This is a genomic window from Pseudomonas sp. IT-P253 (genome assembly GCF_949768125.1).
GTDB lineage: Bacteria > Pseudomonadota > Gammaproteobacteria > Pseudomonadales > Pseudomonadaceae > Aquipseudomonas.
The window spans coordinates 1-112,674 of the sequence record NZ_CATKPT010000006.1; the positions used below are offsets into that span (position 1 = coordinate 1).

A 112,674-nucleotide genomic window follows, 5' to 3' on the forward strand; every position below is an offset into this window, starting at 1 on the left:
CCTGGGGGCCTTTTCGGGAACGCGGGGGAAATCAGCGTTCGAGGTCTTTGATCTTGCCTTTCTTGCCATCCCACTCTTCAGCGTCAGGCAGCGGTTGTTTCTTCTCGGTGATGTTAGGCCAGATTTCGGCCAACTCAACGTTCAGTTGAATGAACTCTTGCATGTCTTCCGGGACTTCATCTTCAGAGAAAATGGCCACGGCTGGGCATTCAGGTTCGCACAGTGCGCAGTCGATGCACTCATCCGGGTGAATCACCAGGAAATTCGGGCCTTCGTAAAAGCAGTCCACCGGACAGACTTCTACGCAGTCGGTGTACTTGCACTTGATGCAGTTGTCGGTGACGACGAAGGTCATTTCTAATTTTCTCCTCAGGCGGCGGCAGCGGAGCCCCTTCACGTTGGGGTCGCCGGGTTCGGGAGCGATAGTCTGCTGGCCAGGCTATTAGCCAGCAGCATCCCAAACCGCGCGAGATTCTAACAGCTTGCAGGCAAGTGCGTTAGATCCGTGTCTTTAGTGTATAGAGCATTTCGAGTGCACGACGCGGACTCATATCGTCCAGATCAAGTTTGGCCAGTTCATCCAGCACCGGATGTGGCAGGCTGGCGAACATGTCGCTCTGTTGTGGCGCTGCAGGTTTACCTTTTTTGGCCGGCTTGGCAACTTCATGGGGCAGGGCGGTGGCTTCCAGTCGGCCCAGGTGCTCGCGAGCGCGCACGATCACTTCGCTCGGTACGCCGGCCAGTTGCGCAACGGCCAGGCCGTAGCTCTGACTGGCAGGCCCCGGCAGCACGTGGTGCAGGAAAACGATGCGCTCGTTGTGCTCGGTCGCGTTGAGGTGAACGTTGGCCACTAAAGGCTGGGCTTCCGGCAGAACCGTCAACTCGAAGTAGTGGGTGGCAAACAGTGTGTAAGCCCGCAGATGCGCCAGGCGTTCGGCCGCAGCCCACGCCAGGGACAGACCATCGAAAGTGCTGGTGCCACGCCCGACTTCGTCCATCAGCACCAGGCTGCGCTCGGTGGCATTATGCAAAATGTTGGCGGTCTCGCTCATCTCGACCATGAAGGTCGAGCGCCCGCCTGCGAGGTCATCGCTGGAACCGATCCGGGTGAAAATCCGGTCCACCAGTGACAGTTCGCAACTGGCTGCCGGCACGAAGCTGCCGATATGGGCCAACAGCACGATCAAGGCAGTTTGGCGCATGTAGGTGGATTTACCGCCCATGTTCGGACCGGTGATCACCAGCATGCGCGTGTTGTCGTCGAGGCTCAGGTCGTTGGCCACGAACGGCGTGGTCAGCACCTGCTCCACCACCGGGTGGCGACCCTGGGTGATGCGCATGCACGGCTCGTCGACGAAGCGTGGGCAGTTCAGATCGAGATTCAGCGCGCGTTCGGCGAGGTTGCTCAGCACATCCAGTTCAGCCAATGCGGCGGCGGTGTCCTGCAATGGAGGCAATTGCGCGATCAAGTCTTCGAGCAGCGCTTCGTAGAGCATCTTTTCGCGGGCGAGGGCCCGGCTCTTGGCTGACAGCGCCTTGTCTTCGAACGCCTTCAGTTCCGGCGTGATAAAGCGTTCGGCGCCTTTTAGCGTCTGGCGACGGATGTAGTCGGCTGGCGCGGACTCGGCCTGCTTGCTCGGCAACTCGATGAAGTAGCCGTGAATGCGGTTGTAACCGACCTTCAGGTGGGACAGGCCTGTACGTGCCTTTTCCCGTGCTTCCAGATCGATCAGGAACTGCCCGGCGTTTTCGCTGAGCGATTGCAAGTCGTCCAGTTCGGCGTCGTAACCGGTTTTCAACACGCCGCCATCACGGATGACGGCGGGCGGGTTATCGATGATGGCTTTCTCCAGCAACGCCGCCAGTTCCGGGTAGGTGCTGGTGGTTTTTGCCAGTTGAATGATGTGAGGGGCTTCGAGCTCGGTCATCGCCACTTGCAGCTCGGGCAGTGCGCCGAGGGCGTCGCGCAGACGAGCGAGGTCACGAGGACGCGCATTACGCAGGCCGATCCGCGCCAGAATCCGCTCGATGTCGCCGATTTCCTTGAGCTGCGGTTGCAGTTTTTCGAAACGGTAACCGTCGAGCAGGCAGGTAATCGAGGTCTGGCGCGCCAGCAATACAGTCAGATCACGCAACGGGCGATTCAGCCAGCGGGTTAGCAGACGACTGCCCATGGCGGTCTGGCAGCGATCGACCACCGATTGCAGTGTGTTGTCGCGACCGCCGGCCAGGTTGGTGTCCAGTTCCAGGTTGCGACGGCTCGCGCCGTCCAGCACCACAGTGTCGTCCAGGCGTTCATGGCGCAGGCTGCGCAAATGCGGCAGGGCGGTGCGCTGGGTTTCCTTGGCATAACTGAGCAGGCAACCGGCGGCGCCGATGGCAAGGGTCAGGTTCTCGCAGCCGAAACCTTTGAGGTCCTGGGTAGAAAACTGCTGGCAGAGACTTTTCAGCGCCGAGTCGCGCTCGAAATCCCACGGCGCACGACGACGAACCCCACGACGTTTTTCCGCCGGCAGGTCTTTTGGCCAGTCATCCGGGATCATCAGCTCTACCGGATTGACCCGTTCCAGTTCCGCCAGCAGGTTTTCCCAGCCTTTGATTTCCAGCACGGTGAAATTACCGCTGGTGATGTCCAGCACCGCCAGGCCGAACAGGCGTTCGTCTCCCAGCACCGCGGCGATCAGGTTGTCCCTACGTTCATCCAGCAGCGCCTCGTCACTCACCGTCCCCGGCGTAATGATCCGCACCACCTGACGATCCACAGGCCCTTTGCTGGTGGCCGGGTCGCCAACTTGCTCACAGATCACCACCGACTCGCCCAGCTTGACCAGTTTCGCCAGGTAACCTTCCGCCGCGTGGTAAGGAATCCCACACATCGGAATCGCCTGACCGGCCGATTGCCCACGAGCGGTCAGGGTGATGTCCAGCAATTTGGCGGCCTTCTTCGCGTCTTCATAGAAGATCTCGTAGAAGTCACCCATGCGGTAGAACATCAGCTGGTCGGGGTGTTGGTTCTTCAGGCGCCAGTATTGCTGCATCATCGGCGTGTGGGAGGACAGATCGGAGAGTGCTTTATTCATCGGATAATCAGGCAAATTCGTTGAAAGGTGTAGGGCAAAGGAGGGGCATTGACCCTAATGCCTGTCAGTTAAGCCGTAACGCGATCTGTAGCAGCTGGCGAAGCCTGCGTTCGGCTGCGCAGCAGTCGTGAAACCTCAGCGCGAGGTCTTTCTGAAACACTGCATCGCCTGATTTTACGACTGCTGCGCAGCCGAACGCAGGCTTCGCCAGCTGCTACCAAGAGCGTTTCGCCTGGGATTTTCTTAACTGACTGGCGTTAGGCATCGACCCGGCTTTTCCGCGATGGGCGCAAGGTTACCATGGGCAGTCCGCCCGACGCAGGCATGAAAGCCCAAGGGCATATTTCTGGCCTCATGACCCGTTCGACAGCGTCCCCCGCCTTTGCACTCACTCGCTAACACTTTGATCGATCCAGCGCCTTGCAAGCGCGATACGCTCGTGTACGGTAGTTCTCATTCCGCTCAATCAGGAGATGACCGTGAAAGAAATCACCCAACTGGCCGCTGAACTTGGCAGGCGCCTGCAGGTTCTGAATGCCCACGTCACTGCGGCCGAGTCTTGTACCGGTGGCGGGATCAGCGAGGCGATTACCCGGATTCCGGGCAGTTCGGCGTGGTTCGAGGCCGGTTATGTCACCTACTCCAACCGTCAGAAAACCCAGCAACTGAATGTCCCGGTCGAGTTGTTTTCAACTGTGGGGGCGGTCAGTCGCGAGGTGGTCGAGGCCATGGTTCGTGGTGCGCAGGAAAAAAGCCGGGCGCATTTTGCCGTGGCGGTCAGCGGTGTGGCGGGGCCTGATGGCGGTTCGCCGGGCAAGCCGGTGGGCACGGTATGGCTGGCCTGGGGCGTTGGCGAGCAGGTGTTCAGCGAGGTGCAGCACTTCCCCGGTAACCGCGACGAGGTCCGCCGACAAACGGTGAAGGCCGCGCTAGAGGGGCTGCTGCGCCATGCTGCTGGAGAAATCTCAAATCAGGGGTAGGCGATCCCGAAACGCTGTGGAATAATACTGGCTACTTATACAGGTGTTGGCCGTCAGGCCTTATTGATTACGTGAGGACTTTAATGGACGACAACAAGAAGAAAGCCTTGGCTGCGGCCCTGGGTCAGATCGAACGTCAATTCGGCAAGGGTGCCGTAATGCGTATGGGCGATCAGGACCGTCAGGCGATCCCGGCTATTTCCACTGGCTCTCTGGGTCTGGACATCGCGCTCGGTATTGGCGGTCTGCCAAAAGGCCGTATCGTTGAAATCTACGGTCCTGAATCCTCCGGTAAAACCACACTGACACTGTCGGTGATCGCCCAGGCTCAAAAAGCCGGCGCGACCTGCGCATTCGTCGACGCCGAGCACGCCCTCGACCCTGAATACGCCGGCAAACTGGGTGTCAACGTCGACGACCTGCTGGTTTCCCAGCCGGACACCGGCGAGCAAGCTCTGGAAATCACCGACATGCTGGTGCGTTCCAACGCGGTTGACGTGATTATCGTCGACTCCGTGGCGGCTCTGGTGCCCAAGGCTGAAATCGAAGGCGAAATGGGTGACATGCACGTGGGGCTGCAAGCCCGTCTGATGTCCCAGGCGCTGCGTAAAATCACCGGTAACATCAAGAACGCCAACTGCCTGGTGATCTTCATCAACCAGATCCGCATGAAAATCGGCGTGATGTTCGGCAGCCCGGAAACCACCACCGGCGGTAATGCGCTGAAGTTCTACGCCTCGGTTCGCCTGGATATCCGTCGTACTGGCGCGGTGAAAGAAGGTGATGAAGTCGTTGGTAGCGAAACCCGCGTCAAGGTTGTGAAGAACAAGGTAGCTTCGCCATTCCGTCAGGCCGAATTCCAGATTCTTTACGGCAAGGGCATTTACCTCAATGGCGAGATGATCGACCTGGGTGTTTTGCACGGCTTCGTTGAGAAGTCCGGTGCCTGGTATGCCTACAACGGTACCAAGATCGGTCAGGGCAAAGCCAACTCGGCCAAGTTCCTGGCGGACAATCCGGAAATCGCCGCGACGCTTGAAAAGCAGCTGCGCGACAAGCTGCTGACTCCAGCGCCGGACGTCAAAGCATCGCCAGTCAAAGAGACTGCCGATGACCTGGCTGACGCTGATATCTGATTGATCCGATGACCGCCGTACTCGATACACTCGTCGCGGTGCGGCGAACTGCAATGGACCTGCTCGCTCGACGCGAGCACGGTCGAGTCGAGCTGACGCGTAAACTGCGTCAGCGCGGCGCCCTCCCTGAAATGATCGACACCGCGCTCGATCGCTTGACGGAAGAAGGGCTCCTGTCCGAATCCCGTTACCTCGAAAGTTTCGTTTCCTATCGCGCCCGTTCCGGTTATGGCCCTTTGCGTATTCGTGAAGAGCTGAGCCAGCGGGGCCTGCAACGTATCGACATCGAGCTCGCCTTGCGCGATAGCGGTATCAACTGGCAGGAACAACTGGAAGACACCTGGCGACGCAAGTTTTCCGGGCATTTACCGATAGACGCCCGTGAACGTGCCAAACAAGGCCGGTTCCTGAGTTATCGGGGTTATTCCATGGAAATGATCAGCCGCTTGTTCAGCGGCCGAGGGATGGACGATTGAATGAAACGGCTCGCTATTTAGATAGCGGGCCGTTTTTTTGCCTCACGTAATCTTTGACGGTTCCCGCGTGCGATGTTGCGCCTGGGGTTTGGGCTGTGCCCAGTTTTCCGGCAGATTGATGTAGTCCACCAGTTCGCGCAGGCGCCCGTGATCACGAGCGTTGAAAGTGAAGGCCAGTCGCGCCAGGTGGCTGAATTGCGCCTCGTCGTGCTCCTCTCCGCTGTAGGCATGCTGATGGAAATGATCGCTCAGGCACAGATCGGCAAATGCTACCTGCATGTGTTCGAGCGCGTGCTCGCTGAGCTGGTGATTCATGCGAATGATGAACTGGTGTTTAAGCCAGCGGCTGGAGTGAAAGTTGCTGTAGAACTGGTTGATCTGTTCCACCGCTTCTTCGGCGCTGTACACCAGGCTTACGAGTTTCATGTCTGTCGGCAGGATGTAGCGATTTTCCTCCAGTTGATGGTGTATGAAGTCCAGCGCGCTTTGCCAGAACGTTCCGCCCGGAGCGTCCAGAAGCACCACGGGCACCAGCGGGCTTTTGCCGGTCTGGATCAGGGTCAACACCTCGAGCGCTTCATCCAGGGTGCCGAAACCGCCAGGGCACAGGACCAGCGCATCGGCTTCCTTGACGAAGAACAGCTTGCGGGTGAAGAAGAAATGGAAGGACAGCAGATTGGTGGTGCCCTGGACGGTGGGATTGGCGTGTTGCTCGAACGGCAGGGTGATATTGAATCCCAGGCTGTGGGCCAAGCCGGCACCTTCGTGGGCTGCAGCCATGATGCCACCACCGGCACCGGTGATGACCATCAGGTCCGAGCGTGCCAGCGCGGCGCCGAGTTCTCGGGCCAGGCCGTACAGCGGATGTTCTATCGGGGTACGGGCTGAACCGAACACGGTGACTTTACGCCGCCCTTTGAACTGCTCCAGCACACGAAAAGCGTGCTCCAGTTCACGGAGGGCTTGCAGGGTGATCTTGGCATTCCAGCGGTTGTGATCTTCCTGGGCCATGCGCAGCACAGTCAGGATCATGTCGCGGTAGATGGGGGTGTTCGGGCTGTTGGGTGAAACCAGGTTGAGTTGCTCTTCGACCTTGTTGATGAGGTCGTGGCCGCTTTCTTCAAAATGACGGCTCAGGAGGTCATTCGGTTGGTAAGGCATCAACTTCTCCTTCCATACAGGCCATATAGGTTCTGTTTTTTCCTTGGATGAAGGAAACATTCGCGCAGTAATACGGGTAGCGGGCAGCCCCTTTCCTGCCCCGAAAAATAAACGAGAACACTATGAATCTAGACCCTCGCAGAGATTTACGCTGACTTGATCATTGCGCCGCAATGCCTTTCCTGGCAACCGCTTATTGACGATTTGCAAGGTGGTTTCACCGCTCGTCTGAACGCAAGCCAGGTGTCCGTCAGTCTGATTTACTAAATGACAGGCGTCACACGACAACTTTGCGTCAAGGGCAAGACGCGCCGTACCAGCAGTTCAAAGGATTTATCGCCAATCAACGGCGAAGGGCAGGGAGGCGGGAGCCATGACCAGAATCATTCTGGAGATCGATACGCGACTATATCGATTGCTGAAGTCGTCCGCCGAGACCAATCATTTGAGTCTCGAGGAGGAGTGCTGTCGACGCCTGGAGGGTGCTGACCGACGGTCACGTTACATACAGGCGCTGGTGGCGGAACTGCGCGCCGAGGATGAACAACGGCGCGCCAATTCTCGGTGATTACTTTTTCTTCGCAGGTGCGGCTTTCGGGCAATCCGATTCCTTGAAGCGCTCGCTGGCCACCGGGCGGTTGGTTTTAATCTCGGTGAACTCGTAGCGCATGGTTGCGCCCTTGGCCATCAGCTTGCGAAAGCCCGGGTTGTTGCACACGGTAGAACCCAACTGGAAATAAACCGCTTTCGGGTCAGCACGCATCTTGTCCGCGTGGCTGCTCTGAACGCTGAGGTGGTTGATCAGCTCTGTGCCTTCGACGGTGTAGCCCTGATCGAGAATGTCTTCGTTGATCGCCCGTGGAGTGCCGACGCTGCTTTGAACGGCAACGTTTTGCAGCATTTTGTTCAGCTCCATGTCTTTCAAGGAAGCAGCCTGAGCGCTGAAGGAAGACGCCAGCAAAATGGCAGCGGTGGGAACGATAAGGCGCAGCATGAAACTCTCCTGGTTCAGTGACTGGTGATTCGACCCGTCACGTGACTATGCGTTCAGTGGCGGCGAATTATAGGGGAGGCGGCCTGGACGGTACAGGCTTGCGCTGACCGGTCTGGTAAACTGCCGACACTTTTTGTGCTGCCGAGTGTTTTTTGTGTCGATTTTCCTTTCTTGCTGGTGTTGCCTCCAATGAGCCATGCCCCTGCGCACTTTGCGGCGAACGCCGTTGCCCGTTTGCGCGATGAACGCGAAGAAGACGGCATCAAGCCGATTCAAGCCCGTGGCTGGAGGGCGCCGCGTTGCCGTGCGTGCCGTGTGATCGAGAGCCATTGCCTGTGCGCCTGGCGCCCGCAAGTCGAGTCCCGCTCCGGCGTGTGCCTGATCATGACCAACAAAGAAGTGTTCAAACCAAGTAACACGGGTTGGTTGATCGCCGATGTGGTGCGCGACAACCATGCGTTCATTTGGTCGCGAACCGAAGTCGATCAGCAACTGTTGGCGCTGTTGTCCGATCCGCAGTGGCAACCTTACCTGGTGTTTCCGGGTGAATACGTTGAACCCGAGCGGGTGACAAACAGTGTCTACGTCGACAGCACCAAGCGGCCGCTATTTATTCTGCTGGACGCGACCTGGACCGAAGCCAGAAAGATTTTCCGCAAAAGCCCGTATTTTGATCGTTTGCCGATTTTGAGCTTGTTGCCCGAGAAGCTCTCGCGCTACCGGTTGCGCCGTTCGACTCGCAGCGAGCATTTATGCACAGCTGAAGTGGCGGCGTTGTGTCTCGATCTGGCGGGCGATGTCGAGGCTGCATCGGCACTGGACGCTTACTTCGACGTATTCAGCCAGCATTATCTCGATGCCAAGCATCAACTTGAAATGAACGTTTCAACACCTGCACACGTCGAGTTGATGCCCTTCATTCAGGACGCAACTCCCGCCCTATGCGAATAGTCGCCCATACTGCAAAGAGTTCGCCGGGCCATGTAACTTGACCACCCCGACTTCGCTGGGCATGCTTGGCGCCGATTAGGGCGCGGCCAAAGTTTGATACGCCGTTTTTTTACGTGAATAACCACGTGATTGGCGTTGAACGTGCCCTGTTGGTGCGGCCCCGTGGCTGTACCTCGAGTTGTTTTGGCGAGGCCTGAATGCATCAGGCGTCCCATGAAAAACAGGATCATTTGAAAGATGGCCACATACGAAATCCTGATTGCCGATGACCACCCCCTTTTTCGTAGCGCCCTGCATCAAGCCTTGACCCTGGGCCTCGGGCCAGATGTCCGTCTGGTAGAAGTGGCAAGTATTGCCGAACTGGAAACCCGCCTGGACGAAAAGGCCGATTGGGACCTGGTGCTGCTGGACCTGAATATGCCGGGGGCGTACGGTTTTTCCGGGCTGGTGTTGTTGCGCGGTCAGTACCCGCAGATTCCGGTGGTCATGGTGTCGGCCCAGGAAGAAGCTTCGATTATGGTGAAGTCCCGTGAATTCGGGGCCAGCGGCTTTATTCCCAAGTCCAGCGACCTGAGTGTCATTCAAAAAGCCGTGCGTGCGGTGTTGGATGGCGACGTTTTCTGGCCGCCTCAGGCCTTCGAAGCCGTCAGCGTTTCCGATGAAGCCAAGGCCGCCAGCGAAGGCCTTGCAAGCCTGACACCGCAGCAGTTCCGTGTGTTGACCATGGTCTGTGAAGGATTGCTGAACAAGCAAATTGCCTACGAGCTGAGTGTTTCCGAAGCGACGATCAAGGCTCACGTGACGGCGATCTTCCGCAAGCTGAATGTGCGGACCCGAACCCAGGCAGCGCTGCTCCTGCAACAACTTGAGTCAATTTCAAGCCACTAAAGCGCCGGCAGTTCACGCTTTTTTGATCTTTTTTACTCTAGCTTTCCCACTCCATTTTGGTTGCTTACTTCTATGTCACCTTTCAAAGGCCAGACCGGCCTAAAACGCATCCTCAACGCCTCTGGTTATTCACTGGACGGCCTGCGCGCCGCCTTCACCGGTGAAGCGGCCTTCCGGCAGCTGGTATTGCTTAATGCCATCCTGATCCCGGTTTCGTTCTTTCTGCACGTCAGCCGGGTCGAACGGGCGCTGCTTATTGCAGTGTGTTTGTTGGCGTTGATAGTTGAGTTGCTCAATTCGGCAGTGGAAGCGGCCATCGACCGCATTTCCCTTGAACGGCACCCGTTGTCCAAGAACGCCAAGGACATGGGCAGTGCCGCTCAGCTCGTGGCGTTGAGCATAATCCTGCTGGTCTGGGCGGTGATTCTGCTTTAAGCGATGGTGGGCAGCACGATCTCGTCGCTGCGCTGAACCCCTGCGGTGAATGCGCGGCACAGATCGAGGAATTCGCGCATCGCTGACGTCTGATATTTCTGTTTGTGCCAGATGAAATAGAACTGCCGCGCCAGGTCCAGGTCTGGAGTCTCCACCGGCACCAGGCTACCTCGGCGGAAAGCGTCCCGTAGCGCCAGACGCGAAATGCAGCCGATCCCCAACCCGGACTCTACCGCGCGCTTGATCGCTTCAGTGTGTTCCAGTTCCAGGCGGATGTTCAGCGCACTGCGGTGGTGGCGCATGGCCTGGTCAAAGGTCAGTCGCGTGCCAGAGCCTTGCTCACGCAGAATCCACGCCTCGCGGCTCAGTTCCTCCATGGTTGCCACGCCGCGCTTGGCCAGCGGATGCTGCGGCGCGCAAAACACCACCAGCTCATCTTCGACCCAACTCTGTACTTCGATGTCCGGGTGGTTGCAGTCGCCTTCGATTAGACCCAGATCAATTTCGTAGTGCGCCACTTGTTGCACGATGTTGGCAGTGTTTTGCACATGCAGCTTCACCTGGCTTTCCGGATGGTGCTGCATGAAGCTGCCGATCAGCAAGGTGGCCAGGTAATTGCCAATGGTCAGGGTCGCACCGACGGCCAAAGAGCCGAATCCGGACTTGCCGTTGAGCAGGTCTTCGATTTCCTTGGCCTGATCGAGCAGCGCCACTGCTTGAGGCAGCAGCTGTTTGCCGAGGGCGTTGAGGCTCAGCCGTTTGCCCGCGCGGTCGAACAACTGACAGCTGCACTGGCGCTCTAGCTCGGTGATCGAGGTGCTCGCCGCCGATTGTGAGAGGTTGAGCAGACCCGCAGCACGGGATACGCTTTCCTGCTGGGCGACGGCGACGAATACTTGGAGTTGACGGAGAGTAAATCGCATATCGATATAACCGATAACCCTTATCTTAATAATCCATTTAACAGATATTGTCGCTGCCATTAGAATGCAATGCAATTGCGCACAGCGGCGCAGGCAAAATCTCCAGGAGTCCCACGTACATGAGCAACATGAACCACGAGCGTGTCCTCAGTGTTCATCACTGGAACGACACTCTGTTCAGCTTCAAGTGCACCCGCGATCCGGGCCTGCGCTTCGAGAACGGTCAGTTCGTGATGATCGGCCTGCAACAGCCCAACGGCCGCCCGCTTATGCGCGCTTACTCGATTGCCAGCCCGAACTGGGAGGAGCATCTCGAGTTCTTCAGCATCAAGGTGCCTGATGGCCCGCTGACTTCCCAGTTGCAGCATCTGAAGGAAGGCGACGAGATCATCATCAGCAAAAAGCCTACCGGCACGTTGGTGCTGGATGACTTGAAGCCTGGCAAACATTTGTACCTGCTCAGCACCGGTACCGGTCTGGCGCCATTCATGAGCGTCATTCAGGATCCGGAAACCTACGAGCGTTTCGAAAAAGTGATCCTGTGCCACGGTGTACGTTACGTCAATGAAGTCGCTTACCGTGAGTTCATCACCGAGCACCTGCCGCAGAACGAGTTCTTCGGCGAGGCCCTGCGTGACAAGTTGATCTACTACCCGACCGTGACCCGCGAGCCGTTCGAGAATGAAGGTCGCCTGACCGACCTGATGCGCAGTGGCAAGTTGTTCAGCGACATCGGTCTGCCACCGATCAACCCGCAGGACGACCGCGCGATGCTGTGCGGCAGCCCGAGCATGCTCGACGAGACCAGCGAAGTGTTGAACAGCTTCGGCCTGAAAGTTTCGCCGCGGATGCGCGAGCCGGGTGATTACCTGATCGAGCGTGCGTTCGTCGAGAAGTAAGAACACCTGCTTTGCTTTACCTGTGGGAGCGAGCCTGCTCGCGAAGGGGGCGTGACAGTCAACATTGATGTCGACTGATACGCCCCCTTCGCGAGCAGGCTCGCTCCCACAGTCGTTTCCGGTATTCAGACTTTTGCGGGGATGACTTCGAGAACGCGAATAACCCCGGCTTCGGGATAATGCCATCGCACATCCAGGTCCCAGAACTGTGCACCGTATTCCCGTTCGGGCGTAGGCATCTGGTACGCCGGACGCGGGTCTTGTGCCAGGCATTGCTCAATCAGCTCCACCAACGGCTCTTCAAGACGCTGAGCATGCCCATGAGCCTGTTGCAGCGCCGAGTCCGTCCACTGCACGGGAATCAGATGCGGCGCAGCGCTGGCGATGCTGTTGGAGGCGGTATCGATGATGTCGGCGTAAGGCACATAGGGCTTGATGTCGAGAATCGGCGTGCCATCCAGCAGGTCGATGCCGGATATCCACAGGCGATTGGCTTCGACCTTGTCCAGCTTCACCACGGATTGACCGATGCCATTGGGCCTATGCGTCGCACGGGTGGCGAACACGCCCATGGATTTGTTGCCGCCGAGGCGCGGAGGGCGGACTTTCAGGCGTGGCTTTTCTTCCAGGGCCTGATGGAACAGGAACAGTAGCCAGACATGGCTGACCTGTTCGAGCCCCTGCACCGCGTCGCCCTGATCGAACGGCGCCACCAGTTCCAGAACGCCGCGAGCGGCCGGGGCCAGTTGCGGTTGGCGCGGGATGGCGAACTTCTCCTTGAAACAGGAGCGCACGAAGCCGATGGGGGAAACGCTGTAGGTCATGGTCTGGGGTCGAGGCGGGATGAAGGCGGGCATGATAACCCGATCGACCGTTGTATCGGTGGCACCTGTAAGTCCGTCATCGCGAGCAAGCTCGCTCCCACATTTAATTGATGGTGGTCACAAAATTTGTGAACACAGCAGATCCCCTGTGGGAGCGAGCTTGCTCGCGATGGCCGCACTGCCGGGCTAGAGGCTAAACCCACCATCCAACGGAATAATATTCCCGGTCATATAAGCCCCAGCCGTACTCGCCAGACTAATCGCCAACGCCGCCATCTCTTCTTCCCGGCCCCAGCGCTTCATCGGAATCAGCGCCGTGTCCTCGGCCAGCGCCTTCTCATCATTACCAATATGCTGCGTCATCTTGCTCGGAAAGCGCCCTGGGGCAATCACGTTGACGTTGATGTGTTGGCTCACCAGTTCACGCGCCAGAATTCGCGATAGTTGATGCAGGGCTGCCTTGCTCGGCCCGTAGGCATAAGCCTGTTCGCCAAAGGAAGAAATCCCGGCCACTGAGCCGATGTTGATAATCCGGGCGGGATTGGCTGGCGAGCCTGCTTTGCGCAGCAGCGGCAAAAATTGCTGAATACAGTTGAACACCGAGGTCACGTTGAGCTGCATGACCTTTTCCCAGCCCTTGATCGGGTAGCTTTCCAGCGGTGCGCCCCACGTAGTGCCGGCGTTGTTCACCAGAATATCCAGATGGGTAATCTGTTCACCCAACCGTGTGGCTAATTGCAGAACACCTTCTTCCGTCGCCAGATTGGCGGCCACCGCGTGGCAGCGACCCAATGCGCTCAACTCATCGGCCGTTTGCTTGCAGGCCTCGGCATCCCGGGCGCAGACGTACACGGTAGCCCCTGCCTCGACATAAGCCTTGGCGATCATTTTGCCGATACCACGGGTGCCGCCGGTCACCAGAGCGGTGCGGCCTTGCAAGGAAAAGTAGGGGTGCATGGCGAGTCCTGAGGGCTAAGGTTCAATACACCCTAGTCGTCAGCCGCGGGAAGCGGAGCCACTATTTTTGCGAGGAATGAAGGCCTATACAGCCTTGAACTGCCCCCGCGCGTCTGTGGGAGCACCGCTTGCTGGCGAAGGCGTTTTGAAGATCGCCTTCGTCAGCAAGCTGTGCTCCTACAGGGATGGCGGCCGCTCAAGGTTCGTGGGTGATTACTGCGGGCGAACGCGCAGGGTCAGGCCCTTGAGGAAGTTGCGCAGCAACTGGTCGCCGCAGGTGCGGTAATTGGTGTGGCCAAACTTGCGGAACAGCGCGCTCAGCTCAGGCTTGGACACCGGGAACTCGGCGGCCTTGAGGATTGCGTGCATGTCGTCTTCTTTCAGTTCGAAAGCCACGCGCAGCTTCTTCAGGATGATGTTGTTGGTGACCGGTGTTTCGATTGGCTGCGGCGGACGGCTTTCGTCCTTGCCGCGCTTGAAGATCACCAGGCCATCGAGGAAGTGCGCCATGACTTCATCCGGGCAGCGTACGAAGCCTTCCTCGTCTTCCTCTTTCTTGTCGAGGTACGTCAGCAGGTCTTCCAGGGTTACGTCCATGCCGCCGAGCTTGATGATCTCGATGACTTTCTTGTCGCTGATGTCGAGCATGTAGCGCACGCTGCGCAGTACGTCGTTATGAATCATGGTGTGCAATCCTGATATTCAGCAGTGGGCGCCGCATAATCAGCGGCGCCGAAATGTAGGGCGGCGTAAGAAGTCTTAGAACTTCTCTTTGCCGGACAGGTAGCGCCATTGCCCCAACGGCACCTTGCCAATGGACACGCCGCCAATGCGGATGCGGCGGATGGCGACGACCTTCAGGCCGACGGCCTGGCAGAACAGGGCAATCACGCCCGGCTGTGGGTTCTTCATCGCAAAGCGCAGACGGTTTTCGTTCTGCCAGCTGGCTTTGACCGGCGGCAGTTCCTTGCCCTTGTAGGTCAGGCCATGGTTCAGGCGATTAAGGCCGTGAGCGACCATCTCGCCTTCAACCTCGACCACATACTCTTGCTCGATCTTGGCGGAGTCGGCGGTGAGTTTGCGCAGGATCTTCCAGTCCTGTGTAAACACCAGCAAACCGCTGGCGTTGGCCTGCAGGTCGGTGCTGGCGGTCAGCCGCAGGAAGTGCCCCTTGAGCGGGCGTTTGCTGAAACGGTGTTCTTCGCTCAGGGTCTCGGCGCTGAGGGTCGCCATCGCCGTTTCCGCGTCCATGCCCACCGGCACGTTCAGCAGGATGGTCACCGGCTCCGGTGCAGTGGCCTTGGCTTGCGGGTCGAGTTCGACTTTTTGGGCGTCGACCTTGAACTGCGGCTCGTCGATGACTTCACCGTCCACGGTGACCCAGCCGCCCTCGATGAACAGCTCAGCCTCCCGACGGGAACAGCCGACGAGTTCGATGAGGCGTTTGGAGAGACGAATCGGGTCAGTCATGACAGGGCCGTAACAAAAAAGGGGTGGGCATTGTACCTGCCTGGCGCCGGTTAATCGCGGGTCCATTTGCGCCGTGCGGCATTTTGTGGGTGCGGGCTTGCTCGCGAAAGCAGTAGATCAGTCAATTATCTGTTGAATGACACACCGCATTCGCGAGCAAGCTCGCTCCCACATTGGTTCCTCGTTGTGTCAGCCATGCTGTGAACGTTGCTGGTTTTGACGTAACCGCATGTGCAGCAGCGGATAAGGCTGGCCCATGCCGTCATGCTCGGAGCGACCGATCACCTCGAAGCCCTGTTTGAAGTAGAACCCGAAGGCTTGGGGGTTTTGTTCATTGACGTCCAGCTCATGGGCGTTCATGTGCTCCAGGGCATAGCGCAGCAACTGTTTGCCCAGGCCCTGGCCACGGTGGGCCGGGTCAATGAAGAGCATTTCGATCTTGCCCGACGCGACGCCGGCAAACCCGGTAATGCGCTGGCGCGAGTCTTTGGTACAGATCAACATCACCGCATCGAGGTAGCGGGTCAGCACCAGGTTCTTCAGCAGTTCGATGTAGCTCTCGGGCAGAAAGTCATGGGTGGCGCGCACCGATGCTTCCCACACCTGGGTGAGTTCTTCGTAGTCGCTGTGTTTCGGTGTATGAATGACCGAATGTCGGCGCATGCCCGCCTGCCTCTTTAGCCTGGTTGATAAGCGTCCTTTCGTACCCAAAACGATAGACGTAAAAAAGCCCCGCATCTCGTCAAGAGAGCGGGGCTTTTGGTATTTTTTGCGTTTAGATCTGTTCAGCCCACAGGTCGTATTCGTCGGCGTCGGTCACTTTGCACCAGACTTTGTCGCCCGGCTTCAAGTTGCTGCCGTTGTCGATGAACACGTTGCCGTCGATTTCCGGGGCATCGAAGAAGCAACGGCCGACCGCGCCTTGTTCGTCGACTTCATCGACCAATACTTCAATTTCACGACCGACGCGCAGTTGCAGGCGCGCCGAGCTGATGGCCTGCTGGTGCGCCATGAAGCGATCCCAGCGGTCTTGCTTGACGTCGTCCGGAACGATGGCCGCGTCCAGCAGGTTGGCCGGGGCGCCTTCGACTGGCGAGTACTGGAAGCAGCCAACGCGGTCGAGTTGGGCTTCGGTCAGCCAGTTCAGCAGGTATTGGAAGTCTTCTTCGGTTTCGCCGGGGAAGCCGACGATGAAGGTGGAACGGATGATCAAGTCGGGGCAGATCTCGCGCCAGTTCTTGATACGGGCCAGGGTCTTGTCTTCGAAGGCTGGACGTTTCATGGCCTTCAGCACTTTAGGGCTGGCGTGCTGGAACGGAATGTCGAGGTACGGCAGGATTTTTCCTGCAGCCATCAGCGGGATCAGTTCGTCGACGTGCGGGTACGGGTAAACGTAGTGCAAGCGAACCCAGACGCCGAGGGTGCTCAGGGCTTCGCAGAGTTCGGTCATGCGGGTTCTCACCGGCGCGCCGTTCCAGAACCCGGTGCGGTATTTTACGTCGACGCCGTAGGCGCTGGTGTCTTGCGAGATCACCAACAGCTCTTTGACGCCGGCCTTGACCAGGCGCTGGGCTTCGTCGAGCACGTCACCGACCGGACGGCTGACCAGTTTGCCGCGCATCGACGGGATGATGCAGAAGCTGCAGCTATGGTTGCAGCCTTCGGATATCTTCAGGTAGGCGTAGTGGCGCGGAGTCAGCTTGATGCCTTGCGGTGGCACCAGGTCGATCAGCGGGTTGTGATCCTGGCGCGGAGGGACGGCGTCGTGCACAGCGTTGACCACTTGCTCGTACTGCTGCGGACCGGTTACGGCCAGCACGCTTGGGTGTACCTTGCGAATGTTGCCTTCTTCGACGCCCATGCAGCCGGTCACGATGACCTTGCCGTTTTCCTTGATGGCTTCGCCGATCACCTCCAGCGATTCAGCCTTGGCCGAGTCGATGAAACCGCAGGTGTTGACCACCACCACGTCGGCGTCCTCGTAAGTGGACACAACGTCATAGCCTTCCATGCGCAGCTGGGTAAGGATGCGCTCGGAGTCGACCAGTGCTTTGGGGCAACCCAGGGATACGAAGCCAACCTTTGGATTGGCCGGCGCAGGAGTGGTGGACATGTATAACCTCGGTATTTGTGACGCCTGCAGCCGAAGACGGCAAGGCGACAAACGGGCGCTTTGTTGCGCCTTTGATCAAAAAGTGCGCAATTCTAGCGATGAGAAGCTCACTTGACCAGCTTTATGCAGGGAAATACGACGAGTGCTGCGCTATGCTTCGCGCCGTTACGCTTTACCGAATTTTTACAGTCAACAAAACGTCTGTAACCGTAAGTAAAACAGCGCATGCTGCACGGCAAAGCATAGTGCTTCTTATAAGAAGTCCGGGTCTGAGTAGTAGGAGTTTTGGATGGGGCAGGCAAGTAGTCAGGCGGCGGGCGCTGAGCATTCGGCGGCAAAACCGATCGGCATGCTGGTCGCGGCGGTCGGGGTGGTTTATGGCGATATCGGCACGAGCCCGTTGTACACCCTCAAAGAGGTTTTCTCTGGACACTATGGGGTTCCGGTCAACCATGACGGCGTATTCGGGATTCTGGCACTGATCTTCTGGTCGCTGATCTGGGTTGTTTCGATCAAGTACGTGCTCTTTATTCTGCGCGCCGACAACCAGGGCGAAGGCGGGATCATGGCGCTGACCGCACTGGCTCGTCGTGCCTCTTCGCCTTATCCGAGACTGCGTGCGGTGCTGGTGATTCTGGGACTGATCGGTGCGGCGCTGTTTTATGGCGACAGCATGATCACCCCGGCAATTTCCGTATTGTCGGCGGTGGAAGGTCTGGAACTGGCGTTTGACGGTCTGGAGCGTTGGGTCGTGCCGCTATCGCTGGTGGTGCTGGTGGGACTGTTTCTGATCCAGAAACACGGCACAGACCGTATCGGCAAGATGTTCGGGCCGATCATGGTGTTGTGGTTTGTGGTGCTGGGCGGGCTCGGTATCAGCGGCATCATTGAGCAGCCTGAAGTCCTCAATGCACTGAACCCAATTTGGGGTGTGCGGTTCTTCACGGTGCATCCAGGCATGGGCCTGGCGATTCTGGGTGCTGTCGTGCTGGCGTTGACCGGTGCCGAGGCCCTTTACGCGGACATGGGCCACTTCGGTCGCAAACCGATTGCTCGTGCCTGGTTCGCCCTGGTGCTGCCGGCGCTGGTGCTGAACTACTTCGGTCAAGGCGCATTGCTGCTGGGTGATCCGGAAGTGGCGCGTAACCCGTTCTATCTGTTGGCCCCCAGCTGGGCGCTGATTCCTCTGGTCGTGCTATCCACCCTGGCGACCGTCATCGCGTCGCAAGCCGTGATTTCCGGCGCCTTCTCCCTGACCCGTCAGGCGATTCAGCTGGGTTACATCCCGCGTATGTATATTCAGCACACGTCGAGTGCCGAACAGGGACAGATTTACATTGGTGCCGTGAACTGGGCGCTGATGGTCGGGGTGATCCTGCTGGTCATTGGCTTTGAATCTTCAAGCGCCCTGGCTTCGGCCTACGGCGTGGCGGTGACCGGGACCATGCTGATCACCAGTATTCTGGTGTCGGCGGTGATGTTACTGCTGTGGAAATGGCCACCGGTGCTGGCGGTGCCGATTCTGATTGGCTTTGTGCTGGTAGACGGGCTGTACTTCGCCGCCAACGTGCCGAAAATCATTCAGGGCGGTGCCTTCCCGGTTCTGGCGGGGATTGTGCTGTTTATCCTGATGACCACCTGGAAGCGCGGCAAGGAGCTGCTCGTCGATCGACTGGACGAGGGCGGCCTGCCTCTGCCGATCTTCATCAGCAGCATCCGTGTGCAGCCGCCGCATCGGGTTCAGGGCACCGCCGTGTTCCTGACCGCCCGTCCAGACGCGGTGCCCCATGCACTGTTGCACAACCTGTTGCATAACCAGGTGTTGCACGAGCAAGTGGTGCTGCTGACGGTGGTGTACGAAGACATCCCGCGGGTGCCACCGAGCCGGCGCTTTGAGGTCGATTCCTACGGCGAAGGTTTCTTCCGGGTGATTCTGCACTTTGGCTTCATCGACGAGCCGGACGTGCCGCAAGCGTTGAAGTTGTGTCCTCTGGATGACCTGGACTTCAGCCCGATGCGCACCACCTACTTCCTCAGCCGTGAAACGGTCATTGCCTCCAAACTCGAAGGCATGGCCCGTTGGCGTGAGGGGCTGTTCGCCTTCATGCTGAAGAATGCCAACGGCAACCTGCGTTTCTTCAATCTACCGGTGAACCGGGTGATTGAGTTGGGTACCCAGGTCGAGATGTAGGCAGCATAAAAAAGCCCCCGTTGCCATGAAGGCGGCGGGGGCTTTTTTGTGGTCGGTGTCTCGTCCTCAAGGCAATGAAGATCCCTGTGGGAGCGAGCCTGCTCGCGAAGGCGTCGTGTCAGCCAATATCAATGGTTACTGATACACCGCTTTCGCGAGCAGGCTCTCCCACAGGGGGATTTGCGGTGTCTGTATGTATGAAAAAGCCTTTAGTTGCTTTCAGGCCGTTCTACTTCAGATTCTGCCTTTGTCCGAACAGGTCGCTGCAGCACCTTCATTGCATCATCAACCACTGCCTTGCTCATGGCCGTCAGATAATGCGCGGCCCAGATGTGTCGGTCGGTATCACGGTTAAAGGCAGCATCTCTGGTCAGTTCCTTGGCAAGGAACAAAAAATCAGAAGCCATGGCTAACGCATCACCGAGGGGAACGTCTCGCGTGACATGGAATAGCGGCTGGTTTGAGCAGTAGATGAAGGGGGTGAAGCCGATGGTTTTCAGTTCTGAGGGGGCGTGCGGATTGGTTTTGCTCATGGTTTTACTCCTGGTTCGAGGAGCTGCCATTTTCGTTACCACACGAAAGGGAGGCAGCTGTACGCAGGGTGGTAAACCGGGAACCAAGGAAACCGGCACGCCCGAGGGCGTCCCACGCACAGCCGCCATAATTCGAGATCGCAGACATAAAAATGCCTGTGTTCGAGATGAAGGCGCTGTTGCGCTGGTTTCGCCGGGTTACCACACCCGATCGCTGAATGGTCAGCGACGTCCGGAGAGTATCCCGTCGAAGAAAAGCACAACAAGGCATCAAAGTGCCCAAACGAGCGATTCGGAGTTTGCCTACAAGGTCTGTGGGCGCCATCCGATATTGCGACACCAAAAGTAAACGAAACTAAACGCGGGCCCAAAGATCGTTGGGCCCTGTAGGCGCGAGCTTGCTCGCGATGAACGTGAACGATAACGCATTCATCCAGGATGAGTGTGTCGCTCTAGAGTCCTTCGCGAGCAAGCTCGCTCCTACTCAGCCGCCGCCTCATCCTTGGCTTGTCGCTTGACGATAATGTCTACCAGACGCTGGGCCAGCGCCGGGTAGTTCTCGTCGAAGTGATGGCCGCCAGGCAGTTTCATCGCTTCGCCCACCGCCGTCTTGTCGGTGCAGCCGCTTTCGTCGACTTCTTCTTCACCGTAGATGCATACCACTTTCTCGGGCGGCAGCTTGGCCATTTCCGGGCCGGTGGCGGCTTCTTTGCCGGCGTTGCCGAGCCAGCCTTCGACTTCGATTTCGAAGCTGCCGGTGCGAGCGAAGGCCAACAGGATGATTGCGTCGACACGCTGTTGTTCCGCTGGCTCCAGGCGGTTGTAGATGGCCGGCAGAACGTCGGCACCGAAGGAGTAGCCGGTCAGGATGAAGCGTTTGGTGCCCCATTTCTGCCGGTAGTGCTGCATCAGTTCGGCGAGGTCCAGGGCGCTTTGCTCCGGGCTCTTGTGCTGCCAGTAGTAGCGCAGGGTGTCGATCCCGACGACCGGGTAGCCGATCTTCGCCATTTCGCCCGCGACGTCGCGGTCCAGGTCGCGCCAGCCTCCATCACCGGACAGGAACAGTGTGACGGTGTCCTTGGCCTGACCGGCCGGGACTTCGACCACTGGAATCTGCAGGCCGCCAGCAGCTTTGTCGCCACCGACGAGGATCTTGCGCAGTTCGTTGTTCAGCACCTGCGGCAAGTTGATGTCGTAGTCGCTGATGCTGGTTTCGGCGTTGGGTTGGTCTCGCACGAAGCCAGCGCTGGTGTCGTCCGGGTTGTCGTTCCAGGCTACCAGCCAGCGGCCGTGAGCGGCGCTTTTGGGCAGCAGGTGGGTGCAGCCGGGTTTTTCCAGCGCCAGATCGACGGAAATGGCCTGGGCCTTGTCATTCTTCTGCTCGGACAACCAGCGCCACGCCAACACGGCACCTGGTCCAATGCCGCTGACCAGGGTGGCCGGGCCTTTGAGTTCTCTCAAGGCTGTTTGCAGGGCACGACTTTGCAGCAGGCAGTCCTTGGGCAGAATCACCTGAACGATCTGCGCCGAGCCGGTGCGGCTCAGGGTCATCAGTTGTTGGTCGCTGAGTTTCTGCTCATCGTTGACCGCCACCAGCACCTGGGCACGTGGCGTATTGCCAGGAATGACGCGGGTCATCACGGTGCCATTGGCGGGCGTCAACAGTTCGAGGGTCGGTTCTGGTGCCGGGCGTTTAAGGTACCAGTAACCGCCACCGAGAATCAGGGCCAGCACTACCAGTGTGGCCAGAACGTACCGCAAGGAGCGTTGAATCATCAGCGTTTCACCAATCCGGTCAAGCCGCCCGCAATCAGGGCTGCAGTATCGGCCAGGGCTACCAGCGGATCGAGTCCGGCGGGCACGGCCATATAACGGGGTTCCCAGTCAGGCTGGAATTTGTCTTTGAAGCGGCGCAAGCCTTGGAAGTTGTAGAGCTGCTCACCACGGCGGAAAACCATCGAACCCAGACGCTGAGTCAGTGGCGCGCCCCGACGGGGTTGAAGTCCCGACAATGGCACCATGCCCAGGCTGAACCGTGCATATCCATGGTTTTTATAATGCTGTATCAAGCCGATCATCATGAACTCCATGGTCAGCTTTGGGGCGTCCGGGTGTGCGCGCATCAGGTCGAGACTGGCCAAATCATGGCCGTAGGTCTCAAGCAGGTTGGCGAATGCCACTGGGCGCCCCTCGAAGCGAATCACCGCGATGCGGAAATGTTTGAGGTAGTCATCGCTGAAACGGCCGAGGGAGAAGCCTTTCTCACGCACATTCTTGCCGGTCAGCCAGGCATCGGAAATCACCTTGAGCTCATTCATCGGTGCTTGCCCGGGCTCATGGATTTCCAGCGACAAGCCGTCGCGGGTGCCACGATTCCAGGTGTAGCGCAGGTCCTTCATCTCTTTGCCTTTGGCCTCGAGATCAAAACTCTGCAGATTGACCCGGGCTTCTTCGCCGAGCTTGATCGCGGTCAGGCCGATGTCCATGTAGTACGGCAGATTCTCGGCGCGCACTTGATAGAACACAGGGCGGGCGTGATGGATGTCGCAGAGGTCGCGGAACTGCCAGATCATTTCCGCCCGTTGCTGTGTCGGGCCGATCGGGTCATACAGCGCCACCAGACTGCGGCCACGGCGGGCGTACATCAGGAACGCTTCGTCGTTAGGGTGAAACAACAGCGCCTTGTCGCCGGTCAGCGCCAGGCCGCCATCCGGTTGGGCGGAGGCCATGAGGATCTTCGCTGCGCGGTCCAGTTCTTCCGTTGTCGGCAGATGGATCACCGGGCGCGCTGTGCGCAACAGCCAGGTCAGGGACACCACCAGCAACAGCACGGCAGCCCCGAGCAGTGAGCGCAATCCGCGAGGGGCGTCGGCATCGAGGGTGAACTGCCACCAGAGTTGATGGCTGTACGGAACGTCCTGATAGGCAAACAACAGCAGCCACATCGATGCGCCGAGTACGCAGAGACTGGACACCAGATACAGCGGCGAGAACGGCACTTCGGTCAGACGGCTGGCACGATAGAACGAGCGCCGGAAAACCCCCAGCAGGCTCGCGGTCAGGGTCATCAGGCAGGCTTCTTCCCAATCGAAACCTTTAAGCAAAGAGAGCAGGGCGCCGACCAGCAACAGAATGGTGGTCAGCATCCACGCGGCCGACAGTCGCCGACGCAGGCCCTGGGCCAGTAGCAGGCAAAGAACACCGATCAGGCTGGCGCCGAAGTGCGAGGCGTCGACCAATCGATGCGGGATCAGAAAGCCGATGTGCTCCAGGCGGGTGTCGATTTCCGGCGTCGCACCGGAGAACAGCAGAACCACACCGGACAGGAACACCAGCACCGCGAGAATCGGCGCCGCGAGGCCCGATGCAACCCTCAAGGACTGGCGCGACTGAAACAGGCGCTGACCTTCGTTGATCAGCAGGAACACGCAGGCCACCAGCAATGGCAGCACCACATAGATCAGGCGATAGAGCAGCAAGGCTGCCGCCAACGGTGCCGCGCCGAGTGTGTCGGAGAAGGCGGCCAGCAGGATCGCTTCGAATACCCCGACGCCGCCGGGCACATGGCTGAGCACGCCGGCGGCCAACGCCAGCAGGTACACCAGCAGGAATGCGCCGAAGGGCGGTGCTTCGGGCAGCAACAGGTAGAGCACGGTCGCGGCAGCAGCCACGTCCAGGGCCGTGATGATCAGTTGCAGAAAGGTCAATCGGCGGCCGGGCAGGCGCAAGGTGCGGCGTCCGACCTTGACCAGCAGGTTATCCGGGTAAGGCTGGTCCGGCAGGCGGCGGCGGTAGATGCCGATGGCCAGGACCGAGAACAGCAGCAGCAACGCCACGGCAATCGAGCCCAGCAATATCGCGGGCAGGCCCAGCGCCACGGAGGCCGCAGGCAGGTCGCTGAGGGTCGCCAGGGCGGCGAGCGGGGGCAGGGCGCAACCGAGTGAGAGGCTGGCGAACAACGTCATGTGGGCGACTTCAGCGGCGCCCAGGCCATGTCGTGCATATAAACGGTAGCGAACCGAGCCACCCGACAGCATCGACAGGCCGATGGCATTGCCAATGGCGAACGCGGTAAAGCCGCCCAGTGCGAGTGTTCGCGGTGCCAGCGTCACGCCGGCATAACGGCTGGCCGACCACTCATAGCCCAGCAAAATTATAAAACCGACCACGGTCGCGCCGAGCGCGCCGAGCAACGCCGGTTTAGGGACGTCAAGAATCGAGTCGTGCAGAGCGTACAGGTCCAGCTCGCTCAACAGATGGCGACAGGCAATCAGCGCGATAGCGAACAACAGCAATGTGACGGCCAGGCCGATGGGCTGACGGTATTTGCTGATTCGATCAAGCAGGCGCAGGCGCTCGGCTTTGATCGGTTGTGTCGCTGTGACGGTGTCTTGTAAATCAGACGAGTTGGCGCGCATCAATCACCTCTTGGATTGTGCGCGACAGGATGGGGGTATCGAGCCAAGTTACCAATCCCTGTAGAAAAAAATAATCACAAATATTAACGCCTCTCACCGGTATTCGGCGACGGCACGTCATCGGTCGTCGAAGGGCCTGTCTGCGATTCAGCATAGTCTGAACTCAGAGTCTGGTGGTCCCGAACGGTTCACTACACAGTGACAGATCATTGTTGCGAAAGGACTTTTTCAACAGATACAAAAAAGGCCACTCTTTCGAGCAGCCTTTTTTGATGTTTGGTTGCGGGAGCCGGATTTGAACCGACGACCTTCGGGTTATGAGCCCGACGAGCTACCAGACTGCTCCATCCCGCGTCTGTGTGGCGGCATTCTATAGAGATACGCCGGGGTGTCAACCGTTAATCCTGAATAGGGTCAAATAAGCGTAAAAGAACATCGAACGGTCGTGGAGGTGTCTTAAGTTTTGGAATCAGAACGATTTCTCATTTCTGCGCACGAACGTTATATGCGTCGGTTTTTATAAAACTGACACGCACAAAAAAGGCCACTCTTTCGAGTAGCCTTTTTTGATGTTTGGTTGCGGGAGCCGGATTTGAACCGACGACCTTCGGGTTATGAGCCCGACGAGCTACCAGACTGCTCCATCCCGCGTCTGTGTGTCGGCATTCTACAGAGGATTGCAGGGCTGTCAACCTTCAATCTGGATAAAACTCTTCTGGTTCAATCGCTTAGCGGAAAAAAGAGGGCAGTGTAATCGGCTGTAAGGCAGGCGTGGCAAGGCTTTCAGCTCTATTGGGATGGGCTTGTCGATTGATAAAATAAATTCACCCGGTGCTTTTCCTACGGATGGAAAAGAACATTCAGACTACTGGTGCTATATACAGGTGTCAGTGAGATACTGCTTTTCCGGCACGCTATGACGCCCTTTCATCGCCATGAACACCGCTTTTATATGACGCAGCGAAAAATCATCCACGTCGACTGTGACTGCTTCTACGCCGCCATCGAGATGCGTGACGACCCGCGCCTGGCCGGTAAACCTTTGGCGGTGGGCGGTTCGGCGGATCGGCGCGGGGTGATCGCCACCTGCAACTATGAAGCGCGGGCGTATGGTGTTCGCTCGGCCATGTCTTCCGGGCATGCGCTGAAGCTGTGCCCGGACCTGACCATCGTCAAGCCGCGCATGGACGCTTATAGAGAAGCATCGAAGGAAATTCATACAATCTTTCGCGATTACACCGACTTGATCGAACCGCTTTCTCTCGATGAGGCTTATCTCGACGTGTCGGAGAGCGCACATTTCGGCGGCAGCGCCACGCGAATTGCCCAGGACATCCGGCGGCGAGTCTCCAACCAGTTGCACATCACCGTTTCTGCCGGTGTGGCGCCAAACAAATTTCTCGCCAAAATCGCCAGTGACTGGAAAAAGCCCAACGGTTTGTTCGTTATTACACCGGATCAGGTCGAGGACTTTGTCAGCGGTTTGCCTGTCAGCAAGTTGCACGGTGTTGGCAAAGTCACCGCCGATAAACTGGGCAGGCTCGGCATCGTCGATTGCTCGCATTTGCGTGAGTGGGACAAGTTGGCACTGGTGCGAGAATTTGGCAGTTTCGGCGAGCGACTCTGGAACCTGGCGCGTGGGATCGATGATCGGCTGGTGCACAACGACAGTCGTCGGCAGTCGATCAGTGTCGAAAACACCTATGACGTTGACCTGCCGGATCTGGTCAGTTGCCTGGATAAGTTACCCGAGTTGCTGGAAACCCTGGGCAGCCGCATGGCGCGGATCGACAGTAGCTATCGGCCGGGCAAACCGTTCGTCAAAGTGAAATTCCATGACTTCACCCAGACTACGTTGGAACAGGCCGGGGCAGGGCGGGATTTGGGGAGCTATCAGTTATTGCTGACCCAAGCCTTCAATCGGGGCGGGAAACCGGTGCGTTTGTTGGGGGTAGGGGTGCGGCTGGAGGATTTGCGGGGCGGATTTGAGCAGATGGAGTTGTTTGAACGGTAGTTTTGCGGTGGAGGTGAGGGCCTCTTCGCGGGCAAGCCTCGCTCCTACAGGTATCGCATACCCTTGTAGGAGCGAGGCTTGCCCGCGAAGCTTTTGCTTTTAGTTCGGCCCAGGATCCGCCACCAATCGACCGGCATCCTTCGTCAGCGACTTGAGGAACTCGGTTTGCAGTTCGGGATCGTTGCGCGTCAGCTCGATCAGGCTTTGTTCCAACTCACTGGCTTCTTCTTCCAGACCCAGCTCCGACAGACGTTTGACCCGGTGCACCCACTGGCTCACTTCATCGTCTTCGAGGTCATCGTAAATCAAGCTGTGCGCTTCCAGCAGTTTGCCCCGCAATGAGCTGCTGATCGCCAGGGATGAATCGGTGTGCACATCATCCTGGCTGTCTGCGACCCTGATCAGCAGTCGGCTCAAATGATTGGTGTCATGTTCGGCGAACGGACTGTCCAGCAGGTTCAGGCGCAATACGCCGTTTTTGTCGGTGGTCAGTTCGAAGGTTTCCTTGCCGGCCTTGACCTCAACCGGACGCTCGCTCCAGGGCAAACTCGAGTATTCGGTGCGTTTGTCGCGCTGAACTTCGTCGATGCCTGCCAGGTTCTGTTGCGCACGGCCATGGGACTGCATGTTCATGAACGGGTTGAGCCCGGCGATACCATAGTTGAGCCAGTCCTTCGTCATGCTGTCCGGCAGATGACCAAGGGCGAACACGTTGACCACGTTCGCACCGACACCGGCCACCAAGGCCACCGCGCCCAGCGGAATCTCGTAGACTTCCCGCCAGGGTTGGTAGGGCGTGTAGCGGTCATAGTGGCGCGTGACTTCGAACTCGGTGATTTCGAACGTCTTCTGCTCGTGAATTTTCACCCGGCGTTGCGGTAGCTCAAGCATCTTGGGCTCGCCGACATCGATCTGCAGGCTGTGATCGAGCAGTTTGCGCTCGACGCGTTCCTCGTGCTCACTGCGTTGTGACATGTGATTGGCACAACCGCTGACCAGCAGGGTGCCGCACAGGGCGGCACCACCGAGGCCTAAGGTGTTTCGCTTGAACATGACTTCTCTATCTGGTGTCAGCGGCGGATACGGGCCTGGAGGAAAGACAGCACGTCAGCGACCGGCAGCGCTTGCGCCTCAGGCTCAGTGCGGCTCTTGTATTCCAGATTGCCTTCGGCAAGGCCGCGGTCACTGACCACGATCCGGTGAGGAATGCCGATCAGCTCCATGTCCGCGAACTTGATGCCCGGGCTGGTCTTTTTGTCACGATCATCCAGCAGCACTTCGAACCCGGCGGCAGTCAGTTCTGCGTACAGCTTGTCGGTGGCTTCGCGGACCTGGTCGGTTTCGTAGCGCAGCGGCACCAGTGCAATCTGGAATGGCGCCAACGTGTCGCTCCAGATGATGCCGTTGGCGTCGTTGTTCTGCTCGATGGCGGCAGCAACCACGCGGGAAACGCCGATGCCGTAGCAGCCCATTTCCAGCGTGACCGGCTTGCCGTTCTCGCCCAGCACTTCGCACTTCATCGCTTTGCTGTACTTGTTGCCCAGCTGGAAGATGTGCCCGACTTCGATGCCGCGCTTGATTTCCAGCGTGCCTTTGCCGTCAGGGCTAGGGTCGCCGGCTACCACGTTACGCAGGTCGGCAACGGTTGGAACCGGCAGATCGCGCTCCCAGTTCACGCCGAAGTAGTGCTTGTCGTCGATGTTGGCACCGATACCGAAGTCGCTCATCAGCTCGACGGAACGGTCGATGATGATCGGCAGCGGCAGGTTCAACGGGCCAAGGGAACCGGCACCGGCGCCAATGGCGTCACGCAGTTCGGACTCGGACGCCATGACCAGCGGGCTGGCTACGCCAGGCTGGTTGGCGGCCTTGATTTCGTTCAGCTCGTGGTCGCCACGGATGATCAGGGCAATCAGCTTGCCCTTCTCTTCAGCGTGAACCACCAAGGTCTTGATGGTCTTCTCGATCGGCAGGTTGAAACCTTCGACCAGTTGCGCGATGGTCTTGGCGTTCGGGGTGTCGACCAGGCGCAGTTCTTCGGCAGGCAGCGCACGGGAGGTTTCGCGCGGCACGGCTTCGGCTTTCTCGATGTTCGCGGCGTAGTCGGAGCCGTTGCTGAAGACGATATCGTCTTCGCCGGATTCGGCCAGAACGTGGAATTCGTGGGAGCCGGCACCGCCAATCGAGCCGTTATCGGCTTCAACGGGACGGAACTTCAGGCCCAGACGGGTGAACACGTTGCAGTACGCCTGGTGCATGCGGTCATAGGTGACCTGCAGCGATGGCTGGTCAGCATGGAAGGAGTAGGCGTCCTTCATGATGAATTCGCGGCCGCGCATCAAACCGAAGCGTGGACGGATTTCGTCACGGAATTTGGTCTGGATCTGATACAGGTTGATTGGCAGCTGTTTGTAGCTGCTCAACTCGTTGCGCATCAGGTCGGTGATGACTTCTTCGTGGGTTGGGCCAGCGCAGAAGTCGCGACCGTGGCGATCTTTGAAACGCAGCAATTCAGGGCCGTATTCTTCCCAGCGACCGGATTCCTGCCACAGCTCAGCCGGTTGAGTGCTCGGCATCAACACTTCGAGAGAGCCGGCGGCGTTCATTTCTTCACGAACGACGGCTTCGACCTTGCGCATCACTCGCAAGCCCATCGGCAGCCAGGTGTACAGGCCCGAGGCGAGTTTGCGGATCATGCCGGCGCGCAGCATCAGCTGATGGCTGATCACGACCGCATCGGAAGGCGTTTCTTTCTGTGTGGCGAGCAAAAATTGACTGGTGCGCATGGTTGGCCGTTGTCGGTTGCTGATGACGAGAAATGACTGAGCATTGTACGGGCGAGATCCGCTGGCGTACAGAAGTGCGGGCGGCGGCGTGACCGGATGGCGGGAAACCTCCCGCCATTACGGACGTTTCCTACGACTCTTCCGCAACCTGCGTCGGCACCGGTTCGGGTGATGGCGTCGGGCCGGCTCGACGGTTTTCCTGAAACCAGTGCAGGGCAATCAGCAGCAGCGTCGGAACACCGAGCAGGGCGGTCATGATGAAGAAATTATGGTAGCCGAACTTTTCGACCATGACCCCCGAGTAGCCGCCAATCAGGCGTGGCAGCAAGAGCATGATCGAGCTGAGCAGGGCGTACTGGGTGGCGGAGAATTTGAGGTTGGTCAGGCTCGACAGGTAAGCCACGAAGGCCGAAGTCGCCATGCCCGAGCTGAAGTTGTCCAGCGAGATGGTGACGATCAGCATGTTCAGATTGGTGCCCATGTCGGCGAGCATCACGAACAGCAGGTTGGTGCCGGCCGAGGCCAGGCCGCCGATGAACAGGATCGGCAGGATGCCGAAACGTACGATCAGTAAGCCGCCCATGCCGGCGCCGAACAGGGTCATGATCAGGCCGAAGATCTTGCTGACGCCGGCGATCTGATCCTTGGTAAAGCCCTGGTCGATGTAAAACACGTTGGCCATCACGCCCATGACCGTGTCGGACATTCGATAGGTGGCAATCAGCCCTAGCAGCAGGAAGGCTTGCCAGCGGTAGCGCAGGATAAAGTCGTTGACTGGCGTAAGCACTGGCGCCAGGCCGCGGCGCCCCATGGTCGAAAGGCACAGGGCGGTGAGGAGGGTGTAGAGGATCGCACGCAGAAAGGCGCGGTCTTCGAGCAGCAGGTCGAGCAGGCTCACGCCGCCGAACAGCACGCTGGCGAAGTCCGTGTTGTAGAGCTGGGTAAACATGGCCGGTACGGACACCAGCAACACGATGAGGACAAACACCGACGCCAGCTGATGAACAAAGCTATAGCGTCCGGCCTGAAGCTGAGTGCGCAGGGGTACCGGTGGCTCGCGCATGAACAGGGTGGTGAGCAGGGCAGGGATCATCAAGGCGCCGAACAGCACGTAGGTGCCAGTCCAGGCTGAATGCTTGTAGTTGAAGCCGGTGGAGCCGAAGCCTTCCGCGACGAACAGCGCGCCAGCGGTGGCCAGCAACGCCGCGATCCGATAGCCGGACATGTAACTGGCGGCCAGTGCAGCCTGGCGACTGTCTTCAGCGATTTCCAGGCGATAGGCATCCACGGCGATGTCTTGCGTCGCCGAAGCGAATGCAACGACCACGGCAATGGCGATCAGCCAGGACAAGTGTTTTTGCGGGTCGCAGAAACCCATGCCGATCAGGCCAAGGATCACCAGCGATTGGGCCAGCACAAGCCAGGAGCGGCGGCGGCCAAGCTTGCCGAGCAGGGGCAGGCGCCATTGGTCGAGCAGGGGGGACCACACCCATTTAAAGGCGTAGGCCAAGCCGATCAGGCTTGCATAGCCAATGGTTTCGCGAGCCACACCGGCTTCACGGAGCCAGACCGAAAGTGTCGAAAACACCAACATGTAGGGCAGGCCAGCGGCGAAGCCGAGCAGCAACAGCACGAGCGTTGAAGGGCTGGCATAGGCGGCGAGCGCGGCGCGCCAGGTTTTACGGGGCATGGGCTGGAGTCTGCCTCAAGAGTTACGGAAACAAAGCGCGCACTCTAACCGCTGTGGTCTACCGGACGCCAGCCATGGCGCTGAATATCAACACGATTGTTCAGGATACTGACACCCTCCATGCGCAAACGCGCACGTTGTTCATCCCCCGAAGGGCTGCCAACAGGCAGGCTGATACGCCCCCCGGCGCCGAGTACACGGTGCCAGGGCAGTTTGCTGTCACTCGGCAATTGGCTCAGTGTGCGCCCGACCCAGCGGGCGGCGCGACCCAGGCCCGCCAGTTCGGCGAGCTGGCCATAACTGACGACTTTGCCCTCGGGGACTTGGGCCAGTGTCAGGTAGAGCGCCGTGCGTCGGATTTGCGCCGCGCTTTCGGGTTCAATGTCGGACACGTCCGGATTTCCTGTGGGAGCGAGCTTGCTCGCGATGGGTGTTAACGATGGCGAGAACTGCCTGGAGCAAAACGCCGCGTTCAAATTTATCGCGAGCTCGCTCGCTCCTACAATCGATCGCCGTTCGTAGAGTAAGTCCTTGATCATCAATTGAGAAATGAACTCAATGGAAATGGTCGGGTCAGTCCTTGCCAGGGTCTTACTCCTGCGGATAATCCCGACTTTTTTTCGCAATCTTGAGCTCGTATTTGCTGATGGTGTCCAGAAACCCGCGGGCGAGAAAGCCAAGTCGCTGCAGGCGGCAGGCGACGGCAAGGTGATCCTGGCCAACGGCGAGGCCTCCAAGACCGTTGAGCTCGCGAGTATCCAGCAGATACTCAAGCCTAAGCTCGTAGTCGCGCCGCGCTGGATTATCGAAGGGTGGAAAACGACACCGATGACTACGGCATCGATTTCAAGACCACTGCGCGGCATGGCAGATGGCGACATACCGCGGAAGGCGAGTAATGGCGAAGTCGCCAAGCCATTATCCGGCGTGGCCGATTATGCGTTGGATGCCGAGATGGGCCTGCGCTATAAGGTCACCGAGTGGGCGTCGCTGAGCCTGAAAGCCGAGAAGGACATCATCACCGGTAGCGATGAAGCTGATCAGAACAAGACTCGGTATACGGCAGGGTTTGGCGTGACCTGGTAGGCGTCGAAAAAATCTTTTTTGCATGACGAAAAACACTCGCCCACAAAAAAGCCCCGCTTTTGAGGGCGGGGCCTTTTACTAAAGCAAGTACAAGTTAGATAACTTGAACTTCTTCAGCTTGCATGCCTTTCTGACCGCGGGTAGCGATGAAAGAAACCTGTTGGCCTTCTTTCAGGCTTTTGAAGCCGTCGGATTGGATAGCTTTGAAGTGAACGAACAGGTCGTCACCGGATTGTGGAGTGATGAAGCCGAAGCCTTTTTCATCGTTGAACCACTTAACGGTACCGGTTTGGCGATTAGACATGGTGTAACTCCTTGAACAAAGATAACTGCGACTCAGGAAGAACCCTGGCCGAGACTGAGTGCAAAGAGCAGGAAAAATTCTTGTAGATGGTTGGATCGAAATTCAACATATCGTGTAGAGATTCTCAGTGACACAAGCAGCACAGTGGCGCCACCTTAACCCTTTTTCCGGAACGTGCCAATGCTTCTTGCGAAGGTTTCTCTGTTTTCATGACTGACGGTCCATCAGATTGTCCACAAGCCCCGCTAATTACGGGGGATCGGCAAGATTTGCACCCCGGACTTTGAACCCGGCGGCGCGCCCCGGTAAGATGCCGGACAGAATTTTTCCACCTCGCTATTCAGGACACCCGCCATGAGCATCAAATCGGACAAGTGGATTCGCCGCATGGCGCAAGAGCACGGCATGATCGAGCCCTTCGTCGAGCGCCAGATGCGCGGCGAAGGCGCCGACCGAGTGATTTCCTACGGTGTGTCGAGCTACGGCTACGACGTGCGTTGCGCCGATGAATTCAAAGTGTTCACCAATATCAATTCGGCGACCGTCGATCCGAAGAATTTCGACGAAAAGAGCTTCGTCGACGTCAAGAGTGACGTCTGCATCATTCCGCCGAACTCCTTCGCCCTGGCGCGCACCGTGGAATTTTTCCGCATTCCGCGCAACGTACTGACCATCTGCCTCGGTAAAAGCACCTACGCGCGCTGCGGTATTATCGTCAACGTGACGCCGCTTGAGCCGGAGTGGGAAGGCCACGTGACCCTGGAGTTCTCCAACACCACGACCCTGCCGGCGAAAATCTATGCCAATGAAGGCGTGGCGCAGATGTTGTTCTTCGAATCCGACGAAGAGTGCGAAGTCTCCTATAAGGACCGTGGCGGCAAGTATCAGGGCCAGCTCGGCGTCACCCTGCCACGCACCTGATCCATTCATCTGGTAGCTAGCGGGAATTCTTGAGTGGGTAGACACTCTATTGGGGGGAACTGCCCGGTTCGCGTACAGCGGAACGGGCCATTGCTCAGGAGTGCTGTATGAAGATCGATCCACGAATAAGTGCCGAACTGGCAAGGCTTGAGCCCAATCAGGTTGGCGTTTTGGCCTGGTCCTTGTTGGCACATCCGCCCGTCAGCATGGCAGGGGGCATCCCCGGCCAGCCTGATCCCGATACGCCAAACGAACAACCTATGGAGCCCGGAGAGCCCACCCTGCCGGATGAGCCGCCTCCCGCTCCTGTTGCTTGAAACCCTACCCCGGCGACCTTGTAGGAGCGAGCCCGCTTGCGAAGGACTTGAACGCAACGCGTTTATTCAGGAAAAACGCGTCATCGTTATCGACCTTCGCGAGCAAGCTCGCTCCTACATAAACTTGAGATCAGGACGCGCGCCATCGCTAACGGGCTTCGCTTGTAGGTGTGCGGCCGATTTATTTCAGGTTGCCGCTGAGGAACTGCTTTAGCCGTTCACTTCTCGGATTGCCCAGCACGTCTTCCGGCGCGCCTTCTTCCTCCACCAGTCCTTGGTGCAAAAACAGCACCTGGCTCGACACTTTGCGCGCAAAGCTCATTTCGTGGGTGACCATGATCATGGTCCGGCCCTCTTCGGCCAAACCTTGGATCACTTTCAGCACTTCACCCACCAGTTCCGGGTCGAGCGCCGAGGTCGGTTCGTCGAACAGCATGACTTCCGGCTCCATGGCCAGCGCGCGGGCAATCGCCACACGCTGTTGCTGGCCGCCGGAGAGAAACGCCGGGTACTGATCCGCCACCCGTGGCGCCAGACCGACCTTGTCGAGGTAACGTCGGGCACGGTCTTCAGCCTCTTTCTTGTCACAGCCCAGGACCCGGCGCGGCGCCATGGTGATGTTTTCCAGCACTGTCATGTGGCTCCACAGGTTGAAGTGCTGGAACACCATGGCCAGACGGGTGCGGATCCGTTGCAGTTCATCGGCATCGGCCACGTGCATGCCATGGCGATCCTTGATCATGCGGATGTTCTGGCCATCGAGGCTCATGGCACCGTCGTTGGGTTGTTCGAGAAAGTTGATGCAACGCAGGAAGGTACTTTTGCCCGAGCCGCTGGCGCCGATCAGGCTGATGACATCGCCGGTGTTGGCCTTGAGCGACACACCTTTGAGTACTTCATGATCGCCATAGCTTTTATGCAGGCCTTCGATGGTCAGTTTGTACATGGGGCATGCATCCTCAAGGCGAAAGTAGATAGCCGCTGCGATAGGCTTCGGTGCCCGCGACATGGGCGATCACCATGCCGGCAGTGGCCATGCGGCGCAGCGAACGGGCGTACATCAACCCGGCGGCGGTGCAATGGACAGGGGTGACACGATCAAGAATCGGGTCAATGATTTCGGCGATCAGTTGCCCGGCTTCAAGGTATTCCCCCGGCAGCGCGGCAAATACCAGCAGCCCGCCCACAGGCGTGGCCACCGGTTCGACACCGGCCAGCGGCGTGGCCGGGTAGGGCAGTTCGGGCAGTGGCGCCGGTTCGCCGGCGATTGCGCCGTAATGAATCAGGTAATCGATCAATGCCTGGCTATCGAGACTGGCCAGAGGGTGATTGACGTCACCTTGGCCGCGCAATTCGACGGTGACCGAGATACTGCCGAGCGGTATGTCGAAAAACTCGCCGAAGCGTTCTTTCAGCTGCCACCAGAGCAGGGTGAAACACTCATCGAACGACTGACCGCCGGAGTCGGTGGCCAGCAGACTGGCTTCAGCTCCGATGTAACGGGCCAGCGGCTCGACCAGAGGCCAGGCCTCGGGCGTGGTGTAGAGGTGCGCGACCGCTTCGAAATCGCAGTGCAAGTCCAGCACCATATCGGCATCGCAGGCCAGGCGTTGCAGGATCAGGCGCTGGGATTGCAGTTGAGTGCCAGCGGTCTGCCGGGCGAGGGCGCCCCGCAGGCTGTCGCGAATCAGTTCGAGGTTGTGCCGGGGATCGTCGCCGAGCCGGCCTTCGATTTCATTGCCGACCTCTTCACTCAAATCCACGAACCAGCGATTGAAGTTCTGCCCGCTTTCCAGCTCATAGCGGCCCAGTGGCACATCCATCACCACTTGTTCCAGGCCGACCGGGTTGGCCACCGGGACCAGAACGATTTCGCTGCGCAGGCGGCCGGCGGCTTCCAGCTCCGCCAAACGCTGCTTGAGGTGCCAGGCGACCAGCATGCCGGGCATTTCATCGGCGTGCAGGGATGACTGGATGTAGATCTTGCCTTTGGCCGACTCCGGGCCGAAGTGGAAACTGTGTATCTGTCGTGCGGTCCCAGGCAGCGGGGTCAGCAGGTCATGAATCGTGTGGCGCATGTCTCTTTATTCCTAAAGCGGGTCCTAGTGGGTCGGCCCAAGAAACGCCAGCCATCGGCGTTCGGCGAGACGGAACAGGCCGACCAGCGCAAAGGTCACGGTCAGGTAGATCAGCGCAGCGATGCCGAATGACTGAAAGGTCAGGAACGTCGCCGAGTTGGCGTCCCGAGCGACTTTCAGGATGTCCGGGATCGTTGCAGTGAACGCCACAGTGGTCGAGTGCAGCATCAGAATCACTTCGTTGCTGTAATAGGGCAACGAGCGACGCAGGGCTGACGGCATGATCACGTAGGCATACAGCTTCCAGCCTGTCAGACCATAGGCTTTCGCGGCTTCGACTTCACCATGGTTCATGCTGCGAATGGCTCCGGAGAAGATCTCCGTGGTGTACGCGCACGTGTTCAGGGCAAAGGCCAGGATGGTGCAGTTCATCGCATCGCGGAAAAACGCATCCAGCACGGGCTGGGCACGCACGGCGGCCAGGCTGTAAATGCCGGTGTAGCAAATCAGCAGCTGGATATACAGCGGCGTACCCCGGAACAGGTAGGTGTAGAACTGCACCGGCCAACGGATGTAGTAGTGCGGCGAGACCCGGGCGATGGACAGCGGGATCGACACCAGAAAACCGACGAAGATCGAGGCGCTGAGTAGCCACATGGTCATGGCCAGGCCAGTGATGTGGTAGCCATCGGTATAGAGGAAGGGTTTCCAGTATTCCTGCAGGAGTTCGATCATCGTACGGCCTCCCGGGAACCGGCGGCGTAGCGGCGTTCGAGCCAGCGCAGGACGACGTTGGAAGCGCTGGTGATCAGCAGGTAAATCATGGCGGCCAGTACCAGGAAGTAAAACAGTTGATAGGTGCTTTTACCGGCGTCCTGGGCAGCCTTGACCAGATCGGCGAGGCCGATGATCGACACCAGCGCGGTGGCCTTGAGCATCACCATCCAGTTGTTGCCGATACCTGGCAGAGCAAAACGCATCATCTGCGGGAACACCACGAAACGAAAACGCTGGCCGCGTTTGAGGCCATAGGCGGTGGCGGCTTCGACCTGGCCACGAGGTACCGCGAGGATCGCGCCCCGGAAGGTTTCGGTGAAATACGCGCCATAAATGAAGCCCAGGGTGATGACCCCGGCGCTGAACGGGTTGATCTCGATGTATTCCCATTCCAGAAAGTCAGTCAACGACGTCAGCCAGGTTTGCAGGCTGTAGAAAATCAGCAGCATCAACACCAGGTCCGGCACGCCGCGAATCAGTGTGGTGTACATCTGGGCAGGGACCCGCACCAGTTTGACTTTTGACAGCTTGGCACTGGCGCCCAGCAGACCGAGCAACACGGCCACCAAAAGCGACAACACCGATAATTTGATGGTCATCCAAGTGCCTTCCAACAGCAACGGGCCGAAGCCCTTGAGGCTGAAGGCGGAGAGCCCCAGGTTTTGTAAAAGGTTTTCAAACATAAATCAGCAACCTGATCGGATGAAAAAAGCGCCCATCGCGAGATGGGCGCCGGGCATTATTTGCCGCTGTACAGATTCAGATCGCCAAAGTGTTTCTTCTGAATGGTGGCGTAGGTGCCATCGTCGTGTAACGCTTTGATACCTTTATCCAGTAGTGCCTTGAGGTCTTTGTTACCTTTCGAGATACCGACAGCTGTTTTGGCTGGCAGCAGTGGATCATTTACTGGCTTGCTGACTTCGTATTCGGCGCCTTGTGGCGACTTCAAAAAGCCCAGTTCGGCTTGCAGCATGTCCTGAATCGACGCGTCCAGACGACCGGAAGTCAGGTCAGCATAGACCTGGTCCTGGTTGGCGTAGGCCTGAGTGGTCACGCCAGCCTTGTCCAGCACGGCCTTGGCGTAGGCTTCCTGGATGGTGCCCTGCTCGTAGCCGACTTTTTTACCTTTCAGCGAAGCGATATCCGGGCTAATGCCGGAGCCCTTCTTGGACACGAAAGACGTCGGGCCGGAGAACAGCTCACTGGAGAAGTCGATGACTTTTTCGCGGGCCTCAGTAACGGTCATCGAAGAGATCACACCGTCGAATTTGTTGGCCTTCAGGCCCGGAATCATGCCGTCGAAATCGCTTTCGACCCATTTGCACTTGACCTTCAGCTCGGCGCAGATCGCGTTCCCCAGATCGATGTCGAAGCCTACCAGGCTACCGTCGGCCGCTTTCGACTCGAACGGAGCGTAAGAAGGATCAACGCCAAAACGCAATTCTTTGTATTCCTTTGCCATGGCGGAGCCGGCAGCCATGCACAACGCCAGTGCAGAAAGGGTCAGCAATGCTTTTTTCATTATTCAAATCCCTAAGAACCAATATGAGCGCTTGTGGCGCAGAATTATTGTTACTGGAAAGCGTAAGACCCATTGAAAGTAGCAATTTCCGAACCAGAGTCCCGAACAAGCGTTTTAAAAGGTGATACGAGAAGTGGCAGAGCGGGAATTGTGCACGAAAATGGGCATTAAGAAATAGCTGCACCAACTTGGTTCGCGGTGCCGAAAATTACAGTGGGAGCGAGCCTGCTCGCGAAGGCAATGTGTCAGTCAATATCATCGCTAACTGACACACCCCCTTCGTGAGCAGGCTCGCTCTCTCACACTTTTTGGCCGGTGGCGAACCTATTTACCCGGTGCCAGGGTCAACCGCTTGTTCCCGTAAACCTTGTCAAAGTTCTGCGGCTGCATTGGCAAACTCATGTACTGCCCCTTGAGCCATGGATCGATGCTGTCGAGGTAGTTCGGGCTGGCCGGGTTGCCGGATTGGCCGGTGCCGTTCTGCCCCATCAGCGGTTCGGCCTGACCGAAGTCGACGATAAAGCGCATGCCCGGTGCCAACGTGGTGTTGAAGTCCTGGCCCCAGGCGAACGCCGCGGTGTTCAGGGTGGTGTGATCGCCGCCCGCCGCCAATGGACCGCGCACCGTCTTGCCACTCGCATTCTTCCATTCGTAGCGATGCAGTTTGCCCCACTGCCAGGCTTTGTGATCGCCGCCTAACTGGCTGTCGCCCGCAGTGATGGCCGCCGCGAGGCTGCGCGCAAGGATCGCCGGTTTGTCTTCCTTCTGCGGCGTGCGCGTGTCATCCCAGAACGGACTGTCCTCGCGCCCTAGCAGGTGATCGGCCTGCGCTGCGTAGGACAAATTGCCGTTGGCGACAAACGCTTTCCACGCCTGACTGCTTTCCGGACCCAGTTCGTCGAGGAAGATCTGCTTGGTGCTTTCCTGCAAGAACAGCTCATAGATCGCTGCGTCGGCGGAGGTCGCGCTGAGCGTGCCATCAAACGCCATCAAGCGTGCCAATGCCTCGTGAGCCTTGCCACGATCAGCGACGGGCAACGCTTCGATGGCCTGTTTGAGCGGCTGGGACATGCCCGGTGCTCCAAACATTTTTTTCAGTTTGGCGGCGAAGGTTGTGGTCTGGTCGTATTGCATGTTGATCAGGCTGCGCGTGTCGTGTTTGCCCATGCCAGCCAGTTCGGCCAAGCGTTCGCCACGCTCCGGCGCCGACCATGAATTGGACAGTTGCATGCCATAGCCATGGGGAATGACCCGTTGGTTGGCGGTACCGAGCCAGCCTTGTGCCGGGTCCTGATCGTAGGGATGGAGCATCGGGTCGGCGTAACCGTCCCAATCGTAACGACCTTCCCAGCCCGGCGATGGCAGCAGGCCGACCCCTTCGCGACGGTTCGGGTAACGACCGGTGACCTGCCAGCCGATGTGGCTGGCGTCGGCAAACACCATATTCAGCGCGATGGCGCGGATTTCACGGGTGGCATCCGACGCTTTCTCGGCGTTCTGCGCCCGGGACAGGTCGAAAAACGCGTCCAGGGTCTTGTCGTCGGTGAAGCTCGGCGTCTGCAGGGCCAGGCCAAGGCCATTATCCAGCGCGGTGCCTTGGGCGCTATTGAGCAGTGGTCCGTGGCGAGTTTCGTACACCGCTTCGCGAATCGGCCGCTGGCCTTTGACGAAGTAGGTTTCGTTGCGAACGACAGCCGGCTGCCATTTGCCGTTGACCTCGTAGGAAAGCCCGTTGCCCTGGCGTTTGATTTTTTCCAGGAACACGTCTTGGTTGTCGCCCATGACCGAAGTCATGCTCCATGCCACTTTGCCGTTGAATCCACCGAGCACTATTGGCAAACCGGCGATGGTTACGCCAGAGGCCTGGTACTTCGGTGCACGAATCTGCACAAAACTGAACAACGATGGCACGCCCAGGGGGCCATGGCTATCGCTGGCCAACAGGCTTTTGCCGCTGCGACTGCGTTGCGGGGCGATGGCCCAGTTATTCGATGACGTGGCGCCCAGCAGATTCAGATCGGACAATTGACGGGTGGCGTTGCTGAGCTCGGCCAACCCCGGGATTTGCCCATTGAGCTTGATGCCCTGCAGTTTTTCGCTTTCAGCCAGTGGCAGTTTTTCGTCAGGAGCGGACGGCGTCAGCCATGCCAGTTTGTCAGTGGTGACGGTCTGGGCCAGCACCAGCGAAGAGATTTCCTCCGGCAGGTTGGCCGATTGGCTGAAGTTCAGCAGGCAGAAAATCAGCGCCGAATCTTCTGGCTGCCAATATTCAGGCTTGTAGCCGGTGGCCGCGAGATCCGCTGGCAACTTGTCGCGGTAGCGGAACAGGTAGGCGTTGACCCCGCGCGCATAGACTTCGAAGAAACGCTTGAGGCGCGGTGAAGACGCCTTGTACAGCTCGCTGGCGCTTTTCTTCAGGTTAACAGCGCGCATGTAGCGGTCGGCATCGAGCACGTCCGAACCGGACATCTCCGCCAACCGGCCCTGGGCCAACAGGCGCAAGGTGACCATTTGCGTGATGCGGTCGCTGGCGTGGACGTAGCCGAGGGTGAACAACGCGTCATGGAAGCTGTTGCTTTCGATCAGCGGCATGCCCAGGGCATTACGGCGCACCGAAACGTTCTGCGCCAGGCCTTTGAGCGGTTGCACGCCGATGGTCGGCGGGAGGGTGTCCTGAGGGTTCCAGGTCTGACAACCGGTCAGGCTCAAAACACCGGCCACTGCTGCGGCAACGCCGAACCGGGGAAGAAAATGTGTAAGGGCTGGCGAGGCCATGGCAAAGCTCCTGCGGGGGGTAGCGTCAGTAAAGGCGCTACGTTAGTGAGCAGGAGGGGGGCGCGCAAGCGGGGCATGGATCTTATTTCAGGATTTGCGCGCCAAACCGCACACTCGCGGATAACGCTCTACCTGTTTGCGTTGGATGGCTTGCCTGTATAGAGGAGGCGATGCTGAAGTAGGGGAAATTCAATGACCTTGCGGGGGGAAAGTGGACATGGAGCTTAAGACAAACGCAGCGCTGATCATCGTCGACCAACAGAAAGGCATCTTGCACCCCAAACTCGGTCGGCGAAATAACCCCCAGGCCGGGGAGCGAATCCTCGAATTGCTCGGGCATTGGCGATTAACCGGGCGGCCAGTGATTCATGTGCAGCATTTGTCCCGGTCACCGGACTCGGTGTTCTGGCCGCAGCAATCGGGGGTGGAGTTTCAGGACCGATTCCAGCCATTGGCCGGTGAGCAGTTGATCCAGAAGCAGGTGCCGGATGCGTTTTGTGCGACGGGGCTGGAAGCGAGGTTGCGAGAAGCGGGGATCGATCAGTTGATCATCGTCGGTGTGGCGACCCACAACTCGGTGGAGTCCACGGCGCGAACGGCCGGTAACCTGGGATTTGAGGCGTGGGTGGCGGAGGATGCGTGCTTTACGTTCGACAAGGCCGACTATTTCGGTAATCAGCATTGTGCCGAGGAAGTGCATGCGATGTCGTTGGGGAATTTGCAGGGGGAATATGCGACGGTTGTGAGCACCGGACAGATTCTGGCTTGATGGTGCTTCTTAGGCCGTCATCGCGAGCAAGCTCGCTCCTACATTGGTTTTGTGATCGACATAAACCCTGTGGGAGCGAGCTTGCTCGCGATAGCGATTCAACAGGCGAAAGATATTTTCGCCCGAAGCCTCAAGCGCCGTGGCACTTCTTGAATTTCTTGCCGTTGCCGCATGGGCAAGGGTCGTTGCGGCCCACGTCTTTCAGGGCATTGCGCACCGGTTCCTGGTGGGCGTGACCGCAGTTCGGGCCGTGGACATGGCCATGGTCGTGATCATGGTGGTCGTGATGGTCATGATCGTGGTTGCAGTCAGGGCCATGGACATGGGGTTGTTGAGTCATTGGTGTTACTCCGGAATTAAATCGGCGGGGATTATCACGCCATTACGCGCCAGGTGCACGTAGTGCGCGATGAATAAACCGGTTTCCAATTCACCTTCCAGACGATAGGGAATGGGCTGGTCGGGTTTCTTCAGCAGTTTCACCAGATCCCGGATCTTCGGCCACAAGTTGGTGCGGATCGGCACCTTGAAATAGGCGCTGTGCTTGGGCCCCACCGTAAACCAATGCTCATGTTCGCCTTCGGTCAATAGCATGTCGCCCAAATGAATACGATACTCCAGGCTTCGCACGGTCAGATCGCTGTCGTTGGGATTGTCGACGCGAAAGTGCAGCATGAATTTTTGCTCCAGCAGTTTGGCCCGGACCACTTGGACCTTGACCAGGTGCACTTGGGGTTCCGGCTCATCGTTGCCGAACCATGAGGCACAACCTGCGAGCCCCAAAAACAGGAGCAGAGTGAAGGCCTGTAAGGCGTGCCGCTGACTGAGCATGGAGTGACTCCCTTCCTTGTAGCAGCTGGCGAAGCCTGCGTTCGGCTGCGAAGCAGTCGTAAAATCAGGTAGCGCGGTGTTTCAGGTAGCCCGGGTCAGCAGGATTTGCGACTGCTACGCAGCCGAACGCAGGCTTCGCCAGCTGCTACAGGTCACTCACCTCAATTGCCAAAATAACCCGCGCAACACTTCTTGAACTTCTGCCCGCTGGCGCAGGGGCACGCATCGTTACGCCCGGCCTTGAGTGGGACAGTGGGGTCAATGAAGTACCAATGGCCGGCGTTCTGCACGAACGACGAACGCTCGCGATGGCTGTGTTCACCACTGCCGTCATGCCAGCGCGCAGTGAAGGTGACGAACGCGTGTTCCGGTTGCCCGCCAAAGACCTCGGAGCTTTCCACTTCAAGGCCCAGCCAGGTGCTTTGCGCGCTCCAGTCGCTGATGGATTGACGATCGAGGCCGGCCTGTTGCGTGGGCAGGGTAGTCGCCACCAAGTAGTCGATCAGGCCCAACACGTAAGCGCTGTAGCGCGAACGCATCAAGGCTTCCGCGCAGGGAGCCGGATGGCCGTCATGGTAATGACCGCAGCAGGCGTCGAGCAGGGTGCCGCTACCGCAAGGGCAAATGGATGTACTCATTGCGTTACCACCAATATTTCCCGAAGTTTTCCGGATTGGCCCAAAACCGGGAGTTGAGCCAGTCGGGTACTTGTTTGTAGTCAAGCAGATCGTAGGTGAACAGCGTCAGCACTTGATCATCGCGCTGGAAGCGTTCACTGGCTTGCAGGGCCAGCGAGAAAAAATCGGTCTCCTGCCAGCCGCTGGCCGGCAGGTCCGCCAGCACCGCGATGCGACTGGCATTGAGGTTGCGGATCCCACCGAGCAAATTCAGGCCTTCGCGTTTGGGCAAGTGTTCGAGGCAATCGACAACCAGCGCCAGGTCAAACCGGCGTGCGGCCAATTCGGCAGGCAAAGGGCCCGGCGCCGCGTGCGCAACGCAGCAGTCCGGGTGCGCGAGCTTGAACGCTTCCAGTGCCGGGAACTCGCTGGCGCCAATCAGCAACAGACGCGCGGGGGCGTAACGATCCAGCAAAGCGGCCAGCGCCTGCTGTGGGGTGCGCGAAGAAATACCTGCAATCATCGAAGATCCTCAATCAGAGGTGCCAAGACTAGCCTGCTCAAAGGTTCGGGCCTAGAGCGTCTTTCCCCCAAAAAGAACCGAACACCGTTGAACGCAGGAAAAAAACGCAATGGCCTATTGCTGGCGGAGATTAAAAGTCGGGTCTTTACTACCAGAATCGGTTCTAAGCCGATCCCTCAGGAGAAAACTAGATGAGCATAGTTCGGACAGCATTACCCTTGGTTCTGCTAACCAGTGTGTTGACTGGTTGCGCAGGTTTGCAGAAAACCGACTGGCCGACCTGTGCGGCGGTCGGTGGTGTCGTGGGCGCAGGGCTCGGCGCGACCGAAAGCTCGTCATGGGCGGGGTATGGCGCGCTGCTTGTCGGCGGCACCGCAGCGGCCTATTGCTGGGTTCACGGTGATGGTGACGAAGACGGTGATGGCGTGCCGGACAGTCGCGACAAGTGCCCGCACACGCCTAGAGGCGTGAAAGTCGATGCCGATGGTTGTCCTTTCCCCGCACCGGCACCCGTGGTCGAACAGGCAGTGGTGGTCAAGGAAGAAGTCATTGTCATCCGCGATGTTCACTTCCAGTTCGACAAGGCCACACTCACCGCTGCGGATAAAGAGGCACTCGACAAGATCGCTACTCGCCTGAAACAGGAAGCCCCCACTGCTCGACTGACAGTCACCGGACATACTGACAGCGTCGGCAGCAGCAAATATAACCAAAAACTGTCGGATCGTCGTGCACACTCGGTGGTCGAGTACCTGATTTCCCAAGGTGTACCGCGCAGCGAATTCGTGTCTGTTACCGGTGCCGGTGAAAGCCAGCCGGTTGCCGATAACAAAACCGCTGACGGCCGCGCCATGAACCGTCGTACTGAAATCAAAATCGACCGCTAGCGCCCACTCGCATCCCGGCTTGTGCAGTCGCGGATGCGGGTCTTTACTCCTGTGTAACCGGCAACGGCCGGTAACACAGGAGCTTTGACCATGAGTGTTCTCTCACGGGCCGTCATGCCGGTTCTGCTGCTTGGCAGCCTGTTGACCGGTTGCGCTACACACAGCGATGGCACTGCCCCCCTCAATCAACGTAACTGGCCGATTTGCAGCGTCATCGGCGGGCTGGTTGGTGGCGGTCTGGGTGCGATCGAAAGCGGCGGTTGGGCGGCCGGCGGAGCAGCACTCGGGATCTTGACCGGCGGCTTGATCTGTTACGCCCAGGATGGCGATGAAGATGGCGATGGCGTCTTCGACCGACGTGATCGCTGCCCCGATACACCCTCCAATACGCCTGTCGATCATCACGGTTGCCCGCTGCCACAATACCCGGCCAGTGTGAAGCCCGCCGAACCTGTGCAAACGGAAGTCATCACCCTGGACGACGCCGTTCTGTTTGCCTTCAACAAGTCTGACCTGACCCCTGCGGGGCAAAGTCAGCTTGATTCGCTGATGGACAAACTGCAAAGCGCGGATGTGGTGAGCATCAAGGTAATTGGCTATACCGACAACGTGGGTTCGCAAACCTACAACCAGGCACTTTCGGAACGACGCGCGAGCAGCGTGGCGGCCTACTTGCTCAATCGGGGCCTGGCACCGGACAAACTCACCAGCGAAGGCAAAGGCGAAAGTCAGCCAGTGGCTGATAACGAAACAGAAGAGGGGCGCGCGAAAAATCGTCGCGTAGAATTGCGCATTAATCGCTGAGCCCCGTGACAGAGCCGTCGGACCACAAATGTTGTTGATCCGACGGCCATTCGGCGGTCTGCCTGAAGAATTTTCCCTCGCCCTCTGGCTTATCCCGCATGGAAGCCGTTACTGTGCTTGCAAATAATAATTCTCTGCGGGGGCGCGTATGAAGGTGTTTTGGGGGCTGGGGAAGCTGTTGACCCTGCTGTTTTGGCTGGTGGTGCTGGCCAATCTGCTCATCCCGTTTGTCCATCCATTGCATTTGTTGCTCAATGTGGCCGGCAGCCTGTTGGGGGGGCTTCATCTTCTTGAGGTGATGTTCTGCAACCGCAGCCTCAAAGGTCGCGCTCACCCTTGGCTGGATCGCCTGCAGATACTCCTTTTCGGCGTTTTCCACCTGCAAACCATCCCCGCTCCGACTGCACCTAAGGCTTCCCATGCATAAACTCTGTCTGCTCGCCGCGCTTATCAGCCCGTTCGCCTGCGCCCAAGTGGTGAGTGTTGAAACCAATTCCCTGATGCGTTTGCCCAACACCGCCAGCACCTTGCAGCTGGAACGTCTGGAAGTCGCCGATTACGGCACGTTGCTGATCCCGTCTAACGTGACCGAAGTCACCGTGGGCCAATTGCACCTGGGTCGTGAGGCGCGGATCGCCATCGTGCCGAGTGAGCAGCCACTGGCACTGAACGTCAGCCATGCCGAATTGTCGGAAGGCAGCCAAATCACCGCTCGCGGTGCGCCGGGGACTTACCTCAGGGCCGCCCGATCCGGGCGCAATCTGAATTTGCAAATCAAAACACTGAAGGCGCCGCAATTGCTGGTAGACGCTCGTGGTGGCGCGGGCGCACCGGGTTTTGTCGGTCTCGATGGGGCCAATGGTCAGGCGCCGGGTTGCACCTGGGGCCAGGCCGGTCGCGGTGCCGACGGCAGTGATGGCAGTAACGGCCAGCCCGGTGCAGCCGGTGCGCTGGTTCGGTTGCAAGTGCCGCGAGATTTCCCGGCCGAGCAAATCAAGGTCCAGGTCGCTGGCGGCGCCGGTGGCATGGCCGGTCCTGGCGGCAAGCCGGGGGCGGGCGGTAAAGCCAAGGGCTGTTTCGTCTACCAGGCCGATGGCGGCCAGAACGGACGCCCGGGGGCTGATGGCCAGCCGGGGCCTGCGGGCGCGGCAGGTTCGGTGACCGTCCAGCGGTTGTAAGCTGTTTCTAAAATGTGTGTCGTCTGCTCGATGGTATTCGCGAGCAGGCTCGCACACAGTTGATCGAATTCCACTGTGTGCGAGCCTGCTCGCGATGCTTTTAGAACATCGGCCGGGCCGCAGCAATCGTCACCAGTACCAACCCCACAATCAGATTGATGCCCACCAACTTGCGAATTTTCCCCAGCACCGCAGCCCCTGTCGGCCAATCCTGCGCGGCCACCGCCGTACGTAATTCCGGCAACATCAGCGCCTGAATCCGGATAAACAGCGCGGTCATCACCACGTACAACCCCATCATGACCTGTACATAACGCGGTGCGGTTTCAAAACCGGCGTATTGCAGATGAATCATGCCCACACCGCTGATCGGCAAAAGCACCACCGCCACCCAGACCCAGCGGAAAAAACCTTGAAACACTTCTACCCACAGCTTCAACCGGGCCGGACCTTCCAGGGCTTTCATCGCGGCGGGACGCAGGACCATCCAGGCGAAAAACATACCGCCCACCCATACCAGGGCGGACAGAACATGCAGGGTGTAAACGATGCCAAAAGGTGTCATTGAGGTACTCCGTTCTGCGCGGGATTAATTAGCGGGGTATGATAGCGCCACCCTGAACCACTGAAAATTTATCCAGCGTTTTTTGCGCCCGACAATCCATGATCAGCACTGAACTCAAAACCACGATCCAGGGCGCCTACTCGCGTTTTCTAGAAGCCAAGAGCCTCAAGCCGCGCTACGGTCAACGCCTGATGATCGCCGAAATTGCCAAAGTCCTCGGTGACATCGACACCGACGACGAAGGCCGGCGCAGTGGCGACCCCGCGATTGTCGCGGTGGAAGCCGGTACCGGTACCGGAAAAACCGTGGCCTACAGCCTGGCAGCAATCCCTACCGCCAAGGCTGCCGGCAAACGCCTGGTGATCGCCACGGCCACCGTGGCCCTGCAAGAGCAGATCGTCTACAAGGACTTGCCTGACCTGATGCGCAACAGCGGGCTGAATTTCAGCTTCGCCCTGGCCAAGGGGCGTGGGCGCTATATGTGCCTGTCCAAGCTCGACATGTTGCTTCAGGAAGGCCACGCACAAACCGCCACGGCGCAGCTGTTCGAAGAAGAAGGCTTCAAGATCGAAGTCGATGAGGCCAGCCAGAAACTGTTCACCAGCATGATCGAGAAGCTCGCCGGCAATAAGTGGGACGGCGACCGCGACAGCTGGTCCACAGCGCTGGAAGACGCCGATTGGGCGCGCCTGACCACCGATCACAGCCAATGCACCAACCGTCATTGTCCCAACTTCGGCCAGTGCGCCTTCTACAAGGCCCGCGAGGGCATGGGCAAGGTCGACGTGATCGTCACCAACCACGACATGGTGCTGGCCGACCTGGCCCTGGGCGGCGGTGCTGTATTGCCAGACCCGCGCGACACCATTTACGTCTTCGACGAAGGCCATCACCTGCCGGACAAGGCCATCGGTCACTTCGCCCACTACACGCGCCTGCGCTCTACGGCCGATTGGCTGGAAACCACCGCCAAGAACCTTACCAAATTGCTCGCCCAGCACCCACTGCCGGGCGATCTGGGCAAGTTGATCGAGCAGGTGCCAGAACTGGCCCGTGAGATCAAAACCCAGCAGCAGTTCATGTTCACCGCGTGCGAGCAGGTGGCCGACTTCAAACCCGGCGAAGACGTAGAAGGTCGTGAGCGGCCGCGTCATCGCTTTGTTGGCGGAGTCGTTCCCGAGCACATGCGCGAAATGGGCATTGAGCTAAAGAAAGGCTTCGCCCGCCTGACCGATGTGTTTACCCGCCTCACTGAATTGCTCAAGGAAGGCATGGATGGCGAGGTCAACATTGGCATCGCCAGCAACCAGGCTGAAGAGTGGTATCCGCTGTTCGGCAGCCTGTTGTCCCGTTCTTCGGGCAACTGGGAGTTGTGGGGCGCGTTCACCGCTGAAGACCCGGAAGACAACCCGCCGATGGCGCGCTGGCTGACCCTGGCCGAAAGCGGTTCGCTGTTCGATATCGAGGTCAACGCCAGCCCGATCCTCGCGGCGGAAATGCTCCGGCGCAATTTGTGGAACGTGGCTTACGGTGCGCTGGTGACGTCGGCGACCCTGACGGCCCTGGGCACTTTCGACCGCTTCCGCATGCGCGCCGGGCTGCCGAAAAAAGCTGTAACGGCGGTGGTCCCAAGCCCGTTCCATCACGCCGATGCCGGTGTGCTGCGGGTTCCAGACCTGAAAGCCGACCCGCGGGACGCGCCGGCCCATACCGCGGCAATCATTCGCGATCTGCCTGCTCTGGTCGAAGGCTCTCGCGGCACACTGGTGCTGTTCTCCTCGCGCAAACAGATGCAGGACGTGTTCGACGGCCTCGACCGCGACTGGCGCAAGCAAGTGTTCATTCAAGGCAACCTGTCGAAACAGGAAACCCTGAACAAGCACAAGGCGCGCGTCGATGGCGGCGATTCCAGCGTACTGTTCGGCCTGGCAAGTTTCGCCGAGGGTGTCGACTTGCCCGGTGCATATTGTGAGCACGTGGTGATCGCCAAGATTCCGTTCTCGGTGCCCGATGACCCGGTTGAAGCGGCGCTGGCCGAATGGATCGAAGCCCGGGGCGGTAATCCGTTCATGGAAATCTCCGTGCCGGATGCGTCTCTGAAACTGGTCCAGGCCTGCGGTCGCTTGCTACGCACCGAAGAGGACCGAGGCACCATCACCTTGCTCGATCGGCGCCTGGTGACCCAGCGCTATGGCAAAGCGATCCTCAATGCGTTGCCGCCATTCCGTCGCGAAATTTCCTGATACACCGGTGGGCAAATGTGCCCACCGCGTTGTCTATCTCTCTACCATCGCTTTTCCACTGGCCATTTGTTGGTCGTTAGGGAGAATTTCGTTCTCATGATTCGCCGTTCGTTGCCCGCCATTTTTGCCCTGATGTTCGCAGCCCCTTTGCTGGCGGCCCCTGCCGGCCAACAGACGCTGTTCAACTTTGTGCGCCCGGCCGATGTGGTCCAGGTGACAACTCAGGATGCCAGCTTGCCGCAATCCAATGCGGAGCAAACAGCCGAAGGCGAAGTGTTGCGCCGGGTGACATTCAATCCGGTGGCACAACCGATGCTGCGCCTGACCCCGCAGACCGGCGCCTGGGACTGGTCGCAGTCGAGTGCCATGAGCCTGCGGATCCAGAGCGCGATGAACTGGGCCGTGACCCTGTACGTGAAAATCCAGAGCAATGACGGCAAAACGCTGTTCAGCCGTGTCGACTTGCCCGCAGGTCCTGCGCAGACCCTGTTGGTGCCGCTGGTGGCGAGTTCGCCACTGAGTCAGGGCATGAAAGCCGGGCCGCCGATGCCGATGACGGTCGACGGTCAGCGCGTGTTGCTGTCCAGTAGCGCCGGTGAGCTGGACCGCAGCCAGGTGGTGTCGGTGACCTTGTCGATGGACCAACCGAAAGTCGCCCAGAGCATCCTGCTGGAGCGCTTTGGCGTACAGGACGGCGACGCGGTGACCCCAGCGGTTTATGGCGCTCTGGTGGACGCCTACGGCCAATCCACCCGGACCAAATGGCCAGAGAAGGTCAGCAGCGATGAACAACTGAAAAGCACCGCCGCCAAAGAACAGCAACAACTGAAAATCTGGCTGGCCGAGCGTAAGAAGTCATCGCTGGACACGTTCGGCGGCTGGAACAAAGGCCCGGCGTTCAAGGCCAGCGGTTTTTTCCGCACTGAAAAACGTGATGGTCGCTGGTACCTGGTGACCCCGCAAGGGCATCCGTTCTATTCGCTGGGGGTTAACACCGTCGCCCCCGACGTCAACCAGACTTACATCGCCGGTCGGGAGTGGATGTTCGAATCCCTGCCCAAACCCGACGAACCACTCGCCAGCCACTATGGCGAAGGCGACAACCGTGGTGGCAATGGCGTCGATCAGGGCCGTGGTTATAACGCCGGTCGCTGGTACGACTTCTATGGCGCCAATTTGCAGCGGCTGTTTGGCAACCCTTGTGCATTGGGCAGCGGCACCAAGGCCGGCGTCGCCGCAGCGGCAAAAGCCGACGCGGTTGAGGCGACAGCGCAGAAGGCTGACGAGCAACCGGTCGCACCTTCGACGGCTGAATCCGGTGTTGCCGAAGCGGCCAAGGTTGGCGCAGCCGACGCGACAGTCGCGAAAGCGGCTGAGCAAGCGCCCGCCGAACCCTGCAAAGCGGTGGTGGATGAACAACGCTGGGCCAGCCACACCCTGGATCGCCTGCAGGCCTGGGGTTTCAACACTTTGGGCAATTGGAGCGCGCCAGTGCTGGCCAACGCTGATCGCGTGCCATACACCTTGCCGCTGTCGATCGTCGGCGATTACGCCAGCATCAGTACCGGAACCGACTGGTGGGGCGGCATGCCCGACCCGTTCGATCCGCGTTTCGCCATGGCCACCGAACGTGCCGTGGCCATCGCTGCCCGCGATCACCGCGACGATCCGTGGCTGATCGGTTATTTTGCCGACAACGAACTGGCCTGGGCCGGTCCCGGCGACGACCCGAAGGCCCGCTATGCGCTGGCCTATGGCACCTTGAAAATGACGACCGACGTGCCGGCAAAACGCGCGTTTCTCAAGCAACTGCGGGACAAATACCGCAATCAGGCGGGGCTGTCCAAAGCCTGGGGCATCGACTTGCCGGCCTGGGAGTTGATGGAAGACCCGGGCTTCGTGCCGCCGCTGCCAAGCGCCGAACACCCGGAAATCGAAGCTGACTTCAAATACTTCCAGAAGGTCTTCGCCGACACTTACTTCAAAACCATTTCTGACTCGCTCAAGTGGCACGCACCGAACCAGCTGTTGCTGGGCGGTCGCTTTGCCATCAGCACCCCGGAAGCCGTTGAATCCTGCGCCCAATACTGCGATGTAGTGAGCTTCAACATGTACACCCTGCAACCGCAGGACGGTTACGACTTTGCCAAACTGCGCAGTCTCGACAAACCGGTGCTGATCACCGAGTTCAACTTCGGCTCGACTGATCGTGGCCCGTTCTGGGGCGGCGTGACGCAACTGGCCAAGGAAGAAGATCGAGGCCCGGCTTACGCCAACTTCCTGAAACAGGCGATCAGTGAGCCGTCGATTGTCGGTGTGCACTGGTTCCAATACCTCGATCAACCGGTGACCGGACGTCTGCTGGATGGCGAGAACGGTCACTTCGGCCTGGTGGGGATTACTGATCTGCCGTTTCAGGGCTTCGTCGACAGCGTGCGCAAAAGCAACCTGGCGACTGTCGATCAGTTGGGTAAAGAGGCTGAGAAGGCCAAGGCCGAAGCGGATAAAGCCAGCCGCGAGGGCGAAGGCGCAAGAAAAGGCGACGCCGGTAAAGGAACGGGGCAGGGTGCTGGCCATGCGGGTGGGCATTCCGGCAATGGCTACTGAGTTCTGATACACCGCGTTATCGTTCTTCGCGAGCAGGCTCGCTCCCACATTGGATCGATCTCCTGTGGGAGCGAGCCTGCTCGCGAAGGCGTCTGTACAGACGCCATAAATGTCCGATCATTTCCATGGGCAATCGACCGCCCAGCCCGGCCCTGTTCCCAAAACCCTCAAGGGCTGGAACAATGCCGCCACTTTGTAGAACGTTTATCCGAGGGAGTTGCGGGTGCAGATTCAGGGTCATTACGAGCTTAAGTTCGAAGCGGTGCGCGAAGCCTTTGCGGCGCTGTTCGACGATCCTCAGGAACGTGGCGCAGCGTTGTGCATCCAGATCGGTGGTGAAACAGTCATCGATCTTTGGTCCGGCACCGCCGACAAGGACGGCACCGAGGCCTGGCACAGCGACACCATCGCCAACCTGTTCTCCTGCACCAAGACCTTCACCGCCGTCACCGCGCTGCAACTGGTCGCCGAAGGCAAGCTGCAACTGGATGCACCGGTTGCCCGCTACTGGCCCGAATTCGCCGCCGCCGGCAAAGAATCCGTGACGCTACGCCATTTACTCTGCCATCAGGCCGGTTTGCCGGCGTTGCGCGAATTGCTGGCGCCTGAAGCGCTTTACGACTGGCAAACCATGGTGGATGCCCTGGCCGCTGAATCGCCGTGGTGGACGCCGGGCGAAGGTCATGGTTATGCGGCGATCACGTATGGCTGGCTGGTGGGGGAGTTGTTGCGCCGTGCCGACGGTCGCGGACCGGGCGAGTCCATCGTGGCTCGGGTCGCGAAGCCGTTGGGTCTGGACTTCCATGTCGGTCTGGCGGATCAAGAGTTCCATCGCGTGGCGCATATCTCCCGGGGCAAGGGCAATGTCGGCGATGCTGCCGCCCAGCGTTTGCTGCAAGTGACCCTGCGCGAGCCGACGGCCATGACCACTCGGGCCTTCACCAACCCGCCCTCGATCATGACCAGCACCAATAAACCCGAGTGGCGGCGAATGCAGCAACCAGCGGCCAATGGCCATGGCAATGCTCGCAGTCTGGCCGGGTTCTACGCCGGCCTGCTCGATGGCAGCCTGCTGGAAAGCGAAATGCTCGATGAGCTCACGCACGAACACAGCATTGGCGAGGACAAGACTTTACTGACCCCGACCCGTTTCGGCCTGGGTTGCATGCTCGATCAACCGGACGTGCCCAATGCAACCTACGGCCTGGGCCCTAGGGCGTTCGGCCATCCGGGCGCCGGTGGCTCCATCGGGTTTGCTGACCCGGAACACGATGTCGCCTTCGGTTTTGTGACAAATACACTGGGACCGTACGTCTTGATGGATCCGCGCGCACAAAAGCTTGTGCGAGTACTGGCCACTTGTCTGTAAATCTCGCTCAAGGGTTCCAGGACCGGAACCCGAAAGCCTTTCCGGATTCAAAGTATCTGTATTGCGGGGCCAGTCGGCCTGATTTTCTCATTTCTTGATTTTTTGTGGATATCCAATGTCAACCAAATCAACCCTCGCTTTGGCACTGTGCTTCGCTATCACCGGGTGTGCGCAAACTCCAAAAAATGACGCGGACGGCGGCAGCTGGTGGCCGTTCGGCTCCTCCGACAAGGTTGCGGCTAAAACTCCTGCTTCGGCCCCGGCACCCCTGAAGCCTGCCGTCACTGCACCAGTGGCCAAGACTGACAGCGCCAGCCCTTGGTACTGGCCGTTCAGCTCCGATCAAGTTCTCGATAAAAAACCAGAGGTAAAACCTGAAGCCAAACCCCTGCCAGTAGCCAAGGCTGACGCAGGCGGCAACTGGTGGTGGCCATTCGGTGGTAAAGACCAATCCACCGCCAAAGCGGTGCCGATGCCTGACCCTAAAGTGACCCAGGCCTGGCTCGACGACTACGAGCCGCGCCTGCGCGACGCGATCAAGGGCAGCAATCTGCAACTCGAACGTCGCGACAACGTACTGGTGGTCATCGCGCCGGCAGACGACTCGTTCAACCCTAAACGTCCATCCATGCTGCTGCCGGTGACGCTCGGCCCATTCACTCGCGTTGCGAAAATCCTTGAAGCCGATCCGAAAACAGCCGTGCTGGTCCTCGGCCACAGCGACACCGCTGGTGACGCGCCAGCCAACGTAAAATTGAGTCAGGAGCGTGCACAATCCGTGGCCGCGATCTTCCGTCTCAGCGGCCTGCAGCGTGATCGCCTGATGCTGCGTGGCATGGGCGGTGACGCACCGCGTGCAGCCAACGACAGTGTTGAAGGCCGAGCGTTGAACCGCCGCGTCGAACTGCTGATGACCCCGCAAAACACCATGGTCGCCTTGCTGAGCAAATACAACATGCCAGCCCCGGCGCCGATGCGCATGGTCGCGGTGCAGGATGTCAAGCCAGCCGTCGCGCCTGTTACGCCTGCGCCAGCTGAGAAAAAAGCGGCTGTACCCGCTACGAAAAAAGCCTCGGCCAAAAAAACCACGGCCAAGAAGGCACCTGCTAAAAAGGCGACTCCGGCGAAAAAGGTTGCTCCGGCCAAAGCCACTGACGACTCGAAGAAACCCGCCGTCGCCGCTGACACCACCAAGCAGTGATTCGTTAACCAAAAGGAATGCGCCACATGACCAAGGCCCTGGCTGATATGCGCCGCGATTACACCCGTGATGGCCTGACCGAGGCGCAAGCCCCGGCCGAGCCGTTTGCGCTGTTCCATCGATGGTTTGCCGACGCAGTGAAAACCGAACAGGCACCGGTGGAGGCGAATGCCATGACCTTGGCCACTGTCGATCCGGACGGTCGGCCGCATTGCCGCATCCTGTTGCTCAAAGGCCTGGACGAGCAGGGCTTCACGTTCTTCACCAACTACGACAGCGCCAAGGGCGAGCATCTGGCAGCGAATCCGTTCGCGGCCATGACCTTTTTCTGGCCGACCCTGGAGCGCCAGGTGCGCATCGAAGGTCGGGTGGTAAAGGTAACGTCCGAGGAGTCCGACGCTTATTACCAGGTCCGGCCTCTGGGCAGCCGTCTCGGTGCCTGGGCTTCGCCTCAAAGCCGGGTGATCGCCGATCGTGGTGAGCTTGAAGCGCTGCTCAAGGACACCGAGCAACGTTTCAGCGATACTCAGCCACATTGCCCGGAGCACTGGGGCGGTTATCGTTTGTTACCTGAGCGTGTCGAGTTCTGGCAGGGCCGTCCGAGCCGTCTGCACGACCGCCTCAACTACCGCCTACAGGGCGCCGACTGGACGCTTGAACGTCTGGCACCCTAAGCAGTCTACCGACCGGGATAGCCTGCCGCTGCGGCCTTCAGCCACTGCGGTAGGTCCCGGCGCTTGATTTTCTGCGCTTGAGCGTTCGCCAACTGCTGGAGCATAAACACTTTTTTGTGTTCATCTTCACCGGCAAGGGCTAACGCCAGGTCGCGGTCCATCCACCGTTTGATCCGCACGTACAGCCACCCGTGGAAGTACAAACCGGCGACGGTGGTGACGACAATGATAAAATAATCCATGAAAAATCCTTACACGGTGGCGCAGATTGCAGAATTTGCCGCTACTGTGTGCCGAGTTCGTGGCGGCGCCTGTACCGGGGCTGAATCGAAACACTTTTATCCGGGCGACGCCGTGACAGGCGTCAAGCTGCGGAGTTTAATGAATACCTGTCCTTTGGAGTTGATGCTATGCGTAAGTCTGTTCTGCTGGTTGCTTCCTTTTCCACGATGGCGATGTTGCTTACAGGCTGCCAATCGAGCCTGACCGGTGACTCCTACTCCCGTGACGAAGCGCGTCGCGTTCAGACCGTTCGCATGGGCACCATCGAAGCCTTGCGTCCGGTCAAAATCGAAGGCACCAAAACTCCAATCGGCGCCGCGGCTGGCGCAGTCGTGGGCGGTGTCGGCGGTAGCTCCATCGGTGGCGGTAAAGGCAGCGTCGTAGCTGCAGTCATCGGCGCAGTCGCTGGCGGCCTGGTAGGTTCTGCAGCCGAAGAAGGCCTGACCCGCACCCAGGGCGTGGAAATCACCGTGCGCGAAGACGACGGCAGCATGCGCGCCTACGTGCAACAGGTTCAGCAAAACGAAGTGTTCCGTGTTGGCGAGCGTGTGCGGATTGCCACGGTGGATGGCACGAGCCGCGTTTCGCACTAAGCGGAAATCGGGTAAAAGAAAACCCCGATCAGGTGAGCTGGTCGGGGTTTTCTTTTTGGGGTGAAAGGCAAACGGGGCCATTTCTAGACGTTGCAGGTCAACTGAAAAAGATAGGCTGGATCGTAAACTTTCTTCCCCAGAATTTCTTCTAAGGCACCCAGCTGCTCTGTCGTGAGATTGTATCCCTCCCAGCCTTGTTGATCCGCAGTCCATCCCATAATGGCCTTCAGCTTTTCGTCTTGCCCGTTCGGTAATTCTTCTTCGAATGCGAGGAGTTCGGTTTTTTTATCAAATGCCTCAATGACGTAAATCATGGTTCCACTTTCCTAGTGTTATCCGCAGGTTTTGTCTGCTCGCCAGTAGTTGGATCATATTCACCGAGATGTCGGCCACGTTTGTCGTACATCTCGACAGCTCCGTGCTGTGAGTCCCATTCCAATATTGTCCCCTTTGGGGTTGTCCAGCGTTTTCTAAGACCTCCACCGCCTTTAACCGAGGTCTTACGACTTGCTTTCGTAGCATCAGGGAATGCGCTCAGCCCGTTCGGCGCTGGGTGATATTTATGGTCAAAACCACTAACCACAATATAAACCGGCTTCACCAACGACCCCGCCGGAAACACAAGAATGAAGTCCCTGTAATCAGGCGGGTAGATCGGGTTCACGATGATGCCGTCAGCCGCTTTCGTCGGCGGGTAAACCCAGATGTGCGGTGCTTGTGGGGCAGCTTCCAGTTTGGGGATGCCGAGGATGTCGGAGCCATCCTCGGCGGGCGTCCAGATCAGTTCGATGCCGTCACCGAGGTCCGCCACCTGTTGGCTGCCGCGCAAGGTGAACTGCACGACATCGACCATTTCCCAATCGCGGTGCTTGCCGGTGTAAAAACCGTAACCCTTGAGACTGCCGTCAGCCTGTTGCTCGACGCTTAGTCGAACTCGTGTACGGGCTTGCTTCAGGGCTCGGAGCTGGTCTTCGGTGTAGAGGGCGCTATCGCCCAGGCTGGGGGCCCAGAATATGGCGGCCAGGCCCGCCAATGCCGTGGTTCCTGCAGCGCCGAGTGTTGCGACCGGTATGGCCAGAGACGGGAAGCGCAGCGCAAGACGGCCAATGCCGAGCGATACAGTCGTGCCGCTGATCGTTTGCAGATTCAGCAGACCGGTATCGTCTGCTTCGCGAGCGCCGAGCCAGGCAACTTCACCGTAATCCTTGAGGCTGTCGGTGGGCACCATCCCCGAAGGGCTCGAGTAATCAATGATGGCGTCCGGCAGTTTGCAGGACTTGGCGAAGACACATCCGGCTTGAATGGGCTTTTGCCTTTCTGCCAGGACCTGACGACCGCGCTCGAAGGCATCTTGCCTGGCGAGCATGGCGTCGTAGGCGTTTTGTCGGGCTTCCCGCTCGGCCAGTTCGGTGGCCGTCATGAAGCGGTGAGTGACGTGATGTCCGTCGCCGGACGGCGGGTTTTGAACCCTGGGGACTTCCTTGTTGCCAGCCACGGATCTTCCTTGCGTTCGTACGTCGACAGCCCATGAAAAAAGGCTGTGCGACGTTAACGAACGTGGCTAATCGTGGCTGTAGGACGAATCCTGAATGTCGCTAAGAGTGTTCTCTATCACTCAGGATTGCAGTGCAGCGCTCTTGTGACTGGCTGCCGCCATGACCGCATATCCAATCAACGCGGCCAGTATCGAACCGGTCAAAATCCCCATTCGATCCATCCCGGCGTAATCACTGACACCGGGCTCGAACGCCAGGGAGCCGACAAACAGGCTCATGGTGAAGCCAATCCCGCAGAGGATCGACACGCCCAGTACGTGGCCCCAATTGGCACTCTGGGGCAGGGCGGCGATGCCGATTTTCACGGCCAGCCAGGTCAGCCCGAATACGCCGAGTGTTTTGCCCAGCAGCAGGCCAACGGCGATGCCCATGGGGACGTGGTGGGTGAAGTTTTCGAGGGTCACGCCGCTCAGGGACAGGCCGGCGTTGGCGAAGGCGAACAACGGCAAGATGCCGTATGCCACCCATGGGTGCAGGGCGTGTTCGAGGGTCAGCAGGGGCGAGGGCTCGGCGTTTTTCGTGCGCAGCGGAATGCAAAAGGCCAGGGTGACACCGGCCAGTGTCGCGTGGACACCGCTTTTGAGCACGCACACCCAGAGGATCAAACCGATGATCATGTACGGGCCAAGCTTGACCACGCCGAGCCGGTTCATCGCGATCAACGCCACGATGCACGCCCCGGCCAAGGCCAGCGAAAGTGTTGAAAGCGTGCCTGAATAGAAAATGGCGATGACGATGATGGCGCCCAGGTCGTCGATGATTGCGAGGGTCATCAAAAACAGCTTCAGCGACACCGGCACGCGCTTGCCCAGCAAGGCGAGGACACCGAGGGCGAAGGCGATGTCAGTGGCCATCGGAATGGCCCAGCCACCGAGGGCGGCGGGGTTATCACGGTTGAAAAACCAGTAAACCAACGCTGGCACGACCATGCCGCCAATCGCCGCGGCGCCAGGCAGGACGACCTGCGAAGGTTTCGACAGCTGACCGTCGAGGACTTCGCGCTTCACTTCCAGGCCGATCAGAAGAAAGAACATCGCCATCAGGCCGTCGTTGATCCACAGCAACGCCGGTTTGGCGATTTGCAGCGCACCGATCTGGGCCACCACCGGGGTGTCCAGGAAGCTGCTGTAGAGCCATGACAGCGGGGAATTGTTGATGATCAAAGCCAGGGCTGCGGCGGCAATCAATAACAGACCGCTGGCAGCTTCCAACTGAAAGAAACGCGTGAAAGTGCTACGCAGAGGCAAGGTCGCTCTCCATCGATTAATCAAAAGGTGGCACACCCTAACCCGTACCGTTAGTTGTTAAAACAAAAGTTATATTCTTTTTTGTTATATGTCGTTACAAGACCAATGATCCCACGGGCCTGAGCCCGGCAGTTGCCAAGCGTATTGAAGCCTAGCTGTACCTGTGCGCGATGCTGGATTTTTCCTAAGCTGTGGGTTGAGCCTTTCGATTAGGCCGACTCTTTGCCTGATTCAACGAGATCACCACCATGAGCGACAACCGACAGTGGGCCCGCGAAGCCATCCGGATTATCGAGGCCGACTTCCAGCGTAGCGCCGATACTCATCTGATCCCCTTGCCGCTGCCAGGCTTTCCCGGCCTTGAGTTGTATTTCAAGGATGAATCCAGCCACCCCACCGGCAGCCTGAAACACCGTTTGGCGCGCTCGCTGTTTCTCTATGCGCTGTGTAACGGCTGGCTCAAACCGGGTGCGCCGGTGATTGAAGCGTCCAGCGGTTCGACAGCGATTTCCGAGGCGTACTTCGCCCGTTTGCTGGGCTTGCCGTTCATTGCGGTGATGCCGGCCACCACGTCCAAGGAAAAAATCGCGCAAATCGCGTTTTACGGCGGTAAAAGTCATCTGGTGGATGATCCGACGCAGATCTACGCCGAATCCGAGCGCCTGGCCCGGGAGCACGACGGACACTTCATCGACCAGTTCACTTATGCCGAGCGTGCCACCGACTGGCGGGCGAACAACAACATCGCCGAGTCGATCTTCCATCAGATGCGTTTCGAGAAGCACCCTGAGCCGAGCTGGCTGATTTCCAGTCCCGGCACCGGTGGCACCACCGCGACGCTCGGTCGTTACGTGCGTTATCGCCAGCATTGCACCCGTGTGCTGTGCGCCGATGCCGAGCGTTCGGTGTTCTTTGATTACTACCAGACCGGCGATGCCAGCCTGCGTCTGGACCACGGTTCGCGAATTGAAGGCATTGGTCGGCCTCGGGTGGAGGCGTCGTTTCTGCCTAAAGTGATCGACGCGATGGTCAAGGTGCCGGACGCGCTGTCACTGGCGGCCATGCACTACCTGGCGCAGCATTTGGGGCGGCGCGTTGGCGGATCGAGCGGGACCAACCTGATCGGCGCCTTGATGGCGGCTCAGCAGATGGCGGCGGCGGGGGAGGTGGGGTCGATCGTGGCAATTCTGTGCGACGGTGGCGAGCGCTATGAGACCAGTTATTACAATCAGGCTTGGCTCAAGGCTCAGGGGTATGAGTTGGGTGGGTTGATGGCTATTGTTGCCGCGAGCGTAGAGCGCGGCGAGCCGCTGCCAGCCACCGTGCTGCGCGCCAACATCTAAAACCAGACACCACCCCTGTAGGAGCGAGGCTTGCCCGCGAAGAAGTTCGCGCGGTCTTCCTGATAGACCGCATTATCGTCCTTCGCGGGCAAGCCTCGCTCCTACAAGGGCAGTGTTGTTTCAGGCTTTACATTAAGCTTCCAGGCCAAGAATGTCGCGGGCCACGGCTTCCGCAATCCGAATCCCGTCCACGCCGGCCGACAGAATCCCGCCTGCATAACCCGCACCTTCACCGGCCGGGAACAAGCCCTTCACGTTCAAACTCTGCATCGATTCATTGCGGGTAATCCGCAGCGGTGACGACGTTCGGGTCTCGATCCCGGTCAACACCGCGTCGTGCAGCGAGTAACCACGAATCTGCTTCTCGAATGCCGGCAAGGCTTCGCGAATGGCTTCGATCGCGAATGCCGGCAAAGCCAGCGCCAAATCACCTAAAGCAACACCCGGTTTGTAGGACGGTTCAACACTGCCCAGCTCGGTGGATGGCTTGCCTGCAATGAAGTCACCGACCAGCTGCGCCGGGGCTTGGTAGTTGCTGCCGCCCAGCACAAAGGCGTGGGACTCCAGCCGTTCCTGCAACTCGATACCTGCCAGTGGGCCGCCCGGGTAATCGACTTCCGGGGTAATTCCTACGACGATCCCCGAGTTGGCGTTGCGCTCATTCCGCGAGTATTGGCTCATGCCGTTGGTCACGACTCGGTTCGGCTCGGAAGTCGCGGCCACCACGGTGCCACCCGGGCACATGCAGAAGCTGTAGACCGAGCGCCCGTTCTTGGCGTGGTGCACCAGCTTGTAGTCGGCAGCGCCGAGTTTGGGGTGCCCGGCGTATTTGCCCAGACGTGCACGGTCGATCAGCGACTGGGGGTGTTCGATGCGGAAACCCACCGAGAATGGCTTGGCTTCCATGAACACGCCACGGCCGTGGAGCATGCGGAAAGTATCCCGGGCGCTGTGGCCCAGGGCCAGAATCACGTGTTTGGAATGAATCTGCTCGCCGTCGTTGAGTTCGACGCCAACCAGTTGGCCGTCCTCGATCAGCACATCGGTAACGCGCTGTTGAAAGCGGACTTCGCCACCCAGGGCGCGAATCTGCTCCCGCATGTTTTCCACTACGCCGGTCAAACGGAACGTACCGATGTGAGGCTTGCTGACGTAGAGGATTTCTTCGGGCGCGCCAGCTTTGACAAACTCGTGGAGGACTTTGCGGCCGATGAACTTTGGATCTTTGATCTGGCTGTAAAGTTTGCCGTCAGAGAATGTTCCCGCTCCGCCTTCACCGAACTGCACGTTGGATTCGGGATTGAGCACGCTTTTGCGCCACAGGCCCCAGGTGTCTTTGGTGCGTTGGCGCACTTCAGTGCCGCGTTCGAGAATGATCGGCTTGAAGCCCATTTGCGCCAATAGCAGCCCGGCGAAAATCCCGCAAGGTCCGAAGCCTACGACAACAGGGCGTTGCTCCAGATCAGACGGCGCGTGGCCGACTACTTTGTAGCTGACATCCGGCGCCACGTTGACGTTACGGTCATCGGCGAACGTTTGCAGCAACGCGGCCTCATTCCTGGCAGTGAGGTCGATGGTGTAGATGAAGCACAGTTCGGAGGATTTTTTGCGCGCATCGTAGCTGCGCTTGAACAAGGTGAAATCGAGCAGGTCATCACTGGCGATGCCCAGGCGCTGCACAATGGCAGGGCGCAGGTCTTCATCGGGATGGTCGATCGGCAGCTTGAGTTCGGTGATTCGTAACATGACAGGATCCGGTTCGCGGGGCGCACAACTGCGCCAAGGCGTTTGAAGACCGCGATTATAAGCCTCAACGGATGATTCCAGTGAGGCTAAAACGATCAGTCGTCCCGCGATCCGCCGAAATACCCGCAGCCACGCTGAACCTGGCCATTGATGCGCAGTTCGGCGCTCATGTGCTGAACGCTGCCGGTTTTGCTGTCGACACAACGTTGCGGCGCGACCCACAGTTCGATGTGCTGATCATTGGCTTCGGTACTGAGATTGAAACGCCCATCACCCAGCTGCTCTTCAACGTACGGCACGGCCAACGGCGGCTGGCCGGCGCGCTCGATGACCATGCCTTTGCCGCTGACCTTGACGTTCCATTCGGGCGAGTGACCGGCGGCACGCAGGATCAGCAGTTTGAAATTGGGATCGTCGCACGCGGTGTTCGAGCGCTCGACACGGTACAACTGCTCCAGGTCCAGACGGCCTTCAACTATGCGCCCCCGTACATCCGCAAACAGATTGCCCTTGGTATTGGCCAGGGTTGCCGCTTGCTGCAGGACGCTTGTGCCACCGGTGTCGTTGACCGCATAACGACTTGGCTGGTTGCAGGGTTGGAACATCAGCTTGCCGTCTACCGCCGTCAACTGCCCCTGCATTCGGGTCTGGCCGATATGAGAAGCACTTTCGCGCGGGCCGTCGAACAACTGGCAGGCGGCGAACAACGGAAGCAGGGCAACAAGGATCAAGGAACGGGCAACACGCATCTTTGGCTCTCCAGACAAGTGCCGCCACGTTACGCAGGCTGACCGTTCATCACAACCCATGACTGGCATTTGTCATGAACCGATACCTGGCACTAGTAACATTCGGCTTTACTTTAACCCCGAGATTGCCGGGATTTGCGTTTAACCTTGTCGGCCATTTGATTACGGAAGGTGTTATGAGGGGATCAGCCAAAGTGCTGTTGGCGGTGCTGGGGATGATGGGGGCACTGCAATGCCTGGCAGCCGACATTGCGTTGTCATCCGCGTCGGACTTCACTGAAATAAGCCTGGATATCAAGCGGGCAAATGAGCCCGAAACACAATCCATCAGTCTGCATGTGACACTCAGCCCTGATGCGCAACGCCGTATGGCGCAGGTGACGCGGGAGAACCTGCGCCAGCCCCTGAAGCTGTTCATCAACGGGGTGCATGTGTCGACGGCCACTATTCAGTCGCCCATCAACGGCCCCGGCCTTACGATTGCCGTACCGAATGAAGTAGCCCGCAGTTTATTGCCGAAGCTGCTGGAACCATCGGCAATTTAAGGCGGCGCCAGGCCAGCGCCGCACATTGAACCTGTTCAGCCGACGTGGAACGTCTGGCCTGTCTGCAAGCCCTCGACGCTTTTGGCGTAGGCCAATGCCACATCGACTGCGGGAACCGGTTTGTAGCCGCGGAAGTACGGCGCGTAGCTGCCCATGGCTTCGACCAGCACGGTAGGGCTGACCGAGTTGACGCGCAGCCCGCGAGGCAGTTCGATGGCCGCCGAACGAACAAAGCTGTCCAGTGCGCCGTTGACCAGTGCTGCCGAGGCGCCGCTGCGAATCGGGTCGTGACTCAGCACGCCAGTGGTGAAGGTGAACGAGGCACCGTCATTAGCAAATTCACGGCCGATCAGCAGCAGGTTGACCTGCCCCATCAGCTTGTCTTTCAGACCCAATGCAAAGCTGTCTTCAGTCATCTCGCTCAACGGCGCGAAGGTCACGTTGCCCGCGGCGCACACCAGCGCATCGAACTTGCCGGTTTGTTCGAACAGTTTGCGAATCGAGGCGCTGTCGCTGATATCCACATGGAAATCCCCGCTGGTGCGGCCGATGCGGATGATCTCGTGACGCTCGGACAACTCTTTGTCGACCGCCGAACCAATGGTGCCGCCTGCGCCTATCAAAAGAATTTTCATTGTGCTGATCCTCGAACGGGTTGAATGAGGCTTCAGTTTAGAGTGGTTTTTTCTGCTGATAAGCGCGCTAATGGGCAACCTTTGGTTTTCAAATGGAAACAATCCATGAGCGAGATGGATGATCTGGCAGCGTTTGCGGTGCTGATCGAAGCGGGGAGTTTTACCTTGGCGGCGCAGCAACTGGGCTGTAGCAAAGGGCAGTTGTCCAAGCGCATCAGCCTGCTGGAAACGCGGTTTTCCGTGGTTTTGTTGCAACGCACCACTCGACGCTTGAGTTTGACCGCAGCGGGTGCGGCGTTGCTGCCGCAAGCCCAGGCGCTGGTCGTCCAGGTGGAACGAGCGCGTCAGGCATTGGCGCGGTTGAAGGACGATATGGCAGGGCCAGTGCGTATGACCGTTCCGGTATCGCTGGGGGAAACCTTCTTCGATGGCTTATTGCTGGAGTTTTCCCACAAGTACCCCGACGTGCAGATCGAGCTCGACCTCAGCAACAACTATCGTGACTTGTCCCGCGACGGTTTCGATCTGGCAGTTCGCTCCGACGTAGGCAATGACGAGCGTCTAGTGGCCCGACCCTTATTGGCCTGGCACGAGATGACCTGCGCCAGCCCCGGCTACCTTGAGCAATACGGCGAACCGTTGACGCCGCAGGCTCTCGCGGAACACCGCTGTCTGCTCAACAGTCATTACAGCGGCCGCGAAGAGTGGCTCTATCATCAGCAACACGAGTTGTTGCGGGTTCGGGTGTCGGGACCGTTCGCCAGCAACCATTACAGTCTGCTGAAAAAAGCCGCACTGGCGGGGGCCGGGATTGCGCGTCTGCCGTCTTACCTGCTGCAAACGGAATTGGCTGACGGGCGTTTACGCTGGCTATTGCGCGACTATCAGACCCGCCGCATGCCGATGTACCTGGTGCATCCGTATCAGGGTGGTTTGCCCAAGCGCACGCAGGTGCTGGCGGATTACCTGATTGGCTGGTTCAAGCGCAGTGGCGAGGCACTGGATCGGCTTTAACGCTGAAACCTGATTCACCTCCAAACCCTTGTGGGAGCGAGCTTGCTCGCGATAGCGGCTTTACATTCAACAGAGATACTGACGGGTCTCCCGCTATCGCGAGCAAGCTCGCTCCCACAGGGGCCATGGTTGTGAGGTTTTTGACAGGCATAAAAAAACGGCCCGAAGGCCGTTTTTTGTTTACCGCAAAGGCTTAACCACCGAGGTAAGCTTCGCGCACTTTCGGATCGGTCAGCAGGGCTTCACCGGTGCCTGTCATTACCACCCGGCCGTTCTCCAGAACATACGCGCGGTCGGCGATTTTCAGCGCCTGGTTGGCGTTTTGCTCGACCAGGAACACCGTTACACCGTCCTTGCGCAGTTGTTCGATGATATCGAAGATCTGCTGGATGATGATCGGCGCCAAACCCAGCGACGGCTCGTCGAGCAGCAGTAGCTTGGGTTTGCTCATCAGTGCACGGCCAATGGCGAGCATTTGCTGTTCGCCGCCGGACATGGTGCCACCGCGCTGGGCGAAGCGTTCTTTCAGGCGTGGGAAAAGTCCGAGAACCTTGTCCATCTGTTCCTGATAGTCGCCCTTGGCGGTGAAGAAACCACCCATGGAGAGATTTTCTTCCACGGTCAGTCGGGCGAACACCCGACGACCTTCCGGGACCACGGCGATGCTCTTGCGCATGATCTGCGCTGAGGTCTGGCCCACGAGCTCTTCACCCATGTAGCGAATGCTACCGCTGTGGGCTTGCGGCGAACCGCAGAGCGTCATCAGCAAGGTGGATTTGCCCGCGCCGTTGGCACCGATCAGGGTCACGATTTCGCCTTGGCGGATCTCCACGTTGACGCTGTGCAGCGCCTGGATCTTGCCGTAGAAGGTGGAAACGTTTTCGAATTGCAGCATTTACGCTTCCCCCAGGTAGGCTTTGATCACTTCAGGATTGTCGCGGATCTGCTCCGGTGTCCCGTTGGCCAGAGGCGTGCCCTGGTTGATCACGACAATATGGTCGGAAATGCTCATGACCAGTTTCATGTCGTGTTCGATCAACAGCACGGTGACGTTGTGCTCTTCACGCAGCATGCTGATCAGCGCCTTCAGGTCTTCGGTTTCCTTCGGGTTCAGACCTGCGGCCGGTTCGTCGAGCATAAGGATCCGCGGACGGGTCATCATGCAGCGAGCGATTTCCAGGCGACGTTGCTGACCGTAGGCCAAGGTGCCAGCCGGGCGGTTGGCGAACGCCTTGAGGTTGACCTTGTCCAGCCAGTACTCGGCGAACTCCATGGCCTCGCGCTCGCTTTTGCGGAACGCAGGGGTCTTGAACAGACCTGCCAGGAAGTTAGTGTTCAGGTGACGATGCTGAGCGATCAAGAGGTTCTCGACCGCCGTCATGTCCTTGAACAACCGCACGTTCTGGAAGGTGCGCACCACGCCTTTGAGGGCGATCTTGTGGCCGGGCAGGCCCTCGATGGACTCGCCATCGAGCAGGATGCTGCCGCCGCTCGGCTGGTAGAAACCGGTCAGGCAGTTGAACACGGTCGTCTTGCCCGCGCCGTTTGGCCCGATCAGCGCCACTACCTGTTTTTCCTTTACAGTCAGGGCAACGCCGTTGACCGCGAGCAAACCGCCGAAGCGCATGCTCAGATTGTCGACTTTAAGGATCTCGCGGCTCATTTGCGCAGCTCCATGTGAGGACGTTGCATGGGCAGCAGACCCTGAGGACGCCAGATCATCATCAGCACCATCAAGGCGCCGAACATCAACATGCGGTATTCGCTGAACTCACGCATCATTTCCGGCAGCAGGATCATCACTGTGGCCGCCAGTACGACGCCCAGTTGCGAGCCCATGCCACCCAGCACCACGATGGCGAGGATGGTCGCCGACTCGATGAAGGTGAACGACTCGGGTGTCACCAGCCCCTGACGCGCGGCGAAGAAACTGCCGGCGAAACCGGCGAAGCAGGCACCGAGGGTGAAGGCTGAAAGCTTGATGACCGTAGGGTTGAGACCCAGCGCACGGCAGGCGATTTCGTCTTCACGCAGCGCTTCCCAGGCACGACCCAGAGGCATGCGCAGCAAGCGGTTGATGACGAACAGCGCGAACAACGACAACAACACCGCGATCAGGTAAAGGAAGATCACCTTGTTGATCGAGTTGTATTCCAGGCCGAAGTACTCGTGGAAGGTCTGCATACCTTCTGCGGCAGTTTTATCAAAGCTCAGGCCGAAAAGCGTGGGCTTGGGAATGTTGCTGATGCCGTTCGGACCACCTGTGAGGCCGGTCAGGTTACGCAGGAACAGGCGGATGATTTCACCGAAGCCCAACGTCACGATCGCCAGGTAGTCACCGCGCAAGCGCAGTACCGGGAAGCCGAGCAGGAAGCCGAAGGTGGCCGACATCATCCCGGCGATTGGCAGGCAGATCCAGAAGCTCAGACCGTAGTAGTGCGACAGCAGCGCATAGCTGTAGGCGCCGACGGCATAGAAACCGACGTAACCGAGGTCGAGCAGGCCGGCCAGGCCGACCACGATGTTCAGGCCCAGGCCGAGCATCACGTAGATCAGCACCAGCGTGGCGATATCCACCGCACCGCGAGAGCCAAAGAACGGCCAGACCAATGCACCGATGATCAACGCAATGATGATCCAGCGCTGGGTGCTCGGCAGGGTCAGGAAATTACTGGCCTTGGCCGGCATGACCGGCATGCTCGGCGAGGATTTCCAGGCCGCGCTGATCTTCTGGTCGAACAACACTCGCAGGAACATCAGCACCGAACACACGGCGATGGTGATCAGCGTTGTATTGCTGGTGCCATGGACTTCGAGGTTAATGCCGACAATGGTCAGTTTCAGGCCGAGCACCGGGTAGGCAACCGCCCACACCAGCAAGGCGCTGAACAACGCCTGTTTAAGATTCTTAGTCATACTTTTTCAACCTCCGGACGGCCCAGCAGGCCGGTAGGCCGGAACAACAACACCAGGACCAAGAGGCCGAATGCCACGACGTCCTTGTACTGATCGCCGAAGATATCGGCACCGAAGGCTTCCGCCACCCCAAGCACGATCCCGCCGAGCATGGCGCCGGGAATGCTGCCGATACCGCCCAATACCGCTGCGGTGAAGGCCTTGAGGCCGACCAGGAAACCGGCGTTCGGGTTGATCACGCCGTATTGCATGCTCAGCAGCACGGCAGCGATGGCCGCCAGTGCGGCACCGATGACGAAGGTCAGGGCGATGATGTTGTTGGTGTTGATACCCAGCAGGTTGGCCATCTTGATGTCCTCGGCACAGGCGCGGCAGGCGCGACCCAGGCGAGAGCGGGAGATGAACAGCGTCAGGCCGAGCATGGCGACCAGGGTCACCACGAACACCACGATTTGCATGTAGGAAATCAGCACTTCGTGTGCGCCACCTGGCCCAATGGCGAAGTTGCCAGGGATCAGGTTGGGGATGGATTTGTCCTTGGAGTCTTGCGCCAGCAGAACCGTGTTCTGCAGGAAGATCGACATGCCGATGGCGGAAATCAGCGGGATCAGACGGTTGCTGCCGCGCAAGGGGCGGTAGGCGATCCGTTCGATGCTGTAGCCGTAGGCACTGGTGACGACGATGGTTGCGAGGAAAGCGGCGGTCATCAACAGCGGAACGCTGTCGAGTCCCATCATGGACAGGCCCGCGATGGCGATGAACGCCACGTAGGAACCAATCATGTACACCTCGCCGTGGGCGAAGTTGATCATTCCAATGATGCCGTAAACCATCGTATAGCCGATGGCGATCAGGGCATACGTGCTGCCAATGGTCAAACCATTAACCAGCTGCTGGAAGAAGTGATAGATGTCAGGCATTACAGCGCTCCTAAAAACCTGATACGCATTTCACTGGTGGAGTCATTTTCCCGCTCGAGCCCCGTGGATCTGCATCCACTTCGAATTCGAGGTTTGCCAGCGAACCGCTGATGACGGTTTTGAGATTTTCAGGTGGGGAGACTGGCGGATCACGCCAGCGCGGCCCTATACGTTCGTAAAACAAAGCCCACGGCACGCCGTGGGCTTTATTGGCAGTCAGTCAGGCAAGGCCTTACTGAGGCGAAACTTCAGTTTTAGGTTTGCCGAAGTGCCACTCGTAAACCACGAACTTGAAGTCTTTCAGGTCGCCCTTGGCGTCGAAGCTCAGGTCGCCAGTCGGGGTTTTGAAAGAACCTGCGTGGATGGCAGCAGCCACTTTCGCAGTGTCTTCGCTCTTGGCGGCAGTGATACCACCGGCGATGACTTCAACCGCCGAGTAGGCCGGGAACACGAACGGACCGCTCGGGTCTTCTTTCTTGGCTTTGAACGCGTCAGCCAGGGCAATGTTGGCCGGATCCTGGTCGAAGGATTTCGGCAGGGTTACCAGCAGGCCTTCGGAAGCGTCTTTGGCGATCTGCGAAATGGAGTCGTTACCCACGCCTTCCGGACCCATGAACCTGGCTTTCAGGCCTTTTTCCTGGGATTGACGCAGGATCAGACCCAGCTCTGGGTGGTAGCCGCCGTAGTAGACGAAGTCGACGTTGGCTTGCTTGAGCTTGGAGATCATCGAAGAGAAGTCTTTGTCGCCGGCGTTGATGCCTTCGAACACGGCAACCTTGACGCCTTTGCCTTCCAGGGTTTTCTTCACGGCGGTGGCGATGCCTTCACCGTATTGCTGTTTGTCGTGCAGGACAGCAACGATTTTCGGTTTTACGTGATCGGCAATGTAGTTACCGGCGGCAGGGCCCTGGGCGCTGTCGAGACCGATAGTACGGAAGATCATTTTGTAACCACGATTGGTGATGTCCGGGCTGGTGGCAGCCGGGGTGATCATGATCACGCCTTCGTCTTCGTAGATGTCCGAAGCCGGTTGGGTGGAGCTGGAGCACAGGTGGCCAACCACGAACTTGACGCCGTCGTTGACGACTTTGTTCGCGACCGCTACCGCTTGTTTTGGATCACAGGCGTCATCGTATTCAACGGCTTCGAGCTTCTTGCCGTCTACGCCGCCTTTGGCGTTGATCTGTTCGATGGCCATTTTGGCGCCACTGAACTGCATGTCGCCGTATTGGGCTACAGGACCGGTTTTAGGGCCGGCGATGCCGATCTTGATGGTGTCAGCTGCGAACGAATGGCTGGCAACCCCGGCCAGAACCATAGCGGCAAACAGTTTGGAAATCTGCTTAGTAGCCTTAGTCATAGTGCTCCACTCTTACTGTTGTAGTTTTTATAGTCCTGGCGCCGTAGCAGCAGAACCGGGTCAGATATCTTCGATATCCTCCGGAAAATGCCCCCGGCAACTGTACCGGTACAGTGTAGAGCGCCGATTGTTAGCCTGGGAAGGCAGCGCCGGGGGGCAAATCTAGAGGATGTCGCTTTTTTGAAAGAAAAAGACAGAATGGCGGCGGGGGTTTCAGCTGAATTAACAGCAATCCTTGGCTTTCCTGCTCTTTTCAGTCAGTGACTCAATTGCATCCGGGTTTTTCTGCCAGACCTCCAACGTTATGATGACGTCGATTTCTTTTCCGGACAGGACCCATGACTCAAGAACCTAGCACCCTCTATGCCAAGCTGCTTGGTGAAACCGCATCTATTACGTGGAAAGAGCTGGAACCCTTCTTCGCCAAGGGTGCCCTATTGTGGGTCGACCCCGGTATGGATTTGATCGCCGCCGCTGAAGCGGTGGCGACCGATGACGGCGAGAAAGTGGCTGCCTGGCTGGCTGCCGACAACCTCGCCAAGCTGTCTGAAACGCGGGCGCTGGATCTTTTCGAACGTGATCCGCAGCTGTGGGCCGTGGTCGTTTCACCGTGGATTCTGATCCAGGAAAGGGCGACGAGCTGAGGCTTTGCACTTGTTTGGTGCGTGGATCTTTTCAGGAAAAGTGTGTAGCCGAGTAGCGTGATGGCATGTTGCCGTAGAGAAAGGCCACAGAAGGGTCTTGGCGAGGGTGACGTGCGCGTAACGGGAACAGTTTATTCAGCAGCCTGATGGCTGCTTAATTGTTTCTGGATGTTGGGGTTTTGCGGTGATTCTGATGCAGCCTTCGCGAGCAGGCTCGCTCCCACAATTGGTTCGCATTCTTCTGAAAGAACACGGTTTCCTGTGGGAGCGAGCCTGCTCGCGAAGGGCTCACTGCTGATTATGCGGTTTTACCGGTGTGGTTATTCAAGGAAATAACCTTGGTCTTGCCAATCCGGTGACGGTAGATCTCGCGCAGATACTTGATCGCCTTCTTCACACAGTCCCGCGACAAGCGAATGTCGTTGATCGAGACGAATTTGTCTTTGTCGTTGATCAGTTCGCGGTACTTCTTCTCGTACATCGGTTTGATCGCGTACCAGTTGGTGTCGAGGATCTTCGCCGGGTTCTCGAATTCGTTCAGCAGGTCGTCGATCCGGTCTTCGTCGAATTCTTCGTTGACGACGAAGTCCAGGATCGAATTGTCCAGGGTGTCATCGAAGCGGTACGGGTTTTTCGCAAAGCAACGCTTGATGAATGCCACGATCAGCGTCAGGAAGTCGTCCGACAGGCACGGGCTCTTGGCGATCAACGTGGTCAACGACAAGTTTGCCGATGCCCCGATCACCAGCGCATAGCGCTTGAGCGTGGTGTTCGGGAACAGGCTGTTGAGGTGAGTCTTCAACCGGTTCAGGTCCATGTAGGACAGCTTGTAGTCCTTTGGCAGCGAAACGATCGACACAACGGACGAGCAATTCTTGAAGAAGTGCAGGTCGTGCAATGCCGCCGCGTCATAGCCAGAGTTTTTGTACTGCTCCAGCGAGGCGCGATAGCGCTTGGACTCGATGGGCAACAAGCTGATGCCTTCGATCGCCTGAGTGACCTTGTTGAAGTGCGGCAAGTCGATGGAGCGGAAGAACAGGTCGTCGATGTTCAAACGCTGCGGTTCTTTGTCGAACACCTTGAATTTGTCGTTGCTCGGCGGCGGCGTTTCCGGCACCACGGACTCGGCGTAGGCAATGGCCACCGGACCGGCCAGACTCATGAACAGGTCGTTGGCGTCCAGGCGAATGGTTTCGCCGATGTCGATGCCGGCGCGACGGAAATAGTTCTGGTCGTAGTCAGTAGTTACCGCCTGCGCCGTCAGAATGTTGAAGATCTGCTGCGAGATGTACTGGTTGGCGTGCTTTTCCATCGCGTTGACGTCGATGTTCTGAATGTTGCCGTCATCGCTTTCTTCGGCGTAACGCATGATGTCGTTGGAGATCAGCATCATCGCGTTCCAGGGACGGATACGGCCCATGACGCTGGCTTCGCTGCTGTCTTCGTTGGCGAAGTTGTAGGAGAAGTCCCACTCTTCCGACAGGTATTTGCACAGCAGGCGACCGGCGTTGATGTGCAGCGCTTCGGACATTTCACTGCGGTGATCGGAAATGTTCGGCAGTACGCAGATGCCGCTGGTGAAGATCGGCTCGAAGACGAAGGAATGACCGCTTTTGCTGTCATGTTCGTCCATCGGCTTGGTGTCGAACGTCTTGTTCATGTACGAGTGCTGCTGGGCCAGGCCGAATTCCGAGGCCATGCCCGAACCGGTACCGCCGCCGGCACTGAAAATCGAGAAATACAGGCGCGACTGGTTGGCCTTGATGCCGCAGCTGTCGATCAGGTACGAGTGAATCATCTTCCAGTCCGGGCTGGAGAAACGCTGGGTGTCCTTGTTCAGGATGATCTTGGCCAGGTACTGACCCAGGATTGGCGCGTTACCGGCGCCACCGGCGTGGACTTCCGACAAGTCCATGATTTTCATTTTGCTGTAGTCGCGCAGAAAGCCGCTCTTTTCGCCTTTGCGCGAGAAGCGGATGCGCCCGGCGATGTCTTTGTCCAGGTCGCCGAGCATCACCAGCGGTTCCACCAGGAACACCGGCTTGGTGCTCTTGCTGGTGCCCAGGCGCAGGTTGTTACGAATCCATTGTGCCGGGCTGTAGCCCTTTTCTGCGTAGCGTTTGTCCGGCGACAGGCGGTCTTCGTTATTGAACTCGTTGAGGTAGAACTTGCGGGCGTTATACACCAGCTCCGCAACGTCCAGCGCGATGTTCGAACCGCACCGGCCGAGACCGATCAGGCACACCGACGGGAATTCCTGATCACTGTGCTGTTCGCTGTCGCCTTCCAGATGCGGTGGGCGCGGGAACACCATATCGCGCAGGCCGTCGAGGTTGTCGAGGATGCGGTCGGTATTGGTTTCGGTGAAGTACAGATACTGCTGAGTTGCCAACGGACGTGACGGGATCAATGGCTTTGACGATGAGGGGCTGTTCGCCGCTGGGCTCAGTGTCAGATCGGAAACCGCAGTGGCCGGATTATTTTTGGAAGTCATTGGGCGCCATGTACCTGGGCTGATGGGCTCGGCGACAAAATGTCGTCGAACTTTCACGGAATGGGGTCTCGCGTCTTTTTTCAGCGCGTATTTGGCCCAAGCGTCAGGGCGGTTGCCTGAGCATCGCTAGGGGGAGTCCTTTCCTTAGTCATGATGAATCGGCCAATATTCGGCGATCTTTAATCAAAAGGAGGCCAGATGATGGCAACGTTACCTTCGCTCGGCTTTGCCGGGATCGGCCTGATGGGCTTGCCGATGTGCCGGCGTCTGCTGGCAGCGGGTTATCCGCTGACCGTGTGGAACCGCAACCCGGCCAAGTGCGCGCCGCTGGTCGAGGCCGGCGCCCGACAAGTGAACACGCCTGCGCAACTGTGCCAGCACGCTGATGTGGTGATGGTGTGCCTGGCGGACACCTCGGTGGTACGTGAGGTGGTTTTTGGCGTGAACGGGGTGGCCGAGGGGGCGAAAAGGGAGCAGTTGCTGGTGGATTGTTCCAGCCTGGAGCCTACGGCCACCCGGGAAATGGCGACGTTGCTTGCCAGTACAACCGGTATGCAATGGCTGGATGCGCCGGTATCCGGCGGCGTGGTCGGTGCCGAAGCTGGCAGCCTGGCCATTATGGTCGGCGGCGACGCGGCAGACCTTGAGCGGGTCAGACCGGTTCTGCTGAGCCTCGGCCAACGAGTGACCCACATGGGGGGCGTCGGAGCAGGGCAGGTGACCAAGGCCTGCAATCAGATGATCGTCGCCTGCAATGCGCTGGTGATCGCCGAAGTCGTGGCATTGGCTGAACGCTCCGGTGTCGACGCCAGTTTGATCGCCGAAGCCCTGGCCGGCGGTTTTGCCGATTCAAAGCCTCTGCAGATCCTCGCCCCGCAAATGGCCGAGAGTCGCTTCGAGCCGGTGAAATGGCATGTCCGCACGTTGCTCAAGGACCTGGATACGGCAGTCAAGTTTTCCCGCGAGCAGGGTTCGGCCACGCCGATCAGTGGACTGGCCGCACAATTAATGCGGCTGCATGGGGCTCAGGGATTCCTGGAAAAGGATCCGTCGACGTTAGTGCAGATGTACCGCGAGCCAGGCTCAACGGACTGACCGTGCGCGAATGTTTGCGCTGGTTGATTTCGCTCAGCACCGGTCGCAATTCAGCCAGCGGCACCGGGCGACTCAGCAGATAACCCTGAACGAAGTCGCAACCGTGGCGTTCGAGAAATTCGTATTGCTCGAACGTTTCGACGCCTTCGGTAACCACCTGTAAATGCAGGGTGTGGGCCATGACGATAATGGCCTGGACAATCTCCATGTCCTGGGTGGCCATGGGAATGTCCTGGATGAACGAGCGGTCGATTTTCAGTGTGTTCAGCGGCAGGCGCTTGAGGTAGGCAAGGGACGAGTAACCGGTGCCGAAGTCGTCGATCGACAACGACACGCCGAGGGCACGAATCTGGCGCAGTAACACCAGGGTATTGGTGATGTTGTCCATCAGCGCATTCTCGGTCACTTCCAGTTCCAGCCGCTGCGGCGCCACCCCCGAGATCCGCAGGGCCTGTTCAATTTCATCGGCCAGCTCTTCACGCCCCAGGTTCAAGGGCGAGCAATTCACCGCAATCTTGAGTTCTTCGCAGCCTTGGCGCGACAACTCGCCCAAGTCCTCACACGCCTTGCGCAGCACCCAATTGTCCAGTTCGGCGATCAGCCCATTGGTCTCGGCGATGGCGATGAATCGATCCGGAGCAAGTAATCCATGGATCGGGTGATGCCAGCGTATCAGCGCTTCAAGCTTGCTGACCTGACCGGTTTTCAAGTCATAGATCGGTTGGTAATACAGCTCTAGCCCGCTGTTTTCGCGCAAGGCCTGGCGCAACTCTTCCTCCAGTTGCAGCTCCAGCGTGGCGCGGGTTTTCAGGGTTGCATTGAAAAAATGCAGGCCGTTGCGGCCACTGCCCTTGGACTGATACAACGCCAGGTCGGCGTTTTTCAACAGCTCCTCACAGGTCTTGCCGTCTTCCGGGAACACGCTGATACCGATGCTGGTGGTCATGACCACGCGTCGCCCGGCCAACTCGATGGGCTCCTTCATTTTCACCAGGATGCGCTGGGCCATGTGCCGTGCTTCTTCGCGATCCAGCAGACTGATGAGCAGACAGAATTCGTCTCCGCCAAGGCGCGCCACCACATCGTCATGACTGCGCACCGAGCACTTGATGTGGCTGGCGAGGACTTTGAGCAGGTCATCACCGGCATCGTGGCCGAGGCTGTCGTTGATCCGCTTGAAGTGATCGATGTCCAGAAACAGCACCGCCAGCATGCCGCCCTCGTGGGTCTTTTCGATGAGCCTCTCGGCGAAGAGCTGGTTGAAGCCACGCCGGTTGATCAGGTTGGTCAAGGCATCGTAATGCGCAACCTGTTGCAGTGACATGCGCGCCTGGTCCAGTTGACTGAGCAGCGCGTTGACCCGTTGTAGATCGCGCTCTTTATGTTGCAGCTTTTTGTCCGCCATAGCGGCGCTGATGCTGCTGCCAATGATCAATAGCGTCATGATCGCCACTGTCAGCCCCAGTTGCAGGTGATTGTTTTCGCCGGGCAGCGCTTGGAGGCTGCCGACTGGCAGTACCAGATTGAGGGCTGCCATGCCGGTGAAATGCATGCTGACAATACCTGCCCCAAGCACCAGGCTGGCACTGTATTTGACCAGTTGATGGAACAGGCCGGCACCGTCACGTAGATGGCTGGATATCAACAGTGCTGCAAGGCTGGCACCTATTGCGATCACGATGGAAAGGGCGAAGAGCGCCGGTTGGTAATAGGCCACTGCAATCGAATGCAGGGCGGTCATGCCGACGTAATGCATGGCGGCAATGCCCAGACCAATCCAGATCGACGCCTTGAGGCACTGCCAAAAACTCGGGCGAGGATGACTGAGGGTGTGCATCGCCAGCCATGAAGCGAGCAGGGCGATCAACAGCGAAAGGAGTGTGACGGGCAGTTGGTAATGAGTTTCGACAGGCACCTGAAACGCCAGCATGCCGATGAAATGCATGGCCCAGATCCCGCCCGCCAGGCATCCGGCACCAACCCAGCGCCACAGGAGTTGGGCGCCGGGCCTTTCGGCGTGACCGACCCGTTCAACCATGTGCAGTGTGGCAAAGCTGCCGGCACAGGCGACCACATAAGCCAGCAGGAGCAAAAGTGGATCATGTGAACAATCGAGTATTACCAGCCCGCTCTTTGGAAGCTCGGTAATGAAATGCAGACCAAGCCACTCCATAGCACGCCCCGTCATTACACCATGCCGGCGCCAAGAACGCTGGCGAATGCTTTGGAGTATAGAGGCCATGCACGGAGTGCAAGCGGTGGTGGCACATTGGTACTAACGATTTTGGCATTTGCTTAATAGCTTTTAGTGCTAAGCCTTAAGCGCTCTGTCCGTACAGCGTTTCGAGTTCGAGTTCTGGTTGCAGGGCGGGTAGCCCGAACGCTGCCCGTGCCGCATCACAATCCACATTCGCCTCACCATTAGCCCAAGAGGCCTCGAACTCCCGGCAAGTGCTGGAGCGCTGGTCGTACATCGAGCACTGTACGGTGCTGCCGACTTCGCCCACCAGTGCGACGCAACGAGTGGGTTTGCAGTCAGTGCCGAGCATGGCGACCCGGCTGGGGCTGATGGGCGCGACAAGTTCGTCGGGCACCGTCCCCCCGGCCGAGATGCATTCACCCCAAAAAAAAGACACGCGAAAATGAGAACAGCAGGCACCGCAATTCAGACACGGACTGGCTTCGGACATGGGCGATTATCAAAGGAGGGATGGGGGCAACGGTGGGTCGGACAAGGCCGCTATTCTAGGCTTCGCCTTGGGCATTGGAAGGGGGCGAGCGGAATTTTTCAAGCTATTTAACGAACATCTGTGGGAGCGCGCCTGCTCGCGAAGGGGCCGGCACATTCAATACACAGGCTGATGGAGCTACCGCCTTCGCGAGCAGGCGCGCTCCTACGGTTTACGCGCAAGGTACTATGAGCTGATATCAGGCTGACGAATGATGACAGACAGGCTGGCCGTGGCTGACTAGATTGCAGATTCCGGGGGCAGTGAAGCCTCATAACAATAAAAAGAGATGGACCCATGCAGAACTCGACCCAAGCGGCGAATGCCTGGCGCATTTTGTTCTTGCTGTTCCTCGCCAACCTGTTCAACTTTTTCGATCGCACCATCCCCGCCATCATCATCGAGCCGATCCGCATGGAATGGCACCTCAGCGACTTTCAGCTGGGGATCATCGGTACGGCATTCACCATTGTCTACGCCATCGCCGGCCTGCCGCTGGGGCGGATGGCCGACACGGGTTCGCGCAGCAAATTGATGGGCTGGGGGCTCGCGGTGTGGAGCGGGCTCACGGCGGTCAACGGGCTGGTGGGCAGTTTCTGGAGTTTCCTGATCGTGCGCATGGGCATCGGTATCGGTGAAGCCAGTTACGCACCAGCCGCCAACTCGCTGATCGGCGACCTGTTCCCGGCCCACCGTCGCGCGCGGGCAATGGGTATCTTCATGCTCGGTCTGCCATTGGGGTTGCTGCTGGCGTTCTTCACCATTGGCGCGATGGTCAAGGCCTTCGACAGCTGGCGTGCGCCGTTTTTCATCGCGGCGGTCCCGGGGCTGATCCTGGCGATCTTCATGTTCTTCATCAAGGAGCCGAAACGAGGCGCGGCGGAAAGCGTGCAGGTTTCCCAGGAACGCGTAGATCGGCCGATCCGTCGCGTGCTGGCCGTGCCGACGTTCTTGTGGCTGGTGATGGCGGGGCTGTGCTTCAACTTCGCCACGTATGCCTGCAACTCGTTTCTGGTGCCCATGCTGCAGCGTTACTTCCTGATGCCGTTGCAGGAAGCTGCGGTCGCAACGGGGATGATTGTCGGCGTGACCGGGCTGTTCGGCCTGACGCTCGGTGGTTGGGTCGCTGACAAGATTCACCAGCGGGTGGCCAATGGCCGACTGCTGTTTGCGGCGTTCAGCCTGATCATCTCGACCCTGTGCACGGCCTGGGCGTTGCATTCGGGGCGAATCGAGATCGGGGTGTTTGTGGCGCTGTTCAGTGTGGGCTGGTTGTTTGCCTACAACTTCTACACCTGCGTCTACACGGCGATCCAGGACGTGGTCGAACCGCGGTTGCGGGCGACGGCGATGGCGCTGTTCTTTGCCGGGCTGTATTTGCTGGGCGGCGGCTTGGGGCCGGTGGTCGTGGGCGGACTGTCCGATCACTTTGCGCACACGGCGATGCTGGAGGCCGGCGCGGGGCAAATGACCGAGGCGTTCAAGGCTGTCGGCCTGCATGACGCGATGTACCTGATCCCGGTGGCGCTGTTCTTTACGATGGTGTTTCTGTTTTTGGCATCGCGGTGTTTTGTGCGGGATGCGAAGCGGATGAAGGAAGGATTGGTGGCGGTGGTTGAGCCACAAATCCCTGTAGGAGCGAGGCTTGCCCGCGAAGGGGGCGCCGCGATCTAACTGTAAACAGCGTCATCGTTCTTCGCGGGCAAGCCTCGCTCCTACAGGATTAGGCCATACACACCACCACAAAAACCAAGCATAAAAAAAGGCCAGCATCACTGCGGGCCTTTTGTTTTAGCGGGCTAGAGCAGGGCGATTAACCCGCCACCAACACCCGAATCGCTTCCAGTCGCAACGCAGCTTTGTCCAGCATGGCCAAGCCTTGCTCGCGCTGTTTGCGCAGGGCAACCAGTTCGCTGTCGCGTACGGTCGGGTTGACCGCTTGCAACGCGGTCAGGCGCGCCAGCTCTTCGTCGGTATCGGCTGCCAGGCGACGCTGTGCCTCGGCCACGCGTTCGGCGTGCCGCGGGAAGATCTTGTCTTCGCCGGCATTGATTCGAGGTGTCAGCTGATCGCGCTGGGCCTGGATGAACTTGTTGGCGCTGGCGCGAGGCACGCTTTCCAGTTGATCGTTCAACGTCTCGAACGACACCCGGGCCGACAAGTCATTGCCATTGGCATCGAGCAGGCAGCGCAGGGCCGCCGGTGGCAGGTAACGGCCCAGTTGCAGCGAGCGCGGGGCAACCACTTCGCTGACGTAGAGCAGTTCCAGCAACACCGTGCCAGGCTTCAGTGCCTTGTTCTTGATCAGTGCCACGGCGGTGTTGCCCATCGAGCCGGACAAGACCAAGTCCATGCCGCCTTGAACCATCGGGTGTTCCCAGGTGATGAACTGCATGTCTTCGCGAGACAGCGCCTGGTTGCGGTCGTAGGTGATGGTCACGCCTTCGTCGTCGCCCAGCGGGAAGCTGGCGTCGAGCATTTTTTCGCTCGGCTTGAGAATCAGCGCGTTTTCCGAATGGTCTTCGCTGTCGATACCGAAGGCGTCGAACAGGGTTTCCATGTAGATCGGCAGTGCAAACTGGTCGTCTTGCTCGAGAATGTCCTCGACCAGCGCATCACCTTCGCCAGCGCCGCCGGAGTTGAGCTCCAGCAAACGGTCACGGCCGGTGTGCAGCTCGGCTTCCAGACGCTCACGCTCGGCGCGGGCTTCGTCGATCAGCGCTTGCCACTCGCCATCGTCAGCGTTTTCCAGCAGCGGCAGCAGGCGCGGGCCGAACTGATGCTGCAAGGCGTTGCCGGTCGGGCAGGTGTTGAGGAATGCGTTCAATGCTTCGTGATACCACTGGAACAACCGCTGTTGCGGGCTGGTTTCCAGGTACGGCACGTGCAGTTCGATGATGTGTTTCTGGCCGATCCGGTCCAGACGACCGATACGCTGTTCCAGCAGGTCCGGGTGCGATGGCAGATCGAACAGCACCAGGTGGTGCGAGAACTGGAAGTTGCGACCTTCACTGCCGATTTCCGAGCAGATCAGTACTTGCGCGCCAAATTCCTCGTCGGCGAAGTAAGCCGCGGCGCGGTCGCGCTCGAGGATGTTCATGCCTTCGTGGAACACCGTGGCCGGAATACCGGAACGCACGCGCAGGGCGTCTTCCAAGTCCATGGCGGTTTCAGCGTGGGCGCAGATCACCAGCACTTTGGTGCGCTTGAGCATCTTCAGCGTGTCGATCAGCCACTCGACGCGCGGATCGAATTTCCACCAGCGCTCTTCTTCGTTGACGTCCGGCTGGGCCTGGAAGCTGACTTCCGGGTACAACTCGGCGTGATCGCCCAGCGGCAGTTCGAGGTATTCGTCCGGGCACGGCAGCGGGTACGGGTGCAGTTTGCGCTCCGGGAAACCCTGCACGGCAGCGCGGGTGTTGCGAAACAGCACGCGGCCGGTGCCGTGACGGTCGAGCAATTCGCGAACCAGGCGGGCGCTGGCTTCGGTGTCGCCACTGTTCACGGCGGTCAGCAAGGCTTCGCCTTCGTTGCCGAGGAAGCCATGAATGGTCTTGTGCGCTTCAGGCGACAGGCGCCCTTTGTCCAGCAACTCCTGAACGGCTTCGGCCACCGGGCGATAGTTTTCGCTCTCGGCACGGAAGGCGTGCAGGTCATGGAAACGGTTCGGATCGAGCAGGCGCAGACGGGCGAAGTGGCTGTCCTGACCCAGTTGTTCCGGGGTGGCGGTCAGCAGCAATACGCCCGGGATCGTTTCAGCAAGCTGTTCGACCAGGGTGTACTCAGGGCTAGCGTTGTCTTCGTGCCACACCAGGTGGTGCGCTTCGTCGACGACCAGCAAGTCCCAACCCGCGGCGAATAGCGCGTTCTGGGCTTTCTCGTCGTCCACCAGCCATTCCAGCGCAACCAGAGCGAGCTGAGTGTCTTCGAACGGGTTGGCGGCATCGCTTTCGATAAAGCGCTCTTCGTCGAACAATGCGACTTGCAGGTTGAAGCGGCGGCGCATCTCGACCAGCCACTGGTGCTGAAGGTTCTCCGGAACCAGGATCAGCACGCGGTTGGCGCGGCCCGAGAGCAGTTGGCGGTGAATGACCAGGCCGGCTTCGATGGTTTTACCCAGGCCCACTTCGTCAGCCAGCAATACCCGTGGGGCAATGCGGTCGGCGACTTCACGGGCAATGTGTAACTGGTGCGCGATCGGTTGCGCACGCACGCCGCCCAGGCCCCACAGCGAGGACTGCAATTGGCGGCTGGTGTGCTCAAGCGTGTGATAACGCAGGGAGAACCAGGCCAGCGGGTCGATCTGGCCGGCGAACAGACGGTCACTGGCCAGACGGAACTGAATGAAGTTCGACAGTTGGGTTTCCGGCAGGGTCACCACTTCGTTCTGCGCATTGAGGCCGTGGTAGACCAGCAGGCCGTCGACGTCGTCGACTTCCTGTACGGTCAGTTTCCAGCCTTCGAAGTGAGTGATCGAGTCGCCCGGCGAAAATCGCACGCGGGTGAGGGGCGCATTTCGCAGCGCGTACTGGCGAGTGTCGCCAGTGGCCGGATAGAGCACGGTTAACAAGCGGCCGTCCTGTGCCAGAACGGTGCCTAAACCCAGCTCGGCTTCGCTGTCACTGATCCAGCGTTGCCCCGGTTGATACTGCTGCGCCATGCTGCCTGACTCCCACCTTGAAAAAGCGGGCTATCTTAACGGAATGAGGGCTTCAGGGCCAAAGGATAACTCGTGTAGGAGTGAGCTTGCTCGCGAAGCACGTTAACGATGACGGGGTCTGCCTGGGTGTACGCGGCGCCCTGACGTTCTTCGCGAGCAAGCTCGCTCCTACACCTACAGTGTGCACCCGGTCACAGTTTGCGACCGATGGCTCAAGTCGCCATCCCGACAGCCGACAGCCTGCTGACAGGAGAACCAAAAATATGCTGCTTCCGATGCTGCCCTTGAGTGCCGTGCCGATCACTTCCCAGCACGACCCGGTCCGCCAGCGCCCGGATATTCCGCCGGTGGTAGCGGTGCAGGAAAACTCCAACGAAAGCACCATCGACCTGCAACAGCGCGATCCGGAAGAAGCGGCGTTTCAGCTGCGCGAAGAGCAGCGCCGCCAGCAGGAGCGGCAGCGGCGGCGTCGTGAAGCCGATGAGGATCCGCAGGAGCACCTGGCGATTCCCGGTGACGAGCTGAATGCCGACAATACCGTGCCGGTGGCGCCGCTGATTGAAGATCAGCCGCGTCAGGGGTTGTGGGTCGATATACAGATTTGAGGCAGTGGCTGGTCAGCGCTGCCGTCAGACCGCATTATTGGCGACAAACCTGCCAAACGATGTACTGAGTACCATGAGCCAAGACGACAAGCTGATCGATCTCAATTCTGAACGCGCCAAGCGGGTTCATGATCTTAATGAAAAGCGCCTGAATGAAGTACGCCAGGCATTCGAACAGGCCATGCCGTTAGGCAAAGCAAAGAAAAAGCCGAAAAACAAACCGAAAAAGCGTTGATGTTCCCAGCATCGGTTGATGCTGGTCAGTTATTTCCCCTCCTTTAAGCCCATTCTCGGGCGACATTGACCCCGGTCAATTTTTTCTCCTGTCTGATTGGTTAACTTAGCCCTATCGCAACAGGGCAAGTGCAGGAGGCTAGTCATGTTTTTCGACAACGTGGTGATCGCCGGAGTGCTGACTGTCAGCCTCATGGTTCTGTTTTTTGCTGGGTTTGGATTTTTTATCTGGAAGGATTCACATAAGCGCAAACCGTAGATCTTTCTTGATGTAATGAGCACGCAAGGCATTTTGGGCAACTTCGGTTGCCCTTTTTTTTGCCTGCGAGCAACTATAGGCCTATGCAAATCCCCTGTGGGAGCGAGCTTGCTCGCGATGGTGTGTCAATCGACATCAATGCGTCTGATACACCATCGCGAGCAAGCTCGCTCCTACATAGGATTTGGGGTGTCTGGAAGAACGCAATAAAAAAGGCGCGAACCTCACGGAACGCGCCTTCTTTTATTGCAGCTACTATCAGCTACCCAATGCCTTCGATGCCAGCCAGAACAGGCCGGCCGACAGGGCCACTGTGGCTGGCAAGGTCAGGACCCAGGCCAGCAGGATGGTTTTGACAGTGCCGCCTTGCAGGCCGCTTTTGTTGGCAACCATGGTGCCGGCCACGCCCGAAGACAGGACGTGGGTGGTGGACACCGGCAGGCTGAAGATATTGGCCAGACCGATCATGCCTGTGGTGGTGATCTGGGCCGACATGCCTTGTGCGTACGTCATGCCTTGCTTGCCGATCTTCTCGCCGATGGTCAGTACCACACGCTTCCAGCCAACCATGGTGCCCATGCCGAGTGCCAGGGCGACCGCCAGAATCACCCAGAACGGGGCGTACTCAGTGGTGGTGGTCAGGTCTTTGCGCAGTTTGTCCAGGTCAGCCTTTTCACGGGCTGCCAGGGTAGGCAATTTGCTGACTTTCTTCGCGGTGTCGTCCAGGCAAAGCAGGTAGCGACGCACTTCGATGCGGCTTTCCGACGACAGCGAGTGATAGTCGGCTACACCTTTGAGGGTGTCGAGCAGGGCGCTGATGGTCGGTTCGGTCTGTTGCGGATTGCAACGGAATTTCTCCGGCAAATCGCCCTCCACGCTTTTGCCCAGCGCCAGGAATTCACCCAGGGTGTCGGCATTGCGCTTGTAGAACTGGCTCAGGTGCAGGGTTGCGTCGCGAGTCCGTTCGATCTGATAAGTCGTGCTGCTCAGGTCAAGTACGAACTGCGCCGGCACAATACCGATCAGGACCAACATGATCAGGCCAATGCCTTTCTGGCCATCATTGGAACCGTGCACGAAGCTCACGGCCATGGCCGAGATCACCAGCACCAGGCGATTCCAGAATGGCGGGTGCTTCTTGTCGTCGAGCTTGCGACGCTGGTCTGGCGTCTTGTGCATCTTGGACAGTGGGCGCCACCATTTAAGGCCGACCAGTATCAACGCGGCAACAATGAAACCGGCCATTGGCGAGAACACCAGGGAAGCACCGATATCGATCGCTTTTTGCCAGTTCACGCCATCGGCCAACGGAATGTCGTTGATCAAGGCGTTCGCCAGGCCGACACCGAGGATCGAACCGATCAAGGTGTGGGAGCTGGAAGCCGGGATACCGAAGTACCAGGTGCCCAGGTTCCAGGTAATAGCGGCGGCGAGCAACGAGAACACCATGGCCAGCCCGTGACCGGTGTTTACATTGATCAGCAGCTCTACCGGTAGCAGGTGGACGATGGCATACGCCACGCCAACACCGCCCAGCAGTACGCCGAGGAAGTTGAACACACCGGAAAAGAACACCGCCAGATGAGGTGGCATGGCTTTGGTGTAGATAACAGTGGCAACCGCGTTAGCGGTGTCATGAAAGCCGTTGATGAACTCGAAGGCGAGGACAAAGGCCAGGGCGAGCAAGAGGCTCACAAGCACCCAAGCATCCAGTCCGCTGAATAAATCGATCATGAAGGTTTTCTGACCCGGTCGTAAGGGGGCGCGATTATGCCAGAAAAGACTGGAAATCGATGCACTTGCTGCTCGTCGGTTACATTCTTCAACGAATTAATTTGTGGCGAGACCCTATGCCCGAGGTTTTTTACGGGATTTGCAAGTCATTGAATCCAGTTGGAAAGACCGCGGGCACAAGGGTTTCTCCCTGGCGCGAGAGGTTGAACGCTTGTGTGAAATATCCGGGAAGAGGGGGGCGGACATCAGCCTATTACCTCATGTTATGAGTGAGGCGGCCGCTGCCCGCTGGTGGCGGGCGCGAAAGGCATAGTCGTTATTCCCGCTTTTAACGGGTGCCGACGCAGTCCCTTGAAAGGATTCAGGCCGAAGCGGTCAGGGCTCTTCGGCTTTGAGTTCCTTTTCCATCTTCTGCAATTCCTGGGTAAAAGCCTGATCCTGAACAGTGGCACGTTTGCGCCAGGGTTTGCGTTCCGGTTCGGGCTGAGCGGCGTAGGTGGTGACTTCCCCGCCGTAAACTTCCTTGTAGCGTTGTTCCTGGCGCTCAAGTTCCGCGCGCAGTTCGTCTTTCGTCACAGTGCTACCTGTTTGGGTTGAGATTAATTCTGGTGAACGCGCTGCATCGAATCTATTGACCACGCTCGTCGAAAGGACAAAGCCCGCAAAGGCGTCGTTTTTTCGGCAGTGCAATCAATACTTCCATGTTGCAGGCGGCCACGCACCAGAGATAAACAGCTGACGCAGCATCAGTTTCCTGTTTCAGCGAGCGCGATGGCGGAGCATATGAAATGAGCGTCAGGCGCTTGCTGCGGGCAGCAACGATGGGACATCGCGCTGCCGGGTGGCGGAATCGGCAATAAAAAAACCGGGGCCACTGAGTTGCATTATAGCGGTCGATTCGAAGAACACTATCTCCAAAGAGTTAAAAGTAGATCTTGATGTGTAATTGTTTTGTGGCCCGCAACTTTCACGGCTTATTAGGTTGCACGGTGAAGCTACTTTGCAGTGATGACTTTCTGACGCCAACAGTCTCACAACTTGGGCCCTAACATCAGTCCTCTAAGTTTCCGCCCGGCAAGTGGGAAAAGATCCAGCGACCCCGGAGAGCGAAGCGAACGAACCTCGGCTTGCCTAGCTCTGGGTCGGTTGCGATTATCGGCCGATGGTTCGATAATCGCCCGATCTTGACTATTCGGTGTTGTGTCTCAGGCCAGTAGCCGCTTGTAATAGTCGCTGACCCCTGTGGGAAAAGGACCTTATATGAACGATCAAATGCGCAACTCCTTCGCTTCAGTGGCGCCGCCGATCGTCGCCTCACCCGCCAAGCGGATCCAGGCGCTGACCGGTGACCCGGACTTCATGACGTCCCTGGCCCGTGGCCTGGCGGTGGTGCAAGCGTTCCAGGAGCGCAAGCGGCACCTGACCATCGCCCAGATCAGCCACCGCACGGAAATTCCCCGCGCCGCTGTGAGACGTTGCCTGCACACATTGATCAAGCTCGGCTACGCCACCACCGACGGCCGCACGTATTCACTGCTGCCCAAAGTGCTGACCCTCGGTCACGCCTATGTTTCCTCAACGCCCCTGGCGGTTTCCGCCCAGCCGTACCTGGACCGCATGAGCGAGCAACTCCACGAGGCCTGTAACATGGCAACGCTGGAAGGCGATGACATTTTGTACATCGCCCGTTCAGCGACCACCCAGCGACTGATCTCGGTTGACCTTTCGGTGGGTGGACGTCTGCCGGCCTATTGCACTTCCATGGGCCGTATTCTTCTGGCGGCGCTGGACGACACATCTCTGGGCGAGTACCTCGACCACGCGGAACTGCAAGCCAAGACCAGTCGCACGCTGCACACCCCCGAGGCGTTACTCGAATGCCTGCAAGAAGTGCGGCAACAAGGCTGGTGCATTGTCGATCAGGAACTCGAACAGGGCCTGCGCTCGATTGCCGTTCCGGTGTACGACGCTTCCGGTCAAGTGGTCGCGGCGCTAAACGTCAGCACTCACGCCGGCCGGGTCAGTCGCAGTGAACTGGAGCAGCGTTTTCTGCCCGGCCTTCTGTCTGCCAGCCGCGACCTCAGCGCGCAGCTCTTCGCCTAAGCTGTTCGATAATCGCACAGACTCGCGTTTAGCGAATTGACGCTCTTTCACCAGGATCACTAATGTCGCGGCAGTGTCAGTTTCGGCTGACTCCTGTCCGACTGCGTTCTTGCGTGGAATAAAAATAATGAACCAGCCTCAGTCTGCTGTAGGTAACTGCCTCGACGTGCAGTCCTTCATCAATGCTCAACCCATTTCGCGCTACCAATGGCGAGTGGTGATCCTGTGTTTTCTGATTGTCTTCCTCGATGGCCTCGATACGGCGGCCATGGGCTTCATCGCGCCCGCCTTGTCGCAAGAGTGGGGCATCGACCGCGCCAGTCTCGGTCCGGTCATGAGTGCGGCATTGATCGGCATGGTCTTCGGCGCGCTGGGTTCCGGCCCGTTGGCTGATCGCTTCGGACGAAAAGTCGTGTTGGTGAGCGCCGTGCTGTTGTTCGGTGCTTTCAGCCTGGCCTCGGCTTACAGCACTAACGTCGATCAGCTGCTGGTCTTGCGTTTCCTCACCGGCCTGGGCCTCGGCGCAGGCATGCCGAACGCCACGACGCTGCTGTCCGAATATACCCCAGAGCGCAAAAAATCCCTGCTGGTGACCAGCATGTTCTGCGGCTTCAACCTGGGTATGGCCGGTGGCGGGTTTATTTCGGCGAAACTCATTCCGGCGTTCGGCTGGCACAGCCTGCTGCTCATCGGCGGGATTTTGCCGTTGATGCTTGCGATTGTTTTGCTGCTCTGGCTGCCGGAATCGGCGCGTTACCTGGTTGTGCGCAATCGAGGTACCGACAAGGTGCGCAAGGCGCTGGCGCCGATCGATCCAGCCGTTGTGGCCCAGGCGTCCAGCTTCAGCGTGCCGGAACAGAAAACCGTGAAAGCCCGCAACGTATTTGCGGTGATCTTCTGCGGCACCTACAGCACCGGCACCTTATTACTCTGGCTCACCTATTTCATGGGCCTGGTGATCGTTTACCTGCTGACCAGTTGGCTGCCGACCCTGATGCGTGACAGTGGCGCGAGCATGGAACAGGCCGCCTTCATTGGCGCGCTGTTCCAGTTTGGCGGCGTGTTGAGCGCGGTGGGCGTGGGCTGGGCGATGGACCGTTTCAATCCGCATAAAGTGATTGGCATTTTCTACCTGTTGGCCGGGGTGTTTGCCTACGCAGTAGGGCAGAGCCTGGGCAACATCACGCTATTGGCGACGTTGGTGCTGGTGGCCGGGATGTGCATTAACGGCGCGCAATCGGCAATGCCTTCACTGGCGGCGCGGTTTTATCCAACTCAGGGCCGGGCGACCGGTGTGTCGTGGATGCTGGGGATTGGTCGTTTCGGCGCGATTCTGGGGGCGTGGATGGGCGCCACACTGCTGGGCCTGGGCTGGAACTTCGAACAGGTGCTGACGGCATTGGTGATTCCGGCGGCATTGGCGACTACGGCGGTGGTGATCAAGGGCATGGTCAGCCATGCGGATGCGACCTGACAGCCTGATCCGGAATCTCAAGTGGATTTGATGGCCTCTTCGCGATCAGGCTCGCTCCCACTGGGGGGAGCGCGCGATCGACTGTGGGAGCGAGCCTGCTCGCGAAGCTTTTAGCGATCGGTAGCCAGACAACAATCCGTTCGATAAACGAACACTCAGTCGATTATCGGATTGTTTGGCCTTTTTCAGAGGCTTACTCTGCAGTCATTCCGGCGCTGCGCATCGCGCCTTTTTCATCCACTGTCGGTTCATAACAAAACGGGAGCCTGCCCCCATGGCTGAAATCCTTTCGCTGCACGACGCGGTGAAGCAATTCGTAAACGATGGCGATACCGTCGCACTCGAAGGCTTCACTCACCTGATCCCTACGGCGGCGGGTCACGAAATCATTCGCCAGGGCAAGAAAGACCTGACGCTGGTGCGGATGACGCCTGACTTGATCTACGACCAGTTGATCGGTGCCGGTTGCGCTCGCAAGTTGATTTTCTCCTGGGGCGGCAACCCGGGTGTCGGTTCGCTGCACCGTCTGCGTGACGCCGTTGAGAAGCAGTGGCCGCACGCGCTGGAAATTGAAGAACACAGCCATGCCGACCTGGCCAATGCTTATGTCGCTGGCGCTTCCGGGCTACCGTTTGCGGTGCTGCGTGCCTACGCCGGTTCCGACCTGCCGAAAGTCAACCCGCTGATCAAGACCGTCACGTGCCCGTTCACCGGCGAAGTGCTCGCAGCCGTGCCTTCGGTGCGTCCGGACATCACCGTGATTCACGCGCAGAAAGCCGACCGCAAAGGCAACGTACTGCTCTGGGGCATTCTCGGCATGCAAAAAGAAGCCGCGTTGGCCGCCAAGCGTTGCATCGTCACCGTCGAAGAAATCGTCGATGACCTCAATGCCCCGATGAACTCCTGTGTGTTGCCGACCTGGGCATTGAGCGCGGTCTGCCATGTCCCTGGCGGTGCGCATCCGTCCTACGCTCACGGCTATAACGAGCGCGACAACCGTTTTTACCAGGCTTGGGACCCGATTGCCCGCGACCGTGAAACCTTCACCGCGTGGATCAACGAATACATTCATGGCTGCGCTGACTTCAGCGAGTTCCAGGCCAAGCTGGCCGCCGCTTCGCAGGTGAAGAAATGACTTACACCACCAATGAAATGATGACCGTCGCCGCCGCTCGCCGCCTGAAGAACGGTTCAGTGTGCTTCGTGGGTATCGGCCTGCCGTCGAAAGCAGCCAACCTGGCGCGGCTGACGTCCTCGCCAGACGTGGTCCTGATCTACGAGTCGGGCCCGATCGGTGCCAAACCGAGTGTACTGCCGCTGTCGATCGGTGACGGTGAACTGGCGGAAACCGCTGACACCGTGGTCCCGACCGGTGAGATTTTTCGCTACTGGCTGCAGGGCGGACGCATTGACGTCGGTTTCCTGGGCGCCGCGCAAGTCGACCGTTTCGGCAACATCAACACCACCGTCGTTGGCGACTATCACCAGCCGAAAGTCCGCTTGCCAGGTGCCGGTGGCGCGCCGGAGATTGCGAGCTCGGCCAAAAGCGTTCTGATCATCCTCAAACAGTCGGCGCGTTCGTTTGTCGACAAGCTCGACTTCATCACCTCGGTCGGCCATGGCGAAGGCGGTGATTCGCGCAAGCGTCTGGGTCTGCCGGGTGCCGGTCCGGTCGGCATCATTACCGACCTGTGCATCATGGAGCCGGAAGCCGGCACTCACGAATTCGTGGTCACCGCGCTGCACCCGGGCGTGACCCGCGAGCAAGTCATCGCTGCGACCGGCTGGGCGATTCGTTTTGCCCAGACCGTAGAAAACACAGCCGAGCCGACCGAGATCGAGCTTAAGGCACTGCGTGATCTGGAAGCCCGCACCGCTGCGGCCCACGGCCAAGCCCCCGGAGAAGCCTGATGCGTGATGTTTATATCTGCGACGCGATTCGCACCCCCATTGGCCGTTTCGGCGGTGGCTTATCGGCGGTTCGCGCCGACGACCTGGCCGCCGTGCCGATCAAGGCGTTGATGGAACGCAACCCGTCGGTGGACTGGACGGCGGTGGACGAGGTGTTCCTCGGCTGCGCCAACCAAGCCGGCGAAGACAACCGCAACGTGGCGCGCATGGCGTTGTTGCTGGCAGGTCTTCCGGAATCGATTCCGGGCGTGACCCTCAATCGTCTTTGTGCCTCGGGTATGGATGCCATCGGTACTGCATTCCGCGCTATCGCCAGTGGTGAAATGGAGTTGGCGATTGCCGGCGGCGTCGAGTCGATGTCCCGTGCACCGTTCGTGATGGGCAAGGCTGACGCGGCGTTCTCGCGAAATATGAAGCTGGAAGACACCACGATCGGCTGGCGCTTCATCAACCCGTTGATGAAAGCCCAGTATGGTGTCGATGCGATGCCACAGACCGCTGACAACGTGGCCGACGATTACGAGGTTTCCCGTGAGGATCAGGACGCTTTCGCACTGCGCAGCCAGCAACGGACCGCAGTCGCGCAGGCCGCAGGATTTTTCGCCGAAGAAATTGTTGAAGTGCGGATTGCCCACAAGAAGGGTGAAACGGTCGTCAGCCAGGACGAACATCCTCGCGCCGACACCACCCTGGAAACCCTGGCCAAGCTGAAACCGGTCAACGGTCCTGACAAAACCGTCACCGCCGGCAATGCCTCGGGCGTGAACGACGGTGCGGCGGCGCTGATTCTGGCGTCCGCCGACGCGGTGAAAAAGCATGGCCTGACTGCCCGCGCCAAAGTGTTGGGCATGTCCAGCGCCGGTGTTGCGCCACGGGTAATGGGCATCGGCCCGGTGCCGGCAGTGCGCAAGTTGACCGAGCGCCTGGGGCTGGCCATCAGCGATTTCGATGTGATTGAACTCAATGAAGCGTTCGCCAGCCAGGGGTTGGCGGTATTGCGTGAACTGGGACTGGCGGACGACGCGGCCCAGGTCAACCCGAATGGCGGCGCCATTGCCTTGGGCCATCCGCTGGGCATGAGCGGTGCGCGACTGGTGCTGACCGCGCTGCATCAGCTGGAAAAAACCGGTGGCAAGAAAGGTCTGGCGACCATGTGCGTCGGCGTCGGCCAAGGTCTGGCCTTGGCAATCGAACGTGTCTGACGGCTGCTCTGATCAATCAGCAGCGCCGACTAATAAGAACTGAGGAATGTTTCATGACTGACAAGCCTGGTTACCGTCGCCCGCAACAGGGCACCCAGCCGGAATATCTGCACCCGGCCTATCAATCCACTAACCGTCGTTCGCCGTCCAAGCCATTGGTGTTTTTGCCCCATTCGCTGTCGGAAATTACCGGTCCGACCATCGGCGCCGAACGTGTTAAAGAGCAGGACAACGACCTGACCGCCCAGCATAAGGGTGAGCCGTTGGGTGAGCGGATCATCATCCACGGCCGCGTGCTGGATGAAGATGGCTTGCCGGTGCCGGGGATTTTGGTGGAGATCTGGCAGGCTAACGCCGCCGGTCGTTACAACCACGATCGCGACCTGCACGACGCGCCGCTGGACCCCAATTTCACCGGCACCGGTCGCACCGTGACCGACGCGGATGGCTGGTATCAGTTCCAGACCATCAAGCCCGGCGCCTATCCGTGGGGCAACCACCACAACGCGTGGCGCCCGGCGCATATCCATTTCTCACTGTTCGGGCCCAGTATTCTGACGCGCCTGGTCACCCAAATGTATTTCCCCGGCGACCCGTTGCTGGCCTATGACCCGATCTACAACTGCGTGCCCGATACCCGCGCCAAAGAGCGTTTGATCGCCAGTTTCGACCTGGAAAAAACCATCCCTTCCTATGCCCTCGGTTATCGCTGGGACATCGTTTTGCGCGGCCGCGACGCCACGCCGATGGAGAAATAAGATGACGCTGAACGCGACCACGTCCCACACCGTCGGACCGTATTACCACATCGGCCTGACCTGGCTGAACCGCGAGAACCTGACCGTCGAACAAACCCTCGGCGAACGCGTAGCGATCACCGGGCAAGTAGTCGATGGCAACGGCGACGTCGTCAACGACGCGATGCTGGAAGTCTGGCAGGCCAACGCGGCCGGCAAGTATGACCACCCGGAAGACGATCAGGACAAACCCCTGGACCCGAACTTCGAAGGGTTTGGCCGTGTGCCGGTGGATGCCGAAGGGCGCTTTCGCTTTACCACGATCAAGCCGGGTACGGTGGAAGGCTTGAAAGGCACCACGCAGGCGCCGCATCTGGTGGTGTTAGTGTTTGCTCGCGGTCTGGTGAAGCACTTGCTGACGCGGATTTACTTTGACGGGGAACCGGCGAACGTGGCGGATCCGCTGCTGGAGTGCGTGCCCTCCGAGCGCCGCACGACATTGCTGGCGAAGAAGGACGCATCGGGTGTTTACCAGTGGAATGTGATTCTGCAAGGTACCGATGCCGAGACGGTGTTCTTCGAATATTGAGTGAATCTGTAGGAGCGAGCTTGCTCGCGATGGTGTGTCAGTTGACATCGATGTAGCTGACACACTCTCGCGAGCAAGCTCGCTCCTACAGGGATCTGTGTCGTTATGCATCTGTGGAACGGGACTGTTGCGAAGTGTGTCTAGACTCTCACTGTCCCCATTGAGTGAAAAACAATGACAACGACCACCGCTACTCAGGTTCATTACACAGGCGAAGAGCGACGTAAACGCATCTTCGCAATTGTCGGCGCCTCGTCCGGCAACCTCGTCGAATGGTTCGACTTCTACGTCTATGCCTTCAGCGCCCTCTATTTCGCCCCAGCCTTTTTCCCGTCCGACAACCCTACTGTGCAGTTGGTCAATACCGCCGGTGTGTTCGCCGCCGGGTTTCTGATGCGGCCCATCGGCGGCTGGATCTTCGGCCGCGTGGCCGACCGTCACGGGCGCAAGAATTCGATGATGATTTCGGTGCTGATGATGTGCTTCGGTTCGTTGCTCATCGCCTGCCTGCCGACTTACAAGGACATCGGTGTATGGGCGCCGATCATGTTGCTGTTTGCGCGCTTGCTCCAAGGGTTGTCCGTGGGGGGCGAGTACGGCACCACAGCGACCTATATGAGTGAAGTGGCCCTCAAGGGCCAGCGCGGTTTCTTCGCCTCGTTCCAGTACGTGACGTTGATTGGCGGGCAGTTGCTGGCCGTGTTGCTGGTGGTGATCCTGCAACAGTTCCTCAGCGAGGACGAACTGCGTGCCTATGGCTGGCGGATCCCCTTTGTGGTCGGTGCGGCGGCGGCAGTGATTTCGTTGTTTCTGCGTCGCTCGCTCAAAGAAACCACCAGCAAGGAAATGCGCGAAGACAAAGACGCCGGCAGCATTAAAGCGCTGTTCCGCGATCATAAGGCCGCGTTCATTACCGTGCTCGGCTACACCGCCGGTGGCTCGCTGATTTTCTACACGTTTACCACGTACATGCAGAAGTACCTGGTGAACACTGCCGGCATGCAAGCCAAGACCGCCAGTTACATCATGACCGGCGCGCTGTTCTTGTATATGTGCATGCAGCCGCTGTTTGGCATGCTCGCGGACAAGATCGGCCGACGCAATTCGATGCTCTGGTTCGGTGCCCTCGGCACGTTGTTCACGGTACCGATTTTGCTGAGCCTGAAAAATATCAGCAGTCCGTTACTCGCCTTTGTGCTGATCACCGTGGCGCTGTCGATCGTGAGTTTCTACACCTCCATCAGCGGTCTGGTGAAAGCCGAAATGTTCCCGCCGCAAGTGCGCGCACTGGGCGTCGGCCTGGCGTATGCGGTGGCCAATGCGATCTTCGGCGGTTCGGCGGAATACGTGGCCCTGAGCCTCAAAGCCGCGGGTATGGAAAACTCCTTCTACTGGTACGTCACGGTGATGATGGCGGTGGCGTTTCTGTTTAGTCTGCGTCTGCCAAAACAAGCCGCGTATTTGCATCACGACCTTTGATCTTTACGCGTGGGCCTGACTGGCCCACGCCTCCAGGGATTCTGTATGAACCAGCGACCGGGCAATCAATTGTTCGATGCCTATTTCACTGCCCGCGATATGCGTGACGTGTTCTGCGATCAGGGCCGGGTTCAGGCCATGCTCGATTTCGAAGCGGCACTGGCGCGGGCTGAGGCGCGAGTGGGTTTGATTCCACACACCGCTGTCGCGCCTATCGAAGCTGCGTGTCGGGCCGAGCAGTACGACTTCGCCACCCTTGCCGAAGCCATTGCCACGGCCGGAAACTCGGCCATTCCGCTGGTCAAGGCCTTGGGCAAACAGATTGCGAGTCACGATGCCGAAGCTGAACGCTACGTGCATCTGGGCGCGACCAGTCAGGACGTGATGGACACCGGCCTGGTGTTGCAACTGCGTCAGGCGCTGGTGTTGATTGAACGCGATTTGGCGCAACTGGGCGAAACCCTGGCCACCCAGGCATTACGTTACGTTGCCACGCCACTGGCCGGTCGCACCTGGTTGCAGCACGCAACGCCGGTCACCCTCGGCATGAAAATCGCCGGTTGGCTGGGGGCGGTGAGCCGCAGCCGTCAACGTTTAAATGAGCTCAAACCCCGTTTGCTGGTGCTGCAATTCGGCGGCGCCTCCGGAACCCTGGCGGCCCTTGGCGAACAAGCCATGCCGATTGCCGAAGCACTGGCCGGGGAACTGCAATTGTCCTTGCCCGAGCAACCTTGGCATACCCAGCGAGATCGCCTGGTGGAGTTCGGTTCGGTCCTCGGACTGATTGCTGGCAGCCTCGGCAAACTCGGTCGCGACATCAGTCTGTTGATGCAGACAGAAGCGGGCGAAGTGTTCGAACCTGCGGCACCCGGCAAGGGCGGTTCATCCACCATGCCGCACAAGCGCAATCCCGTGGGCGCTGCGGTGCTGATCGGTGCCGCAACGCGCGTTCCCGGTTTGCTCTCGACCCTGTTCAGCGCCATGCCTCAAGAACACGAGCGCAGCCTCGGTCTGTGGCATGCCGAGTGGGAAACCTTGCCGGAGATTTGCTGCCTGGTGTCCGGCAGCCTGAAGCAAGCGCTGCTGGTGGCGGACGGACTGGAAGTCGATGCCGATCGCATGGCCCGCAACCTCGATCTGACTCAAGGCCTGGTGCTCGCCGAAGCGGTGAGCATCGTTCTCGCCCAACGGGTGGGGCGCGACACCGCGCATCATCTGCTCGAGCGATGCTGCAAACGTGCGGTGGCCGAGCAACGTCATCTGCGTGCGGTACTCGGTGACGAGCCGCAAGTGACCAGCGAGCTCACGCCCGCTGAGCTGGATCATCTGTTGAACCCCGCCCATTACCTCGGTCAGGCCCATACCTGGGTCGAGCGAGCAGTGGCCGAACATTCTGCATTGACTGCCTGAAGGAGATTGCTGTGGCTTTCGTACAACTCGCCGAGGGCGAACTGAATTACCAACTCGATGGGCCGGAGGATGCGCCGGTCCTGGTGCTGTCCAACTCGCTGGGCACCGACCTGCACATGTGGGACGCGCAGATCGAAGCGTTCAGCCGGCATTTCCGTGTGCTGCGTTTCGACACCCGCGGCCACGGCAAATCGCTGGTCACGCCGGGGCCGTACAGCATCGGGCAACTGGGCCGCGACGTGCTGGCGTTGCTCGATGCACTGCACATCGAACGGGCGCATTTCTGCGGTCTGTCCATGGGTGGCTTGATCGGCCAGTGGCTGGGGATCAATGCCGGTGATCGACTGAACTCACTGGTGGTGTGCAATACCGCGGCGAAAATCGGCGATCCGTCGGTGTGGAATCCACGAATCGAAACCGTATTGCGCGACGGTTCGGCGGCCATGGTCGCGCTGCGTGATGCGTCGATTGCGCGTTGGTTTACCCCGGATTTTTCCACCGCCCATCCGGCTGCGGCGAAGCAGATCACCGACATGCTCGCGGCCACCTCGCCTGAAGGCTATGCGGCCAACTGCGCGGCCGTGCGTGATGCCGATTTCCGCGATCAACTGTCCTCGATCAAAGTGCCCCTGCTGGTGATTGCCGGCACCGAAGACGCGGTCACGCCGCCGTCCGGTGGGCATTTCATCCAGGAACACGTGCCGGGCGCCGAGTACGCCGAGTTCTATGCGGCGCATCTGTCCAACGTTCAGGCCAGCGCGGCGTTCAGCGAACGGGTGCTGGCGTTTTTGTTGGCTCATTAAGGGGATTGTCGTGGACGAAAAACAACGCTACGACGAAGGGCTGAAAGTCCGTCGCGCAGTCCTCGGAGACGCTCACGTCGACCGCAGCTTGAACGCGCTGACCGAGTTCAACTCGGAGTTTCAGGAAATGATCACCCGCCACGCCTGGGGTGACATCTGGACCCGCCCGGGCCTGCCGCGCCATACCCGCAGCCTGATCACCATCGCCATGCTGATCGGCATGAACCGCAACGACGAACTCAAGCTGCACCTGCGCGCTGCCGCCAACAACGGCGTGAGCCGTGGCGAGATCAAGGAAGTGATCATGCAGAGCGCGATCTACTGTGGCATTCCCGCGGCCAATGCGACGTTCCACCTGGCCGAGTCGGTGTGGGATGAGCTTGGAGTTGAATCCAGGGAATAAGCAGCACACACACCCTGTAGGAGCGAGCTTGCTCGCGATGGAGTGTCAGTCGACATTGATTCAGCTGACACACCATCGCGAGCAAGCTCGCTCCCACAAGGGATCTGTGTTTACAGCAGGCTGATCGGGTAGCTGATGATCAACCGGTTCTCGTCGAACTCGTTGTTGCTGAAATCGCGGCGGATGGTCGAGTTGCGCCACTTCACGTTCAGGTCCTTGAGCGCACCGCTTTGTACGGTGTAGCCCAACTCACTTTCGCGACCCCATTCCTTGCCATCAGTGATGGTACCGGTGTGAACGTTGTCGCCGCTGATGTAGCGGTTCATCAAGGTCAGACCGGGCACGCCGAGGGCGACGAAGTTGTAGTCGTGGCGCACTTGCCAGGACTTTTCCTGAGCGTTGTCATAGCTGGAATTGTAACTGTCGTTGGCCAGCGTGCCGCCGCTGGTGCCGTTGACCCGCATCCACGCGCTGTCGCCGGTCAGCTTTTGCAGGCCGACGAAGAAGGTGTTGCCGCCGTACTTGGCCGAGAACAGCCCCGACCAGGTTTTGTTGTCCAGCTCGCCAGCCCGTGCGCTGCCATCGTCCTTGCCATAGAAGAAACCGAGGTTGGCGCCCAGGGTCCAGTCACCGATGGGCTGGCTGTGGATCAGATTGACGAATTGCTGGCTGTAGATGTCCTTGAGTTCGGCATTCCACAGAGCGATCTGCGTGCGCTTCTCGTTGAACAGGTATTCGCCGCCCTGAAAGTTGAAGCGGTCGGAGGTGAACGCGGCTTTTCCGTTCATCGACATGTCACTCATGCTGCTGTCGTCGCGCGGGCTGTTGGCGCGGAACTGGCCGCCGTACAGCGTCAGGCCGTCGATTTCCTTTGAGGTGATCTGACCGCCACGGAAGGTTTGCGGCAGGGAGCGACCGTCGTCCGAGCGCAGAATCGGCAGCACTGGCATCCATTCACCGACCTTCGCTTCGGTCTGCGACAGCTTGGCCTTGAACGCCACGTTGGTGCGACCGAAGGTATCGGCCGGGCGACCGTCGTGGTCCAGCGGCAGCAACTGTGTGCCGCCGGTGCCTTTGCCGCCGTCGAGTTTCACCGAGTACAGCCCCAGCACATCCATGCCAAACCCGACGGTGCCCTGAGTGAACCCGGACTTGGCGTCGAGGATGAAGTTTTGTGTCCACTCTTCAGCCATGCCCTGAGCCTTGGTCGGGTTGGTGAAGTTGCGGTTGATGTAGAAGTTGCGCAGGTTCAGGTTGACCTTGGCACCGTCGACAAAGCCTGACTCCTCGGCTGCGGCGGGCAGGGCCACACTGGCTAGAGCGATAGCGATCAGACCAGGGGAAAAATACTGCTTGGTGGAAGGCGTCATATGCTCGGGTCTCTCTAATTTTTAGCGGTAAAACGGGGCTGATGCCGCAACCTGGAGTTGCAGACAAAAATCAAAATCAGGATAAAAAACGAGCGGTGTCAGCCGGACAGGGCAGGGCGCGGGGGCATGGTGTCGAACCTGTTGTTATTGGTTTTGTACGGCAAATGGTGCGGGGAATGTACTGGATGGTTCAATCTTGAAAAGCGGATTTTGGGCGATTATCGAACAGCAAAAAGCCCACCAAAAAGGTGGGCTTCTTTTTTACTACAGCGCTATCAGAACAACCGCATCTTCGGCGCATCTTCTTTCAATGGCTCGTTCTTCGCGGTCTGCTCGTCCCAGCCACCCCCCAGAGCCTTGTACAGATTGACCGCACTGACCAACTGCGCCAAACGGTCGGTGATCAGCACCTGTTGGGCACTGAACAGCTGACGTTGGGCATCGAGGAAGGTCAGGTTGCTGTCGACACCAATGAGGTAGCGACGCTCGGCCAGACGGTAGTAGTCCTGGTTGGCGCTGACAAAATCACGCTGAGCCTGCAACTGCTCGGTGTAAGTCTGACGAGCGGCCAAGCCATCGGCGACTTCCTGGAAGGCCGTCTGAATGGACTTCTCGTAGTTCGCCACGCCAATGTCTTTCTGGATTTTCGAGTAATCCAGGCTGGCGCGCAGACTGCCGGCGTTGAAGATCGGCAGGTTGATCTGCGGCTGGAACAACCAGGAGCCCGAACCGCCCTTGAACAGGCCAGACAAGTCCGGGCTCAGGGTACCGGCATTGGCAGTCAGGCTGATGCTCGGGAAGAACGCTGCCCGCGCCGCGCCGATGTTGGCGTTTGCCGCTTTCAGGTTGTACTCGGCCTGGAGAATATCCGGACGACGTTGCAGCAAGTCCGATGGCAGTCCGGCCGGTACGTCGCTCAACAGCTCGTCAGACAAAGGCTTGGCGGCTTGCAGATTGGCCGGGATGCCAGTGCCGAGCAGCAGCACCAGGCTGTTTTCATCCTGGGCAACCTGCCGCGTGTACTTGGCCAATTGCGCCCGGGCGTTTTCCACCGAGGTACGGGACTGGGCCAGGTCCAGCGCCGAGGCTACGCCGACTTCGTTACTGCGGGCAGTGAGTTTGTAGCTTTTCTGGAATGCGTCGAGGGTGTCCTCGGTCAGTTTCAGCAGTTCCTTGTCGGCCTGCCAGGTCATGTAGGCATTGGCCACGCTGGCCACCAGACTGATCTGCGTGCTGCGGCGACCTTCTTCCGTAGCGAAGTACTTCTGCAGCGCTTCTTCGCTCAGGCTACGAACCCGACCGAAGAGGTCGAGTTCATAAGCGCTGATGCCGACGTTGGCGGAGTAGACACTGGTGATGTTCGCTTCGCCGGTCTGTGAGGCCCGTGCCGGGACTCGCTGACGGCTGCCGGTGCCAGTGGCCGAAACGGCCGGGAACAGGTCGGCACGCTGGATGCGGTACTGAGCCGCGAACGCGTCGATGTTCAGTGCAGCGACACGCAGGTCACGGTTGTTTTCCAGGGCGACCTGGATCAACTGCTGCAACGCCTGGTCATGGAAAAACTGCTTCCAGCCCTGTTCGGCGGCGGCCTGGTTCGGCGCCTGGGCCGGCGAGTAAGCCGGGCCTTGCGGGTATTGGGCCGCTACCGGTGCTTCAGGCCGCTGGTAATCGGGTATCAGCGAGCAACCACCGAGCACGAAGGCGGCGACGGCTAGGGAGAGTAGCGACTTGCTCATTGGCCAGCCTCTTTAGGGGTTTCAGTAGTGTCATCCGGGTCGACGATTTTGCGCTGACCGATGGAGGACACGGTGACGAAGAACAGTGGGACCCAGAAGATCGCCAGGATCGTGGCGGTGAGCATACCGCCAATAACCCCGGTACCGATCGCATGCTGGCTACCCGAACCTGCACCCGTGGAAATAGCCAGTGGTACCACACCGAGGACAAACGCGAGCGAGGTCATGATGATCGGTCGCAAACGCATACGGCAGGCTTCGATCGCGGCATCGCGCAGGCTACGCCCTTGCTCATGCAGTTCCTTAGCGAATTCGACAATCAAAATGGCGTTTTTCGCCGCCAGCCCGATGGTCGTCAGCAACCCCACCTGGAAGTACACGTCGTTTGACAGGCCGCGCAGGCTGGTGGCCATCAGTGCACCGATGATCCCCAGTGGCACCACCAGCATGACCGCGATCGGAATCGACCAGCTTTCGTACAACGCCGCCAGGCACAGGAACACCATCAGCAGCGACAACGCGTACAGCGCTGGCGCTTGGGAGCCGGACAGACGTTCCTCATAGGACAGACCGGTCCAGGAGATACCGACACCGGGTGGCAGTTTCTGAGCGATGGCTTCGACTTCAGCCATGGCTTCACCTGTGGAATAGCCTGGCGCCGGGGCACCGAGGATTTCCATGGCTTCTACGCCGTTGTAACGCGACAGCTTCGGCGGACCGTAGATCCATTGACCTTTGGCGAAGGCCGAGAACGGCACCATGGTTCCGTGGGCATTACGCACGTACCACTTCTTGATGTCTTCCGGACTCATGCGCGAGCCAGGCTGACCTTGTACATACACCTTTTTCACCCGACCGCGGTCGATGAAGTCGTTGACGTAGCTACTGCCCAGGGCAATCGACAGGGTGCTGTTGATGTCGGTGATGGTAATGCCCAGGGCACTGGCCTTCTCGTCATCGATTTCCAGCTGATATTGCGGTTCGTCGTTCAGACCGTTCGGACGCACCTGATAGAGCATCTTGCTTTGTGCGGCCATACCGAGGAACTGGTTTCGTGCCTCCATCAACTTGTCGTGACCGATACCGGCGCGGTCTTGCAGGAACACATCGAAGCCGGTGGCGTTACCCAGTTCCAGTACCGCCGGTGGTGCGAAGGCAAACACCATGGCATCACGGAAGGTGAAAAAGTGCTGCTGGGCGCGGGCGGCGAGTTTGAATACGCTGTTTTCCGCATCCCGTTCATGCCACGGCTTGAGCATGATGAACGCCAGGCCGGAACTTTGACCGCGACCGGCGAAGTTGAAGCCGTTCACGGTAAAGACCGAAGCCACTGCGCCGGATTCTTTCTCCAGCAAGTAGGAGCGCATCTGGTCGACCACCACTTGCGTGCGTTGGGCAGTGGAGCCTGCCGGTGTCTGCACCTGAGCGAACAGTACGCCCTGGTCTTCTTCCGGAAGGAACGCTGTGGGGATGCGGCTGAACAGCCAGATCATGCCGACCAGGATGATCACGTAGGCCAGCAGGTACGGGGCCTTGTTCGCGAGCATGTTGCCGACACCGCGCTCGTAGCTTTTGACACTACGATCGAAGTTGCGGTTGAACCAGCCGAAGAAGCCGCGTTTCGGCGTGCCGTGTTCGCCTTTCGGAATCGCCTTGAGCATGGTGGCGCAGAGCGCGGGGGTGAAGATCAGCGCGACCATTACGGAAAGGGCCATGGCCGAAACGATGGTGATCGAGAACTGTTTGTAGATCACACCGGTGGAACCGCTGAAGAACGCCATCGGCAGCAGTACGGCCGACAGAACCAGCGCGATACCGACCAGTGCACCCTGGATCTGCCCCATGGATTTCTTGGTGGCCTCCTTGGGTGACAGGCCTTCTTCGCTCATGACCCGTTCGACGTTTTCCACCACGACGATGGCATCGTCCACCAGCAAGCCGATGGCCAACACCATCCCGAACATGGTCAGGGTGTTGATGCTGAAGCCGAATGCCGCGAGGATCCCGAACGTACCCAGCAATACCACGGGCACGGTCATCGTGGTGATGACGGTGGCGCGGAAGTTTTGCAGGAACAGGAACATCACCAGGAACACCAGCACGATGGCTTCGACCAGGGTTTCAACCACACCCTTGATCGACTCGGTCACCACTGGCGTGGTGTCGTACGGGAAGACCACTTCCATCCCTTGCGGGAAGAATGGCTTGAGCGTGTCGATGGTCTTGCGCAGGGCTTTTGCAGTGTCGAGGGCGTTGGCACCGTTGGCCAGTTTGACCGCCAGACCGGAAGCCGGTGCGCCGTTGAACTGGGCGTTGATGGCGTAGTTCTCACCACCGAGGCCAACATCCGCCACGTCTTTGAGGCGAACCTGAGAGCCGTCCTTGTTGACCTTGAGCAGGATTTCCTTGAACTGTTCCGCCGTCTGCAAACGGGTCTTGCCGATGATGGTGGCGTTCAGTTGCTGGCCGGGCAGTGCAGGCAGGCCGCCCAGTTGGCCAGAAGAAATCTGCACGTTTTGCGCGGCAACGGCGGTTCTAACGTCCCCCGGGGTCAGGTTGAAGTTGTTCAACTTGGCCGGGTCGAGCCAGATCCGCATCGCATACTGGGCACCGAAGACCTGGAAGTCACCGACACCGGCGGTCCGCGAAATCGGGTCCTGCATGTTGGACACGATGTAGTTGGCCAGGTCGTCGCGGTTCATGCTGCCATCTTTCGAGACCACACCGATGACCAACAGGAAGTTTTTCACTGCCTTGGTCACGCGGATGCCCTGTTGCTGAACTTCTTGCGGCAGCAGCGGGGTGGCCAGGTTCAGTTTGTTCTGGACCTGAACCTGCGCGGTATCGGAGTTGGTGCCCTGCTCGAAGGTCGCGGTAATGGTCATGCTGCCGTCGGAGTTACTTTCCGAGGAGACATAACGCAGGTTATCGATACCGTTGAGCTGTTGCTCGATGACCTGCACCACGGTGTCCTGCACGGTTTGTGCGGACGCGCCTGGGTAAGTCACCTGGATCGCAATGGCTGGAGGCGCAATGCTTGGGTACTGGTTGATCGGGAGTTTGAGGATCGATAGAGCCCCGACCAACATGATCACCAGGGCAATTACCCAGGCGAAAATCGGACGGTCGATAAAAAATTTCGACATGGGTTACTCCCCTTTACCGCTGGAAGCCTTGTCAGCTGCCTGTGCGGTGGCCGGGTTCTTGGTGCCGACGTTAGTGGCTTCAGTGGCCTTGACTTCAATACCAGGCTTGACGAATTGCAGGCCTTCGGTGATCAGGCGATCGCCGGCTTTCAGACCGTCTTCGATCAGCCATTGGTTGCCGACGGTGCGACTGGCCTTGAGCTGACGCAGTACAACCTTGTTGTCCGGGCCGACGACCAGCGCGGTCGGCGTACCTTTAAGGTCGCGGGTTACACCTTGTTGCGGAGCCAGAATCGCGGCGGCGTTCACACCGGCCTGCAACTGGGCGTGAACGAACATGCCCGGCAACAGCGTGTGGTCAGGGTTCGGGAACACGGCGCGCAGGGTGACGGAACCGGTGGTCTGGTCAACCGAGACTTCGGAGAACTCGAGCTTGCCGTCCTGCTTGTAGAGGCTGCCATCTTCCAGGGTCAACTTGACCGCCGCCGCGTTGTCGCCGGATTTTTGCAGACGACCGCTTTCCAGCTCACGGCGCAGCTCAAGCAGCTCGACGGACGACTGGGTGACGTCGACGTAGATCGGGTCGAGTTGCTGGATCACCGCCATCGGATCAGCTTGACCGCTGGTGACCAGAGCGCCTTCGGTCACATTGGAGCGGCCGATACGACCCGTGAGCGGGGAGTAAACCTTGGTGTAGCGCACATTGATCTGGGCGCTTTGCAGGGCGGCTTCCGATTGCATGCGGTTGGCTACGGCAGTGTCGTATTCCTGACGGCTGACGGCTTGCTCGTTGACCAGTTGCTTGTAGCGATCCGCGATCGACTTGGTCTGTTGCAAGTTGGCTTCAGCGCTTTTCAGCGTAGCGTCATAGACCGACGAATCGATTTGATAGAGCTGCTGGCCAAGCTTGACGTCGCCGCCTTCCTTGAACAGACGCTTGAGAATGATGCCGTTGACCTGCGGGCGAACTTCGGCGATGCGGTACGCACTGGTGCGGCCTGGCAGTTCGGAGGTCAGGGTGAAGGATTGAGGTTGCAAAGTCACAACGCCGACCTGAGGGGGTGGCGCGGCTGGTGCCGCCTCTTCCTTTTTGCATCCGCTTAGCAGTGATGCCAAGGCGACGGCGGCGACCAGAGCGGTAACAGCTGGCTTGAATTGCATGAAAATCCTCGGGTCAGGCGCGCAAGAAACGCTCAAGAAATGTGAAAGGGTAAAAAATGGGTGATGAGTGGATAAGTAGCTTGCTATTGAATATACTTACGTTCATGGTTGTTTGTAAACACCGGCTACGTATCCACATCGTTACAGACGCCGTTCGAAGGTTCGAATTGTAGGCCGGGGACGTTACCCAAAAGCGCTCGCACCACTTTTATTCAGCGGATATTCAGACATCGCTGAAGCATCCTGATTGAGGTTTTACTGCCATGGCCCGTCGTACCAAAGAGGAAGCTCAAGAAACCCGTAGCCAGATACTCGAAGCGGCAGAAAAGGCCTTTTTTGAACGGGGCGTAGCGCGCACGACGCTGGCGGACATCGCGACCCTGGCTGGCGTCACTCGCGGGGCTATCTACTGGCATTTCAGCAACAAGGCAGACCTGGTGCAGGCCATGCTCGATACCTTGCACGAGCCGCTGGAAGAAATGGCCAGGGCCAGTGAAAGCGAAGCGGAGCTCGATCCACTGGGCTGCATGCGCAAGCTGCTGATTCATTTGTTTCACCAAGTTGCCCTGGACCCGAAAACACGACGCATCAATGAGATTTTTTTCCATAAGTGCGAATTCACCGATGAAATGTGCGATCTGCGCCAGCAGCGTGTGGTGGCCAGTCTCGACTGCAATGTGCGGATCGGCCTGGCCCTGCGTAATGCAGTGACTCGAGGGCAATTGCCGGAAAACCTCGACACGGAGCGCGCAGCCATCAGCCTGCATGCTTACATCGATGGCATCCTGTACCAGTGGCTGCTGGTTCCCGACAGTTTTCACCTGCACATCGAAGCAGAGCGTTGGGTTGATACAGGGTTGGACATGCTGCGCTTGAGCCCCAGCCTGCGCAAATGAAACAAAATTCGTAATGGGATCCATTACTGTCGACCGGCGCGGGCGAAGGGGCTTTTATATACGGCCGCGCGTCAGGTTGACAGGTAGTGAGCTACCTATTTTGTAGGAAATTTGTATTGCGGGTGTCAATCGGTGTTGTCATCCGACCGAACCCGGCTGGCAGGAGTCGGCTTGCCGCTATCAATGGCAAGCCGGCTTATTTCCGTTCTGGCAGTCAGCTAACTTCAGCTTAAAGTGATTACCACCTCGAAATTGAATGGAGCCTCAGCGCGTGCGTTGATTGTTTTAGTTGAACAGCGCAGCGGAGACTGACCAATAGAACGTACGGTGTTTTTTATGTTTGGCGTCAAAGTTGGCGTAAGAACACCAAATGATCGGGTCATGGTTAGCGCCAATTCCAGGCGGAATTCGACACCCCCGTCGGAGAACTCTATGAACATATTGAACAGGTTTTTATTGTTGGGCCAAGGATAGCCATAGTTATAGTCGGGGTCGTAATTGAACCTTGTTCGCTCCATCGGGGGGAGGGTGATGGAGTCGCGCTCTATCTGGCTCAGGGGCAGGTTGGATCGTTTGTATTTAAATGCGTGGGATGTGTTGTTAGCTATTTTAATGGCGACGTGTGTCTGTTTCATATCGATTCCTTTCGATGGGTGTTTGGAGGGCTTAGTGTCTGTTTTTATTGTGAGTGTCGGAAGCGAGTTATAGTGTCGGAATGTTTTAGGGGCTGCGGGTTAAGTAGGTCCATGTGCGAGTGGGAAGTTAGTGGCGGTTTCCAAACATCAATATAAAAAACCCGGCTCTTTCGAGTCGGGGTTTTTATTTGCCTGAATGCAATTACATCGCTGGATAATCGATATAACCAACCGGGCCCTTGGCATAGAACAGTTCAGGGCGCGCCTCATTCAGCGGTGCATCGGCCTTCAAACGTGCTGGCAAGTCCGGGTTGGCAATGAACGGCACGCCGAAGGCGACCGCATCGGCCTTGCCGCTGGCCAGCCAGGCGTTGGCGCTGTCCTTGGTGAAACGCTCGTTGATGATGTAGGGGCCGCCGAACGCTTCTTTCATTTGAGGACCGAGGCTATCGCCAGCTTCTCTCTCGCGGGAACAGATGAACGCGATGCCACGTTTGCCCAGCTCGCGAGCGACATAGGTGAAGGTCTCGGACAGGTTGTCGTCGCCCATGTCATGAGAGTCGGCGCGTGGTGCCAGGTGCACACCCACGCGGCCGGCACCCCAGACTTCGATAGCAGCATCCGTCACTTCCAGCAACAGGCGAGCACGGTTTTCCAGGGAGCCGCCGTAGTGGTCGGTACGCTGGTTGGTGCTGCTTTGCAGGAACTGGTCGAGCAGATAGCCGTTAGCGCCATGGATTTCGACACCGTCGAAACCGGCCGCCTTGGCGTTCTCGGCACCCACGCGGTAAGCGTCGACGATGTCGGCGATTTCAGCGGTTTCCAGCGCGCGCGGGGTTGGGTAGTCGGCCAGTGGACGAACCAGGCTGACGTGACCTTTAGGCTGGATGGCACTCGGTGCGACCGGTACTTCGCCGTTCAGGTACGAAGTGTGGGAGACCCGGCCAACGTGCCACAGCTGCAGAACAATCTTGCCACCCGCGCCGTGGACCGCTTTGGTCACGTTGGTCCAGCCGCGCACCTGGTCGTTGGACCAGATGCCCGGGGTATCGGGGTACCCGACACCCATTGGCGTGACCGAAGTGGCCTCGCTAAGGATCAGGCCGGCCGAGGCGCGCTGAACGTAGTACTCAGCCATCAGCGCGTTTGGCACACGGCCTTCGTCGGCGCGGCAGCGGGTCAGGGGCGCCATGATGATGCGGTTGGCCAACTCGAGGTCGCCCAGTTTGATCGGATCGAAAATAGTCGTCATGAAGTACAACCCTCGTGAGGTTAGTGAGTCGCAGGGGCCAGTTCGGGGTTGCCGCTCTGGCGGAAAGTAATCAGGGTGACCAGCAAGGCGAGTACCGCCAGTACGGCTGCCGCGAGCGGCACGCGGGTCAGGCCGAAGCCGTGGGCGATGACGCTACCGCCGACCCAGGCGCCCAGTGCGTTGCCAATGTTGAACGCGCCGATGTTCAGGGTTGATACCAGGTTCGGGGCAGCCTTGCCGAAGGTCACCACGTTCACTTGCAGGGCAGGCACGGCGGCAAAACACGCGGTGGCCCAGAGGAACAGGGTGATTTCGGTCGGAATCAGCGCGATGCTGGTCCAGGTCAGCACGGTGGAAATCACCGCCATCGAGATGAAGACACCGATCAGCGTCGCGGCCATGCCTTTGTCAGCCAGTTTGCCGCCGATGATATTGCCGACCGTCAGGCCCAGGCCGATGAGCATCAATGTCCAGGTCACACCACGGGGCGAGACACCGGTGACTTCGCCCAGCAATGGCGCGACGTAAGTGAACAGGGTGAACACCGAGGCGGCGAACAGGGCGGTCATGCTCAGGGACAGCCAGATCCCGGCGCCCTTGAGCGCCGCCAGTTCGGCGCGCATGTCGAGTTTCTCTTCATCGCGCTTGGCCGGCAGGAAACGGATCAGGCCGATCAGCGCAATCACGCCGATCACGGTCACCGCCCAGAAGGTCGAGCGCCAGCCGGCTTGCTGCCCGAGCGCCGTGCCCAACGGCACGCCGAGGACATTGGCCAGGGTCAGGCCGGTGAACATCAAGGCCACGGCCGAAGCGCGTTTGTTAGCCGGTACCAGACCCGCCGCCACCACCGAACCGATGCCGAAGAACGCACCGTGGCAAAGAGCAGTCACCACGCGGGCAAACATCAGCACGTTGTAGTCGGTGGCCAGTGCGCAGAGCAGATTGCCGATGATGAAAATCCCCATCAACGCGACCAAAGCGGCCTTGCGCGGCAGCCGGGCGGTGGCCAGTGCCATGAGTGGCGCACCAATCGCCACGCCCAGGGCGTAACCGGTCACCAGCCAGCCGGCGCCGGGAATCGATACACCGAGGTCGGCCGCTACGTCCGGGAGCAAGCCCATGATGACGAATTCGGTGGTGCCGATGGCGAAGGCGCTCAAGGCCAGTATGAGGAGCGAGAGGGGCATTATTGATTCCTTGTCGGCTGACTGACGTAAAGGGTCAGAGCTCTTTGCTGATGGTGCGGAGGAACGCCTGGATGGTGTCCTCGTTGCGCTTGAAAAAGTGCCATTGGCCGACCTTTCGGCTGCTGATCAGGCCGGCGCGTTGCAGGGTTGCCAGATGCGCAGACACGGTGGACTGCGACAAACCGCAACGTTGATCGATTTGCCCGGCGCAAACGCCGTGCTCGTTGCTGTGGGACTGGTCGGGGAATTCGACGGTCGGGTCTTTGAGCCAGTGCAGGATTTCTCGCCGTACTGGGTGTGCCAGGGCTTTTATTATTTCGTCGAGGTCAAGGTTCATGGCTTAGGGCTCGTGATGAGTAAAACGCTATATCGCGATGCGGCGAACTTTAAATCGGTATTTCGCGATATACCAATATGATTTTGCTCTGAAGACTGCGTAAATCGGTATATCGGGTTATAACGATATGCTGGTTGTAAAAATACAAGGGCGCAGTGCTAAGCTGCGCTCATGAACTATCTCGCCCATCTTCACCTTGGTGGTCAGCGTCCCGGTCAACTGCTCGGTAGTCTTTATGGCGATTTCGTCAAAGGGCGGCTGCAAGGACAGTTTGATCCGGAGATTGAAGCGGCCATCCAGCTGCATCGCAGCATCGACGTGTTCACCGACCGCCACCCGTTAGTGGACGTGGCGTTGTCGCGGTTTTCCCTGACCCGCCGGCGTTACGCCGGGATCGTGCTCGACGTGTTTTTCGATCACTGCCTGGCGCGGGACTGGAGTTTGTATGCCGACCAACCGCTGGCACTGTTCACCTCGGACGTGTACCGCGTACTGACCCGCGAACCGCAACTGCCGGAACGCCTGGCGCGCATCGCACCGCATATGGTGGCCAACGACTGGTTGGGTTCTTATCGGGAGTTCGAGGTGCTGGAGCAGGTGTTGCGGGGGATTTCACGGCGGTTGACACGACCCGAGGAATTGGCCGCAGCCATGCAGGAGCTGCGGTTGTTGTATGAACCGTTGAGCGAGGATTTTCAGTTGTTCTATCCGCAGCTTCAGGATTTCGCCCAGAACCACTCAGCCACATAAAACCATTGTGGGAGCGAGCTTGCTCGCGATTGCGGTGTGTCATTCACATCATTGTTGGATGTGAAGCCGCCATCGCGAGCAAGCTCGCTCCCACAGGGTTCTCTGTTGAATCAGCGATCGTGTCAGGCCGCGATTGCGGGGCGCATCGGGGCTTGCTGTGTTTCTGGAATCGCCCCAAACAACGCCTTCTGCACCGCCTGCTGCGCCTCGAACGCCAGCGCTGCGCGCTCCCGACCTTCGCAAGCAATCGGCTTGAGCAGATGAATCTCCACTTCACCTCGATCATTGGCGAACAAGCGCATCAGGTGCGAGAGCAAATCATCATCGCCAATAAACGGTGCCAGCGAATCAGGCTCACCGTCACGCAGGTAACGAATCGCTACCGGCTGCAGCTTCACTTCGGAATCAATTGCCGCGGACAGCAAGCGCCCATGAAAGGTGCGCAACGAACGGCCATCGGTGGTGGTGCCTTCCGGGAACATCAGCAGCGGATGGGCTTGCTCCAGATGACGGGTCATCTGTTTGCGGATCAACTGGCTGTCGCCCGAGCCCCGACGGATAAACAGACTGCCGGCCTTGGCCGCCAACCAGCCCGCCACCGGCCAGGTGCGCACTTCAGCCTTGGACAGGAATGACAGCGGCGTCAACATGCCCAGCAGTGGGATGTCGGTCCAGGACACGTGGTTGCTGACCCACAGCATCGGCGCTTTCGGTAACTCACCGTGTACGGTCACGCGAAACGGCAGGGCGTTGCTCAACCGTGCCATGAAGAATCGCGACCAGCGCTGGCGGCGAACCATCGAATGAGCAATCCCTGAACGCTCGAACAGCCCGAACACACTGGCCATGGTCAAACCCAGCGTCACCACGCCAAGCACTCGCGCAATCCGCGCGTACACCCGTAACCGGCTCATTACACAGCCGCCTTGAAGTGTTTGGCGTAACGCGGGCAGAGCTCGTCGCGCTTGAGCAGAATGAACACATCGGCGACCTGGAAATCTTCGTCCCAGCATGGCTCGCCGCAGATTTTCGCACCCAGGCGCATGTAGGCCTTGAGCAGCGGTGGCATTTCGGCGATGACGTTGGATGGGATGTCTAGAACAGGCAGCGGCTTTTTCGGCTCGGCGCGCAGGTGTTCGGTGCACAGATAACGTTCGCGCAAACGCTGCATGATCGCGTGAGCCTGAATGCCGCCGTCCTGCATCGGAATACTCGCGCAACCCATCAAATAGCTGTAGCCGCCCTGGTTCAGCACTTCAGCCAATTCACCCCAGAGCACGGCGATGGTGCCGCCGTTGCGGTACGCCGGGTCGACGCAGGTGCGGCCGATTTCGAGGATCGGGCCTTGCAGATGGACCAACCCGTGCAGGCTGAATTCCTCTTCACTGTAAAACCTGCCCAGGCTGCTGGCAGCCGTGTGATCGAGCAGTCGAGTGGTCGCCACCAGACGCCCGGTATTCAAGTCGCGTACACCAATGTGGGCGCAGTGAATATCATAGTCATCCATATCCAGACCCAGTTCAGCACCCTTGAGCTTGGCGTTGAATTCGCCGCTGAACACGTTGAAGCGCAAGGTCTGGGCTTCCTGCAAGGCCACGGCGCCCACCAGGCGTTCGGCTTGCAGGCGGCGTTCATTGCCGGTGTCTCTGATGCGGGCGATCTGAGTCATAGGGAATCTCCGTGCGGGCTGTTTCCCCGTCTTGGGTTGCAGCCGATCGACTTTCTTTATGCGGCCGTGTTGTGCAAAGTCAGGCTATGTAGCCCCGGTGTCATCGCCATGAAGCTTTGGTGATGCTTGTATGACAGCCCACAAGGAGCCTCTTATGCTCTGGCAAACCCTGTTGCACCGCTGTGATCGCTTGCCTGCCAATGCGGACCTGGGCGAAGGTTTTTCGATGTTGTTGCAGCAATTGGGTGGCGTTACGCCGTTCGAACTGGCGGTAGCGGGGGGCCGGTTGATGGCGACACCGGGGCTGGCGTTTCTGGTGGGCTATCAGGCAGCGTTGCGCATGCTCTGGCCGAGTGCGCCTCTGAGCCTCGGCGCGTTGTGTGCGACCGAGCAGCGCAGCCTGCGGGTGTCGGACATGCAAACCCGACTGGTCGGGTTGCGCGTGAGCGGGCGCAAGGATTTCGTCACCGCCGGTGATGCCGCCGACTGGTTGCTGATCGCCGCTCGCAGTGAAGAGCCAGGCGAGACGCCGCGCTTGAGTCTGGCGGTGGTCTATCCCGATGAGCCGGGCGTGCGCCTGGAAAAGCTGCCAGCAATCGCGTTGATGCCGGACATCAGCCACGGCCGGCTGTTTCTCGACAACGCCTTATGTGAATTGCTCGCGGGGGATGGTTGGGACGCTTACGTCAAACCGTTCCGCACGCTGGAAGACATCTATGTGCTGAGCGCCATGACGGCCTGGCTGTATGGCGTCGCTCAGGACAGTGACTGGCCGCAAACCTTGCAATTGCGCTTGCTGGCGCTGCTGGCAGGTTGTGCAGAAGTCAGTCGGCAAGCGCCGAACAATTCGGCCGGCCATGTGCTGCTGGGCGGCTTGTTCGCACAGTTTGATGGGCTCAAGGCGGAGGTGGATCAGGCATTGGCCGATGGCCCACCGCATTGGGCGGCGATGTGGCGCAGGGATCAGGCGGTGATGGATTTGGCGGCGGGGGCCAGGGGGAAGCGGTTGGCCAAGGCATTGGCGGTGTTCTGACGGGGCTCTTCGCGGGCAAGCCTCGCTCCTACAAGGGCAGCGTAATATTTGTAGGAGCGAGGCTTGCCCGCGAAGAGGCCGCATGAGTAACACAAACTCCAAAACTGTCATCAAACTCAACTAATCTCAGCGGGTGGATACCTCCGAGCGCCTGCCATGTTCAAAGGCTTGCCCCTGATTTTGATGCTGCTGCTCAGCTTCACAGCCCAAGCCGAAAACTGGCCCGCTGAACAATGGCCAAAGGGCCCGACGATTACCGGCCCCGCACTTGACGCCTTGGAGGCCTACGCCTTCCCACCTCGCGACGACAGCACCCGCCAAGGCGTGCGCACCGATGCCTTGCTGGTGATCCGCGACGGTCAATTGATCTACGAGCGCTACGCCGGCCCAACCACTGCCAACACACTGCACCTGACCTGGTCGATCAGCAAAAGCCTCATGGCCACGGTCCTCGGTGTGGCCTATGGCGAAGGCTTGTTCACACTCAATGACCCGGCGCTGAAGTTTTATCCACCGCTTGAAAAACACCCGACGATAACGATGGCCGATCTGCTGCATTGGGCTTCGGGCCTGGACTGGCGGGAAGACTACGAATATGCGCCATTAAAATCGTCGGTAGTCGCCATGCTCTACACCCATGGTCACCACGACATGGCCACGTTCACCGCCGATCACGGTGAGTACGCCGCCCCCGGTCAGGCGTTTCGCTATTCCAGTGGCGACAGCAATTTGCTGTCCGCCGCGCTGAAAAACATCGTCGGTCCGGCACGTTATCCGGACTATCCATGGACTGCTCTGTTCGAACCGTTAGGGATTCGCCACGCCGTCTGGGAAACCGATGGCACAGGTATCTTTGTCGCTTCGTCCTATGCCTACCTCACCGCTCGGGATCTGGCCCGCGTCGGTCTGTTGATGTTGCGCGACGGTCGTTGGGGCGAACGCCAATTGCTTCCCAAAGACTGGGTCGCCTTCAATCTCGAACCCTTTGCCCACTATCAAAGGAATCAGGACGATGCGGTACCCGGTGGACAGTGGTGGCTCAATCGCGCGGTAGACGGCGCGGC

The 112,674-nt window shown here is 59.0% G+C and carries 105 protein-coding genes, 2 tRNA genes and 1 pseudogene (1 of these 108 only partly in view); 48 read left to right on the top strand and 60 right to left on the bottom strand.

Annotated elements, in window-relative coordinates; translation table 11 throughout:
• Positions 1 to 31 precede the first annotated feature (31 nt).
• Positions 32 to 355, bottom strand: a complete 324-nt coding sequence (gene fdxA, locus ACM6IR_RS03160; protein WP_414906345.1) for a ferredoxin FdxA — start codon at positions 353 to 355, stop codon at positions 32 to 34.
• A 142-nt stretch (positions 356 to 497) separates the two neighbouring features.
• Positions 498 to 3,080 carry a DNA mismatch repair protein MutS gene (gene mutS, locus ACM6IR_RS03165; protein ID WP_414906346.1) on the bottom strand — a complete coding sequence of 861 codons (2,583 nt, stop codon included), beginning with the start codon at positions 3,078 to 3,080 and terminating at the stop codon, positions 498 to 500.
• A gap of 479 nt (positions 3,081 to 3,559) precedes the next feature.
• Here mutS and ACM6IR_RS03170 point away from each other — a divergent pair, with 479 nt between their 5' ends.
• The 3 genes from ACM6IR_RS03170 to recX all read left to right on the top strand — a co-directional run bounded on the left by ACM6IR_RS03170 (position 3,560) and on the right by recX (position 5,672).
• Positions 3,560 to 4,060 carry a CinA family protein gene (locus ACM6IR_RS03170; RefSeq protein ID WP_414906347.1) on the top strand — a complete coding sequence of 167 codons (501 nt, stop codon included), beginning with the start codon at positions 3,560 to 3,562 and terminating at the stop codon, positions 4,058 to 4,060.
• 83 nt (positions 4,061 to 4,143) lie between these two features.
• Positions 4,144 to 5,196 carry a recombinase RecA gene (gene recA, locus ACM6IR_RS03175; RefSeq protein ID WP_007947175.1) on the top strand — a complete coding sequence of 351 codons (1,053 nt, stop codon included), beginning with the start codon at positions 4,144 to 4,146 and terminating at the stop codon, positions 5,194 to 5,196.
• An 8-nt stretch (positions 5,197 to 5,204) separates the two neighbouring features.
• Positions 5,205 to 5,672 carry a recombination regulator RecX gene (gene recX / locus ACM6IR_RS03180; RefSeq protein WP_414906348.1) on the top strand — a complete coding sequence of 156 codons (468 nt, stop codon included), beginning with the start codon at positions 5,205 to 5,207 and terminating at the stop codon, positions 5,670 to 5,672.
• Positions 5,673 to 5,714: 42 nt separating this feature from the next.
• Here recX and ACM6IR_RS03185 read toward each other — a convergent pair whose 3' ends face one another.
• On the bottom strand, positions 5,715 to 6,833 hold the full coding sequence (locus ACM6IR_RS03185) for a TIGR00730 family Rossman fold protein (protein ID WP_414906349.1): 1,119 nt from the start codon (positions 6,831 to 6,833) through the stop codon (positions 5,715 to 5,717).
• A 373-nt stretch (positions 6,834 to 7,206) separates the two neighbouring features.
• Between ACM6IR_RS03185 and ACM6IR_RS03190 the strand changes: the two genes are divergently transcribed.
• The gene (locus ACM6IR_RS03190; RefSeq protein ID WP_414906350.1) at positions 7,207 to 7,401 is read left to right on the top strand and encodes a hypothetical protein; all 195 of its coding nucleotides are present in this window, start codon (positions 7,207 to 7,209) and stop codon (positions 7,399 to 7,401) included.
• On the opposite strand, the gene ACM6IR_RS03195 is transcribed toward ACM6IR_RS03190, so the two are convergent.
• Entirely contained in the window at positions 7,402 to 7,827 is a 426-nt protein-coding gene (locus ACM6IR_RS03195; protein WP_414906351.1) for a quorum-sensing-regulated virulence factor family protein, read from the bottom strand.
• Between the two features lie 189 nt (positions 7,828 to 8,016).
• Here ACM6IR_RS03195 and ACM6IR_RS03200 point away from each other — a divergent pair, with 189 nt between their 5' ends.
• The 3 genes from ACM6IR_RS03200 to ACM6IR_RS03210 all read left to right on the top strand — a co-directional run bounded on the left by ACM6IR_RS03200 (position 8,017) and on the right by ACM6IR_RS03210 (position 10,101).
• Positions 8,017 to 8,778 (top strand): tRNA-uridine aminocarboxypropyltransferase, encoded by a 762-nt coding sequence (locus tag ACM6IR_RS03200; protein ID WP_414906352.1) that lies wholly within the window; start codon positions 8,017 to 8,019, stop codon positions 8,776 to 8,778.
• A 237-nt stretch (positions 8,779 to 9,015) separates the two neighbouring features.
• Complete coding sequence (gene erdR / locus ACM6IR_RS03205; protein ID WP_030127959.1) at positions 9,016 to 9,666, top strand: response regulator transcription factor ErdR; 651 nt, start codon at positions 9,016 to 9,018, stop codon at positions 9,664 to 9,666.
• A gap of 72 nt (positions 9,667 to 9,738) precedes the next feature.
• Positions 9,739 to 10,101: a diacylglycerol kinase gene (locus tag ACM6IR_RS03210; RefSeq protein ID WP_414906353.1), complete on the top strand. Its 363-nt coding sequence runs from the start codon at positions 9,739 to 9,741 to the stop codon at positions 10,099 to 10,101.
• Here ACM6IR_RS03210 and ACM6IR_RS03215 read toward each other — a convergent pair.
• Positions 10,098 to 11,024 carry a LysR family transcriptional regulator gene (locus tag ACM6IR_RS03215; protein WP_414906354.1) on the bottom strand — a complete coding sequence of 309 codons (927 nt, stop codon included), beginning with the start codon at positions 11,022 to 11,024 and terminating at the stop codon, positions 10,098 to 10,100. The genes ACM6IR_RS03210 and ACM6IR_RS03215 overlap by 4 nt on opposite strands.
• 119 nt (positions 11,025 to 11,143) lie before the next feature.
• Between ACM6IR_RS03215 and fpr the strand changes: the two genes are divergently transcribed.
• Positions 11,144 to 11,923: a ferredoxin-NADP reductase gene (gene fpr, locus ACM6IR_RS03220; RefSeq protein ID WP_003443014.1), complete on the top strand. Its 780-nt coding sequence runs from the start codon at positions 11,144 to 11,146 to the stop codon at positions 11,921 to 11,923.
• Positions 11,924 to 12,048: 125 nt separating this feature from the next.
• On the opposite strand, the gene tsaA is transcribed toward fpr, so the two are convergent.
• The 6 genes from tsaA to rimO all read right to left on the bottom strand — a co-directional run bounded on the left by tsaA (position 12,049) and on the right by rimO (position 17,287).
• Positions 12,049 to 12,747, bottom strand: coding sequence for a tRNA (N6-threonylcarbamoyladenosine(37)-N6)-methyltransferase TrmO (gene tsaA, locus ACM6IR_RS03225; RefSeq protein ID WP_414906443.1), 699 nt, complete (start codon positions 12,745 to 12,747; stop codon positions 12,049 to 12,051).
• A gap of 186 nt (positions 12,748 to 12,933) precedes the next feature.
• The gene (locus tag ACM6IR_RS03230; protein WP_414906355.1) at positions 12,934 to 13,704 is read right to left on the bottom strand and encodes an SDR family oxidoreductase; all 771 of its coding nucleotides are present in this window, start codon (positions 13,702 to 13,704) and stop codon (positions 12,934 to 12,936) included.
• Between the two features lie 213 nt (positions 13,705 to 13,917).
• Positions 13,918 to 14,388: a DUF1456 family protein gene (locus ACM6IR_RS03235; RefSeq protein ID WP_414906356.1), complete on the bottom strand. Its 471-nt coding sequence runs from the start codon at positions 14,386 to 14,388 to the stop codon at positions 13,918 to 13,920.
• A gap of 75 nt (positions 14,389 to 14,463) precedes the next feature.
• Complete coding sequence (locus ACM6IR_RS03240; protein ID WP_414906357.1) at positions 14,464 to 15,174, bottom strand: rRNA pseudouridine synthase; 711 nt, start codon at positions 15,172 to 15,174, stop codon at positions 14,464 to 14,466.
• 189 nt (positions 15,175 to 15,363) lie between these two features.
• Positions 15,364 to 15,837 (bottom strand): acetyltransferase, encoded by a 474-nt coding sequence (locus tag ACM6IR_RS03245; protein ID WP_414906358.1) that lies wholly within the window; start codon positions 15,835 to 15,837, stop codon positions 15,364 to 15,366.
• 112 nt (positions 15,838 to 15,949) lie between these two features.
• Entirely contained in the window at positions 15,950 to 17,287 is a 1,338-nt protein-coding gene (rimO, locus tag ACM6IR_RS03250) for a 30S ribosomal protein S12 methylthiotransferase RimO (RefSeq protein ID WP_414906359.1), read from the bottom strand.
• Positions 17,288 to 17,576: 289 nt separating this feature from the next.
• On the opposite strand from rimO, the gene ACM6IR_RS03255 reads away from it, so the two are divergent.
• Positions 17,577 to 19,478, top strand: a complete 1,902-nt coding sequence (locus tag ACM6IR_RS03255) for a potassium transporter Kup (RefSeq protein WP_414906360.1) — start codon at positions 17,577 to 17,579, stop codon at positions 19,476 to 19,478.
• A gap of 209 nt (positions 19,479 to 19,687) precedes the next feature.
• On the opposite strand, the gene ACM6IR_RS03260 is transcribed toward ACM6IR_RS03255, so the two are convergent.
• The 5 genes from ACM6IR_RS03260 to ACM6IR_RS03280 form a co-directional block, all read right to left on the bottom strand.
• Complete coding sequence (locus tag ACM6IR_RS03260; RefSeq protein ID WP_414906361.1) at positions 19,688 to 20,011, bottom strand: DUF3077 domain-containing protein; 324 nt, start codon at positions 20,009 to 20,011, stop codon at positions 19,688 to 19,690.
• Positions 20,012 to 20,491: 480 nt separating this feature from the next.
• The gene (locus ACM6IR_RS03265) at positions 20,492 to 21,787 is read right to left on the bottom strand and encodes a virulence factor family protein (RefSeq protein WP_414906362.1); all 1,296 of its coding nucleotides are present in this window, start codon (positions 21,785 to 21,787) and stop codon (positions 20,492 to 20,494) included.
• Positions 21,787 to 24,429: a bifunctional lysylphosphatidylglycerol flippase/synthetase MprF gene (gene mprF / locus ACM6IR_RS03270; RefSeq protein ID WP_414906363.1), complete on the bottom strand. Its 2,643-nt coding sequence runs from the start codon at positions 24,427 to 24,429 to the stop codon at positions 21,787 to 21,789. The genes ACM6IR_RS03265 and mprF overlap by 1 nt, the downstream gene beginning before the upstream one ends.
• A 277-nt stretch (positions 24,430 to 24,706) precedes the next feature.
• Positions 24,707 to 24,783 (bottom strand) — tRNA-Met (locus tag ACM6IR_RS03275).
• A gap of 220 nt (positions 24,784 to 25,003) precedes the next feature.
• Positions 25,004 to 25,080 (bottom strand) — tRNA-Met (locus tag ACM6IR_RS03280).
• A 301-nt stretch (positions 25,081 to 25,381) separates the two neighbouring features.
• Between ACM6IR_RS03280 and dinB the strand changes: the two genes are divergently transcribed.
• Positions 25,382 to 26,443, top strand: a complete 1,062-nt coding sequence (dinB, locus tag ACM6IR_RS03285; RefSeq protein ID WP_414906364.1) for a DNA polymerase IV — start codon at positions 25,382 to 25,384, stop codon at positions 26,441 to 26,443.
• 99 nt (positions 26,444 to 26,542) lie between these two features.
• On the opposite strand, the gene ACM6IR_RS03290 is transcribed toward dinB, so the two are convergent.
• The 4 genes from ACM6IR_RS03290 to ACM6IR_RS03305 all read right to left on the bottom strand — a co-directional run bounded on the left by ACM6IR_RS03290 (position 26,543) and on the right by ACM6IR_RS03305 (position 31,347).
• Positions 26,543 to 27,496 (bottom strand): hypothetical protein, encoded by a 954-nt coding sequence (locus ACM6IR_RS03290; protein WP_414906365.1) that lies wholly within the window; start codon positions 27,494 to 27,496, stop codon positions 26,543 to 26,545.
• Between the two features lie 17 nt (positions 27,497 to 27,513).
• Complete coding sequence (locus tag ACM6IR_RS03295; RefSeq protein ID WP_414906366.1) at positions 27,514 to 29,229, bottom strand: proline--tRNA ligase; 1,716 nt, start codon at positions 29,227 to 29,229, stop codon at positions 27,514 to 27,516.
• A gap of 130 nt (positions 29,230 to 29,359) precedes the next feature.
• On the bottom strand, positions 29,360 to 30,919 hold the full coding sequence (locus ACM6IR_RS03300; protein ID WP_414906367.1) for an AmpG family muropeptide MFS transporter: 1,560 nt from the start codon (positions 30,917 to 30,919) through the stop codon (positions 29,360 to 29,362).
• 44 nt (positions 30,920 to 30,963) lie between these two features.
• Positions 30,964 to 31,347, bottom strand: a complete 384-nt coding sequence (locus tag ACM6IR_RS03305; protein WP_414906444.1) for an MGMT family protein — start codon at positions 31,345 to 31,347, stop codon at positions 30,964 to 30,966.
• A 235-nt stretch (positions 31,348 to 31,582) separates the two neighbouring features.
• Between ACM6IR_RS03305 and ACM6IR_RS03310 the strand changes: the two are divergent.
• Positions 31,583 to 32,005, top strand: a pseudogene (locus ACM6IR_RS03310) (DUF481 domain-containing protein); the annotation flags it as partial.
• A gap of 94 nt (positions 32,006 to 32,099) precedes the next feature.
• Here the strand turns inward: ACM6IR_RS03310 and ACM6IR_RS03315 are convergent.
• Complete coding sequence (locus tag ACM6IR_RS03315) at positions 32,100 to 32,309, bottom strand: cold-shock protein (protein WP_002554837.1); 210 nt, start codon at positions 32,307 to 32,309, stop codon at positions 32,100 to 32,102.
• Between the two features lie 354 nt (positions 32,310 to 32,663).
• On the opposite strand from ACM6IR_RS03315, the gene dcd reads away from it, so the two are divergent.
• Together dcd and ACM6IR_RS03325 are read left to right on the top strand one after the other, a co-directional pair.
• A complete protein-coding gene (dcd, locus tag ACM6IR_RS03320; RefSeq protein WP_414906368.1) occupies positions 32,664 to 33,230 on the top strand; it encodes a dCTP deaminase in 567 nt (188 codons plus the stop codon).
• Positions 33,231 to 33,337: 107 nt separating this feature from the next.
• A complete protein-coding gene (locus ACM6IR_RS03325; RefSeq protein ID WP_150718635.1) occupies positions 33,338 to 33,547 on the top strand; it encodes a hypothetical protein in 210 nt (69 codons plus the stop codon).
• 181 nt (positions 33,548 to 33,728) lie between these two features.
• Here ACM6IR_RS03325 and ACM6IR_RS03330 read toward each other — a convergent pair whose 3' ends face one another.
• From ACM6IR_RS03330 to ACM6IR_RS03355, 6 genes are all read right to left on the bottom strand, one after another.
• Complete coding sequence (locus tag ACM6IR_RS03330) at positions 33,729 to 34,493, bottom strand: ABC transporter ATP-binding protein (protein WP_414906369.1); 765 nt, start codon at positions 34,491 to 34,493, stop codon at positions 33,729 to 33,731.
• Between the two features lie 13 nt (positions 34,494 to 34,506).
• On the bottom strand, positions 34,507 to 35,625 hold the full coding sequence (locus ACM6IR_RS03335; protein WP_414906370.1) for a succinylglutamate desuccinylase/aspartoacylase family protein: 1,119 nt from the start codon (positions 35,623 to 35,625) through the stop codon (positions 34,507 to 34,509).
• A gap of 24 nt (positions 35,626 to 35,649) precedes the next feature.
• Positions 35,650 to 36,360, bottom strand: a complete 711-nt coding sequence (locus tag ACM6IR_RS03340) for an ABC transporter permease (RefSeq protein ID WP_414906371.1) — start codon at positions 36,358 to 36,360, stop codon at positions 35,650 to 35,652.
• Positions 36,357 to 37,085 carry an ABC transporter permease gene (locus ACM6IR_RS03345; protein ID WP_414906372.1) on the bottom strand — a complete coding sequence of 243 codons (729 nt, stop codon included), beginning with the start codon at positions 37,083 to 37,085 and terminating at the stop codon, positions 36,357 to 36,359. Before ACM6IR_RS03345 ends, ACM6IR_RS03340 begins: the two co-directional genes overlap by 4 nt.
• Before the next feature lie 56 nt (positions 37,086 to 37,141).
• Entirely contained in the window at positions 37,142 to 37,924 is a 783-nt protein-coding gene (locus ACM6IR_RS03350; protein ID WP_414906373.1) for a transporter substrate-binding domain-containing protein, read from the bottom strand.
• 324 nt (positions 37,925 to 38,248) lie between these two features.
• Positions 38,249 to 40,699, bottom strand: coding sequence for a penicillin acylase family protein (locus ACM6IR_RS03355; protein WP_414906374.1), 2,451 nt, complete (start codon positions 40,697 to 40,699; stop codon positions 38,249 to 38,251).
• A gap of 217 nt (positions 40,700 to 40,916) precedes the next feature.
• On the opposite strand from ACM6IR_RS03355, the gene ACM6IR_RS03360 reads away from it, so the two are divergent.
• A complete protein-coding gene (locus ACM6IR_RS03360) occupies positions 40,917 to 41,468 on the top strand; it encodes a cysteine hydrolase family protein (RefSeq protein ID WP_414906375.1) in 552 nt (183 codons plus the stop codon).
• 130 nt (positions 41,469 to 41,598) lie between these two features.
• Here ACM6IR_RS03360 and ACM6IR_RS03365 read toward each other — a convergent pair whose 3' ends face one another.
• The 4 genes from ACM6IR_RS03365 to ACM6IR_RS03380 all read right to left on the bottom strand — a co-directional run bounded on the left by ACM6IR_RS03365 (position 41,599) and on the right by ACM6IR_RS03380 (position 43,439).
• Positions 41,599 to 41,808, bottom strand: a complete 210-nt coding sequence (locus tag ACM6IR_RS03365; protein ID WP_007906737.1) for an SEC-C metal-binding domain-containing protein — start codon at positions 41,806 to 41,808, stop codon at positions 41,599 to 41,601.
• Between the two features lie 5 nt (positions 41,809 to 41,813).
• Complete coding sequence (locus tag ACM6IR_RS03370) at positions 41,814 to 42,299, bottom strand: LEA type 2 family protein (protein WP_414906376.1); 486 nt, start codon at positions 42,297 to 42,299, stop codon at positions 41,814 to 41,816.
• 161 nt (positions 42,300 to 42,460) lie between these two features.
• A complete protein-coding gene (locus ACM6IR_RS03375) occupies positions 42,461 to 42,937 on the bottom strand; it encodes a YchJ family protein (protein ID WP_414906377.1) in 477 nt (158 codons plus the stop codon).
• A 4-nt stretch (positions 42,938 to 42,941) separates the two neighbouring features.
• Entirely contained in the window at positions 42,942 to 43,439 is a 498-nt protein-coding gene (locus ACM6IR_RS03380; protein ID WP_414906378.1) for a DUF6231 family protein, read from the bottom strand.
• Between the two features lie 191 nt (positions 43,440 to 43,630).
• Here ACM6IR_RS03380 and ACM6IR_RS03385 point away from each other — a divergent pair, with 191 nt between their 5' ends.
• The 4 genes from ACM6IR_RS03385 (at position 43,631) to ACM6IR_RS03400 (ending at position 46,308) form a co-directional block, all read left to right on the top strand.
• Positions 43,631 to 44,326, top strand: a complete 696-nt coding sequence (locus tag ACM6IR_RS03385) for an OmpA family protein (protein WP_414906379.1) — start codon at positions 43,631 to 43,633, stop codon at positions 44,324 to 44,326.
• 90 nt (positions 44,327 to 44,416) lie between these two features.
• Positions 44,417 to 45,130 carry an OmpA family protein gene (locus tag ACM6IR_RS03390; RefSeq protein ID WP_414906380.1) on the top strand — a complete coding sequence of 238 codons (714 nt, stop codon included), beginning with the start codon at positions 44,417 to 44,419 and terminating at the stop codon, positions 45,128 to 45,130.
• 148 nt (positions 45,131 to 45,278) lie between these two features.
• Positions 45,279 to 45,557, top strand: a complete 279-nt coding sequence (locus ACM6IR_RS03395) for a DUF1145 domain-containing protein (RefSeq protein ID WP_414906381.1) — start codon at positions 45,279 to 45,281, stop codon at positions 45,555 to 45,557.
• Positions 45,550 to 46,308, top strand: coding sequence for a collagen-like protein (locus ACM6IR_RS03400; protein WP_414906382.1), 759 nt, complete (start codon positions 45,550 to 45,552; stop codon positions 46,306 to 46,308). Before ACM6IR_RS03395 ends, ACM6IR_RS03400 begins: the two co-directional genes overlap by 8 nt.
• 100 nt (positions 46,309 to 46,408) lie before the next feature.
• Here the strand turns inward: ACM6IR_RS03400 and ACM6IR_RS03405 are convergent, their stop codons facing one another.
• Positions 46,409 to 46,873 carry a CopD family protein gene (locus tag ACM6IR_RS03405; RefSeq protein WP_414906383.1) on the bottom strand — a complete coding sequence of 155 codons (465 nt, stop codon included), beginning with the start codon at positions 46,871 to 46,873 and terminating at the stop codon, positions 46,409 to 46,411.
• Positions 46,874 to 46,971: 98 nt separating this feature from the next.
• On the opposite strand from ACM6IR_RS03405, the gene dinG reads away from it, so the two are divergent.
• The 5 genes from dinG (at position 46,972) to pdxH (ending at position 54,967) form a co-directional block, all read left to right on the top strand.
• The gene (dinG, locus tag ACM6IR_RS03410) at positions 46,972 to 49,116 is read left to right on the top strand and encodes an ATP-dependent DNA helicase DinG (protein ID WP_129441764.1); all 2,145 of its coding nucleotides are present in this window, start codon (positions 46,972 to 46,974) and stop codon (positions 49,114 to 49,116) included.
• A gap of 96 nt (positions 49,117 to 49,212) precedes the next feature.
• Positions 49,213 to 51,723 (top strand): beta-galactosidase, encoded by a 2,511-nt coding sequence (locus ACM6IR_RS03415; RefSeq protein WP_414906384.1) that lies wholly within the window; start codon positions 49,213 to 49,215, stop codon positions 51,721 to 51,723.
• A 223-nt stretch (positions 51,724 to 51,946) separates the two neighbouring features.
• Positions 51,947 to 53,092, top strand: coding sequence for a serine hydrolase domain-containing protein (locus tag ACM6IR_RS03420; RefSeq protein WP_414906385.1), 1,146 nt, complete (start codon positions 51,947 to 51,949; stop codon positions 53,090 to 53,092).
• 115 nt (positions 53,093 to 53,207) lie between these two features.
• Positions 53,208 to 54,293, top strand: coding sequence for an OmpA family protein (locus ACM6IR_RS03425; RefSeq protein WP_414906386.1), 1,086 nt, complete (start codon positions 53,208 to 53,210; stop codon positions 54,291 to 54,293).
• Positions 54,294 to 54,319: 26 nt separating this feature from the next.
• On the top strand, positions 54,320 to 54,967 hold the full coding sequence (gene pdxH, locus ACM6IR_RS03430) for a pyridoxamine 5'-phosphate oxidase (protein ID WP_414906387.1): 648 nt from the start codon (positions 54,320 to 54,322) through the stop codon (positions 54,965 to 54,967).
• Positions 54,968 to 54,972: 5 nt separating this feature from the next.
• Here the strand turns inward: pdxH and ACM6IR_RS03435 are convergent, their stop codons facing one another.
• Entirely contained in the window at positions 54,973 to 55,209 is a 237-nt protein-coding gene (locus ACM6IR_RS03435; protein ID WP_414906388.1) for a hypothetical protein, read from the bottom strand.
• Between the two features lie 168 nt (positions 55,210 to 55,377).
• Between ACM6IR_RS03435 and ACM6IR_RS03440 the strand changes: the two genes are divergently transcribed.
• Entirely contained in the window at positions 55,378 to 55,842 is a 465-nt protein-coding gene (locus ACM6IR_RS03440; protein ID WP_414906389.1) for a glycine zipper 2TM domain-containing protein, read from the top strand.
• An 83-nt stretch (positions 55,843 to 55,925) separates the two neighbouring features.
• On the opposite strand, the gene ACM6IR_RS03445 is transcribed toward ACM6IR_RS03440, so the two are convergent.
• The 3 genes from ACM6IR_RS03445 to nhaA form a co-directional block, all read right to left on the bottom strand.
• A complete protein-coding gene (locus ACM6IR_RS03445; RefSeq protein ID WP_414906390.1) occupies positions 55,926 to 56,156 on the bottom strand; it encodes a hypothetical protein in 231 nt (76 codons plus the stop codon).
• Complete coding sequence (locus ACM6IR_RS03450; protein WP_414906391.1) at positions 56,153 to 57,337, bottom strand: colicin E3/pyocin S6 family cytotoxin; 1,185 nt, start codon at positions 57,335 to 57,337, stop codon at positions 56,153 to 56,155. Before ACM6IR_RS03450 ends, ACM6IR_RS03445 begins: the two co-directional genes overlap by 4 nt.
• A gap of 120 nt (positions 57,338 to 57,457) precedes the next feature.
• Positions 57,458 to 58,645 (bottom strand): Na+/H+ antiporter NhaA, encoded by a 1,188-nt coding sequence (nhaA, locus tag ACM6IR_RS03455; protein ID WP_414906392.1) that lies wholly within the window; start codon positions 58,643 to 58,645, stop codon positions 57,458 to 57,460.
• A gap of 248 nt (positions 58,646 to 58,893) precedes the next feature.
• On the opposite strand from nhaA, the gene ACM6IR_RS03460 reads away from it, so the two are divergent.
• Positions 58,894 to 59,988, top strand: a complete 1,095-nt coding sequence (locus tag ACM6IR_RS03460; RefSeq protein WP_414906393.1) for a PLP-dependent cysteine synthase family protein — start codon at positions 58,894 to 58,896, stop codon at positions 59,986 to 59,988.
• A 132-nt stretch (positions 59,989 to 60,120) separates the two neighbouring features.
• On the opposite strand, the gene ACM6IR_RS03465 is transcribed toward ACM6IR_RS03460, so the two are convergent.
• Both ACM6IR_RS03465 and ACM6IR_RS03470 read right to left on the bottom strand, forming a co-directional pair.
• Complete coding sequence (locus tag ACM6IR_RS03465; protein ID WP_414906394.1) at positions 60,121 to 61,734, bottom strand: NAD(P)/FAD-dependent oxidoreductase; 1,614 nt, start codon at positions 61,732 to 61,734, stop codon at positions 60,121 to 60,123.
• 95 nt (positions 61,735 to 61,829) lie between these two features.
• Entirely contained in the window at positions 61,830 to 62,483 is a 654-nt protein-coding gene (locus ACM6IR_RS03470) for a COG3650 family protein (RefSeq protein ID WP_414906395.1), read from the bottom strand.
• 74 nt (positions 62,484 to 62,557) lie between these two features.
• Between ACM6IR_RS03470 and ACM6IR_RS03475 the strand changes: the two genes are divergently transcribed.
• Positions 62,558 to 63,028, top strand: coding sequence for a SecDF P1 head subdomain-containing protein (locus ACM6IR_RS03475; RefSeq protein WP_414906396.1), 471 nt, complete (start codon positions 62,558 to 62,560; stop codon positions 63,026 to 63,028).
• Between the two features lie 35 nt (positions 63,029 to 63,063).
• On the opposite strand, the gene ACM6IR_RS03480 is transcribed toward ACM6IR_RS03475, so the two are convergent.
• Positions 63,064 to 63,663 carry a short chain dehydrogenase gene (locus ACM6IR_RS03480; protein ID WP_414906397.1) on the bottom strand — a complete coding sequence of 200 codons (600 nt, stop codon included), beginning with the start codon at positions 63,661 to 63,663 and terminating at the stop codon, positions 63,064 to 63,066.
• A 105-nt stretch (positions 63,664 to 63,768) separates the two neighbouring features.
• Here ACM6IR_RS03480 and ACM6IR_RS03485 point away from each other — a divergent pair, with 105 nt between their 5' ends.
• On the top strand, positions 63,769 to 64,677 hold the full coding sequence (locus ACM6IR_RS03485; protein WP_414906398.1) for a LysR family transcriptional regulator: 909 nt from the start codon (positions 63,769 to 63,771) through the stop codon (positions 64,675 to 64,677).
• Between the two features lie 193 nt (positions 64,678 to 64,870).
• Here the strand turns inward: ACM6IR_RS03485 and ACM6IR_RS03490 are convergent, their stop codons facing one another.
• The 5 genes from ACM6IR_RS03490 to ACM6IR_RS03510 form a co-directional block, all read right to left on the bottom strand.
• Positions 64,871 to 65,572, bottom strand: a complete 702-nt coding sequence (locus ACM6IR_RS03490; RefSeq protein WP_414906399.1) for an ABC transporter ATP-binding protein — start codon at positions 65,570 to 65,572, stop codon at positions 64,871 to 64,873.
• A complete protein-coding gene (gene livG / locus ACM6IR_RS03495) occupies positions 65,573 to 66,340 on the bottom strand; it encodes a high-affinity branched-chain amino acid ABC transporter ATP-binding protein LivG (protein ID WP_414906400.1) in 768 nt (255 codons plus the stop codon).
• Positions 66,337 to 67,593, bottom strand: coding sequence for a high-affinity branched-chain amino acid ABC transporter permease LivM (locus tag ACM6IR_RS03500; RefSeq protein WP_414906401.1), 1,257 nt, complete (start codon positions 67,591 to 67,593; stop codon positions 66,337 to 66,339). The genes livG and ACM6IR_RS03500 overlap by 4 nt, the downstream gene beginning before the upstream one ends.
• Entirely contained in the window at positions 67,590 to 68,513 is a 924-nt protein-coding gene (gene livH, locus ACM6IR_RS03505; RefSeq protein ID WP_090180942.1) for a high-affinity branched-chain amino acid ABC transporter permease LivH, read from the bottom strand. The genes ACM6IR_RS03500 and livH overlap by 4 nt, the downstream gene beginning before the upstream one ends.
• Positions 68,514 to 68,745: 232 nt before the next feature.
• Entirely contained in the window at positions 68,746 to 69,873 is a 1,128-nt protein-coding gene (locus ACM6IR_RS03510) for a branched-chain amino acid ABC transporter substrate-binding protein (protein WP_414906402.1), read from the bottom strand.
• 338 nt (positions 69,874 to 70,211) lie between these two features.
• On the opposite strand from ACM6IR_RS03510, the gene ACM6IR_RS03515 reads away from it, so the two are divergent.
• Positions 70,212 to 70,517 carry a DUF2288 domain-containing protein gene (locus ACM6IR_RS03515; protein WP_414906403.1) on the top strand — a complete coding sequence of 102 codons (306 nt, stop codon included), beginning with the start codon at positions 70,212 to 70,214 and terminating at the stop codon, positions 70,515 to 70,517.
• Between the two features lie 298 nt (positions 70,518 to 70,815).
• Here ACM6IR_RS03515 and ACM6IR_RS03520 read toward each other — a convergent pair whose 3' ends face one another.
• Positions 70,816 to 73,011: a hypothetical protein gene (locus ACM6IR_RS03520; protein ID WP_414906404.1), complete on the bottom strand. Its 2,196-nt coding sequence runs from the start codon at positions 73,009 to 73,011 to the stop codon at positions 70,816 to 70,818.
• A gap of 198 nt (positions 73,012 to 73,209) precedes the next feature.
• Between ACM6IR_RS03520 and ACM6IR_RS03525 the strand changes: the two genes are divergently transcribed.
• A complete protein-coding gene (locus ACM6IR_RS03525; protein ID WP_414906405.1) occupies positions 73,210 to 74,106 on the top strand; it encodes an NAD(P)-dependent oxidoreductase in 897 nt (298 codons plus the stop codon).
• On the opposite strand, the gene ACM6IR_RS03530 is transcribed toward ACM6IR_RS03525, so the two are convergent.
• Both ACM6IR_RS03530 and ACM6IR_RS03535 read right to left on the bottom strand, forming a co-directional pair.
• A complete protein-coding gene (locus ACM6IR_RS03530; protein ID WP_414906406.1) occupies positions 73,997 to 76,279 on the bottom strand; it encodes a putative bifunctional diguanylate cyclase/phosphodiesterase in 2,283 nt (760 codons plus the stop codon). The genes ACM6IR_RS03525 and ACM6IR_RS03530 overlap by 110 nt on opposite strands.
• Before the next feature lie 145 nt (positions 76,280 to 76,424).
• Complete coding sequence (locus ACM6IR_RS03535; protein ID WP_414906407.1) at positions 76,425 to 76,796, bottom strand: YkgJ family cysteine cluster protein; 372 nt, start codon at positions 76,794 to 76,796, stop codon at positions 76,425 to 76,427.
• 336 nt (positions 76,797 to 77,132) lie between these two features.
• Here ACM6IR_RS03535 and ACM6IR_RS03540 point away from each other — a divergent pair, with 336 nt between their 5' ends.
• Entirely contained in the window at positions 77,133 to 78,509 is a 1,377-nt protein-coding gene (locus ACM6IR_RS03540; protein WP_414906408.1) for a spinster family MFS transporter, read from the top strand.
• A 139-nt stretch (positions 78,510 to 78,648) separates the two neighbouring features.
• On the opposite strand, the gene rapA is transcribed toward ACM6IR_RS03540, so the two are convergent.
• The gene (gene rapA / locus ACM6IR_RS03545; RefSeq protein ID WP_414906409.1) at positions 78,649 to 81,495 is read right to left on the bottom strand and encodes an RNA polymerase-associated protein RapA; all 2,847 of its coding nucleotides are present in this window, start codon (positions 81,493 to 81,495) and stop codon (positions 78,649 to 78,651) included.
• Positions 81,496 to 81,758: 263 nt separating this feature from the next.
• Here rapA and ACM6IR_RS03550 point away from each other — a divergent pair, with 263 nt between their 5' ends.
• The 3 genes from ACM6IR_RS03550 to ccoM all read left to right on the top strand — a co-directional run bounded on the left by ACM6IR_RS03550 (position 81,759) and on the right by ccoM (position 82,593).
• Positions 81,759 to 82,100 carry an aspartate-semialdehyde dehydrogenase gene (locus ACM6IR_RS03550; protein WP_414906410.1) on the top strand — a complete coding sequence of 114 codons (342 nt, stop codon included), beginning with the start codon at positions 81,759 to 81,761 and terminating at the stop codon, positions 82,098 to 82,100.
• A 73-nt stretch (positions 82,101 to 82,173) separates the two neighbouring features.
• On the top strand, positions 82,174 to 82,335 hold the full coding sequence (locus tag ACM6IR_RS03555; protein WP_007935839.1) for a hypothetical protein: 162 nt from the start codon (positions 82,174 to 82,176) through the stop codon (positions 82,333 to 82,335).
• 144 nt (positions 82,336 to 82,479) lie between these two features.
• On the top strand, positions 82,480 to 82,593 hold the full coding sequence (gene ccoM / locus ACM6IR_RS03560) for a cytochrome c oxidase subunit CcoM (protein ID WP_342214916.1): 114 nt from the start codon (positions 82,480 to 82,482) through the stop codon (positions 82,591 to 82,593).
• A 258-nt stretch (positions 82,594 to 82,851) separates the two neighbouring features.
• Here ccoM and ACM6IR_RS03565 read toward each other — a convergent pair whose 3' ends face one another.
• Both ACM6IR_RS03565 and ACM6IR_RS03570 read right to left on the bottom strand, forming a co-directional pair.
• Positions 82,852 to 84,327 carry an inorganic phosphate transporter gene (locus tag ACM6IR_RS03565; protein WP_414906411.1) on the bottom strand — a complete coding sequence of 492 codons (1,476 nt, stop codon included), beginning with the start codon at positions 84,325 to 84,327 and terminating at the stop codon, positions 82,852 to 82,854.
• 375 nt (positions 84,328 to 84,702) lie between these two features.
• On the bottom strand, positions 84,703 to 84,903 hold the full coding sequence (locus ACM6IR_RS03570) for a hypothetical protein (protein ID WP_007935837.1): 201 nt from the start codon (positions 84,901 to 84,903) through the stop codon (positions 84,703 to 84,705).
• Between the two features lie 684 nt (positions 84,904 to 85,587).
• Between ACM6IR_RS03570 and pcaR the strand changes: the two genes are divergently transcribed.
• From pcaR to pcaC, 11 genes are all read left to right on the top strand, one after another.
• The gene (gene pcaR / locus ACM6IR_RS03575; RefSeq protein ID WP_414906412.1) at positions 85,588 to 86,430 is read left to right on the top strand and encodes a pca regulon transcriptional regulator PcaR; all 843 of its coding nucleotides are present in this window, start codon (positions 85,588 to 85,590) and stop codon (positions 86,428 to 86,430) included.
• A gap of 127 nt (positions 86,431 to 86,557) precedes the next feature.
• Complete coding sequence (locus tag ACM6IR_RS03580) at positions 86,558 to 87,904, top strand: MFS transporter (protein WP_414906413.1); 1,347 nt, start codon at positions 86,558 to 86,560, stop codon at positions 87,902 to 87,904.
• 274 nt (positions 87,905 to 88,178) lie between these two features.
• Positions 88,179 to 89,039, top strand: coding sequence for a CoA transferase subunit A (locus ACM6IR_RS03585; protein WP_414906414.1), 861 nt, complete (start codon positions 88,179 to 88,181; stop codon positions 89,037 to 89,039).
• Positions 89,036 to 89,815, top strand: a complete 780-nt coding sequence (locus ACM6IR_RS03590) for a CoA-transferase subunit beta (RefSeq protein ID WP_414906415.1) — start codon at positions 89,036 to 89,038, stop codon at positions 89,813 to 89,815. The genes ACM6IR_RS03585 and ACM6IR_RS03590 overlap by 4 nt, the downstream gene beginning before the upstream one ends.
• A complete protein-coding gene (gene pcaF, locus ACM6IR_RS03595) occupies positions 89,812 to 91,017 on the top strand; it encodes a 3-oxoadipyl-CoA thiolase (protein ID WP_414906445.1) in 1,206 nt (401 codons plus the stop codon). Before ACM6IR_RS03590 ends, pcaF begins: the two co-directional genes overlap by 4 nt.
• Positions 91,018 to 91,070: 53 nt before the next feature.
• Positions 91,071 to 91,775: a protocatechuate 3,4-dioxygenase subunit beta gene (gene pcaH, locus ACM6IR_RS03600; RefSeq protein WP_414906416.1), complete on the top strand. Its 705-nt coding sequence runs from the start codon at positions 91,071 to 91,073 to the stop codon at positions 91,773 to 91,775.
• 1 nt (position 91,776) lies between these two features.
• Positions 91,777 to 92,343 carry a protocatechuate 3,4-dioxygenase subunit alpha gene (gene pcaG, locus ACM6IR_RS03605; protein ID WP_414906417.1) on the top strand — a complete coding sequence of 189 codons (567 nt, stop codon included), beginning with the start codon at positions 91,777 to 91,779 and terminating at the stop codon, positions 92,341 to 92,343.
• Between the two features lie 174 nt (positions 92,344 to 92,517).
• Positions 92,518 to 93,822: an MFS family transporter gene (locus ACM6IR_RS03610; RefSeq protein WP_414906418.1), complete on the top strand. Its 1,305-nt coding sequence runs from the start codon at positions 92,518 to 92,520 to the stop codon at positions 93,820 to 93,822.
• Positions 93,823 to 93,867: 45 nt separating this feature from the next.
• Positions 93,868 to 95,232 (top strand): 3-carboxy-cis,cis-muconate cycloisomerase, encoded by a 1,365-nt coding sequence (locus ACM6IR_RS03615; RefSeq protein WP_414906419.1) that lies wholly within the window; start codon positions 93,868 to 93,870, stop codon positions 95,230 to 95,232.
• Between the two features lie 11 nt (positions 95,233 to 95,243).
• Positions 95,244 to 96,035, top strand: coding sequence for a 3-oxoadipate enol-lactonase (pcaD, locus tag ACM6IR_RS03620; protein ID WP_414906420.1), 792 nt, complete (start codon positions 95,244 to 95,246; stop codon positions 96,033 to 96,035).
• Between the two features lie 10 nt (positions 96,036 to 96,045).
• The gene (gene pcaC / locus ACM6IR_RS03625) at positions 96,046 to 96,438 is read left to right on the top strand and encodes a 4-carboxymuconolactone decarboxylase (protein WP_414906421.1); all 393 of its coding nucleotides are present in this window, start codon (positions 96,046 to 96,048) and stop codon (positions 96,436 to 96,438) included.
• A 110-nt stretch (positions 96,439 to 96,548) separates the two neighbouring features.
• On the opposite strand, the gene ACM6IR_RS03630 is transcribed toward pcaC, so the two are convergent.
• The 4 genes from ACM6IR_RS03630 to ACM6IR_RS03645 form a co-directional block, all read right to left on the bottom strand.
• Positions 96,549 to 97,808, bottom strand: a complete 1,260-nt coding sequence (locus tag ACM6IR_RS03630; RefSeq protein WP_414906422.1) for an OprD family porin — start codon at positions 97,806 to 97,808, stop codon at positions 96,549 to 96,551.
• 275 nt (positions 97,809 to 98,083) lie between these two features.
• Positions 98,084 to 99,544, bottom strand: coding sequence for an efflux RND transporter outer membrane subunit EmhC (gene emhC / locus ACM6IR_RS03635; RefSeq protein ID WP_414906423.1), 1,461 nt, complete (start codon positions 99,542 to 99,544; stop codon positions 98,084 to 98,086).
• Positions 99,541 to 102,690, bottom strand: coding sequence for an efflux RND transporter permease subunit EmhB (gene emhB, locus ACM6IR_RS03640; RefSeq protein WP_414906424.1), 3,150 nt, complete (start codon positions 102,688 to 102,690; stop codon positions 99,541 to 99,543). The genes emhC and emhB overlap by 4 nt, the downstream gene beginning before the upstream one ends.
• A gap of 3 nt (positions 102,691 to 102,693) precedes the next feature.
• Complete coding sequence (locus ACM6IR_RS03645) at positions 102,694 to 103,851, bottom strand: efflux RND transporter periplasmic adaptor subunit (protein ID WP_414906425.1); 1,158 nt, start codon at positions 103,849 to 103,851, stop codon at positions 102,694 to 102,696.
• 263 nt (positions 103,852 to 104,114) lie between these two features.
• Here ACM6IR_RS03645 and emhR point away from each other — a divergent pair, with 263 nt between their 5' ends.
• Positions 104,115 to 104,747 carry an efflux system transcriptional repressor EmhR gene (emhR, locus tag ACM6IR_RS03650; protein ID WP_414906426.1) on the top strand — a complete coding sequence of 211 codons (633 nt, stop codon included), beginning with the start codon at positions 104,115 to 104,117 and terminating at the stop codon, positions 104,745 to 104,747.
• Between the two features lie 224 nt (positions 104,748 to 104,971).
• Here emhR and ACM6IR_RS03655 read toward each other — a convergent pair whose 3' ends face one another.
• The 4 genes from ACM6IR_RS03655 to ACM6IR_RS03670 form a co-directional block, all read right to left on the bottom strand.
• The gene (locus tag ACM6IR_RS03655; protein ID WP_414906427.1) at positions 104,972 to 105,382 is read right to left on the bottom strand and encodes a hypothetical protein; all 411 of its coding nucleotides are present in this window, start codon (positions 105,380 to 105,382) and stop codon (positions 104,972 to 104,974) included.
• A 202-nt stretch (positions 105,383 to 105,584) separates the two neighbouring features.
• Entirely contained in the window at positions 105,585 to 106,634 is a 1,050-nt protein-coding gene (locus tag ACM6IR_RS03660; RefSeq protein WP_414906428.1) for an alkene reductase, read from the bottom strand.
• 20 nt (positions 106,635 to 106,654) lie between these two features.
• Positions 106,655 to 107,821: an MFS transporter gene (locus ACM6IR_RS03665; RefSeq protein ID WP_414906429.1), complete on the bottom strand. Its 1,167-nt coding sequence runs from the start codon at positions 107,819 to 107,821 to the stop codon at positions 106,655 to 106,657.
• 34 nt (positions 107,822 to 107,855) lie between these two features.
• Positions 107,856 to 108,158, bottom strand: a complete 303-nt coding sequence (locus ACM6IR_RS03670; RefSeq protein ID WP_414906430.1) for an ArsR/SmtB family transcription factor — start codon at positions 108,156 to 108,158, stop codon at positions 107,856 to 107,858.
• A 171-nt stretch (positions 108,159 to 108,329) separates the two neighbouring features.
• Here ACM6IR_RS03670 and ACM6IR_RS03675 point away from each other — a divergent pair, with 171 nt between their 5' ends.
• Positions 108,330 to 108,908: an ACP phosphodiesterase gene (locus ACM6IR_RS03675; protein ID WP_414906431.1), complete on the top strand. Its 579-nt coding sequence runs from the start codon at positions 108,330 to 108,332 to the stop codon at positions 108,906 to 108,908.
• Positions 108,909 to 109,030: 122 nt separating this feature from the next.
• Here ACM6IR_RS03675 and ACM6IR_RS03680 read toward each other — a convergent pair whose 3' ends face one another.
• A complete protein-coding gene (locus tag ACM6IR_RS03680) occupies positions 109,031 to 109,822 on the bottom strand; it encodes a lysophospholipid acyltransferase family protein (RefSeq protein WP_414906432.1) in 792 nt (263 codons plus the stop codon).
• Positions 109,822 to 110,577 (bottom strand): L-ornithine N(alpha)-acyltransferase, encoded by a 756-nt coding sequence (gene olsB, locus ACM6IR_RS03685; RefSeq protein WP_414906433.1) that lies wholly within the window; start codon positions 110,575 to 110,577, stop codon positions 109,822 to 109,824. Before olsB ends, ACM6IR_RS03680 begins: the two co-directional genes overlap by 1 nt.
• A 154-nt stretch (positions 110,578 to 110,731) precedes the next feature.
• Here olsB and ACM6IR_RS03690 point away from each other — a divergent pair, with 154 nt between their 5' ends.
• Both ACM6IR_RS03690 and ACM6IR_RS03695 read left to right on the top strand, forming a co-directional pair.
• Complete coding sequence (locus ACM6IR_RS03690; protein ID WP_414906434.1) at positions 110,732 to 111,610, top strand: acyl-CoA dehydrogenase; 879 nt, start codon at positions 110,732 to 110,734, stop codon at positions 111,608 to 111,610.
• Between the two features lie 156 nt (positions 111,611 to 111,766).
• Positions 111,767 to 112,674, top strand: partial view of a serine hydrolase domain-containing protein gene (locus tag ACM6IR_RS03695; RefSeq protein ID WP_414906435.1) — the 5' portion only. It continues 187 nt past the right edge of the window; only the first 908 of its 1,095 coding nucleotides appear in the window; the start codon lies at positions 111,767 to 111,769; its stop codon lies off the right edge, out of view.

Coding starts and splice junctions, on each gene's coding strand:
- ACM6IR_RS03555 (WP_007935839.1), top strand. CDS start 82,174: ATGAGCCAAGACGACAAGCTGATCGATCTCAATTCTGAACGCGCCAAG.
- recX (WP_414906348.1), top strand. CDS start 5,205: ATGACCGCCGTACTCGATACACTCGTCGCGGTGCGGCGAACTGCAATG.
- ACM6IR_RS03535 (WP_414906407.1), bottom strand. CDS start 76,796: ATGTCCGAAGCCAGTCCGTGTCTGAATTGCGGTGCCTGCTGTTCTCAT.
- ACM6IR_RS03530 (WP_414906406.1), bottom strand. CDS start 76,279: ATGGAGTGGCTTGGTCTGCATTTCATTACCGAGCTTCCAAAGAGCGGG.
- ACM6IR_RS03325 (WP_150718635.1), top strand. CDS start 33,338: ATGAAGATCGATCCACGAATAAGTGCCGAACTGGCAAGGCTTGAGCCC.
- ACM6IR_RS03670 (WP_414906430.1), bottom strand. CDS start 108,158: ATGAACCTTGACCTCGACGAAATAATAAAAGCCCTGGCACACCCAGTA.
- livG (WP_414906400.1), bottom strand. CDS start 66,340: ATGAGCCGCGAGATCCTTAAAGTCGACAATCTGAGCATGCGCTTCGGC.
- fpr (WP_003443014.1), top strand. CDS start 11,144: ATGAGCAACATGAACCACGAGCGTGTCCTCAGTGTTCATCACTGGAAC.
- ACM6IR_RS03340 (WP_414906371.1), bottom strand. CDS start 36,360: ATGATCGAACTCCTGCAGGAATACTGGAAACCCTTCCTCTATACCGAT.
- ACM6IR_RS03290 (WP_414906365.1), bottom strand. CDS start 27,496: ATGTTCAAGCGAAACACCTTAGGCCTCGGTGGTGCCGCCCTGTGCGGC.
- erdR (WP_030127959.1), top strand. CDS start 9,016: ATGGCCACATACGAAATCCTGATTGCCGATGACCACCCCCTTTTTCGT.
- rapA (WP_414906409.1), bottom strand. CDS start 81,495: ATGGCGCAGCAGTATCAACCGGGGCAACGCTGGATCAGTGACAGCGAA.
- ACM6IR_RS03295 (WP_414906366.1), bottom strand. CDS start 29,229: ATGCGCACCAGTCAATTTTTGCTCGCCACACAGAAAGAAACGCCTTCC.
- ACM6IR_RS03375 (WP_414906377.1), bottom strand. CDS start 42,937: ATGAGTACATCCATTTGCCCTTGCGGTAGCGGCACCCTGCTCGACGCC.
- ACM6IR_RS03210 (WP_414906353.1), top strand. CDS start 9,739: ATGTCACCTTTCAAAGGCCAGACCGGCCTAAAACGCATCCTCAACGCC.
- ACM6IR_RS03580 (WP_414906413.1), top strand. CDS start 86,558: ATGAACCAGCCTCAGTCTGCTGTAGGTAACTGCCTCGACGTGCAGTCC.
- tsaA (WP_414906443.1), bottom strand. CDS start 12,747: ATGACCTACAGCGTTTCCCCCATCGGCTTCGTGCGCTCCTGTTTCAAG.
- ACM6IR_RS03235 (WP_414906356.1), bottom strand. CDS start 14,388: ATGATTCATAACGACGTACTGCGCAGCGTGCGCTACATGCTCGACATC.
- ACM6IR_RS03690 (WP_414906434.1), top strand. CDS start 110,732: ATGCTCTGGCAAACCCTGTTGCACCGCTGTGATCGCTTGCCTGCCAAT.
- ACM6IR_RS03490 (WP_414906399.1), bottom strand. CDS start 65,572: ATGCTGCAATTCGAAAACGTTTCCACCTTCTACGGCAAGATCCAGGCG.
- ACM6IR_RS03630 (WP_414906422.1), bottom strand. CDS start 97,808: ATGACGCCTTCCACCAAGCAGTATTTTTCCCCTGGTCTGATCGCTATC.
- ACM6IR_RS03655 (WP_414906427.1), bottom strand. CDS start 105,382: ATGAAACAGACACACGTCGCCATTAAAATAGCTAACAACACATCCCAC.
- ACM6IR_RS03215 (WP_414906354.1), bottom strand. CDS start 11,024: ATGCGATTTACTCTCCGTCAACTCCAAGTATTCGTCGCCGTCGCCCAG.
- ACM6IR_RS03470 (WP_414906395.1), bottom strand. CDS start 62,483: ATGCGTGTTGCCCGTTCCTTGATCCTTGTTGCCCTGCTTCCGTTGTTC.
- ACM6IR_RS03360 (WP_414906375.1), top strand. CDS start 40,917: ATGGAGCTTAAGACAAACGCAGCGCTGATCATCGTCGACCAACAGAAA.
- ACM6IR_RS03195 (WP_414906351.1), bottom strand. CDS start 7,827: ATGCTGCGCCTTATCGTTCCCACCGCTGCCATTTTGCTGGCGTCTTCC.
- ACM6IR_RS03485 (WP_414906398.1), top strand. CDS start 63,769: ATGAGCGAGATGGATGATCTGGCAGCGTTTGCGGTGCTGATCGAAGCG.
- pcaG (WP_414906417.1), top strand. CDS start 91,777: ATGACGCTGAACGCGACCACGTCCCACACCGTCGGACCGTATTACCAC.
- ACM6IR_RS03365 (WP_007906737.1), bottom strand. CDS start 41,808: ATGACTCAACAACCCCATGTCCATGGCCCTGACTGCAACCACGATCAT.
- ACM6IR_RS03610 (WP_414906418.1), top strand. CDS start 92,518: ATGACAACGACCACCGCTACTCAGGTTCATTACACAGGCGAAGAGCGA.
- ACM6IR_RS03315 (WP_002554837.1), bottom strand. CDS start 32,309: ATGTCTAATCGCCAAACCGGTACCGTTAAGTGGTTCAACGATGAAAAA.
- rimO (WP_414906359.1), bottom strand. CDS start 17,287: ATGTCCACCACTCCTGCGCCGGCCAATCCAAAGGTTGGCTTCGTATCC.
- ccoM (WP_342214916.1), top strand. CDS start 82,480: ATGTTTTTCGACAACGTGGTGATCGCCGGAGTGCTGACTGTCAGCCTC.
- dinG (WP_129441764.1), top strand. CDS start 46,972: ATGATCAGCACTGAACTCAAAACCACGATCCAGGGCGCCTACTCGCGT.
- fdxA (WP_414906345.1), bottom strand. CDS start 355: ATGACCTTCGTCGTCACCGACAACTGCATCAAGTGCAAGTACACCGAC.
- pdxH (WP_414906387.1), top strand. CDS start 54,320: ATGACCAAGGCCCTGGCTGATATGCGCCGCGATTACACCCGTGATGGC.
- ACM6IR_RS03460 (WP_414906393.1), top strand. CDS start 58,894: ATGAGCGACAACCGACAGTGGGCCCGCGAAGCCATCCGGATTATCGAG.
- dcd (WP_414906368.1), top strand. CDS start 32,664: ATGAGCATCAAATCGGACAAGTGGATTCGCCGCATGGCGCAAGAGCAC.
- ACM6IR_RS03645 (WP_414906425.1), bottom strand. CDS start 103,851: ATGCAATTCAAGCCAGCTGTTACCGCTCTGGTCGCCGCCGTCGCCTTG.
- ACM6IR_RS03185 (WP_414906349.1), bottom strand. CDS start 6,833: ATGCCTTACCAACCGAATGACCTCCTGAGCCGTCATTTTGAAGAAAGC.
- ACM6IR_RS03675 (WP_414906431.1), top strand. CDS start 108,330: ATGAACTATCTCGCCCATCTTCACCTTGGTGGTCAGCGTCCCGGTCAA.
- ACM6IR_RS03615 (WP_414906419.1), top strand. CDS start 93,868: ATGAACCAGCGACCGGGCAATCAATTGTTCGATGCCTATTTCACTGCC.
- mprF (WP_414906363.1), bottom strand. CDS start 24,429: ATGCGCGCCAACTCGTCTGATTTACAAGACACCGTCACAGCGACACAA.
- ACM6IR_RS03390 (WP_414906380.1), top strand. CDS start 44,417: ATGAGTGTTCTCTCACGGGCCGTCATGCCGGTTCTGCTGCTTGGCAGC.
- ACM6IR_RS03335 (WP_414906370.1), bottom strand. CDS start 35,625: ATGCGCCACACGATTCATGACCTGCTGACCCCGCTGCCTGGGACCGCA.
- ACM6IR_RS03415 (WP_414906384.1), top strand. CDS start 49,213: ATGATTCGCCGTTCGTTGCCCGCCATTTTTGCCCTGATGTTCGCAGCC.
- pcaR (WP_414906412.1), top strand. CDS start 85,588: ATGAACGATCAAATGCGCAACTCCTTCGCTTCAGTGGCGCCGCCGATC.
- ACM6IR_RS03350 (WP_414906373.1), bottom strand. CDS start 37,924: ATGAAAAAAGCATTGCTGACCCTTTCTGCACTGGCGTTGTGCATGGCT.
- ACM6IR_RS03550 (WP_414906410.1), top strand. CDS start 81,759: ATGCTGCTTCCGATGCTGCCCTTGAGTGCCGTGCCGATCACTTCCCAG.
- olsB (WP_414906433.1), bottom strand. CDS start 110,577: ATGACTCAGATCGCCCGCATCAGAGACACCGGCAATGAACGCCGCCTG.
- ACM6IR_RS03200 (WP_414906352.1), top strand. CDS start 8,017: ATGAGCCATGCCCCTGCGCACTTTGCGGCGAACGCCGTTGCCCGTTTG.
- ACM6IR_RS03565 (WP_414906411.1), bottom strand. CDS start 84,327: ATGATCGATTTATTCAGCGGACTGGATGCTTGGGTGCTTGTGAGCCTC.
- emhC (WP_414906423.1), bottom strand. CDS start 99,544: ATGAGCAAGTCGCTACTCTCCCTAGCCGTCGCCGCCTTCGTGCTCGGT.
- ACM6IR_RS03465 (WP_414906394.1), bottom strand. CDS start 61,734: ATGTTACGAATCACCGAACTCAAGCTGCCGATCGACCATCCCGATGAA.
- ACM6IR_RS03540 (WP_414906408.1), top strand. CDS start 77,133: ATGCAGAACTCGACCCAAGCGGCGAATGCCTGGCGCATTTTGTTCTTG.
- ACM6IR_RS03385 (WP_414906379.1), top strand. CDS start 43,631: ATGAGCATAGTTCGGACAGCATTACCCTTGGTTCTGCTAACCAGTGTG.
- ACM6IR_RS03330 (WP_414906369.1), bottom strand. CDS start 34,493: ATGTACAAACTGACCATCGAAGGCCTGCATAAAAGCTATGGCGATCAT.
- ACM6IR_RS03380 (WP_414906378.1), bottom strand. CDS start 43,439: ATGATTGCAGGTATTTCTTCGCGCACCCCACAGCAGGCGCTGGCCGCT.
- ACM6IR_RS03230 (WP_414906355.1), bottom strand. CDS start 13,704: ATGCACCCCTACTTTTCCTTGCAAGGCCGCACCGCTCTGGTGACCGGC.
- ACM6IR_RS03500 (WP_414906401.1), bottom strand. CDS start 67,593: ATGACTAAGAATCTTAAACAGGCGTTGTTCAGCGCCTTGCTGGTGTGG.
- dinB (WP_414906364.1), top strand. CDS start 25,382: ATGACGCAGCGAAAAATCATCCACGTCGACTGTGACTGCTTCTACGCC.
- ACM6IR_RS03345 (WP_414906372.1), bottom strand. CDS start 37,085: ATGTTTGAAAACCTTTTACAAAACCTGGGGCTCTCCGCCTTCAGCCTC.
- ACM6IR_RS03190 (WP_414906350.1), top strand. CDS start 7,207: ATGACCAGAATCATTCTGGAGATCGATACGCGACTATATCGATTGCTG.
- ACM6IR_RS03395 (WP_414906381.1), top strand. CDS start 45,279: ATGAAGGTGTTTTGGGGGCTGGGGAAGCTGTTGACCCTGCTGTTTTGG.
- ACM6IR_RS03370 (WP_414906376.1), bottom strand. CDS start 42,299: ATGCTCAGTCAGCGGCACGCCTTACAGGCCTTCACTCTGCTCCTGTTT.
- ACM6IR_RS03510 (WP_414906402.1), bottom strand. CDS start 69,873: ATGACTAAGGCTACTAAGCAGATTTCCAAACTGTTTGCCGCTATGGTT.
- mutS (WP_414906346.1), bottom strand. CDS start 3,080: ATGAATAAAGCACTCTCCGATCTGTCCTCCCACACGCCGATGATGCAG.
- ACM6IR_RS03265 (WP_414906362.1), bottom strand. CDS start 21,787: ATGATTCAACGCTCCTTGCGGTACGTTCTGGCCACACTGGTAGTGCTG.
- ACM6IR_RS03440 (WP_414906389.1), top strand. CDS start 55,378: ATGCGTAAGTCTGTTCTGCTGGTTGCTTCCTTTTCCACGATGGCGATG.
- recA (WP_007947175.1), top strand. CDS start 4,144: ATGGACGACAACAAGAAGAAAGCCTTGGCTGCGGCCCTGGGTCAGATC.
- ACM6IR_RS03355 (WP_414906374.1), bottom strand. CDS start 40,699: ATGGCCTCGCCAGCCCTTACACATTTTCTTCCCCGGTTCGGCGTTGCC.
- ACM6IR_RS03260 (WP_414906361.1), bottom strand. CDS start 20,011: ATGAGCAAAACCAATCCGCACGCCCCCTCAGAACTGAAAACCATCGGC.
- ACM6IR_RS03445 (WP_414906390.1), bottom strand. CDS start 56,156: ATGATTTACGTCATTGAGGCATTTGATAAAAAAACCGAACTCCTCGCA.
- pcaH (WP_414906416.1), top strand. CDS start 91,071: ATGACTGACAAGCCTGGTTACCGTCGCCCGCAACAGGGCACCCAGCCG.
- ACM6IR_RS03475 (WP_414906396.1), top strand. CDS start 62,558: ATGAACCGATACCTGGCACTAGTAACATTCGGCTTTACTTTAACCCCG.
- ACM6IR_RS03515 (WP_414906403.1), top strand. CDS start 70,212: ATGACTCAAGAACCTAGCACCCTCTATGCCAAGCTGCTTGGTGAAACC.
- ACM6IR_RS03240 (WP_414906357.1), bottom strand. CDS start 15,174: ATGACTGACCCGATTCGTCTCTCCAAACGCCTCATCGAACTCGTCGGC.
- ACM6IR_RS03520 (WP_414906404.1), bottom strand. CDS start 73,011: ATGACTTCCAAAAATAATCCGGCCACTGCGGTTTCCGATCTGACACTG.
- ACM6IR_RS03680 (WP_414906432.1), bottom strand. CDS start 109,822: ATGAGCCGGTTACGGGTGTACGCGCGGATTGCGCGAGTGCTTGGCGTG.
- ACM6IR_RS03245 (WP_414906358.1), bottom strand. CDS start 15,837: ATGCGCCGACATTCGGTCATTCATACACCGAAACACAGCGACTACGAA.
- ACM6IR_RS03300 (WP_414906367.1), bottom strand. CDS start 30,919: ATGCCCCGTAAAACCTGGCGCGCCGCGCTCGCCGCCTATGCCAGCCCT.
- ACM6IR_RS03405 (WP_414906383.1), bottom strand. CDS start 46,873: ATGACACCTTTTGGCATCGTTTACACCCTGCATGTTCTGTCCGCCCTG.
- ACM6IR_RS03525 (WP_414906405.1), top strand. CDS start 73,210: ATGATGGCAACGTTACCTTCGCTCGGCTTTGCCGGGATCGGCCTGATG.
- livH (WP_090180942.1), bottom strand. CDS start 68,513: ATGCCTGACATCTATCACTTCTTCCAGCAGCTGGTTAATGGTTTGACC.
- ACM6IR_RS03400 (WP_414906382.1), top strand. CDS start 45,550: ATGCATAAACTCTGTCTGCTCGCCGCGCTTATCAGCCCGTTCGCCTGC.
- ACM6IR_RS03425 (WP_414906386.1), top strand. CDS start 53,208: ATGTCAACCAAATCAACCCTCGCTTTGGCACTGTGCTTCGCTATCACC.
- ACM6IR_RS03585 (WP_414906414.1), top strand. CDS start 88,179: ATGGCTGAAATCCTTTCGCTGCACGACGCGGTGAAGCAATTCGTAAAC.
- ACM6IR_RS03435 (WP_414906388.1), bottom strand. CDS start 55,209: ATGGATTATTTTATCATTGTCGTCACCACCGTCGCCGGTTTGTACTTC.
- ACM6IR_RS03665 (WP_414906429.1), bottom strand. CDS start 107,821: ATGCCCCTCTCGCTCCTCATACTGGCCTTGAGCGCCTTCGCCATCGGC.
- emhB (WP_414906424.1), bottom strand. CDS start 102,690: ATGTCGAAATTTTTTATCGACCGTCCGATTTTCGCCTGGGTAATTGCC.
- ACM6IR_RS03255 (WP_414906360.1), top strand. CDS start 17,577: ATGGGGCAGGCAAGTAGTCAGGCGGCGGGCGCTGAGCATTCGGCGGCA.
- ACM6IR_RS03660 (WP_414906428.1), bottom strand. CDS start 106,634: ATGACGACTATTTTCGATCCGATCAAACTGGGCGACCTCGAGTTGGCC.
- ACM6IR_RS03590 (WP_414906415.1), top strand. CDS start 89,036: ATGACTTACACCACCAATGAAATGATGACCGTCGCCGCCGCTCGCCGC.
- ACM6IR_RS03480 (WP_414906397.1), bottom strand. CDS start 63,663: ATGAAAATTCTTTTGATAGGCGCAGGCGGCACCATTGGTTCGGCGGTC.
- emhR (WP_414906426.1), top strand. CDS start 104,115: ATGGCCCGTCGTACCAAAGAGGAAGCTCAAGAAACCCGTAGCCAGATA.